The organism is Priestia sp. JSM ZJ58, from assembly GCF_044383985.1.
In the GTDB taxonomy this organism is placed as follows: domain Bacteria; phylum Bacillota; class Bacilli; order Bacillales; family Bacillaceae_H; genus Priestia; species Priestia zanthoxyli.
Map to the genome: position 1 here is coordinate 57,672 of NZ_JBISEM010000005.1, position 81,153 is coordinate 138,824.

85 protein-coding genes, 1 tRNA gene, 2 rRNA genes and 3 riboswitches (1 of these 91 cut by a window edge) are annotated in these 81,153 nt (G+C 37.7%); of the genes, 25 read left to right on the forward strand and 63 right to left on the reverse strand.

Annotation, left to right across the window (positions count from 1 at the left end; translation table 11 throughout):
• Positions 1-205, forward strand: partial view of an NAD(P)-dependent oxidoreductase gene (locus ACH6EI_RS25140; protein WP_028412573.1) — the 3' end only. Its footprint begins 416 nt before the window's first position; only the last 205 of its 621 coding nucleotides appear in the window; its start codon lies off the left edge, out of view; it ends in the stop codon at positions 203-205.
• A 38-nt stretch (positions 206-243) separates the two neighbouring features.
• Here the strand turns inward: ACH6EI_RS25140 and ACH6EI_RS25145 are convergent, their stop codons facing one another.
• A complete protein-coding gene (locus ACH6EI_RS25145; RefSeq protein ID WP_098999426.1) occupies positions 244-441 on the reverse strand; it encodes a hypothetical protein in 198 nt (65 codons plus the stop codon).
• Positions 442-622: 181 nt separating this feature from the next.
• On the opposite strand from ACH6EI_RS25145, the gene gpmA reads away from it, so the two are divergent.
• A complete protein-coding gene (gene gpmA / locus ACH6EI_RS25150) occupies positions 623-1,348 on the forward strand; it encodes a 2,3-diphosphoglycerate-dependent phosphoglycerate mutase (RefSeq protein WP_028412574.1) in 726 nt (241 codons plus the stop codon).
• Between the two features lie 30 nt (positions 1,349-1,378).
• Here gpmA and thiD read toward each other — a convergent pair whose 3' ends face one another.
• From thiD to ACH6EI_RS25195, 9 genes are all read right to left on the reverse strand, one after another.
• Positions 1,379-2,188: a bifunctional hydroxymethylpyrimidine kinase/phosphomethylpyrimidine kinase gene (gene thiD, locus ACH6EI_RS25155; protein ID WP_028412575.1), complete on the reverse strand. Its 810-nt coding sequence runs from the start codon at positions 2,186-2,188 to the stop codon at positions 1,379-1,381.
• 22 nt (positions 2,189-2,210) lie between these two features.
• Positions 2,211-3,230 (reverse strand): thiazole biosynthesis adenylyltransferase ThiF, encoded by a 1,020-nt coding sequence (locus ACH6EI_RS25160; protein WP_028412576.1) that lies wholly within the window; start codon positions 3,228-3,230, stop codon positions 2,211-2,213.
• The gene (locus ACH6EI_RS25165; protein WP_013055283.1) at positions 3,227-3,994 is read right to left on the reverse strand and encodes a thiazole synthase; all 768 of its coding nucleotides are present in this window, start codon (positions 3,992-3,994) and stop codon (positions 3,227-3,229) included. Before ACH6EI_RS25165 ends, ACH6EI_RS25160 begins: the two co-directional genes overlap by 4 nt.
• Before the next feature lie 5 nt (positions 3,995-3,999).
• Positions 4,000-4,203 carry a sulfur carrier protein ThiS gene (gene thiS / locus ACH6EI_RS25170; protein ID WP_028412577.1) on the reverse strand — a complete coding sequence of 68 codons (204 nt, stop codon included), beginning with the start codon at positions 4,201-4,203 and terminating at the stop codon, positions 4,000-4,002.
• The gene (gene thiO / locus ACH6EI_RS25175; protein WP_098999427.1) at positions 4,200-5,327 is read right to left on the reverse strand and encodes a glycine oxidase ThiO; all 1,128 of its coding nucleotides are present in this window, start codon (positions 5,325-5,327) and stop codon (positions 4,200-4,202) included. The genes thiS and thiO overlap by 4 nt, the downstream gene beginning before the upstream one ends.
• On the reverse strand, positions 5,311-5,934 hold the full coding sequence (locus ACH6EI_RS25180; RefSeq protein ID WP_028412579.1) for a thiamine phosphate synthase: 624 nt from the start codon (positions 5,932-5,934) through the stop codon (positions 5,311-5,313). The genes thiO and ACH6EI_RS25180 overlap by 17 nt, the downstream gene beginning before the upstream one ends.
• A gap of 121 nt (positions 5,935-6,055) precedes the next feature.
• Positions 6,056-6,157, reverse strand: a riboswitch (TPP riboswitch).
• A gap of 158 nt (positions 6,158-6,315) precedes the next feature.
• Positions 6,316-6,531 (reverse strand): hypothetical protein, encoded by a 216-nt coding sequence (locus ACH6EI_RS25185; RefSeq protein WP_013055279.1) that lies wholly within the window; start codon positions 6,529-6,531, stop codon positions 6,316-6,318.
• Positions 6,532-6,582: 51 nt separating this feature from the next.
• Positions 6,583-6,969 carry a fluoride efflux transporter CrcB gene (gene crcB, locus ACH6EI_RS25190; protein ID WP_028412580.1) on the reverse strand — a complete coding sequence of 129 codons (387 nt, stop codon included), beginning with the start codon at positions 6,967-6,969 and terminating at the stop codon, positions 6,583-6,585.
• Complete coding sequence (locus ACH6EI_RS25195) at positions 6,970-7,368, reverse strand: fluoride efflux transporter FluC (RefSeq protein ID WP_028412581.1); 399 nt, start codon at positions 7,366-7,368, stop codon at positions 6,970-6,972.
• Positions 7,369-7,709: 341 nt separating this feature from the next.
• Between ACH6EI_RS25195 and ACH6EI_RS25200 the strand changes: the two genes are divergently transcribed.
• From ACH6EI_RS25200 to ACH6EI_RS25210, 3 genes are read left to right on the forward strand one after another with little or no spacing between them, the layout of a single operon-like run.
• Positions 7,710-8,531 carry an amino acid ABC transporter substrate-binding protein gene (locus ACH6EI_RS25200; protein ID WP_013081647.1) on the forward strand — a complete coding sequence of 274 codons (822 nt, stop codon included), beginning with the start codon at positions 7,710-7,712 and terminating at the stop codon, positions 8,529-8,531.
• Positions 8,515-9,219 (forward strand): amino acid ABC transporter permease, encoded by a 705-nt coding sequence (locus ACH6EI_RS25205; RefSeq protein WP_013055275.1) that lies wholly within the window; start codon positions 8,515-8,517, stop codon positions 9,217-9,219. Before ACH6EI_RS25200 ends, ACH6EI_RS25205 begins: the two co-directional genes overlap by 17 nt.
• A gap of 30 nt (positions 9,220-9,249) precedes the next feature.
• Positions 9,250-9,984, forward strand: coding sequence for an amino acid ABC transporter ATP-binding protein (locus ACH6EI_RS25210; protein ID WP_098112842.1), 735 nt, complete (start codon positions 9,250-9,252; stop codon positions 9,982-9,984).
• 34 nt (positions 9,985-10,018) lie between these two features.
• Here the strand turns inward: ACH6EI_RS25210 and ACH6EI_RS25215 are convergent, their stop codons facing one another.
• Positions 10,019-10,963 (reverse strand): nucleoside hydrolase, encoded by a 945-nt coding sequence (locus ACH6EI_RS25215; RefSeq protein ID WP_028412584.1) that lies wholly within the window; start codon positions 10,961-10,963, stop codon positions 10,019-10,021.
• 179 nt (positions 10,964-11,142) lie between these two features.
• Between ACH6EI_RS25215 and ACH6EI_RS25220 the strand changes: the two genes are divergently transcribed.
• The gene (locus tag ACH6EI_RS25220) at positions 11,143-12,138 is read left to right on the forward strand and encodes an NADPH:quinone oxidoreductase family protein (RefSeq protein ID WP_028412585.1); all 996 of its coding nucleotides are present in this window, start codon (positions 11,143-11,145) and stop codon (positions 12,136-12,138) included.
• 52 nt (positions 12,139-12,190) lie between these two features.
• Here ACH6EI_RS25220 and ACH6EI_RS25225 read toward each other — a convergent pair whose 3' ends face one another.
• From ACH6EI_RS25225 to ACH6EI_RS25235, 3 genes are all read right to left on the reverse strand, one after another.
• A complete protein-coding gene (locus ACH6EI_RS25225) occupies positions 12,191-12,622 on the reverse strand; it encodes an Rrf2 family transcriptional regulator (RefSeq protein WP_013081642.1) in 432 nt (143 codons plus the stop codon).
• 66 nt (positions 12,623-12,688) lie between these two features.
• Positions 12,689-13,018, reverse strand: a complete 330-nt coding sequence (locus ACH6EI_RS25230) for an antibiotic biosynthesis monooxygenase family protein (RefSeq protein ID WP_033580661.1) — start codon at positions 13,016-13,018, stop codon at positions 12,689-12,691.
• 126 nt (positions 13,019-13,144) lie between these two features.
• Positions 13,145-14,554 carry a SpoVR family protein gene (locus tag ACH6EI_RS25235; protein WP_014461707.1) on the reverse strand — a complete coding sequence of 470 codons (1,410 nt, stop codon included), beginning with the start codon at positions 14,552-14,554 and terminating at the stop codon, positions 13,145-13,147.
• Between the two features lie 321 nt (positions 14,555-14,875).
• On the opposite strand from ACH6EI_RS25235, the gene ACH6EI_RS25240 reads away from it, so the two are divergent.
• Both ACH6EI_RS25240 and ACH6EI_RS25245 read left to right on the forward strand, forming a co-directional pair.
• The gene (locus ACH6EI_RS25240; protein ID WP_013055267.1) at positions 14,876-15,127 is read left to right on the forward strand and encodes a YhdB family protein; all 252 of its coding nucleotides are present in this window, start codon (positions 14,876-14,878) and stop codon (positions 15,125-15,127) included.
• A 210-nt stretch (positions 15,128-15,337) separates the two neighbouring features.
• Positions 15,338-15,946, forward strand: coding sequence for a biotin transporter BioY (locus ACH6EI_RS25245; protein WP_014461709.1), 609 nt, complete (start codon positions 15,338-15,340; stop codon positions 15,944-15,946).
• A gap of 34 nt (positions 15,947-15,980) precedes the next feature.
• Here the strand turns inward: ACH6EI_RS25245 and ACH6EI_RS25250 are convergent, their stop codons facing one another.
• The 11 genes from ACH6EI_RS25250 to ACH6EI_RS25300 form a co-directional block, all read right to left on the reverse strand.
• On the reverse strand, positions 15,981-17,735 hold the full coding sequence (locus ACH6EI_RS25250) for a phospho-sugar mutase (protein WP_028412589.1): 1,755 nt from the start codon (positions 17,733-17,735) through the stop codon (positions 15,981-15,983).
• Positions 17,736-17,899: 164 nt separating this feature from the next.
• On the reverse strand, positions 17,900-19,579 hold the full coding sequence (locus tag ACH6EI_RS25255) for a glycerol-3-phosphate dehydrogenase/oxidase (RefSeq protein WP_028412590.1): 1,680 nt from the start codon (positions 19,577-19,579) through the stop codon (positions 17,900-17,902).
• Between the two features lie 186 nt (positions 19,580-19,765).
• Entirely contained in the window at positions 19,766-21,256 is a 1,491-nt protein-coding gene (gene glpK, locus ACH6EI_RS25260; protein ID WP_098999428.1) for a glycerol kinase GlpK, read from the reverse strand.
• Between the two features lie 67 nt (positions 21,257-21,323).
• Entirely contained in the window at positions 21,324-22,151 is an 828-nt protein-coding gene (locus ACH6EI_RS25265) for an MIP/aquaporin family protein (RefSeq protein WP_033580666.1), read from the reverse strand.
• A gap of 177 nt (positions 22,152-22,328) precedes the next feature.
• The gene (locus ACH6EI_RS25270) at positions 22,329-22,883 is read right to left on the reverse strand and encodes a glycerol-3-phosphate responsive antiterminator (protein ID WP_033580667.1); all 555 of its coding nucleotides are present in this window, start codon (positions 22,881-22,883) and stop codon (positions 22,329-22,331) included.
• 113 nt (positions 22,884-22,996) lie between these two features.
• Entirely contained in the window at positions 22,997-24,535 is a 1,539-nt protein-coding gene (locus tag ACH6EI_RS25275; RefSeq protein ID WP_013055260.1) for a carbon-nitrogen hydrolase family protein, read from the reverse strand.
• 71 nt (positions 24,536-24,606) lie between these two features.
• On the reverse strand, positions 24,607-24,747 hold the full coding sequence (locus ACH6EI_RS25280; protein WP_165573913.1) for a hypothetical protein: 141 nt from the start codon (positions 24,745-24,747) through the stop codon (positions 24,607-24,609).
• A gap of 139 nt (positions 24,748-24,886) precedes the next feature.
• A complete protein-coding gene (locus tag ACH6EI_RS25285; RefSeq protein WP_098999429.1) occupies positions 24,887-25,657 on the reverse strand; it encodes a L,D-transpeptidase in 771 nt (256 codons plus the stop codon).
• 189 nt (positions 25,658-25,846) lie between these two features.
• Positions 25,847-26,641 carry a SurA N-terminal domain-containing protein gene (locus ACH6EI_RS25290; RefSeq protein ID WP_033580669.1) on the reverse strand — a complete coding sequence of 265 codons (795 nt, stop codon included), beginning with the start codon at positions 26,639-26,641 and terminating at the stop codon, positions 25,847-25,849.
• Positions 26,642-26,900: 259 nt separating this feature from the next.
• Positions 26,901-27,893 carry a Gfo/Idh/MocA family protein gene (locus tag ACH6EI_RS25295; RefSeq protein ID WP_028412595.1) on the reverse strand — a complete coding sequence of 331 codons (993 nt, stop codon included), beginning with the start codon at positions 27,891-27,893 and terminating at the stop codon, positions 26,901-26,903.
• A gap of 340 nt (positions 27,894-28,233) precedes the next feature.
• On the reverse strand, positions 28,234-28,626 hold the full coding sequence (locus ACH6EI_RS25300) for a YhcU family protein (protein WP_013081630.1): 393 nt from the start codon (positions 28,624-28,626) through the stop codon (positions 28,234-28,236).
• A 155-nt stretch (positions 28,627-28,781) separates the two neighbouring features.
• On the opposite strand from ACH6EI_RS25300, the gene ACH6EI_RS25305 reads away from it, so the two are divergent.
• Entirely contained in the window at positions 28,782-29,693 is a 912-nt protein-coding gene (locus ACH6EI_RS25305) for an RluA family pseudouridine synthase (RefSeq protein WP_108674382.1), read from the forward strand.
• 37 nt (positions 29,694-29,730) lie between these two features.
• On the opposite strand, the gene ACH6EI_RS25310 is transcribed toward ACH6EI_RS25305, so the two are convergent.
• Both ACH6EI_RS25310 and ACH6EI_RS25315 read right to left on the reverse strand, forming a co-directional pair.
• Positions 29,731-31,749, reverse strand: a complete 2,019-nt coding sequence (locus tag ACH6EI_RS25310) for a methyl-accepting chemotaxis protein (RefSeq protein ID WP_108674381.1) — start codon at positions 31,747-31,749, stop codon at positions 29,731-29,733.
• A gap of 141 nt (positions 31,750-31,890) precedes the next feature.
• Positions 31,891-32,766, reverse strand: a complete 876-nt coding sequence (locus tag ACH6EI_RS25315) for a cation diffusion facilitator family transporter (protein ID WP_108674380.1) — start codon at positions 32,764-32,766, stop codon at positions 31,891-31,893.
• 333 nt (positions 32,767-33,099) lie between these two features.
• Here ACH6EI_RS25315 and ACH6EI_RS25320 point away from each other — a divergent pair, with 333 nt between their 5' ends.
• Both ACH6EI_RS25320 and ACH6EI_RS25325 read left to right on the forward strand, forming a co-directional pair.
• Positions 33,100-34,056 carry an L-lactate dehydrogenase gene (locus ACH6EI_RS25320; RefSeq protein WP_098112833.1) on the forward strand — a complete coding sequence of 319 codons (957 nt, stop codon included), beginning with the start codon at positions 33,100-33,102 and terminating at the stop codon, positions 34,054-34,056.
• A 62-nt stretch (positions 34,057-34,118) separates the two neighbouring features.
• A complete protein-coding gene (locus tag ACH6EI_RS25325) occupies positions 34,119-35,699 on the forward strand; it encodes a lactate permease LctP family transporter (RefSeq protein WP_028414325.1) in 1,581 nt (526 codons plus the stop codon).
• Between the two features lie 97 nt (positions 35,700-35,796).
• Here ACH6EI_RS25325 and ACH6EI_RS25330 read toward each other — a convergent pair whose 3' ends face one another.
• Positions 35,797-36,789 (reverse strand): zinc-binding dehydrogenase, encoded by a 993-nt coding sequence (locus ACH6EI_RS25330; protein ID WP_028414326.1) that lies wholly within the window; start codon positions 36,787-36,789, stop codon positions 35,797-35,799.
• Positions 36,790-37,204: 415 nt separating this feature from the next.
• Between ACH6EI_RS25330 and ACH6EI_RS25335 the strand changes: the two genes are divergently transcribed.
• A complete protein-coding gene (locus tag ACH6EI_RS25335; RefSeq protein ID WP_028414327.1) occupies positions 37,205-37,735 on the forward strand; it encodes an IseA DL-endopeptidase inhibitor family protein in 531 nt (176 codons plus the stop codon).
• A gap of 340 nt (positions 37,736-38,075) precedes the next feature.
• On the opposite strand, the gene ACH6EI_RS25340 is transcribed toward ACH6EI_RS25335, so the two are convergent.
• Complete coding sequence (locus ACH6EI_RS25340) at positions 38,076-38,345, reverse strand: hypothetical protein (protein WP_028414328.1); 270 nt, start codon at positions 38,343-38,345, stop codon at positions 38,076-38,078.
• A gap of 127 nt (positions 38,346-38,472) precedes the next feature.
• Between ACH6EI_RS25340 and ACH6EI_RS25345 the strand changes: the two genes are divergently transcribed.
• Positions 38,473-39,615 carry an AI-2E family transporter gene (locus tag ACH6EI_RS25345; protein WP_013081622.1) on the forward strand — a complete coding sequence of 381 codons (1,143 nt, stop codon included), beginning with the start codon at positions 38,473-38,475 and terminating at the stop codon, positions 39,613-39,615.
• Positions 39,616-39,650: 35 nt separating this feature from the next.
• Here the strand turns inward: ACH6EI_RS25345 and ACH6EI_RS25350 are convergent, their stop codons facing one another.
• Complete coding sequence (locus ACH6EI_RS25350) at positions 39,651-40,046, reverse strand: SET domain-containing protein (protein ID WP_028414329.1); 396 nt, start codon at positions 40,044-40,046, stop codon at positions 39,651-39,653.
• 335 nt (positions 40,047-40,381) lie between these two features.
• Between ACH6EI_RS25350 and rarD the strand changes: the two genes are divergently transcribed.
• Together rarD and ACH6EI_RS25360 are read left to right on the forward strand one after the other, a co-directional pair.
• Positions 40,382-41,302, forward strand: a complete 921-nt coding sequence (rarD, locus tag ACH6EI_RS25355) for an EamA family transporter RarD (protein ID WP_028414330.1) — start codon at positions 40,382-40,384, stop codon at positions 41,300-41,302.
• A 62-nt stretch (positions 41,303-41,364) separates the two neighbouring features.
• Positions 41,365-42,135 (forward strand): TatD family hydrolase, encoded by a 771-nt coding sequence (locus ACH6EI_RS25360; RefSeq protein WP_028414331.1) that lies wholly within the window; start codon positions 41,365-41,367, stop codon positions 42,133-42,135.
• A 32-nt stretch (positions 42,136-42,167) separates the two neighbouring features.
• Here ACH6EI_RS25360 and ACH6EI_RS25365 read toward each other — a convergent pair whose 3' ends face one another.
• Positions 42,168-42,305 carry a lmo0937 family membrane protein gene (locus ACH6EI_RS25365; protein WP_013055244.1) on the reverse strand — a complete coding sequence of 46 codons (138 nt, stop codon included), beginning with the start codon at positions 42,303-42,305 and terminating at the stop codon, positions 42,168-42,170.
• 187 nt (positions 42,306-42,492) lie between these two features.
• On the opposite strand from ACH6EI_RS25365, the gene ACH6EI_RS25370 reads away from it, so the two are divergent.
• Positions 42,493-42,936: a YfmQ family protein gene (locus tag ACH6EI_RS25370; RefSeq protein WP_028414332.1), complete on the forward strand. Its 444-nt coding sequence runs from the start codon at positions 42,493-42,495 to the stop codon at positions 42,934-42,936.
• Between the two features lie 575 nt (positions 42,937-43,511).
• On the opposite strand, the gene ACH6EI_RS25375 is transcribed toward ACH6EI_RS25370, so the two are convergent.
• From ACH6EI_RS25375 to ACH6EI_RS25395, 5 genes are all read right to left on the reverse strand, one after another.
• A complete protein-coding gene (locus tag ACH6EI_RS25375) occupies positions 43,512-44,039 on the reverse strand; it encodes a GNAT family N-acetyltransferase (RefSeq protein WP_108674379.1) in 528 nt (175 codons plus the stop codon).
• A 69-nt stretch (positions 44,040-44,108) separates the two neighbouring features.
• Positions 44,109-45,650 carry a nickel ABC transporter substrate-binding protein gene (gene nikA, locus ACH6EI_RS25380; protein WP_028414334.1) on the reverse strand — a complete coding sequence of 514 codons (1,542 nt, stop codon included), beginning with the start codon at positions 45,648-45,650 and terminating at the stop codon, positions 44,109-44,111.
• Positions 45,651-45,793: 143 nt separating this feature from the next.
• Positions 45,794-45,984, reverse strand: a riboswitch (cobalamin riboswitch).
• A 2-nt stretch (positions 45,985-45,986) separates the two neighbouring features.
• Entirely contained in the window at positions 45,987-46,991 is a 1,005-nt protein-coding gene (gene ftsZ, locus ACH6EI_RS25385; protein ID WP_099330602.1) for a cell division protein FtsZ, read from the reverse strand.
• Positions 46,992-47,350: 359 nt separating this feature from the next.
• Positions 47,351-47,740, reverse strand: a complete 390-nt coding sequence (locus tag ACH6EI_RS25390) for a tautomerase family protein (RefSeq protein WP_028414336.1) — start codon at positions 47,738-47,740, stop codon at positions 47,351-47,353.
• A gap of 167 nt (positions 47,741-47,907) precedes the next feature.
• Positions 47,908-48,066, reverse strand: a complete 159-nt coding sequence (locus ACH6EI_RS25395) for a hypothetical protein (RefSeq protein WP_165635927.1) — start codon at positions 48,064-48,066, stop codon at positions 47,908-47,910.
• Positions 48,067-48,326: 260 nt separating this feature from the next.
• Here ACH6EI_RS25395 and ACH6EI_RS25400 point away from each other — a divergent pair, with 260 nt between their 5' ends.
• Positions 48,327-49,280 (forward strand): TRM11 family SAM-dependent methyltransferase, encoded by a 954-nt coding sequence (locus tag ACH6EI_RS25400; RefSeq protein ID WP_099330601.1) that lies wholly within the window; start codon positions 48,327-48,329, stop codon positions 49,278-49,280.
• Between the two features lie 37 nt (positions 49,281-49,317).
• On the opposite strand, the gene rluF is transcribed toward ACH6EI_RS25400, so the two are convergent.
• Entirely contained in the window at positions 49,318-50,034 is a 717-nt protein-coding gene (rluF, locus tag ACH6EI_RS25405) for a 23S rRNA pseudouridine(2604) synthase RluF (RefSeq protein WP_014461744.1), read from the reverse strand.
• Between the two features lie 276 nt (positions 50,035-50,310).
• Here rluF and ACH6EI_RS25410 point away from each other — a divergent pair, with 276 nt between their 5' ends.
• Positions 50,311-50,844, forward strand: coding sequence for an MFS transporter (locus tag ACH6EI_RS25410; RefSeq protein WP_223546309.1), 534 nt, complete (start codon positions 50,311-50,313; stop codon positions 50,842-50,844).
• A gap of 56 nt (positions 50,845-50,900) precedes the next feature.
• Here ACH6EI_RS25410 and ACH6EI_RS25415 read toward each other — a convergent pair whose 3' ends face one another.
• The 4 genes from ACH6EI_RS25415 to ACH6EI_RS25430 form a co-directional block, all read right to left on the reverse strand.
• Positions 50,901-51,248, reverse strand: coding sequence for a hypothetical protein (locus tag ACH6EI_RS25415; protein ID WP_099330600.1), 348 nt, complete (start codon positions 51,246-51,248; stop codon positions 50,901-50,903).
• A 27-nt stretch (positions 51,249-51,275) separates the two neighbouring features.
• Positions 51,276-51,521, reverse strand: coding sequence for a hypothetical protein (locus ACH6EI_RS25420; RefSeq protein ID WP_028414340.1), 246 nt, complete (start codon positions 51,519-51,521; stop codon positions 51,276-51,278).
• Between the two features lie 69 nt (positions 51,522-51,590).
• Positions 51,591-52,040, reverse strand: coding sequence for a hypothetical protein (locus tag ACH6EI_RS25425; protein WP_028414341.1), 450 nt, complete (start codon positions 52,038-52,040; stop codon positions 51,591-51,593).
• Positions 52,041-52,475: 435 nt separating this feature from the next.
• Entirely contained in the window at positions 52,476-52,964 is a 489-nt protein-coding gene (locus tag ACH6EI_RS25430; protein WP_028414342.1) for a QueT transporter family protein, read from the reverse strand.
• Positions 52,965-52,973: 9 nt separating this feature from the next.
• Positions 52,974-53,018, reverse strand: a riboswitch (PreQ1 riboswitch).
• Between the two features lie 195 nt (positions 53,019-53,213).
• Between ACH6EI_RS25430 and ACH6EI_RS25435 the strand changes: the two genes are divergently transcribed.
• The 3 genes from ACH6EI_RS25435 (at position 53,214) to ACH6EI_RS25445 (ending at position 55,442) form a co-directional block, all read left to right on the forward strand.
• The gene (locus ACH6EI_RS25435; RefSeq protein WP_028414343.1) at positions 53,214-53,624 is read left to right on the forward strand and encodes an Lrp/AsnC family transcriptional regulator; all 411 of its coding nucleotides are present in this window, start codon (positions 53,214-53,216) and stop codon (positions 53,622-53,624) included.
• A gap of 383 nt (positions 53,625-54,007) precedes the next feature.
• A complete protein-coding gene (locus tag ACH6EI_RS25440; protein WP_028414344.1) occupies positions 54,008-54,874 on the forward strand; it encodes a YitT family protein in 867 nt (288 codons plus the stop codon).
• Positions 54,875-55,223: 349 nt separating this feature from the next.
• Positions 55,224-55,442 carry a hypothetical protein gene (locus ACH6EI_RS25445; RefSeq protein WP_098112826.1) on the forward strand — a complete coding sequence of 73 codons (219 nt, stop codon included), beginning with the start codon at positions 55,224-55,226 and terminating at the stop codon, positions 55,440-55,442.
• Positions 55,443-55,686: 244 nt separating this feature from the next.
• Here ACH6EI_RS25445 and ACH6EI_RS25450 read toward each other — a convergent pair whose 3' ends face one another.
• The 7 genes from ACH6EI_RS25450 to iolG all read right to left on the reverse strand — a co-directional run bounded on the left by ACH6EI_RS25450 (position 55,687) and on the right by iolG (position 64,364).
• Positions 55,687-56,475, reverse strand: coding sequence for a 5-deoxy-glucuronate isomerase (locus ACH6EI_RS25450; protein ID WP_098112825.1), 789 nt, complete (start codon positions 56,473-56,475; stop codon positions 55,687-55,689).
• A gap of 134 nt (positions 56,476-56,609) precedes the next feature.
• Complete coding sequence (locus ACH6EI_RS25455; protein ID WP_033580685.1) at positions 56,610-57,635, reverse strand: LacI family DNA-binding transcriptional regulator; 1,026 nt, start codon at positions 57,633-57,635, stop codon at positions 56,610-56,612.
• A gap of 60 nt (positions 57,636-57,695) precedes the next feature.
• Positions 57,696-58,592 carry a myo-inosose-2 dehydratase gene (gene iolE / locus ACH6EI_RS25460; RefSeq protein ID WP_098112824.1) on the reverse strand — a complete coding sequence of 299 codons (897 nt, stop codon included), beginning with the start codon at positions 58,590-58,592 and terminating at the stop codon, positions 57,696-57,698.
• Between the two features lie 84 nt (positions 58,593-58,676).
• The gene (gene iolD, locus ACH6EI_RS25465) at positions 58,677-60,611 is read right to left on the reverse strand and encodes a 3D-(3,5/4)-trihydroxycyclohexane-1,2-dione acylhydrolase (decyclizing) (RefSeq protein WP_098112823.1); all 1,935 of its coding nucleotides are present in this window, start codon (positions 60,609-60,611) and stop codon (positions 58,677-58,679) included.
• Positions 60,612-60,723: 112 nt separating this feature from the next.
• A complete protein-coding gene (locus ACH6EI_RS25470; RefSeq protein ID WP_028414349.1) occupies positions 60,724-62,181 on the reverse strand; it encodes a CoA-acylating methylmalonate-semialdehyde dehydrogenase in 1,458 nt (485 codons plus the stop codon).
• 73 nt (positions 62,182-62,254) lie between these two features.
• On the reverse strand, positions 62,255-63,262 hold the full coding sequence (gene iolC, locus ACH6EI_RS25475) for a 5-dehydro-2-deoxygluconokinase (protein ID WP_028414350.1): 1,008 nt from the start codon (positions 63,260-63,262) through the stop codon (positions 62,255-62,257).
• Between the two features lie 79 nt (positions 63,263-63,341).
• Complete coding sequence (gene iolG / locus ACH6EI_RS25480; protein ID WP_028414351.1) at positions 63,342-64,364, reverse strand: inositol 2-dehydrogenase; 1,023 nt, start codon at positions 64,362-64,364, stop codon at positions 63,342-63,344.
• Positions 64,365-64,788: 424 nt separating this feature from the next.
• Here iolG and ACH6EI_RS25485 point away from each other — a divergent pair, with 424 nt between their 5' ends.
• A complete protein-coding gene (locus tag ACH6EI_RS25485; RefSeq protein ID WP_033580688.1) occupies positions 64,789-66,069 on the forward strand; it encodes an MFS transporter in 1,281 nt (426 codons plus the stop codon).
• A 61-nt stretch (positions 66,070-66,130) separates the two neighbouring features.
• On the opposite strand, the gene ACH6EI_RS25490 is transcribed toward ACH6EI_RS25485, so the two are convergent.
• Complete coding sequence (locus tag ACH6EI_RS25490) at positions 66,131-67,129, reverse strand: LacI family DNA-binding transcriptional regulator (RefSeq protein WP_028414353.1); 999 nt, start codon at positions 67,127-67,129, stop codon at positions 66,131-66,133.
• 137 nt (positions 67,130-67,266) lie between these two features.
• Positions 67,267-68,601: a prolyl oligopeptidase family serine peptidase gene (locus tag ACH6EI_RS25495; RefSeq protein ID WP_028414354.1), complete on the reverse strand. Its 1,335-nt coding sequence runs from the start codon at positions 68,599-68,601 to the stop codon at positions 67,267-67,269.
• A gap of 270 nt (positions 68,602-68,871) precedes the next feature.
• On the opposite strand from ACH6EI_RS25495, the gene ACH6EI_RS25500 reads away from it, so the two are divergent.
• Positions 68,872-69,081 carry an alpha/beta-type small acid-soluble spore protein gene (locus tag ACH6EI_RS25500; RefSeq protein WP_016762907.1) on the forward strand — a complete coding sequence of 70 codons (210 nt, stop codon included), beginning with the start codon at positions 68,872-68,874 and terminating at the stop codon, positions 69,079-69,081.
• 232 nt (positions 69,082-69,313) lie between these two features.
• On the opposite strand, the gene ACH6EI_RS25505 is transcribed toward ACH6EI_RS25500, so the two are convergent.
• The 4 genes from ACH6EI_RS25505 to ACH6EI_RS25520 form a co-directional block, all read right to left on the reverse strand.
• Positions 69,314-69,541, reverse strand: a complete 228-nt coding sequence (locus tag ACH6EI_RS25505) for a hypothetical protein (protein WP_108674378.1) — start codon at positions 69,539-69,541, stop codon at positions 69,314-69,316.
• 75 nt (positions 69,542-69,616) lie between these two features.
• A complete protein-coding gene (locus ACH6EI_RS25510; RefSeq protein WP_108674377.1) occupies positions 69,617-70,108 on the reverse strand; it encodes a YflT domain-containing protein in 492 nt (163 codons plus the stop codon).
• 174 nt (positions 70,109-70,282) lie between these two features.
• Positions 70,283-71,734: a cardiolipin synthase gene (gene cls, locus ACH6EI_RS25515; RefSeq protein ID WP_108674376.1), complete on the reverse strand. Its 1,452-nt coding sequence runs from the start codon at positions 71,732-71,734 to the stop codon at positions 70,283-70,285.
• Between the two features lie 477 nt (positions 71,735-72,211).
• The gene (locus tag ACH6EI_RS25520; protein WP_397378375.1) at positions 72,212-73,042 is read right to left on the reverse strand and encodes a GNAT family N-acetyltransferase; all 831 of its coding nucleotides are present in this window, start codon (positions 73,040-73,042) and stop codon (positions 72,212-72,214) included.
• A gap of 147 nt (positions 73,043-73,189) precedes the next feature.
• Here ACH6EI_RS25520 and ACH6EI_RS25525 point away from each other — a divergent pair, with 147 nt between their 5' ends.
• Complete coding sequence (locus tag ACH6EI_RS25525; protein ID WP_165573906.1) at positions 73,190-73,363, forward strand: hypothetical protein; 174 nt, start codon at positions 73,190-73,192, stop codon at positions 73,361-73,363.
• Positions 73,364-73,524: 161 nt separating this feature from the next.
• A complete protein-coding gene (locus ACH6EI_RS25530) occupies positions 73,525-74,061 on the forward strand; it encodes an SH3 domain-containing protein (protein WP_028414359.1) in 537 nt (178 codons plus the stop codon).
• A 53-nt stretch (positions 74,062-74,114) separates the two neighbouring features.
• Here the strand turns inward: ACH6EI_RS25530 and ACH6EI_RS25535 are convergent, their stop codons facing one another.
• The 9 genes from ACH6EI_RS25535 to ACH6EI_RS25575 form a co-directional block, all read right to left on the reverse strand.
• On the reverse strand, positions 74,115-74,237 hold the full coding sequence (locus ACH6EI_RS25535; protein WP_074682883.1) for a YjcZ family sporulation protein: 123 nt from the start codon (positions 74,235-74,237) through the stop codon (positions 74,115-74,117).
• A 229-nt stretch (positions 74,238-74,466) separates the two neighbouring features.
• Entirely contained in the window at positions 74,467-75,228 is a 762-nt protein-coding gene (locus ACH6EI_RS25540; RefSeq protein ID WP_028414360.1) for a M15 family metallopeptidase, read from the reverse strand.
• 208 nt (positions 75,229-75,436) lie between these two features.
• Positions 75,437-76,639, reverse strand: a complete 1,203-nt coding sequence (locus ACH6EI_RS25545) for a 3D domain-containing protein (RefSeq protein ID WP_275953741.1) — start codon at positions 76,637-76,639, stop codon at positions 75,437-75,439.
• 279 nt (positions 76,640-76,918) lie between these two features.
• The gene (locus ACH6EI_RS25550) at positions 76,919-78,691 is read right to left on the reverse strand and encodes an extracellular catalytic domain type 1 short-chain-length polyhydroxyalkanoate depolymerase (RefSeq protein ID WP_028412729.1); all 1,773 of its coding nucleotides are present in this window, start codon (positions 78,689-78,691) and stop codon (positions 76,919-76,921) included.
• 248 nt (positions 78,692-78,939) lie between these two features.
• Positions 78,940-79,437 carry a GNAT family N-acetyltransferase gene (locus ACH6EI_RS25555; protein WP_013055206.1) on the reverse strand — a complete coding sequence of 166 codons (498 nt, stop codon included), beginning with the start codon at positions 79,435-79,437 and terminating at the stop codon, positions 78,940-78,942.
• Between the two features lie 584 nt (positions 79,438-80,021).
• On the reverse strand, positions 80,022-80,627 hold the full coding sequence (locus ACH6EI_RS25560) for a hypothetical protein (RefSeq protein WP_028412728.1): 606 nt from the start codon (positions 80,625-80,627) through the stop codon (positions 80,022-80,024).
• Positions 80,628-80,765: 138 nt separating this feature from the next.
• Positions 80,766-80,842 (reverse strand) — tRNA-Met (locus tag ACH6EI_RS25565).
• Positions 80,843-80,853: 11 nt separating this feature from the next.
• Positions 80,854-80,969, reverse strand: a 5S ribosomal RNA gene (rrf, locus tag ACH6EI_RS25570).
• A 62-nt stretch (positions 80,970-81,031) separates the two neighbouring features.
• A 23S ribosomal RNA gene (locus ACH6EI_RS25575) occupies positions 81,032-81,153 on the reverse strand; the annotation flags it as partial.

Genomic DNA, 81,153 nt, shown 5'->3' on the forward strand with positions numbered 1-81,153 from the left:
ACACTTGAAGGAAAGTGACCTAAACTGGACCGTTATATGCCCAACCTACTTGCCTGATGGTGAAGTAACAGGCACATACCGAGTGGAAAAAGATATTTTGCCAGCAGATGCCGTTAAAATTTCAACGGGAGATACCGCTCACTTTACCTACCATGAAATATGGGCTCAAAAATTCCCAAAATGCCGCGTTGGAATTGCTTATTGAAAAATCAGGAGAACTTTTCGTTTTCAAAACGAAAAGTTCTACATCCAAAAAATACCAATTATAGCTAATCCACCTAGAACAAAACCTCCTATTTGACCAACGAGAGACGGTGTCAAAACAGGCTTTCCTTTTTCTTTCTCTAATGTGCTAATATCAAGCTTCATCTGATAAATTTCTTCTTTTAAATCTTCAATCTGGCCGTGCAGCGCTTGAATCTGACGTTCTTGGTCACTCATCCACTATCTTCCCTTCCCTTTTTTATTTTTATCATATGCGTAAAAAAGTTAAAGCTTTACTTTTCAGCATCACTTTTTCTAAATGTTAAAAACTCCTTTCCCCGGCTTTAGGATAAAAAACACTTTCCTTCTCATAATAAAAAAGAATAGAGTCCTTAGTCACTGTTGAAAGGAGAACATGATGATAAAACTTGTGTTGATTAGGCATGGACAAAGCGTATGGAACCTTGAAAATAAATTTACAGGCTGGACGGATGTAGACCTTTCTAAAAATGGATTGCAAGAAGCGCGAGAAGCCGGAAAAGTGCTAAAAAAAAACGAATATGCTTTTGATATCGCCTATACTTCTGTTTTAAAACGATCCATTCGTACTCTATGGATTGTCTTACATCAAATGGACTTCATGTGGATTCCTGTATATAAATCTTGGAGACTGAATGAACGACACTACGGGGCTCTTCAAGGTTTGAACAAAGAAGAAACCGCAAAAAAATTTGGAGAAGAGCAGGTGCATTTGTGGAGAAGGTCGATGGACGAACGCCCTCCTGCTTTAGAGACAACAGATATTCGCTATGAAGCTTCCAACCCTAAGTATAAGGAATTAGCCAAGGGACAATTTCCTGTAACGGAAAACTTAGCCGATACAGAAAAGCGGGTTCTAGAATATTGGAACAAAACTATTGCTCCTTCTATTAAAGCTGGCAAAAAGGTTATTATTTCCGCTCACGGTAATACGATTAGAGCTCTGATGCAGTATTTGGATAACATTTCACCTGATGGCATTGCGAACTTGAATATTCCCACAAGCGTACCGCTTGTGTATGAGCTTGATGATAATTTAAAGCCCATTAGACATTATTATTTAGGCATCGATGGAGAAATTCCGACACATATTCCTTCTTCATAAAAAACGTGCCTAGATTGTAGGCACGTTTTTTTATATATTTGAACGAAAGTATTTTCTATACGCCCAATGATTAGTAGGACCGTGTCCCGAACCAAGTTCAAGCGTATGCTTAATCGCATAGTGAACAAAATCCGAAGCGGTTTGAACTGCTTCAACTACGCTTTTGCCTTTCGCTAGTTCAGCCGTGACGCAAGCAGCAAACGTGCATCCCGTCCCGTGTGTATGCTTTGTATTCATCTTTTCATGCTTGATTTCAACATACGTATGACCATCATACACTAGATCAATCATATCCTGATGAGATTGGTCATGTCCGCCTTTAATTACCACGTGCTTTACACCTAGCTCATGCATCTGTTTTGCCGCTTCTTTTCTGTCTTCAATCGTGTGAATTTCTTTCCCCGTGATGACTTCCGCCTCCGGTATGTTCGGCGTAATGACTTCACAAAGGGGCAATAATTCTTTTAGAGCCTGTATAGCTTCTCTTTGAAGAAGAGATTGACCGCCTTTTGCAATCATAACGGGATCAACTACAACATTTTGCAGTCCGTGCTGTTTGATTTTACGAGCCACTGCGTAAATAATATCAGCACTGAACAACATACCTGTCTTCACTGCATTAGGAAATAAGTCAGTCGCAATTGAATCTAACTGCGTTTCAACTGCTTCTACTTCTAAAGGATAAACTCCTTGAACGCCAACTGTATTTTGTGCAGTCACAGCTGTAATAACAGACATGCCAAAAACGTCACGCTCTTGAAATGTTTTTAAATCTGCTTGAATGCCTGCTCCTCCACCGCTGTCTGATCCAGCAATGGTTAATGCTTTTGGTACTGTCATGCTTGAAACCTCCATCTCTTTCTTACCCAATATACCGATGATAAAGTGACTTTGCTTCTACTATATCGTTTGTTCCATGGACAAAGACGCGCCCGTCTTGAAACATCACTAAACGGTAATCATCTACATAAAAAGAAAGCAGATACGGATTTTGTTCAATTTTATATCCTTTTTCTTTTAATCGTTCACCTAAAGACTGCAGCGGCTGCTTGGCTGATTTGCCCGGACGGATTTGTACCGTGTTTCTTCCGCATAGCACAGCTGTTTTCGTTTGATTTTCATATTGTAAAAAGGGATACGTTTGTTCACTGCCGCATGAGCGGCAAGCAGATTTGCGAAATACGTTCACATTGATGCTCGTATACTCATTTTTCCATACGTCAAACGAAACAAGTTCCCTCCTGAGCGCATTCCAGTCTCCAACTAATATTTTTAACACCTCTGTTACTTGATGAGCGACTACCATTTGTACAGCAGGACTAATAATCCCCACTGTATCACATGTTAACCCTCCAAGCGGTACAGATTCAAGCAAACAGGATAAACACGGTGTTTCACTTGGTATGATAGTATAACTAATTCCGTAACTTCCTACACATGCTCCGTAAATCCAAGGAATATCATATTTTTGTGATAAATCATTCATTACAAGGCGTGTGTCAAAATTATCGGTTGCATCAATCATAACATCTACCCCCTCAACAAGCTGTTCTAAAACTTGAGGGGTACCGTCCGCTACGTGGGCTTCTACTTTTACATCATGATTAATATCGTGAAGCCTTTTTTTAGCGGCAACTGCTTTTGGGATTCTTTTATCAGCATCTTTTTCACTATACAATTGCTGACGCTGAAGGTTACTCCACTCTACATAATCGCGGTCAATGAGCGTTATTTTCTTTACTCCCGCTCGTGCAAGGGCCTCGGCGTTCCCTGTTCCAAGAGCACCTGCTCCTACAATCAGAACATGCTTTTCTTGAATTTGCTGCTGTCCGCCTTTTCCAATAGGTTGAAACAATTCTTGGCGGGAATAACGATTAATCAACCGATACTCATCCCTTCTGTTGGACTGCTTGCCGTTGCATATTGTTTCTTTTCAATACGTCCTGCTTCAAATGCTGCTCTTCCTGCCTCAATCGCTAGCTTCATAGCACGAGCCATTTTCACAGGATCTTTTGCTCCTGAAACAGCTGTATTTAATAACACACCATCTGCTCCTAGCTCCATAGCTTGAGCTGCGTCTGAAGCCGTTCCAATACCTGCATCTACAATTACTGGAACGGTTGATTGTTCAATGATAAAACGCATGTTCAACGGATTAATAATACCTTGACCTGAACCGATAGGCGACGCTCCTGGCATAATGGCATGTACGCCTAACTCCTCTAAACGACGCGCAAGTAAAACATCATCTGATGTGTAAGGTAAAACGGTAAAGCCCTCTTTTAACAGTTCTTCACTAGCTTTTAATGTTTCAACTGGATCAGGAAGCAGCGTCTTATCACATCCAATTACTTCTACTTTCACCATGTCACAAAGTCCAGAAGCCTTTGCTAATTTAGCAATACGTACGGCCTCTTCTGCATTTTTTGCTCCAGCAGTGTTAGGCAAAAGAGTGAAACGCTTCACATCAAGTGCTTCTAATAAATTAGGCTGATTTTGATCAAAAATATCCATTCGTCTAACAGCAAATGTTAAAATTTCTGTTTCCGACTCTTCTACCGCTTGACGCTGAGTCGTAAAGTCCGGAAATTTCCCTGTTCCTAATAATAAACGTGAATTAAATGTATATTGTCCAATTTTTAACATACTCTTCATCCTCCTCCAACAAATGAAACAACTTCTAATGTATCTCCATCTTTTAAGCATGCATCGCTATGTTCTTCTTTTTGCAAAATATTCTTGTTTAATTCAACAATTACAACTCGCTCATGCAGACTCTGAGCCTGCAGCAAGTGCTCGACCGTTTCAATTTCATCTCCGACAGTGACGGTCTTACCGTTAATAATTAGATTCAATGAACTCCCTCCATTGCTCTCGTTAGCTGAAATGATGTAAAGAATGAATGATTTGGCTTTTTCCCTAACAAAGCATCAGCCATAATTTTTCCAGTTGCAGCGCTTAATAAAATACCGTTTCGGTAGTGGCCAAAAGCCATGTGCAGATTCGCTATTTCAGGGTGCTCTCCTAAATAAGGCCAGCCATCATTTGTTTGTGGACGAAGACCAGCCCATGCTTTTTCAAATGTGGCTTCTTTAATGGCCGGCAGAAGCGCAGAAGCTTTATTCAGCAAAAATTGAATACCTTGTGCAGAAACGGTCTTAGTAAAATCATGCTGCAGCTTAGTTGCCCCGATTACGATTCTTCCACCAGTCTTAGGGACTAAGTAAAAACCTTCATCTAAAAAAATCGTTTTAGAAAGCAGGGGCTTATAACTTTGCAGAGCAATACACTCTCCTTTTACAGGAAACACCTCGCCTAAATGTTCAGAAGAAATAAAGCGTTTAGCCCATGAGCCTGCTGCAATCACTACTTTTTCTCCATAAAAAGAGCCTTTGGACGTCTGTACCCCTTTTACTGTTTCATTTTCCATAATCAGAGAGTGAACGTCACAGTATTCGAATACATCTGCTCCGTGATACAAGGCTCCATGAGCAAGAGCTTGTGTTAACTTAGCCGGAGCTAGCTGGCCGTCTCCCGGTATTGTAATGGCTCCGTATATGTCTGGAGAGAGCCCGGGTTCTAACAAACGCGCTTCTTTTACATCGATCCATCTTACATCTTTGTCCCACCGGTGGTGCTGAGCGGCTTTTTTCTTTAATACGTGTGCATCTTCTTCTGTTACAGCGACTTTTAATAAGCCTTTTTGAATGAGCTCTACGTCGATAGCCGTTTTTTCTTTTAGTTCCTTCACCAGTTCAGGAAACATGCTTCTGCTCTTAATAGCAAGGTCTAAAAGAGGACCTTCTTCATCAATTTCAGCTTGAGCACCTAAAATACCAGCGGCTGCACTTGAAGCTTCACAACCAACTTGATTGCGTTCAAGAATAGCTACTGACGCTCCTTGTTTTGACAAATGATAAGCGATAGAAGAGCTGATTATACCTCCTCCGATTAACAGTACATCATAATGCTGCTTCATTTTCTCCACCTCCAGATGTCCATATATGAGAATATTGTTTAATCGCTTTCAGGGGATCTTGCGCAAGCATGACACCAGACATCACGGCTATACCGTGTGCTCCTGTTTGAAGTACCTCTTTGGCATTTACAGGTGTAATTCCTCCAATGGCAATAACCGGTATCTGCACAGCGTCTACTACTTCTTTTAGTGCCGCTATCCCTCGACTTTTTAATTCTTTTTTTGAATGTGTTGAATAAATATGTCCGTATAAAATGTAGTGAGCACCATCTTTTTCAGCTTCTAAAGCCTCTTCCACAGAGTGAACTGACTTTCCAACAATAAGAGAAGGAAATGCGTCTATAACAAACGAAACGTCTAAACTATGATAGGCAAGCTGTACACCTTTTGCTTTTAAAGCATGCGCTACATCAACTCGGTCATTCACAATAATTTTAGAGCGACAAAATGGTAGGCTTTCTAGTAAACATTGAATCTGCTTTGCCGTTTTCTTTTTTTCTCTAATATGAATGGCGCCCGCAAAAGGCGCGATAGCCGTTAAAATTTTTTGAAGCTCTTCGATTGGCTGCTTATCTGTTGTAATGACATGAAATTTAGGAATATCCACATGATCGAAACCTTTCCATTCAGAATAAAGAGAAATTTCAATCACTTCATCTTGTGCAGAGGGCTTTATTACATACAAAAAACCACTCTACAACGTAGAGTGGTTAGCATGCATCGTTATGTAAACATGATCGCCACTTCCCTACGCTGGTCCAAACCAGATCAGGTTCAAAGGGTCCGAAATACATCCGTCTCAGCTTCAAAAAGCTCCCCTAGTGATTGCTATTTATTGATTTTGTTTTTGCACTTAAAATTATAACACAACTAGATGTAAATACAATATCTCTTTATGCTCTTACGGCTCTCTTCCTTTTATAGATGTATCTTTTAAGCTTCTTTACTAAGAGGCCCGGCGCACCGAATCATTCTGCTTTTTATATAGTTAGTAATCGGTATAGTCGTCAAATTCTTCTTTGTCTTTTTCCTTTTTCCGATCCCATATAAACAGCAGGAGTAACATAATAAAAGTTAGAATATAAAAACCGTAAAAAATAAATGCCGCCACAACATTTATAAATAAAAATAAAAAACCAATGATCTGACCTGCAACAGCTACAATCAACAAAATGTATTTCCAAACTTCTGCTTTTCTATCCATTCTCTACTTCTCCGTCTTTTTGTTTTTCCCTACTAGAAACGTTCTCTTTACTTATAATAAAAACGTTCCTGCCAGTAAACCGACTGTAAATAAACCAACTGTTCCAAATGCTGAAATCCCCACGTACGCCAACATTTTCCGATAAGATTTTTCCCGAATTAACTGTACGGTTTCCACACTAAACGTTGAAAAAGTGGTAAAGGCACCAAAAAACCCAATGCCAATCATTAAAAATATTGAATCATCATAAGCATGACTCGGAACCTTTCCATAATAACTACCGTAAAAAAGACCAAGCCCAAACGCACCGAGCAAGTTTACAAACAGCATTGAGACTGGAAAAGGAGGGTTTGAAACTGTTTTTGTAACTTTTAAACCCAAAAGATAACGGCATATTCCTCCAGCTGCCCCGCCAAGTGCCAAGCTCACTATGCTCATTTACTTCACCTCATGTACTTTCACTAAATTTTTCCCTGCCGCTTCACCGCATAGATAGCCTGCTAAAGCAAGAAGGATTCCACCTACTAAAGAGACAATGACATAAATGGCTCCCCAAAATAAATGGTGCTGAGTGAGAGAAATGACGTCTCCTGCAAAGGTTGAATACGTTGTAAAACCGCCGCACACGCCAACTCCTAGTCCAAGCTTTATCCATTCTTTTGGCTTTTTCCACGCAAAAAATCCTGTTAATAGGCCTAGTATGAAGCTTCCTAATAGGTTTTCAATTACCGTTCCTATTGGATAGCCCGTATATAATAAGGAAAGATTTAGCAAATAACGCGCATATGTACCAGCGATAGCACCAAAGGCAATTGAGATTAAGTTTATGGCTTTCATCATATCGCTCCGTTTCATAAATTCTTCTTTAAGTGTACCATAAGGAATTTATTTCTACCTTAACATTTAACTATATGTTTATTGCACCAAAAGTCATGAAAAAATGAAAGAGAAAATCGTCGCATGAAACTTCCTTTTTACTCCTCAAATATCCCTTAAAAATCCACTTAATCCAAATTTTAAAATCTTTCTGTATCCTTATGACAAACCGTGTATAGAAGGTATATTTCCCTTATTTTAAGTCACATTAATCGTATAAGTTTTTTTTGTTGACTTTTGCTGTGTTCTTGTTTAGTATCACAGAGTATCATTTCCTATCAGAATACTAGGGGGTTTAGAAAATGAAGAAATTTGCTGCACTTTTGTCGCTACTATTAGCTTTCACAGTTGTGCTTGCCGCATGCGGTTCTAGCTCAAAAAATGAAGCAAACAATGGAGACAATAAATCTTCACAAGAGGATTTATATAATAAAGTGAAAAAAGATGGCGTATTAACAATTGGAACTGAAGGTACATACCCTCCGTTCACTTTTCATGATGACAAACAAAAGCTAACTGGGTTTGATGTAGAATTGGCTCAAGAAGTAGCTAAACGTCTTGGCGTAAAAGCTGAGTTCAAAGAAACACAGTGGGATGGCATGTTTGCCGGATTAGATGCTAAACGCTTTGACATGATTGCTAATGAAGTGGGTATTCGTGAAGATCGTCAAAAGAAATACGATTTCTCTGACCCATACATCCAGTCAGGCGCCGTATTAATTGTTCGTAAAGACGAAAAAGATATCAAATCATTTAAAGATTTAAAAGGAAAAAAATCAGCACAGTCATTAACAAGTAACTACAAAGACATGGCTCAATCTTATGGTGCAAACATTACGAGTGCTGAAGGTTTTGCTCAAGCAGTAGAACTAATGAGCGCAAACCGTGTTGATGCTACAATCAACGATAAATTATCGTTCCTTGACTATAAGAAAAAGCACCCTAACGCACCTATCAAAATCGCGGATGAAAAATCCGATGGTGCTGCAAGCGGCTTTATGTTTAGAAAAGACAGCGGTAAGTTAGTGGATGAAGTAAACAAAGCATTGAAAGATATGAAAAAAGACGGAACATACGCAAAAATTTCTAAGAAATGGTTTGGCGAAGATGTTTCTCCTAAATAATATTTTTCCTGATGGAGAGCGATTGAATCAATTGATTTCAATCGCTCAATCATCTCTCTTACCAATGCTAAAGGGAGCTATTCAATATTCTATTCCACTAACATTAATCACGTTTGTACTCGGTATCATTTTAGCTGTCTTAACAGCCTTGGCTCGTTTATCATCTATAAAAGTTTTAAATATAATTGCGCGCATCTATGTATCGATTATTCGAGGTACACCGCTGCTTGTGCAATTATTTATTATTTTCTACGGCTTACCCAATTTAGATATAACAATTGACCCATTTATCTCTGCTATTATTGGATTTTCATTAAGTGTAGGTGCGTATGCATCTGAAATTATCCGAGCAGCGATTCAATCTATTCCTAAAGGACAGTGGGAAGCTGGCTACTCACTTGGTATGACCTATTCCCAAGCGTTAAGACGGATTATTTTACCGCAAGCAGCACGTGTATCGATTCCGCCATTATCTAACTCTTTTATTAGCCTTATTAAAGATACGTCACTTGCATCGCTTATTCTTGTTTCTGAGATGTTCCGTAAAGCTCAAGAAATTGCTTCGACTAACTATGAATTTTTACTTCTTTATAGTGAAGCAGCGCTCTTGTACTGGATTATGTGTACAATCTTATCCATTATCCAAGGACGCATTGAAATAAGACTAGATCGTTACGTATCTAAATAACCGTTTCGAGTAGCTAAAGGAGTTTTTCATATGATTAATATCAAAAATTTGCATAAATCATTCGGTGATTTGCAAGTATTAAAAGGGATTGATTTAGAAGTTGAACAGGGCAAGGTAATTGTATTAATTGGTCCTTCTGGATCGGGTAAAACTACTTTTTTACGTTGCTTAAATCTTTTAGAAATCCCAACAGACGGCACGATTGAACTTGATAAAAAAAGCATGAATTTCAACAAACCTGTTCGTAAAAAAGACATTACTTCATTTCGAAGCCTAACAGGTATGGTCTTTCAAAACTATAACTTATTTCCTCATAAAAGTGCGCTTGAAAATGTTATGGAAGGTCCTGTAATTGTAAAAGGCGTTTCTACTCAAGAGGCAGAAAAAAGAGGTAAAGAATTGTTAACACGCGTTGGCTTAGGCGATAAGCTCGACTTTTACCCTTTCCAGCTGTCTGGCGGACAACAACAGCGTGTTGGCATCGCCAGAGCAATGGCGATGGACCCAAAAGTTATGCTATTTGATGAGCCTACTTCAGCTCTTGACCCTGAGCTTGTAGGAGACGTTCTTCAAGCGATGAAAGACCTGGCAAAAGAAGGAATGACGATGGTGGTGGTAACTCATGAAATGCGCTTTGCCCGTGAAGTAGCAGATGAAGTTATTTTTATGGATCAAGGTGTCATTATGGAAAGAGGTACACCGGATCAAATATTTTCAAATCCTCAACAAGAGCGGACACGTCAATTCTTGAATATGATTCATTAAAAAGGTTGCACATTTTCACGTGCAACCTTTTTCTTTATTTGGCTACTGCTTTTTTCATTAAATCTGTAATGTACGTAAAGAATGCTTCAGCTGTGACGTCATACACGACGTCTACAGGTCGTCCCTCTTCAGAAATTTCTGTTCTTCCTTGTCTTGGTGTTTCTGTATACACAATACTCGAAACGGTTTTTACCTTCACAAGTGTTGAATTCCCTGTAAATGCTGTTGTGAGTACGTCCCACAAATAATAAGTCGAATTGGTTTCAACATGCACAAGCGGCGGGCAAGCCGCGTAGCACTGCCCTACAAAGTCTACTCCTTCATACCTGCGAAGTGAAGCCCACATTTGGCGAATAGCCGGCGTTAATGGAACTTGATTCGTGCTTTCTAAAGCAACCATCTCAATTTTAATGCTGCTTTCCCATACTCTTGCTACTGCTTCTGGATCCCAAAAAGCATTCCATTCCGCCGTTCCATCATGTTCAGGCTCCTGCACATTTCCTACTTCTTGAAATGTACCGCCCATCCACACTAACTTATCAATTTTCTCTTCTATTTCAGGCGCTTTTTCAAGTGCTCTTGCCAAATCAGTTAGCGGTCCTGTAAATAATAAAGTCGTTTTTCCGTCTGTGTGCTGCAATGTTTCAATTAAATGATCATGAGCAGGCAGCTGACTTATTTTTGTTTGCACTTTCCCTTTTTCATTTAAAATTGGCAGTGCATCTACATAAAACGTATGCATGCGCCATTCTTTTGGAAATGGGTTCATACCACGTGAAGTAGATTTGGCTACCTCGATATCATAACTTCCAAAACGATCAATAATTTTTTGGCTTGCGCTGATACCTGGCTCTAAGTATCCGTCAGCAGGAATGACAGATACCCCCGTTACCTTTACATCATCCATTTGCAGCAGTAAAAAAAGGGATACTAAATCATCAATCCCTGCATCATGGTTAAAATATATGTTTGTGCTCATGTCTCTTCTCCTCTTTTCTATGTATCGCTACGTAATAGCTGTACCGCTATTTTATAATGAAATGGCCTCTTTGGTAATCAAAGTATTATGAACTTCTTTTACTATTTTCTATAATGGGTATAGAAATAAGGTAATCTATGTATAGGCATATACATCTCAGTATAGAAAGGAGAAATAAAATGAAGCAATCATTTTCAGCATTAGTAGTAGATAAAACAGGTGAAGAACAAGTGGAGGCGTCTGTCCAAGAACTGACGCTAAACGATTTGCCAGAAGGCGATGTACTTATTCGCGTTCATTATTCAGGGGTGAATTATAAAGATAGCTTAGCCAGCATCGCAAACGGCAATATTGTGACAAGCTATCCGTTTGTTCCAGGTATTGACCTAGCAGGAATCGTTGTATCTTCTGACAGCCCTGATTTTAAAGAAGGTGATCGTGTCATCGCAACAAGCTATGACATTGGCGTATCACACTTTGGAGGCTACAGTGAGTATGCGCGCTTACGCAGCGAATGGATTGTCCCTCTTCCTGAAAATTTGACGTTAAAAGAAGCAATGATTATCGGAACAGCTGGCTTTACAGCTGCTTTATCTGTGCATCGCTTAGAGGAAAACCATACTAGTCCATCTAACGGCTCTGTGCTTGTAACAGGGGCTACGGGAGGTGTAGGAAGCTTTGCGGTTGCCATTCTTTCAAAATTAGGCTACACAGTGGAAGCAAGTACAGGAAAAAGCTCGGAAGCAGCTTATTTGAAAGAGCTTGGCGCTTCCTCTATTGTAGCGCGTGAAGACGTTTATAACGGCAAATTAAAAGCATTAGGCAAGCAAAAATGGGCCGCTGCAGTGGATCCTGTGGGTGGAGAGCCCCTAGCTTCTGTCCTCAGTCAAATTCAGTACGGAGGCTCTGTAGCGGTCAGCGGGCTAACAGCTGGAGGCAAAGTGCCAACAACGGTCTTTCCCTTCATTTTGAGAGGGATTAATTTACTCGGCATCGATTCTGTTTACTGTCCAATGCCTACTCGAAAAGAGATTTGGAATAGACTCGCTAATGACTTTAAACCTGAAAGCTTCGAACCTTTCATTCAGCAGGAAGTTTCTTTACAAGATCTCCCTCAGGTTCTTCCTACTTTATTAAAAGGACAAGCTCGAGGACGAACAATTGTGAAGCTATAAAAAAACGGAGAAACCTGGGTTTCTCCGTTTTTTTACGAACAGACGCATGTTATTATGCATCTATTTTTGCTATTAAATCCGTCACTAATTCTTTCATCGTCACATCGGCTAAGACTTGTTCCATGGCATCTTGAGAACGTTTTAAAATCAATTCAAGGACACTTTGAATATTGGCTCCTACAGGACACTCCACATTCGGATTTTCATGCATTTGAAACAATTCTCCTTCTTCCACAGCCGCTACCGCTCGATAAACGTCTAACAACGTTATCTCTTCTAAATCTTTCAATAGATAAGCTCCGCCAGCTCCGGCTTTTACGCCCACAAGTCCAGCTTTCTTTAACATCCCAATTACTCGTCTTATAACAACAGGATTTGTATTTACACTGCTAGCAATCCACTCTGAAGTACTAGGATGACTGCTATCTACTTTAATTAAAGACAGTATGTGAACGGCCACGGTGAATCGACTGCTAATTTTCATTACTCTCACTCCTATTTTGTTGTAATCATTATAGTTACAACATTTATGAAAGTCAAGCGTGCTTTTTTAGGAAAGAATGTCTTCTTCTACCGCCTCATAAAAACGCAGCGTTTTCTTGATTTCCATAGCTTCAGAAAATGCTTTCGTTTTCTTTTTATTCGCTTCTTTATGTTCATTCACATGTTCTTCTCTTGAAATCCAAGCTTGAAAGAACTGTTTTTCTTCCCACTTGGATACAAAGATATATTCGACTTTATCCGCGGAATCTTTTTTCCAGCATTCGAACGATAAATTTCCTTTGGCTTCCTCAATTTCTGTTTTGTTTTTCTTAGCTTTTTGCTTGAGCCGTTCTTCAAATTTCTTTTCCGTTTCAAAACTTGCGTTTACAACAAACATCTTATCTCCCTTTCTAAATGAAAATGATTCTCACCAAATTATTGCATAGTAATTTTATTTTTTCAATTTATATGGATAATAAAATTACAGAAGCACAAAAAGACCGCTGTTTAAGCGGTCTCCTTTTTATAAATGTTTTCGATGCACTGTCTTCCCATCATACGTGAAGGCAATTGGCTTGCCTTCCATCATCGTTTCTAAATGAACCGGTCGGCCCCAAAGCTGATGAACGTACGGTACCACTTTTTCTAAGTATTTAACATCTAATTCAATTCCTTCATACCAGTGTTTTAAATAGAGCTCTCCATTTTTTAAATAGTCTCCATTGGTTACTGTGATGTAAGGAAATCCTCCGTTTACGCGCATATTAACAAGCTGATCTCTAACTTCTGTCCACTCTTTATCGACGATTTTATAGTCTTTTCCTTGTTTTTGGAATAAGTACATATCCTCCCGCATAACTAAATCTTTTGTTAAGTAATTGCGGATAAAGGAAATATCTGATTCAACCTCACGTACCTCAAACATCTTCTCTCTTCCTGACCCGGGCTCGACGCCCCGGCGAATCATATCTTCGGTTGGATTGTTGTAGCGTTCTTCAATGTCTTCAAAGATTTTTAATCCCAAATAATATGGATTGATTCCCGTCTTGGACGGCTGCACAACCCCTGCATTTAGCTTCGCGAATTCTATCGCTTCATCACTCGTTAAGTCCATTTCTCGAATAATGCGTTGATGCCAGAAAGAAGCCCAGCCTTCATTCATAATTTTTGTTTCAAGCTGCGGCCAGAAATAAAGCATTTCTTCTCGCATCATCGTTAAAATATCCCGCTGCCAATCCTCTAAATAAGGACTGTATTCTTCAATAAATAATAAGATGTCTTTTTCAGGCTGAGGCGGAAATTTTTTAAAAGACTTTGGAGGTTTTGGTTTTTTCTTTTCTTTATAATCCAAATTCCATAAATCATCATAAGGAGAAATGATTTCTTCTTCCGATGATTCTACATCATCTATGCTCCAAGAAAGCTTGGCACGCATAAGAGACGGATCAATATGTTCCTGAATCGATAAGACAGCATCCAAAAACTTTTCTACTTCACGCTTACCGTGCTTTACTTCGTATTCTTTAATTCGATCAGCGGTCGCTGCCATACTTTCTACCATATCCCGTTTCGTGTTGGCAAAACGGCTGTTATTTTTAAAGAAGTCACAGTGAGCTAACACGTGAGCTACAATTAATTTATTTTGAATAAGCGCATTGGAATCCAATAAAAATGCATAACAAGGATCTGAATTGATAACTAATTCATAAATTTTACTCAATCCAAGATCGTAGTGTAATTTCATTTTGTAAAATTGTTTTCCAAAGCTCCAATGTGAAAAACGAGTTGGCATCCCATATGCACCAAACGTATAAATAATATCTGCCGGGCAAATTTCATAGCGCATCGGATAAAAATCCAGGCCGAAACCGCTAGCTATTTCCGTAATTTCATCAATCGCACGGTATAATTGCTTATAATCTGCTTCTTTCACGACAGCTCCCCCTTTCACTCCTTACTTCAATCTATGTACAAACATGTCAATTCATGTGTTTTCATCAAAAAGAAGCTTTATTTTTTCAAGAAAAGGGGATTTTTATTTAGTTGTCTTAAATAATGGATGTAATTTAAGTGTTACGCTGCATCATTCTTTGCCTTTCTTATCATTTAGCTGGTGCTGTACGTTTATTCTTCTTACATAATGACTACAACCTCTTTTAATTATGCACTGGTCTTTTGCCCAACATTTACAGCGTAAGAATTCCCGCAAATATCATACACTAATTTCAACTCCTCAAAAGGAGGAACGTTATTAATGGATGTAATTGATTATGATCGAGCTTTATATTACACACACCGTTCACAATGGGATAACTTATTAATTTTAATGGTTCGAACAGACGACGATTTTCTTTCAAAAAAGATTGAACATTTTTTGCACGCCTACAATTTTGAACGAAACTACCGCATCATTCAAGAAGAGCTCTATTCTTTACTACGCTACATTGATCATGCAACGGAATATTCGGAGCACAACCCGGAGCTTCTGGAAGAATCATTGTACTAGTATTTTTGATACACACACTTGGACAAAGAAGGGATGAATTCCCTTCTTTATTTTTTTATGTTGCACTAAAAATATGCATATTTTATTTCAAAAAACATCAAATAATATATGTAAACATATTTATTTTTATCGTTGACATAAAAGTGAATTCGACGTACAATCTTCAGTACATACGCTAAGATATTTCAGTACATACTGGGAGGAACATATATGAATACTAAAAGGTTTCGCACATTAGATTTAACATTAGCTGGTATGTTTGCAGCTCTTATGGCTATTGGTGCAAACATTACTTCTTGGGCACCTTTTTTACAAGTAGGCGGCGTGCCTCTTTCGCTTCAGCCTTTTTTTGTTATATTAGCAGGACTTTTACTTGGGAGCCGAATGGGTTCTATTTCGATGATTGTATATGTATTAATTGGCATTGCCGGCGCTCCGGTATTTGCTCAATTTAAAGCAGGAATTGGTATTTTATTTGGAAGCACCGGCGGCTTTTTGCTTTCTTATATTGTCGCTGCATTTATCACAGGAAAAATTATGGAAATGCGCGGCAAGCCGACTTTTTCTATCTTTTTAATTTCATCGCTAGTTGGTATTGCCGTTATTTATTTAATTGGTACTACGTATATGTATATAGCGGTTAACTACTGGCTTGAAGCTCCTGCAATGACATACGCAGCTGCTTGGAAGATTATGTCGTGGTTTGCCGTAAAGGATCTTATTTTCACTGTTCTTGGGGCTATGCTTGCTCCGAGAATTTATAAAGCCCTACGATCTTCTTCATATTTGTCAAATACGCAATCAAATAAAGTATCCTAAAAGAAGCCTGCTCAAGTTTGAGCAGGCTTTATTTTTATACCGTTTTCACTTTATCTAGTACATGCTCCACTTCACCCATTACAGCTGTTTGTACAGCTTCTAAATGGGCAATGCTCGTTGCTTCATCTTCTGACACGACGCCAAAATAGAACTTCACCTTTGGCTCTGTACCAGACGGACGAAGGCAGAACCAAGAACCGTCCTCTAAGATATATTTTAATACATTTGATTTTGGTAATGTAATCTCTTCTACTTTTCCTGCTTTAATATGCTGGCGCTCACTTAATGTATAATCCTCTACAACCGAAACATTTAACCCTGCAATGTCAGTAGGAGGCTCATTTCTAAATGTAGCCAAAATATGCTGAATTTGCTCAGATCCTTCTTTTCCTTTAAGCGTTAAAGATTTCAGACCTTCACGATAGAAACCATATTTAGTAAACACTTGCTGAAGCGCTTCATATAGCGTCATGCCCTGCTTTTTATAATAAGCACAAGCTTCTACCGCTAGAATGGCTGCTTGTACAGCGTCTTTGTCACGAGCAAAGTCACCAATTAAATAGCCGTAGCTTTCTTCATAGCCGAATTGGAATGTATACTCGCCCGTTTGCTCATATTGCTTAATTTTTTCACCGATAAATTTAAAACCTGTTAGAGTGTCAACAACTTGCAATCCAAATGAACGAGCAATTTGTGCGCCGATTTCTGACGTTACAATCGTTTTTAACACAACGCCATTAGCAGGCAGCACGCCTTTTTCTTTCTTTTGAGAAAGCAAATAGTGAAGCAATAAAGCACCGGTTTGGTTTCCTGTTAATAACGCATATTCGCCGCTTGGATCTTTGACAGCAATTCCTAAACGGTCTGCATCTGGATCCGTTGCGATTAAGATATCGGCATCAATTTCTTTTCCTTTACGAACAGCATATTCAAATGCAGCCGGCTCTTCAGGATTCGGAGATTTAACCGTCGAGAAATTCGGATCAGGAAGTTCTTGTTCTTCAATAACCGTAACATTTCCGTAACCGATGGATTGAAGCGCGTTGCGAACTGGCTTATTAGCTGTACCATGTAGAGGTGTAAAAACTACCTTTAAGTCTTTACCTATTTCAGAAGCTAGCTCTGGATTAATTAAGATCGTTTTTAGCTTCTCATTGTATGCTTCGTCAATCGCTGAACCAATCATTTCAATAACACCTTTTTCTTTTAGCTCCGCTTCAGATTGAACAGCTAATGTAAGTTCATTTTCCACAGCATTTACAAAGCCAACTAGTTCATCAGCTTCTTTTGGCGGCAGCTGACCACCGTCTGGACCATATACTTTGTATCCATTATATTCAGGAGGATTGTGGCTCGCTGTAATAACAATACCTCCAAATGCGTTTAACTCACGCACTGCAAATGAAAGTTCAGGTGTTGGTCTTAGCTCTTCAAATACATACGTTTTAATTCCGTGGCTTGCTAATGTTTTTGCTGCTTCCATCGCAAATTCAGGCGATTTGTGGCGAGAATCATATGCAATGACTACGCCTTGCTTGATAGCTTCTTCGCCAGCTTGTTTAATGTACTCAGCAAAGCCTTCAGAAGCTTTTCGGATTGTATATGTATTCATACGGTTTGTACCCGCTCCAATTTCTCCACGCATTCCGCCTGTTCCAAATTCCAATGTTTTGTAAAAACTATCTTCTAATTGTTTTTCATCACCTTTGATTGCATCCAAATTTTGACGTAATTCAGGATCTAAATTTGGGTGATTAATCCAAGATGTATACGTTTCTTTCCAACTCATAAAAAAAGCCCCCTTATATAAATGTAAATATGTATGAAAAGAGAAAAACGAGTAATCGTCTTTCTCTTTTTTTAACAGTCATATTATATTTCTTCGTCAAAATTTGACTTCCTGCTATTATATTATGGCTGTATTGACAAATTTTGAGGTACTTTTTTATTTTATCATGAAATACCTGTCATACGGTTAACTTTTTCATCTACTGGTACAACTGCGTCATGAAGGTGCTGTTCTAATTCATCCGTATAAGTTTTTGTTTGCTCAGGCGTCCACTTTAACTCTTCGGCCATATGAGCAATCACTTGTTTTTTCCAGCTTCTTACCCAGTTGATATCAAAGAATAAAGCGCCCGTACGTCGAATGAAGAAGTCCACTGGTTTCGAAACCATTTCTTCTTCGATACCATATTGAATTTGCAAAAATACACTAGCTGGAAGATCGCTGTTTTTTAGCTGATCCGGACGTTCAATCATGTAGCGGTATACTTTGTCTACGTTTGAGCCATAGCGTTTTACAAGCTTTTCAGCAGCGTCACGTGATAACCCTAGTTTGATGCCTTCTTTGACTTTTTGCTCTACAAACGTTGGGAACCCGCCTGAACCTCCTACATTACCTCCAGAAATCGGTAAATGTTTAGTTTGACAGCTTTCAAATTCGCGTCCTTCTGCTTTAAAATCTTCAGCTACGCGATTTACGACAATTTCAGCCATTTTACGGTACCCAGTTAATTTCCCTCCAGCGATTGTAATTAAACCTGATTCTGATGTCCAGATTTCATCTTTACGCGAAATTTCAGAAGGATCTTTTCCTTGTTCGTGAATAAGTGGACGAACACCCGCCCAGCTTGATTCTACGTCGTCTACTGTAATATCAACCGTTGGGAACATATAGTTAATTGCATCAACAACATATTGACGGTCTTTTACAGTCATACGCGGATGTCTAGCGTCTTCTTTATAGACCGTGTCTGTTGTGCCTACGTATGTTTTTCCATCACGCGGAATCGCAAATACCATACGTCCGTCAGGTGTATCAAAGTAAATGGCTTGTTTTAACGGAAAGCGCTCTTGATCAATAACTAAGTGAATTCCTTTTGTTAGTTGAAGCTGCTTGCCTTTTTTTGAATTATCTTTTTCACGCAGCGTGTCCACCCATGGACCTGCAGCGTTGACGATTTTTTTTGCATAGATATTATATTCTTTATTCGTAAGCTGATCGCGAACAACAGCCCCTACTACTTTTCCTTTATCGTAGATGAAGTTTTCCACTTTTGTGTAATTGACTAAATCTGCTCCTCTTGCAGCAGCTTCTTTAGCTACTTCAATCGTTAAACGTGCATCATCTGTTTTATATTCAACGTAGTAACCGCCGCCTTTTAACTCTTTAGATTTCACCAGTGGCTCGCGTCTAAGCGTTTCTTCTGCGCTAAACATTTTGCGGCGCTCTGCACGTTTTACCCCTGCTAAGAAATCATATACGCGCAGTCCAATTGAAGTTGAGAATTTCCCAAATGTTCCACCCGTATGGAAAGGTAACAGCATCCACTCCGGAGTCGTTACATGAGGGCCATTTTCATATACAATGGCACGTTCTTTACCAACTTCGGCTACCATTTTAACTTCAAACTGTTTTAAATAGCGTAGACCGCCGTGAACAAGCTTCGTTGAACGACTAGATGTTCCTGCTGCGAAATCCTGCATTTCAACTAATGCCGTTTTCATGCCTCGATGAGTCGCATCAAGTGCAATACCTGACCCAGTAATTCCCCCACCAATTACTAATAAATCATATTGATTTTGTGTCATGTCTACCAATTTATTCGAACGTGTTTGACTTGAAAACATACGTCATTCCCCTTTCATTTTTCAAAGATATCAAAATTTTCCAATATACAAAAAGAGAGACCACAAATCACATATATAGTATGCCTACATATGGATCTGTGGTCTCTCCGATTCTCCAACCAATTTATTAACTTGAATACATTATATCATACATGCGCTTTTAATTAAAGGATTTTCATCAAATAATTACTTAAAAGCCATTGTTGCATGTACGGCTTTTTTCCAGCCGCTATATAATTCTTCACGTTGTTCTTCTTCCATATTTGGTTCGAAAGATTTTTCCATATTCCACTGCTTCGCAATTTCATCACAATCTTTCCAGTAGCCGACCGCAAGACCCGCTAAATATGCTGCCCCAAGAGCGGTTGTTTCATTCACTTGAGGACGCTCAACAGGAACATTTAACACATCACTTTGGAACTGCATTAAGAAATTATTCTTAACTGCTCCTCCGTCTACACGCAATGTTTTTAATGTAATTCCAGAGTCTGCTTCCATCGCGCTTAATACGTCTCTTGTTTGATAAGCTAATGATTCAAGCGTTGCACGGATAAAGTGTTCTTTTTTTGTACCGCGAGTTAATCCAAACATCGCTCCACGTACATCGCTGTCCCAATAAGGTGTTCCAAGTCCTACGAAAGCTGGCACAATATATACGCCGTCTGTCGATTCTACTCTTGTTGCATAGTTTTCAGTTTCAGACGCATTTTTAAACATTCTTAAACCGTCGCGAAGCCACTGAATAGCAGATCCTGCTACAAAAATACTGCCTTCAAGCGCGTATTCTACTTTGCCGTTGATCCCCCATGCTAATGTAGTTAACAAACCGTGATCCGACTTAACTGCTTTTTCACCTGTATTCATGAGCATAAAGCAGCCTGTTCCATACGTGTTTTTCGCCATTCCTTTTTCATAGCACGCTTGTCCAAATAAAGCGGCTTGCTGATCTCCTGCTGCTCCCGCAATTGGAATGCTCTGACCGAAGAAGTGATAATCTACTGTATGAGCGTATACTTCAGAAGAAGGCTTTACTTCTGGAAGCATAGATTTCGGTACTCCTAAAATATCTAGCAGTTCATCATCCCATTTTAAATCGTAGATATTGAACATAAGCGTGCGAGAGGCATTTGAGTAATCCGTTACATGCGCTTTTCCGCCTGATAACTTCCAAATTAACCATGTATCGATTGTTCCGAACAACAATTCACCGTTTTCCGCTTTTTCTCGTGCACCTTCTACGTTATCTAAAATCCACTTTACTTTTGTTCCAGAGAAGTATGCGTCAATTAATAACCCCGTTTTGTCGCGGAACGTATCGTTTAATCCTTTTGCTTTTAACTCTTCACAAATACCAGACGTTTGTCGAGACTGCCATACGATAGCATTATACACGGGTTTTCCTGTTGCTTTTTCCCATACTACGGCTGTTTCACGCTGATTGGTAATCCCAATTGCTTCAATTTGGTCCGCGTGAACGCCTGACTCAGATAGACAAGATGCAATAACAGCAAGGATAGAACCCCAAATTTCACTTGCATTATGCTCTACCCAACCTGGTTTTGGAAAGTACTGTGTAAACTCTTTTTGAGCTACATGCACAACTTCACCTTTTTTATTAAATAACATTGCTCGTGAGCTCGTTGTTCCTTGGTCTAAAGATAAAATAAATTTTTCCATATCAATATCCCCTATTCTCTGTATAGTGTCGTTTCTTTATTGTACATAGTTAGATGGTAAAGCGCATTCATTTTTTCGGTACTACTGCTGATTGAATTTGCGCTGCTTTTTGTTTAGAAACCGCGTAGATAACCGCTAAAACAATCACTGCAATACTTAAGACAATCCATAAGCTGTTAGACATTTTATTTAAGAATGCTGCTTGATAAAAGACTGCGCCAATTGATCCGCCTAATAGAGGCCCCACTACTGGCACCCAAGCATATTTCCAGTTCGAGCTGCCTTTACCCGGTATCGGCAAGATAGCATGAGCAATACGAGGTCCTAAATCACGAGCAGGGTTGATAGCATACCCCGTTGTTCCTCCTAATGATAAACCAATACTTACGATTAAAAATCCTACTACTAAAGGATTTAATCCATCTGTAAATTTATTTGCTCCAATTGCTAAAATTCCTACTACTAATACAAATGTTCCAATCGCCTCACTTAAAACGTTTGCAAATGGGTTCGCAATTGCTGGCCCCGTTGCAAATACGCCTAGTTTTGTACCAGCATCTTTTGTTTCTTTCCAGTGTGGAAGATAGTGTAAATAAACAACTGTTGCACCAAGAATCGCTCCAATAAACTGAGCTAAAATGTACATCGGTACTTGCGACCATGGAAAATCACCTGTAATAGCAAGCGCTACTGTTAGCGCTGGGTTTAAGTGTGCTCCACTCATATTACCAACCGCATATGCTGCCATGGCTACTGCCATTCCCCACCCCATTGTGATAACAATCCATCCTGAATTAGCAGCAAACGATTTTTTTAAATTGACGCCCGCACATACACCAGCGCCAAGGATAATTAGTATCATTGTTCCAATTACTTCTCCTAAAAATGCTTGCATATAAATACCTCCCCTTTGTATAAACACGGTTAACGTTACAAGAAAATAAGAAAATCCACCATACATCCCCCTAATAAAATCATTAAAAGGCTATACCGTGGATCTCCTATTCTCCCTCACAACTATTAACTTATCTAGAAGTTTACTAGATGATGAAAGCGTTGTCAAACAGTTTTTTTAAGTTGAAATACTCCACAGTTCTCTATTTGATGTTGTAACAGCAGAAGCCCCGGCTCCTAAAGCATTACGAACTTCTTCTTCGGTTCGTATTAAACCTCCGGCTAACACCGGAATGCCTGTTTCAGCTTTGACTTCTTGGATTAAAGTGGGCACAATTCCAGGAAGAAGCTCAATATAATCGGGTTTTACTTTCTTCATTAACTCGTAGCTTTTCTTCAAAGCCGTGCTGTCTAATAAAAAGACCCGTTGAATGGCATAGATTCCTCTTTGTTTAGCTTTTAAAATGACGTTTGTTCTTGTCGAAATAATCCCCGCAGGCTTAAACTCCTGACACAAAAAATCAACCGCATACTCATCGTGCTTTAAGCCATGAATTAAGTCTAAATGAATGATTAGCTTTTTTTCATGCTTATGAACCTCTCTCATAATTCCTTTTAGCATGCCCACTTGATTGTCTAAAAGAACTCCGTACTCGTAATTGCTTACTAAAAAATTTTCCAATTGCTTCATATCTCGAACAGCGGGTAATACCGATTGTCCATGAAAACTCATGTTTTCCCCTCTTTTCCATGGTTAGTCCACAAAATTCATTGTAATAGTTTTTATTATGGCAAAAGTTGAAATAAAAAACACCATGCATTTGCATGATGTTTTTAGAAACTGCGTTATTTTTTATATTTAATATTGTAAACGTCATGGCGTCGATCTTTTAATTGACGAACCGTTCCTGATTGACGCTGGCGACGAAGAATTTCTAAATCTACATCTCCAATAACCACCATTTCAATATTAGGGTTACATTCTCCTACAATACCGTCTCGTGCAAATTCAAAGTCAGACGGTGCAAAAATAGCAGACTGAGCGTACTGAATATCCATATTTTCTGTTTCAGGCAGATTTCCAACCGTACCTGCGATAACCGTATAAATTTGGTTTTCGATCGCACGAGCCTGAGAGCAGTATCTTACGCGCAGATAGCCTTGACGATCTTCCGTACAGAATGGTGTAAAAATAATATTTGCACCTTTATCTGTAGCAATACGAGCAAGCTCCGGAAATTCAATGTCATAGCAAATTTGGATCGCAATTTTCCCACAATCTGTATCAAACACTTCAACTTTATCTCCTGGGCTAATTCCCCACCATTTTCTTTCATTAGGTGTAATATGCACTTTGTACTGCTTTTCAATTGTTCCATCTCGGCGGAATAGATAGGCAATATTAAAGATATCTCCATTATCTTCTTCGACGAAGTGGGATCCTCCAATAATATTTACGTTATATTTAACCGCTAAGTTAGTAAATAACTCAATGTACTCTTCCGTATATTCTGCTACGCGCTGAACCGCTTTGCTTGGAATTTTTTCATTCAAGAAAGACATGAGCTGAGTTGTGAAAATTTCCGGGAATACGCAGAAGTCGGCTTTTGCATCATAAGCAACATCTGTATAATATTCTACCTGTGTTGCAAACTCTTCAAATGAATTAATCTGTTTCATCATATACTGAACAACACAAATACGCACTGGGAATGATGTTTTAAAATGGCGTTTTGAACGGCGAACATAATCTACGTTGTTCCATTCCATCAGCGTTGCATACTTATTAGAAGCTAGGTCATCAGGAAGATAACCAGGGTTTATACGCATAAGCGTAAATCCGTTCATTAGCTGAAAAGATAGTACTGGATCATAAATTTTATGATGAATAACTTGCTCTACATACTCTCTAGGCGACATTTCAGCTGAATGCTTATGGTAATTAGGAATTCTTCCTCCGATGATGATACTTTTAAGGTTCAATTCACGTGCTAAATCTTTACGCGCTTCATATAAGCGGCGTCCTATTTTCATGCCGCGATACTTTGGATGAACCATTACTTCAATTCCATACAGATTGTAGCCTTCCGGGTTATGATTTGTAATGTATCCTTCGTCTGTAATATCGTCCCACGTATGCTGATCATCGTACTCATCAAAGTTCACAATCAAGCTGGAACAAGATCCGATAATTTCCCCGTCGTACTCTGCACATATTTGTCCTTCTGGAAAAATGGCCAGATGACTTTCAAGCTGTTCTTTTTTCCACGGATCCATTCCGGGGAATGATAGCTTTTGAAGTGCTAAAATTTCATCTATATCGTCCGGTTTGATGTTACGAATAATCATTTTTTTCTCGAATTTTGATAAGTCTATTGTAGACATACGCTCAAACAACCCTTTCTCTCTCTTCATTAGGCAATTAGTTTCCCTGTTTTTTATTATAATAAACATTATTAAAAATTCAAAAAATGAGGGTGAGACATAACGAAATAAATCCAATCTAAAGACGAACAAATGGATACATTAGCTTGTGACACCACTGTTGACTTCCGTGCAAGACTTCGCTTTCCGCGGGCTGCCGCAGGAGTCTTCATCCTCCCATCAACTGCTAGAAGGAACGAAACAGATGAAACCTGCGTTCACCATAATAAAAAAAACGAACCAAGAATCAAAATTCTGATCAATGGTTCGTTTTTCACTTAGGCTAAAATACTTTTGTCCCAGCCTCATTTTCTATTTGCAAATATCTAATTTTATGGATGTTTTTTTATTAGGGTAATTTTCAATAAATCCTGGTCCTAAAGAGACTTTAATGCCATCTATTTTATATACATTGTAACGTTCACCGCGATTTAACGTACGAATCTTTACCCATTTTCCTTGTTCTTCTTTTAACAAAACCATCGGTGATTGAATCGTTACAAAACCAATTTGGCCTTTTGAGAGCTTTTTCGTTTTACAAAGATTCTGGGCAACTGGAGTACTGCTTATTTTGTATTTGTTTTTAATAGCGATTGAATCAAAACTTTGAGAATGAAATTGACCAATAACCACTTTTGTACCGGTTTGAACGCGGTCAAACAGCCAGCGTACCTCTTCATCATACATACGAATGCACCCTGAACTTGCGTAGGTTCCGATAGAACTTGGATTATTATTTCCATGAATAGCGTACGTGGTACCATACGTTCCGCGCGCATTTAATCCTAGCCAGCGATCACCTAGTGGATTCCTAGGATCTCCTCCGCGAATGTTGTCTTTATAATAAGGCCGGTTTTTAATTTTATTCACAATGCTAAAAGTACCCTCTGGTGTATAACTCATCTGCCTCCCTGTCGCAACTTTGAACGTCTTTACTAATTTTCCTCCATTATAAAAAGCAAGGGTGTTAGTAGATTTATTAATGATAATAAGTTGATTTGACGCCGCAGAAGCATTGCCTGTCAGACCCATCCCTGCGAGTAAAAAAACAAGCCCAACAAAAAAAACAGCCACCTTTTTCATTTATCGACTCCCCCAATTTCTCTTATATCTATATAAGAAAAGTATAGGATGAAAGGCAAACCATCAGAACACTTTTTACCTTATAAGTCAAAATACATTAAAATCTTTCACGCAACCCTTTTTACTGACAAGAAGCAATAAATGTACATAACAAAAAAACGGCCCTTTAAAGGGCCGTTTCATTTGTATTTAAAGCTTCACTTCAACTTTTGCATTTTTCTTAAGTTCTTCAACTTTTTTCTGTAATGCTTCTTGTTTCTTTTGTTGTTCAAGCTGCTGCTTAATTTGAGGCTTTACGTCTTCAAGCTTTGGCATTTGAGATTGTTCTTTACTGCCGCTTGCTTGACTTTGGCTTTGTTTTGCAAATTGATCGTAATAATCTTGAATTTCCTTATCTGTTACTTCAGGTGTTTGGATATCTTTATCTACGTACTGCTGATATTTAATGCTGTCAGCCAGCTCAGACTTTAATTGTGATTGAGTGATTCCTGCATCTTTTAAAGCCGCTTTGAACTGTTTATCTGTTTTGAACTGCTTTTTCGTTTCTTTTAACTTTTTATTTACTTCTTCATCAGTTGCTTTATAGCCTTTGTTTTCAGCTTCTTGCAATAGCAGCGTTTGACCTACTAAATTGTCAATTGTTTGCTGCTTTACTTGTTTAGCTGCTTCTTTAGAAGTTGGGTCTTGTCCCATTTGTTGGTACTGATTTTGTGATGTAGCCAGGGCTGCATTATATTCTTCACCCGAAACTTTTTTACCGTTTACAACTGCTACGGTTTTCTTTTCATCTACTTTTTGTTTATCTAATTTCTTCTGCATTTCTTTTGCTTGCTTTTCCTGCTTTTCCTGAGCCTCTTTTTGCTTCTCAGTTTGTGCAGTTTTTTGATCATCGTTCTTTGATTGCTTTGCATCATCGTTTGAACCACAAGCTGTTAAAGCTGCAGCAATTAACCCAATGAGCAATGTATACATCAGTTTTCTCATGATTAATCTCCTTTCATAATCCCAAACGATTATTAGCTATTCGAAAAAATCATCTAGGGGGCATTGTATATGATATAGGCGTAAAAAGAAACCATTTAGGCTAATTTTAAACATATGTAATAAGATTGAAACGTTTTGTAATCTTATGAAAGGTAAATGCTTTCGTTTATACGACCTGTCTAATCATAACATTATTTAGTATGATTTACATAATTTACAGTAAGCTATTCATCGTACATTCTTTTCTTTAAAGCTTTCTTTACATTAAAGATGACAGTATTTGATCACATAATCTCATCGTTTTTACATTGTCGCTCCCACTGGAAAGAGGTTCTTGGTCATTTGTACAACACTCAATAAAATGAGCCATCTCTCCAACAAAACCACGAAGGTAAAGATCTCGATAAGCTCCCGACATCGGTGAAGCAGAAGGTGTAAACACACGATCGTTTTCTTTTAATGATTTCCACGGTAATTCATCAAAAGTCTGGGATTCGTGAATAGTTAATGAATTTATTTCGTCAACAAAAGCAAAGCCATCGTCAAATGTCACTAATAAGTTTTCACTTTCTCGAGACCATGCTGTCATGCCAGTAAAATACAGGCTCCCTACAGTGCCATTGTCAAACTTCAGCGAAATACTATTTGAAATATATTCACCATGATTATTTCTGAACCCTGTCACGTGAACGACTTCGCCGAACAAGTGACGGACGAGATCAACAATATGTATGGCAGCAAGCTTCATAAACTGCTCTTCATCTTTACAAAAAGGGGTACTGTCTACAGCAAATCTTGCTTGAAATGAACGGACACTTCCTAGGCTACCTTCTTCAATTAATTCTTTTAACTTCATATAACAAGGCGCATAGCGCTTCATAAAACCTACCATAACTTTTACGCCAGCTTGCTTAGCAGCATCTGAAATCTCTTTTGCTTCTCTTTCATTCATCCCCAAAGGCTTGTCCACATAAACATTTTGTCCTGCTCGAATGCAATCCAGCACCAAAGCAGGATGATCTTCAGGCTGTGCCACAACCACTACTCCATCGCACTTTTCTTGCTTTAGCATTTTCTTATAATCATCGTACGGCGTACCGCTGCTCCCAAATCGTTGAAGAGCAGTTTTTGATCTTTCGATACTGCGTGTGGAAATTGCTTTAATTTCTGCTCCCGCTTCAATAACAGAGGGGTAAATGTTCGTTGATGCGTGAAAGCCTGCACCGATAAAACATAATTTTGCTTTTGTCATGTTTTCGCTCCTATTTATTTTTTGATGGATTTATACAAGTTTGACCATATCACAAGCTCTTTTTGAATGTCCAATAGAAGTCTGAAATATATGATTAAAAAGAGGCCGGTAAAGAACTAAATGAATCCAACCTAAAGACGAACAAATAAGATACATGAACTGAACCGCTTATGACACCGCCGTTGATTTCCATGCAAGGCTTCGCCTTGCCCTTCAATCAACTGCTGGAAGGACGAAACAGATGAAGTTGTATTCACCATAAAAAAACGAACCACTCATCAAAATTGCTGATCAATAGTTCGTTTTTCACTTAGGCTAAAATACTTTTCTCCCAGCCTCTTTAATTTATGTATGAATTATAAAACGATTCATACGAATACGTAATCAAATTGTTTTCTTTTGCAAAACACTCAATGGAAACAGGAAATAAAAACCCGTATTTTTTTAAAATTGCAATATTTTTTTCGAATTGCTCGCAGTCGCTTTCTTCAATCGGCCGATGTTGAATCGCTTCAATTACGGCAATTATTGTCTGAAGGCTACTAATGACTTGCAATGCTTCATCGAGTAAGCCATTATATAAATGGTCTGTACAATAATCTGGATTTAATAATTCATCAGGATTAAGCTTATCTACAGATACATACCGAGGTAACAAGTCATAGCGAAGCTGTTCAGTCAACTCTTCTATGTAATTCTCCATTTCTGGCGGAGCTGCTTGGGCAATTTTCATGGTTACCCCCCCTTTTTTCTCTTAACTTATGTCTCTTTATTTAGCATAACATAAACATAAAACGAGAACTTCAGGTAGTTATTTCCTCCTAATTATTTACAAGTTCTTTTTAAAGATTAAAGGATATTTACTAGTATGTAAGGAAGGGATTAAATATGAGTATACACGGCCAATGGCTAGAAGATAAAATCGCAAAAAATGATGCAGGGCAAACAATTGAAGATTATTTAAAAACGAAATGGCGTATTCCTAAAAAAACGCTGCATCAGTTTCGGATGAATAAAAATGTGCTTATAAACGGTGAACCTTTACCATGGAGGAACACTCTTAAGGAAAATGATAGAGTGTCACTCCCTTTTTTTGAAGCAGAACTTGATGAAATAACACCTTACAATGTTAATATAGAGATTTTGTTTGAAGATGAACACGTGCTAATTGTAAACAAACCAATAAACCTAAATACTCATCCTTCATCAGAGCAGGACCAAAAAACTCTTTTAAATGCTGTAGCTGCTTATTTTCAAAAAATAGGCCTCAAAACAAAGCCTAGACACGTTCACCGTTTGGACAGCGATACATCAGGTGCTATCTTATTCACGAAGCATTTTGTAGCAAGCTCTGTGTTTGACCAGCTGCTGGCTGAACGTAAAATTGACCGGACTTATGTTGCTCTTGTCCAAGGACTCATGAAACAAGAGCAAGGAATCGTTAATGAACCTATTGGACGCGATCGCCATCACGCCACGAGAAGAAGAGTATCTAGAACGGGACAAGCTGCCAAAACATCTTATCGGGTGTTAAAGCGCAATAAGGTCAAAAATGAAACGCTTATTGACCTTTCACTAGAAACCGGACGCACTCACCAAATTCGTGTTCATATGAGTCACATCGGCCATCCATTACTTGGTGATACGCTTTATGGCGGAAAGAGATTAAAAGATCAGCAGCAAGCTTTACATGCCATTAAGCTTTCTTTTATACACCCGTTTACACATCAGCGCGTGTCAGCTGTTGCACCTCCAGATCAGCAGGTTTTTTTACCGTACAGCAACTTGTTTTCCTATTAAATAAAAAAGAGCGCCAATATGTTATTGGCGCTCTTTTTTATTTAATTTTAAATTGACGAATCAAGTTCGCCAATTCTTCACTAATCTCTTGCAAATGTTCAGCCGATTGAGAAACAGTAGAAATAGCTCTAATTTGTTCTTCTGTAGAAGCCGTAATTTCTTCCGTTCCTGCTGCTGATTGCTGTGCAATAGCTGCTATACTTTGAATGGCCGCTACCACGTCTTCCTTATGCTCATCAATGCTGTCCATGCTGCTTGTTACATGTTCGACAGCCGCTGCCACCTGCTCAATGGTAGTAGCAATTTCACGAAAAGCTTGTTCTGTGTCTCCTACCACAAAGTCTTGAGATTTTGAAAGTTCTTCTGTCCGGTTGCATTCTTCACGAGCAGCCGCGACTTCCCCTTGAATCGCTGCAATCGTGTGGCGAACTTGTTCAGTAGCCTGAGAGGACTGTTCAGCAAGTTTTCGTACCTCTTCAGCTACTACCGCAAATCCTTTGCCATGTTCTCCTGCACGAGCTGCTTCAATACTAGCATTTAGTGCAAGTAAATTTGTCTGATCTGAAATGCTATTAATTGTAAAAATAATAGATTCAATTTCTTTCATCTTACTTGTTAACTCTTCCATTACCGTTTGAACACCGTGAATCGTCTGAGATGATTCGGTAGTTTGGTTGCGAAGCAGCTGCATTTGTTTTAAGCCTTTTTCATTGATGGTTACAGCTTCAATCGTCATTTTATTAATCTGGGCGTTTTGTTCAATGACTTCTTCAATTTGTGAAGATAAACTCATCGTTTTGTGATTAGTAGAGTCAGCGTCAGAAGCCTGCTGCGTGGCGCCGCTGGCAATCTCATGGATAGCCCGGCCAATTTCTTCACTGGATGCAGTTGCTTCTTCAGATACAGCACTCAAGTCTTCAACAGACGTTTTTACTGTCTCAACAGACGTCTGAACCGTGCCAATCAATGTTTTCATTTTAGCTACCATATCGTTAAATAAATGAGTAAGTTCACCAATTTCATCTTTTGACTTCGTCTGAACCTGAACTGTTAAATCGCCAGCTGTTACTTTGGCTACTTCGTTTTTCAAGCGGCGAATCGGATTCGTAATGATTCTTGAGAAAAAGATGGTTAACACCACTGATAATAAGATGCCAATTAACGCAATCCAGACAATCACATTCAGTAAATGATGAGCGCTTGAGAGCATTTCATTATAAATAAAGGCGTTTCCTATCTTCCAATTCGTTCCTTCGAGAGTATCATATGCCATCACTCTCTCTTCACCTTGAAAGGTATACTTCATGAAATCTTTATTCCGGTCTGCTTTGTACATTTTTTTCATAAATGGCTGATTCATTAAATTTTTTCCAGCTTCTGTTGGATGAACGAGCGCTGTGCCATTTTGATCAAATAAAAATGCATATCCACCGTGATTTACTTCTGCTTTACCTACAATGTTTTTTAATGCATCTAAGTCTAAATCAGTAGCTATAACGCCCAGCACATTTTTAGTATCTGGATCTAAAATAGCCTTTGCAATCGTCACAACCGTCTTTTTCGTTGCTGCATCTTCATATGGATCCGTGTAAACAACCTCATCAGGTGATTCTACTGCTTGTTTGTACCACACCCTGGAAGTCGGATCATAGTTTGAACCAAACTCTTGCTTAGGAACAGAATACATTCCTTTATTTTTTGTGCCTATGTATTCAAGTACTAAGTTAGGATACTTTTCTTTAAACTGTGTAAACTCTTTTTGAACTGTGTTCCATGTAAAATACGGATTTTTCTCTTGGTTTGTTTGATCTCCTTCTTGCTTAACAAAATTAACAATTACATCATTTTCACTATACGTCAGCAAAGAACGACTATACATGTCTAAGTACGTATGAATCGTTTCTCTTAACTCTTTCACTTGACTTTGAGACTGAACTTCTACATCTTTTTCTATTTGTGTTTTGGTAAATTGATAAACAGCCCCTGAAACAACTAATAATAAAATAGCTATAAAAATACTAAAAAATACTACGAGTTTTGCACTTAACCTCTTCATTCCCTCACCCTTCTACAAAAATCTTTATATTACTAATAACGGCTTTTCATTTTCACTTTTGAAGAAGTTTTTGTGATTTATTTCAAATTTCCCCAAAAATAAAACCAGCTCATCCTTTCATAACGAAAGAACGTGCTGGTTTTATTTTTGCTTTTCGTATGCATCAGGTTCAATATGAACAAGCGTATCTTTAATCTGATGCTCATCGTTCATCATATGTTCAATTTGATCAGCAATTTCATGGCTTTTAATAACATTTAAATGAGGATCTACTTTAACAGTTACATCAATCACGACTTGATTACCAAGCTTGCGCGCTTTCACATCTTCTACTTCTTTTACCCCTTCTACAAGCCCAATGCTTTCTTTGTAGTGTCCTAACTTTTCTTCATCAAATCCGTCCGTTAAAGAATGAGCCGCTTCTTTAAAAATCTCGATGGCTGTTTTACAAATAATAATTCCCACAGCAAAAGCAGCTACCACGTCCAGCCAGGGCAAGCCGAATTGCGAGCCGAAAATTCCCACAACAGCCCCTATGCTCACAAGTGCATCAGACAAATTATCTTTAGCAACCGCATATAAAGACTGGCTATCAAGTTTTTTAGCAAGCTTAATATTATATCGGTAGACACCACCCATAACAGCAGCCGCTCCAAGACCTACCCAAGCAGCCAGTAAATTAGGCGCTTCAGATTTGTCCATAAATAATGACTGACCCGCATCGACCAATACTTCTAGTCCAATGACCATCATGATAAAAGAAGCAATAAGTGAAGAGATATGTTCCGCTCTGGAATGTCCATAGGGATGATCATTATCACGAGGTTTTTTAGAGATTTTTAAGCCGATTAAGACGGCAATTGATGCAATAATATCTGTAACATTATTAAGACCGTCGGCTTTTAATGCAGAGGAAGCGGTGACACCCGCAATAATAAGTTTACATGCTGATAAAAAGATATATGATAAGATACTAACCCAAGCGCCTTTTTGGGCTTGCTCATAGTAGTTCTCCATCCCTTCAACTCCTTTATTCAAAATAAGCAAACTTAGTGTAACAAATGGATTTCGTGTGGGTCTATAGAAACATTATTGGCTGTTAACATACAAATAGAGAATGTTAAACTCTTTAGCTTTCTGCAAAACAAGTTGCCTTTACTCAACACTTTAAACGTTTGAGATCTTTCTAAATGTGGCACTTCATGTAGAAGGACCCTTTTTTTAAATCGCCCTGTAAAATTGTTTACTATTTTTTAAAGGGTGTGATTTTTATCACAGCCGAGGGTATTTATTCTTGTTACACTAACATTGTGAAAAACATCACAAAATAAAATTCAAAGGATGATACAAATGAAAACACAATTTACACCAAAAACACGAAAAGTTGCTGTTATCGGAACTGGTTTTGTTGGCTCAAGCTACGCTTTTTCAATGGTGAATCAAGGTATTGCCAATGAATTAGTGTTAATCGATATGAACAAAGAAAAAGCGGAAGGTGAAGCACGCGATATCAATCACGGTATGCCATTTTCCACACCGATGAAAATCTGGGCTGGAGATTATAAAGACTGCGCTGACGCTGATTTAGTAGTTATTACAGCGGGCGCTAATCAAGCTCCAGGGGAAACGCGCTTAGATCTAGTTGAAAAAAACGTTAAAATTTTTGAATGCATTGTAAAAGATATTATGAACAGCGGATTTGACGGCATCATTTTAGTGGCAACAAATCCAGTTGATATTCTCGCACACGTTACACAAAAAGTATCAGGATTACCAAACGAACGAGTAATTGGTTCAGGAACGATTCTTGACACAGCTCGCTTCCGCTACTTGTTAAGCGACTATTTTGAAGTAGATTCTCGCAACGTCCACGCTTATATTATGGGGGAACATGGAGATACGGAATTTCCTGTTTGGAGCCACGCGCAAATTGGCGGTGTGAAGCTCGAACATTTTATCAATACTGCTGCTATTGAAAAAGAGCCGGATATGCAGCATCTATTTGAACAAACACGCGATGCGGCTTACCATATTATTAATCGAAAAGGAGCGACTTATTACGGAATTGCGATGGGACTTGTACGCATCACCAAGGCTATTTTAGATGATGAAAATTCTATTTTAACGGTATCTGCTTTATTAGAAGGACAATACGGTATTTCTGATGTGTATATCGGCGTGCCGGCTATCATTAATAAAAACGGCGTGCGCCAAATTATTGAATTGAATTTAACTCCTCACGAACAGCAGCAGCTCGAGCACTCTGCTAGCATTCTTAAGCAAACTCGCGACAGAGCTTTTGTGTAACATCAAAAGATTTTTGCGGGGGACTCCCCCGCTCCCTTGTTTTAAATATGTAGTAGAGGTGTATGAATATGACGTGGACTCAAGTATATAATCCGTTAAATAATATTTGGCTTTCTGCACTAATTGCACTCATCCCCATCATCTTTTTCTTTATTGCTTTAACTCTTTTGAAATTAAAAGGACACATTGCTGCTGGTATTACGGTACTTCTTTCTATGATTATTGCTATTTATTTTTATGATATGCCTGCCTCAATGGTCTTAGGAGCCACAGGCTATGGGTTTTTGTATGCACTTTGGCCCATCAGCTATATTATTATCGGCGCGGTGTTCTTATACAAGCTAACTGTCAAAAGCGGACAGTTTACTACCATTAGGCAATCTATTATTTCAATAACCGATGACCCCCGCTTGCAAATGCTGCTTGTTGCTTTTTCCTTTAATGCTTTTTTAGAAGGAGCAGCAGGATTTGGAGCTCCAATTGCCATTACAGCAGCGCTTCTAGTTGGACTTGGATTCAAACCGTTAAAAGCAGCGGCGCTATGCTTAATTGCTAATACAGCTTCAGGAGCTTTTGGCGCCATGGGGATTCCTGTCATTGTCGCAGGACAAGTATCTGGCATTGATCCAAAAGAAATTGCTCATTTTCTTGGCACGCAGCTTCCGATTATTTCTTTTCTTATCCCTTTTTTACTTGTCTTTATTATGGATGGGATAAAAGGATTAAAAGACGTATGGAAAGCAACGAGCATCACAGCCATTTCCTATGCACTGACGCAGTATTTAACTGTTACATACATCGGCCCTGAACTTCCAAATATCACATCTTCTATTGTGAGTTTGCTTGCTCTTGCTTTTTATATTAAAAGAACAAGCTCGGCAGCAGCTAAAAGCTTCAGCCTGTCACCAAAACAAATTTTAAAGGCTTGGTCTCCTTTTATTCTATTAACGATACTCGTTACGGCTTGGAGCATTTCTTTTGTCAAAACGGCGCTTGAACATCTGAACCTGCTTATTAACGTCCCATTTTTACACAATCACGTAATTAAAGCAGCGCCTTTAGTAAAAGATCCTACGCCTTACGCTGCTGTCTTAAAAATAGACTTATTTGCAGCAACAGGTACGGCAATTCTTATCGCTTGTATCCTTTCAGTTTTCTTGCTTAACGTATCGGCAAAAGTGGCATGGACCACTCTTTTGGAAACCGTAAAAGAACTATCAAGACCTATTATGACGATTATGATGGTCATTGCTTTTGCTTTTATTTCAAATTATTCAGGACAGTCCTCTACACTTGGATTGGCACTCGCTACATCAGCTGCTTATTTTCCATTTTTATCTCCATTTCTTGGCTGGATTGGCGTATTTCTAACGGGGTCTGTCGTATCGAATAATGCGCTGTTCGGCAACTTGCAGCTAACTACAGCTCAGCAAATTAATGTCTTGCCAATTATTCTCGTAGCGGCTAATACTGCCGGCGGCGTGATGGCTAAAATGCTTTCTCCTCAATCAATTGCTGTCGCTGCTGGAGCAGTAGGTTTAGCTGGAAAAGAGGGTGAACTGTTTAAATACACGCTCAAATACAGCATGGGATTTTTGATACTAGGAGGATTTGTTACCTTTTTATTGGCTTGGTGGTTATGATAAAAAACTTCTAAAAATCCTGTTATTACCTTGTTTCTTTCATTTAAACAAACGTTTGATTATATAAAAAAGTCTCCAGTTAGCGCCGGGGATTTTTTTATTCTGAAATAAGTAAACCTATATTGCCAAATTGTTTTCCTTTATCTAATCGTTCGCAAGCTGCAGCTGCCTCTGACAGCGGATAGAATCTATCGACGATTGGTTTAATTTGATGTTTCTCTATAAAATCCATCATGTCCACAAATTCTTCCTGACTTCCCATAGATGTGCCAAGTATATTGAATTGAGGATAAAAAATAGTTCTTAGAGGCAATTCAACTTCATTTCCAGAACTCGCACCAAAATTAACAATTCTTCCATTTGGCTTTAGTATTTCAAAATACGTCGGAAATAAAGCTGCCCCCACACTATCAAGTATGATATCTACTTTTCTATCGTTGATTTCTTCTTTTAGGTTACTTCCACTGTCTAATGCATAATCAGCTCCATACTTTAGGGCTTGCTTTCTTTTTTCATCACTTCTAGAAGTAACCGTTACGTCAGCTCCGATAGCTTTTGCGAATAACAAGCCATAAGTCGCGACTCCGCTCCCTATACCAGGAATAAGTAGATGTTCTCCTTTTTTTAACTGCCCTTTTGTAAAGAGAGCTCTATACGCAGTTAAAGCTGATAATGAAAGAACTCCCGCTTGTTTCCAAGATAGATAAGGCGGCTTTTGCACAACATTATCCGCTTTTATGATTACATACTCTGCAAACGTTCCATTCGATGGACCACCTAAAATTTTAGGCGTAAACGGAATGTCCTCTATACGATCCCACTCCAGACTTGGATTAATGATCACTTCTATTCCAATTTTTAAACCTTTTACGCCTTCTCCCACTTCTTCTATAATACCTGCACCGTCTGAACCGGGAATAAACGGCTTATCTCCTTTGCCTCGATTATTCATAACAAATAAATCTCTCCGGTTTAAACCTGCTGTTTTTAACCTTACTTTTACTTCTCCTCTTTCAGGGGGCATCTCCTGAAGATCTCTGTAATTCATGCCTGCTATACCGCTTTTCTCACTATGTATAATGGCTTTCATGATTTCGCCTCCTCTTAATCTACTCTACTAAAAAGCTCAAAACCGCAAAAGAAATATGCCCCAAAAAAAGGAAAACAAACTTTTAAAATCGCTTTTTCACCGTTTTATCTTTATTTTTCTGTATCCTAAAAGTATTCAGCTTCTTTTATTACAGATTTGTTACAAAAAAGATTGTTTGTAACAAAACGAATATAAAATAGAAAAATCGGTTTGGAAATCCTGATAAATCAACATTTATCCGCAATTTATTTACTATATCTACTTCAGAAACTAGTAAAAATCTAAAAAAATTTAAGAAAAAAAGACAAAACACTTTCTTTTATTACAGATTTATTGTAATATAAATGTAACAAAAGAAATATAAAACACATAATCGTTACATAAATAAGGTTAATTAATTAGGAGTGAGTTAGAAATGAAAAAAATTGGACTAGTTTTATCATCAATCGCTATTTTCTTTACACTAAGCACTGGAGTTACAGCACAAACAACATCTCCAACACTAACGGATGCAAATGCTGTCAAAATTGCAGCTAGTGCCAGCAATCATTTCTGGAGTGCTCTGCACGGTTATAAAAACAAACCATGTACAGAACGTACATTTGAATATAAAGGAACTGAGTACGTGTACCTTTGCCCTGAATTTGATACAAAAGCTGAGCTATCAAGCTACTTATCTGAGACATTTACAAATAGTGCAGTAGAAAAAGGATTAACAAATTACGGCTATATCACATATAACGGCAAACTTGCACATCCAATCGGCGACGGATTCAGCATGTTAGAGTGGTCAAAAGCAAAAACAAAGCTTGTGTATCAAACAGCAACAGTTCGCTCTTATGAATTCACAGTTCCAACTGTAGATGGCGGCAGTGTAAAACGAACTGTCACATTCTATAAATCTAATTCTCAGTGGAAAGTAAATAAATTTGACGCTGTTCAATAATAAAAAAAGCAGGTCTGCTTGAGCAGACCTGCTTTTTTCTTTTTGATCGATAACATAAATAAAACTTCTACTTACAGCGCTCTAATAGCTGTAAATAGAAGTTGAGATCACAAGTTTAAGTAAATCAAATTTTGTCGAATCCTGTAGAAACAGTGATAAGTTACGTTTTATATTACAGGCTAAATTGCTTGTTGTCAACATGATTTAACAAAAAGATAAATCGACATATACTAAACATATCAAAGACTTTTTGATATCGCAGTTGGCAGACATTATTCTATACATATATCAATGCAAGCAAGAAAGAAGCGCTCTTCATTTCCCATTAAAAATAAAAACATTAGCTTGGATTTTGTTCATGTTCCTTTGGGTTATCATGTACAGGGTGCGCCCCTGGGAATAACCTTTGAGCTTTTTCATGAAGGTTTTTGTTTTCATAATTAAATGCGCTATACGTTCGCTGCCCTTCTTCCCATGAAGTAGATTTCCCCAGTTTTTGATTAACCGGAGAGCCGAAGGGACCGTCTGGAAATTCTTCAGCGGTTATATACTCGTGGCTTTTTTCTACTGTAGAGAAATCACGATACGAGGGCTGTTTGTCTTCTTTCAATGATTTCACCCCTTCTTTCTAGAAGATTTTCTACTAGTATGCACACTTCTTTGTAAAAAACCCTCTTAAATTAGTCTAAATCAGGGTATGATAACTATACATTTACTTTTTAAAGGAGTTGAACAGCTTGGAACCTAGACCTCAGAAAGGAACTTTTTTCCGAGAAAAAATCTTAAATAATAAATTTGTTGTATATACAATTATTATTTTTATTCTCAGCATGACTATTTTTTCGTTATCAAAAATCGGATTTATTTTAATTCCTATCTCTATTTTTATTAAAACAATCGCACTGCCGATTATCTTAGCAGGAATTTGCTTTTATTTATTTAATCCGCTTGTTGACTTTTTAGAACGAAAAGGTGTAAAACGAATTATTTCCATTCTTGTTTTATACATAGTGATTATCGGCGCATTAGCCATTATTATTTCATCGGTTATTCCGCCTCTAAAAAATCAAGTTGACCGTCTTATTGATAATATCCCAGAGCTGACGCATGACGTTCAGCATGCGGTGACGAACCTTTCGAATAACCGATATGTCGAACAGGGTCTTCAGTCGGCTAACACGGACCTAGATAAGATTTCAAAAGATGCATCAAAACACTTGAGCAAATATGTTTCTGGATTTTCAAGCGGTATTGTGAACTTTGTCGGCACCATTACAGAAATTATATTATCGGTTGCCGTTTTACCCTTTATTCTTTTCTACTTATTAAAAGATGGGAAAAACTTACCTAATTACATTGTAAAACTGCTTCCAAACCGCTCTCGTTCTGAAGCTAAATTCATTTTAGCCGACATGAACCACGCATTAAGCGCATATATTCGCGGGCAAATTTTTGTTGCGATTTGTATAGGTGTACTGCTTTTCATTGGCTATCTGATTATTGGGTTAGATTATGCATTACTTCTAGCGATTATCGCCATGGTAACCAATGTTGTCCCTTACCTTGGTCCTATTATCGCCATTATTCCAGCCATTATTATTGCGTTTATTACGTCTCCTTTCATGCTTGTAAAACTGGCCATTGTCTGGGCAGTTGTTCAATTGCTTGAAGGCAAAGTAATCTCTCCGCAAATTATGGGAAGAAGCCTGGATATTCACCCGATTACGGTCATTTTTGTCATTCTAACCGCCGGAAACTTATTCGGAATCATCGGTATTATTTTAGCCGTTCCTGGATATGCCGTTTTAAAAGTTATTATTACGCATATTTACCAATTCATCCGTTTGAACTCTACTATGTATCCAGATAAAAAAGCATAATAAAAAGCCCATCGATTTTCGATGGGCTTAACTTTTTACTTTTGTTCTTCTTCATCTTCACGATCAAACCAAAGGAGCTCTTGATCATCTTCATCTCCATTATAGTTGATGAGAATTTCTTCTCCTGCTTGGATATCCGTATATGCATAAAAATCAAAGGTATGATTGTCAAAATTAATTTCATACGTAGCATTGGGTGTATACGAGTGATTAAACAGCATACCGTATCCCAAAAGAATAGCCGTATGATTCACTCCATATTCAAAAGCATAATCCGCTAGTGTTGTTTTCTCAATAAAATCATGCTCTTTATTAGGATAAGCGATAACAGGAGCTTCGTGAATAAGCGTTCCTTTTTTAATATCTTGCTTAGCAAATACACCTCTGTTAAATTCTCCGTCGCTTATCGTAGACATTTTTATTTCGATCATATTCGTCACCTATATATTCTTTCCTCTAAGATTTTCTTCTTCCCTAAGCTTGACAGTTTATAATGGGGAAATCAACTGTTTTTCATAACCACTTGAATATAAGCTGAAGGAACGCTTATCATACGCACTTGTGTAAGCACTTACCTTGTTAGAAACACGCAATTTGATTTTATTTTAGACATAGAAAAGCAATGACCTGGGGCATAGCGCTTTTTTGAGCCATTCAACATGTGAAGAATCGTTTTTCTCTGTGATATAATCGTTTATGCTGCTTTTTTATGTTAATCTATGACTTTTATTACTGATTTTATCTTATGTTAGAAAGAAGGTTTCACATGAACTTAAATCACGACAGAGATGGTGTGATATATGCGGTCCTTTCTTATCTTATGTGGGGGCTCACGCCAATTTATTGGAAGCTGGTTCACCACGTAGCACCAGGTGAGATTTTAGCTCAGCGCGTTTTTTGGTCTTTTATTTTTATGCTTATTCTTTTATTAATGACAAAGAAATGGCGTACATACATTACGTTTATAAAAGAAATAGTGAAAAAACCATCCTTATTCTGGTCCCTTTTTACTGCGTCTGTACTTATTAGTGCAAATTGGGGCATTTTTATGTGGGCTGTCATTAATGGAAAAATAGTAGAAGCGAGCCTTGGACAATATATTAATCCCCTAACAAGTGTTTTATTAGGTGTTATTTTCTTAAAAGAGAGATTAAGCGGGGCTCAAATTTTTGCATTTATACTAGCAGGAATCGGCGTCTTAACGCTTAGTCTTCATTATGGTGTGGTTCCTTGGATTTCGCTTAGCTTAGCTGTTACCTTCGGATTATATGGTTTGGCAAAGAAAAAGATTAAAGCTGATTCAACGATTGGATTAACTCTTGAAACGATGGTCATCTCCCCTATTGCATTAGCATACATAGGCTACCTTACGTTTCAATCACACTTGCAGTTTTTTGATTCTTTTTCAACAAGTCTTTTATTAATGGGCAGTGGAGTAGTTACAGCTTTACCACTCCTATTATTCACAAAAAGTGCTAAAAAAGTATCATTATCAATGCTTGGTATTCTTCAATATATTTCACCAACCTTGTCTTTGCTAGCAGGAGTCATTCTATACCATGAAGCGCTAACAAAAGCTCATGTTATTGCTTTTAGTTTTATTTGGTTAGCTCTTATTGTTTATACGTTCTCATCTATTACTAAATGGGGGAACAGAAAACAAATAAGAAATAAAGTGGAGGCTTAACAGAATCATACACTCTCTTACGTATTATTTTTAAACAAAATAGGCTGGGAGGAGCATTATTTATGAAACGAATTATTGACTCGCATATTCATCTAGATCAATATGAACAGAAAAGCTGGAAAGACATAGTTGAGCAGGATCCTTCGTTACAAGCGCTTATTTCTGTATCTTCTACATTACACTCTTGCCAACTTAATCAAAAAATCAGCAAGTTATATTCCTGCGTGAAACCTGCCTACGGATTTCACCCTGAACAAATGCTGCCTTCTTCAAATGAATTAGCGGAGCTGTTTGCTTGGATTGATCAAAACAATGAAGAAATGATCGCTGTTGGGGAGGTTGGTCTACCTTATTACTTAAGTCAGACCTATACTCTTTCTCTAGAGCCCTATTTGGAGCTGCTTGAAGCTTTTATTATTCATTCAAAAAAATGGGGGAAACCGCTAATTCTTCACGCTGTATATGAAGATGCTGAGATCGTGTGCGACTTACTAGAAAAACATTCTGTGCCTAAAGCTCACTTCCACTGGTTCAAAGGAGCTAAAAAAACCGTTGAACGAATGAAAAACAACGGCTACTATATTTCCGTTACACCTGATATTGTATATAAACCTAAAATCCAAGCGCTTGCCACAGATTACCCTCTTGACTACTTGATGGTCGAAACAGATGGTCCGTGGCCATTTGAAGGACCTTTTCAAAACCAGACAACGGTTCCATCAATGATGCATCAGTCCGTTCAGGAAATAGCACGTCTCAAAAGGGTTTCTGTAACGGAGACATATGATTTTTTATATCGAAATACAGCTCATTTTTATAATCTCTCCACATAAAAAGCCTTTCCCTAAGGAAAGGCTTTTTATATCTAAATTCGTTTCACAAGTTTTACGATCAGCACAATCACTGCAATGACAAGAAGAATGTGAATGATGCCGCCGCCAATATGAAAAACTAATCCTAATAACCAAAAAATAAATAAAAGTCCAATAATCGTCCACAACATAATTTTTTCTCCTTTTTTATATGTAGTATTTGTTATAATTTTATATTTCCCTAAATGTGCATAAATAAACGCATTTCATATACATCTTTTCACTAAAGAAGATTCACATAATGTACAAAAAGCAATCATGTTCTCTGTGGTAAAATAAGTATGTAATCTTATTTAATTTAAGCGGAGATGATTAACTATGACATGGATTGTATTACTTTCCATCATTCTTGTAAGTGCACTCAAAATATTAATAACGTGTCTTCCAACTCCAGTGGTCAAATGGCTTATGACTAAATTTCAATTACACCCAACACTTGATGATCAAAACGCTACTGTCACAGTTGATGGGAAACATTTAGAAGGCAAAGACAAAATGCAAGTGATTGATTATTTTAATAAAGCAACATTTTTAAAACAATATTATGTCCATGAAGGAAATAAGGACTATTATAAACACCTAGAAGACAGTGAAACTCCACTTGTTATCGATACGAAAAAAGGGAAAAACGATGTTCGACTATGCGTATACAGCTATCATGATCATGTCGACGTCGTGAAACAATACAAAAAGAAGATTATCGCCTACAGCCTGCTGTCTGATCACCTTCAAAAGCAGTCCATAACAGCTGACCTAGCTTAAACCAGTCGCCTACAAGGCGGCTTTTTTAGTTTTTAGTTTTAGTTTGAAGTTACCTTACTTAAAAATACCAAACTTTAACATTAAATCTAATGCTATAACATAAATTAATAGAATTTTCTAACTTTTTTAAGAGGTGATGGATAATGCTTTCTTTGTTAGGGTTTGGCATGATTGCTACTTTTCTTTCTTTTCAAGTGGGCCTTTGGGACAACTATTATCATGACAATTACAGCCATTTTAACGAACGCTGTTTCCCTTTAGACTCCTACTATAAAAAAAGGAAGCCGACTACCATAAGGCAATCGGCTCACACATGTAGGATATTGATTTAACACTAACAAAGTACAACACAACACTAGTAATTATATAATATATTTCATTATTTTGAAAGCGATTTCATATATATTTTTAAAAATATTTTGTTACTTGTTTTTTACAGAAAAGAACCACGTTTCAGCCAATTCGAAACGTGGTTCTTTTCTGTAAGGACTTGCCCTACAGGCTATAAATGTAAGTTACGTTCATTATAGCATGAGCCCATATACAGATTCCATGGTAATTACTGTATGATCTCGTTACGTTACGACTCGTTGTATTTTTCTGTCCATGTGCAGCGTATTCCATGGTTCATCCTGTTCAGCTAGCCTTTTGATAAAGCCTTGTGAAGCCCAAAAAGGAATAGCGCCAGGTAAAAAAGGATGAGTATGCAGATACAGCGTGTCATAAAAATGACTTTGGGCAAATTGTTCAACTGCTTTTAACAGCTGCTGTCCAATGCCTAGACGCCGGTACGCTGGATCGACATAGCATTTTACAATCTCAGCTGCAGTTCTATGTTCATATCGCTCTTTTAATGCATGAAACCGTCCATCGTAAGCGTATAAACCAATGGTTCCAATTACTTGTTGATTTTCCGTAACAGCTGCAAAAAAAGCAGCGTCTTTCGCTTGAACGTAATGTTCATTAAAATGAAGCAAATCCACAGGAAGCCGATTTTTTTCCAGCATAGGAAATAGCTCATTCCGCATATTCATGACAAACTGAATCACTTCAGCATCCTTTTCTTTTACTTCTTTAATTTGATACATTTGTACTTCATGCACGTTTACTGTCACATCCTTTTAGCGATCATTGTATACTTTTTCTTTTCTCTGCTTATGCTGCAATGTTAACTACGGCGTTACGTCTAAATGCTGAGTCAGCATATAATACTCGCTTGGATTTGTTGTCCAGTTTTTCACTTTTTGATTATAAGCAACAACAATGTTTGGATGTACAATCGATGACGTCAGCATTTTTCTATTAATCAAAGCGGTTGCTTGTTTGGCTAACTGATCTCGTTTTGCGTCATCTACTGTTGAATTTAACTGTTCTATCATTTTTGTTAGCGTATCATCATTAATCCGGCTGGCATTTAAACCACCGCCGGGCAAATAGTTCGTACTTAAATAATAGCTGGCATCTCCTCTAGGTGCTGTGATAAGGCTGTACAATGCTAAATCCCAATCATCTTTTGCCATTACATATTCATCGCTATCTTCAACTAGGTGAATCTTAATAGTAATTCCTAACTCTTTGGCATTAGACTGTATAAGCTGAGCAATTAAAGGCAGTTCTGGCAAAGAACTATATGTGACAAGAGAGAGCGATAGTGGCTTTCCATTTTTGATTGCTTTGTCATTTTTGATTTGATAGCCTGCTTTCTCTAAATATTTTTTAGCAGATGTCATACCTCTTTGCTCATTAGCAGTACTATCAGCAAAAGGAAATTGGGGTAAAAATGGACCTCGAGCCGCTGCCGCTTGATTGTTCATGATGCTGCTAACAATTTCTTTTCGGTTCAATAAGGTATCGATAGCTTTTCTTACATTTTCGTCTTTTAATGCGTCATTAGTTTGATTGTAAAGCAATAAATGGGTGCGCACACTAGGTACTCCACTTACTTTAAAAGACGGATCTGTTTGTAAAGTGCCCAAGCTTTCTAAAGGCGGGCGATAAATAATATCGGCTGTTCCAGATTGAAGAGCAGCAACTCGCGCATTAGCATCTTCGTTAAATCCAAAGATCGCACTTTTCAATTTCACTTTTCCACCCCAATAATTTTCATATCTTTCTAATTTTACTTGATTTCCTTGATCAAAAGACAAGACGCGAAATGGACCCGTACCAATGGGCTTCTTAGCTATATTAGAAGCATTAACATCTATAATAGCTGTATTTGGATGCACTAATTCAGAAGGAAATTTAGGCATTGGTTCTTTTAATGTAATTGTCAGCGCATGACTGTTCGCTTTCATTTCTTTAATATTTAAAGCGTTTTTCATCGCATAACTTTGGTCTATCGTTCTTTGAAGAGAAGACTTAACGGCATTTGCATCCAGCGCTTTTCCGTTTTGAAACGTGATGTTCTTTCTTATCATAAATGTCCATGTAAGGCCGTTATCTTTCGTTTCCCACTTTTCAGCAAGCCAAGGCTTTATTTTTAAATCGTCGTTGATTTTAACAAGCGTCTCCCCTACTCCCCCACGAACTGCTGTATAATTATCGTCCGTATGAGGATCAAGCGTTGCAGATGTAAAATTAAATAAAAACGTCACACTTTTATCCGTTTTCTTTCTTTCTTTTATACTTACGCTCTCTTCATTAGGAGCGCAAGCAGTGAGGCAAAGTAACATGAGAAATATCATAGATACAAGTTTTTTATTATTTATCATTCATTTTTCCACCTTCTATTTTAATACACAAAAAAAGCACTTCTAAAAAGAAGTGCTTGCCTTCACAACAAATTCAGATAAACGTATCCCTTGTTTATCGTATTTTTGATTCTGCCAAAACACCTCCCTATCCTCGTAGGTTATTGTGTGCTGCGATTTATGGCAGGTCTCCTGGCTTCAAGTCACTGCCTTATACCGCCTTCCCGTCTCTAAATAGACAGTGGCTTTTTGACATAAGGCTCCTTGTTACAGTGGCGGGACCGCTCCGGATTTTCACCGGATTCCCTTTTAAGGCAATTGAAAAACAATTGCCACCATAAAAGCTGGTTATTTAATTTAGTAGCGTGCTCTTGAAACTCTAGAAGTGGAAGCTGATGGTGAAATATCTTTATCATCAAATCCAGTGGCAATAACGGTTACCATCATTTCGTCCTTTAAATCTTCATTAATCACAGATCCAAAAATCATATTTAAGTCCTGATCAGAAGCGGACGTGACAATATCTGCTGCTTCCTGTACTTCGTAAAGACTCAGGCTGCTGCCGCTCGTAATGTTCAGCAGCACGCCTCTTGCTCCATCAATCGATGCATCTAGCAGCGGACTAGAAATCGCTTTTTTCGCTGCTTCAATTGCTCGATCTGATCCCGAAGCTCGTCCGATACCCATAAGCGCAAATCCTTGATTAGACATAATTGTTTTTACATCAGCAAAGTCAAGGTTAATCAGCCCTGGAACAGCGATTAAATCTGAAATACCTTGAATACCTTGGCGAAGAACATTATCTGCTTCACGGAATGCTTCAAGCATAGGTGTCTTTTTATCAACGATTTCAAGCAAACGGTCGTTTGGAATGACAATAAGGGTATCTACCGATTCATTCATCGCAGTAATACCGCCTACTGCTTGCTTGGTACGTTTATTTCCTTCAAACTTGAAAGGACGAGTAACTACTCCAATTGTTAAAGCATTTAGTTCACGGGCAATTTGGGCAATAACCGGAGCTGCTCCAGTACCAGTGCCTCCCCCCATGCCAGCTGTTACGAATACCATATCTGCGCCTTGCAGTACTTCTTGAATTTGCTCTCTGCTTTCTTCTGCAGCTTCTCTTCCTACTTCTGGATTAGCTCCTGCACCTAATCCTCGCGTTAATGCCGCACCAATCTGCATTTTCACATCTGCTTTAGATAAATTAAGCGCCTGAGCATCCGTATTAACGGCGATAAATTCTACCCCTTGTACACCATGTTCAATCATACGGTTAACGGTGTTATTTCCTCCACCGCCGACTCCAATTACTTTAATTCGCACTAATGGCGATACATCTCCATCAAATCCAAACATTCTAAGTTCCTCCTCAATGATCAAAATTACTTTCTCTTATTATCCGAAAAAACACGTGAAGAACCTTTTACTCCTATGTTTAACGCGTAACTGTTCTTTTGTTTTACAGATTTTATACATTTCTCTTTTAACCTTTAAATCTTTACATCTTTATGTAAAATTATTGTTGTTCCGAAGTTAGTACGCCGAACTCTTTTTTGGTTTTCCCACTCAAAACGGTATATAAGCTTATTGTATCATTCATTTGACAGATGTCTGTATTTAATTTTGAGTAAGATGTGACTAAGAGAATAATATTTTTATAGACAAAATGAGAAAAAGCCCTTAGAAATAAGGGCTTCTCTAGATAATAAACCATTTTATAATTTCCCAGTTAAGAATTGAGCTTCTCCCATACCAAAGCTCCAGTCAGCATTACCGTTTTCAACAATTGAAATCATAATGTCGCTTGGCTGAATTCCGCAGCTTTCTCCCAGCTCTTTTACAATTAATTTGTAAAGAGCTTGTTTTTGCTCTTCTGTTCGCTGTTTGCTCGTCACACTTATAATAACCAAATCCTTGCTTCTCTCAAAGCCAAGACCTGTATCTTCAATAATCATTTCATGAGCAGGATGCTGATGTACAATTTGATAACGATCGCGTTCTGGGACGCCAAAGGCTTCTAGCATCGCTCGATGAGTAGCGTCTAGTAATGTTTTTAACTCTTTTTCGTCTCTTCCTTCTATTACATCAAATCTAAGTAATGGCATACTAAGTAACCTCCAGCTTTTTGTCTAATGTATTATTGCTTTATCATATCACAACTATCATTTGTAAAAAAAAGATACGCTATTCACAATGTGCTCTCTAGTGAAAGAGACCTCAAACTCTTCAATAAAAGCTGAACCTAATAAAAAGAAATGAGCAGCATAACGGCTCATTTCATTAGTACAAAAATATTTATAATAAGAGCTAAAATACATGCAGATACAATGGCAATGAGTACGTTCATCACAAGGTTTTGCGAGGATGTTTTAGCTTGTTTTTTCATATCAGCCCGACTCATCTGTTGCTTTTCATGATCACTTTTAGACATCACGTAGCCTCTCCTATTCATCAAAATGTCAGCAGTGTATAAATGATTTTTGAGAAACCTTGATCCAGTTCTTTTGTATAAACAGCAGCACATGCAGGTTATCATCAGTTATTTTAGCATGTTTTGTCAAATAAGTGGACTATGTAGCGCTTCAATTTAGTATTCACAGCCAAATATATTTAAATTCGTTGCTTTTCTCTTCTTTTCTCGCTATTGTTTGAGAAGAAGGATAATTAGATACGATAAAGGATGATACGATATTGAATAACCATACGCAGCTGCCTCAGTATATCTACACATACGCATGCAGCGAAGAGGAACTCTCACTATGTCAATTAGAGAGACGCTCTCTTTTTGAAATTGAAACTGAGAAACCTATCATAAAAAGCGCCGTTAAACTTGATCCAAGCAGAAGCCCTTTTATCAAAGAGCGATTAGATATTATGTATGAATCAGATGACCTTGCAGATATTTGCAAACAAGTAGAAGATATTGACCTTGGAGATCAAACATTTAAACTCATTTTTATGAAAATTAATGACTTAGAAAAAGATCAAAAAATAAGCTATAAAGGTCAGCGTGCGATTGAACGTGATGTGGGTTGGCATTTTGTAGCAGAAGCAGACTTGCATAACCCTGACCATTTGTTTGGAATTGTTCCATTTGGAGGACGCTGGTATTTTGGAAAATATCAAAAAAGCGAAGCTGTATGGCTGCATCATTTGAAGAAACCGCGTGAATACTCTACGGCACTCAGTACCCGCCTTGCAAGAGCTGTAGCTAACATTGCCGTTCCAAAGCCTGAAGGAATCAAAGCGATTGATCCATGCTGTGGTATTGGTACAGTCCTCGTAGAAGCTCTTTCAATGGGCATTGATATTGTAGGACGCGATATCAACCCACTTGTGACCGACGGATCTCGTGAAAATATTGCGCATTTCGGCTTAAAGGGTGATGTCAAAACCGGACCGATTTCGGATGTTACCACTCACTATGACGTAGCGATCATCGACATGCCTTACAATCTCTACACCCACGCGACGCCTGAAGATCAGCTTTCTATTTTAAAACACGCTCGCCGCTTTGCGGATAAAGTAGTCGTAATTACAGTAGACACGATTGACCATATGATTCATGAAGCTGGCTTTTCTATTTCAGATCGCTGCGTAGCGCGCAAAAGCGTATTTTCTAGACAAGTAGTTGTATGCGAATAAAAAAAGACACCAGTCTAACAGGCTGGTGTCTTTTGATTTACCACTCTTTAGGTTCATAGTCTAATTCTTTGAATAGCTGCGTACGCTCTTTTTTCGTTAAATCTCTCCATTGCCCAACAGGCAAGTTGTTTAAGTGAATATTCATAATACGCGTACGCTGAAGTCGGTATACTTCATATCCGAGCACTTCACACATACGGCGAATTTGACGATTTAAGCCCTGTGTTAAAATAATTTGAAACTCGTACTTAGACAGCTGTGTCACTTTACAAGGAAGCGTTTTTGTACCTAAAATTTTTACTCCCTCAGACATGTTTTTGATAAACTCGGGTGTAATCGGCTTATCTACTGCAACAATATATTCTTTTTCATGCTTGTTTTCTGCACGTAAAATTTCGTTAATAATATCGCCGTCATTTGTAAGTAAAATTAAGCCGTCTGAATCCTTATCTAGTCGTCCGACATGATGAATACGCAAAGGGTGATTGACTAAGTCAATGATGTTTCCCTTTACTTTTTTCTCACTCGTACTTGTAATGCCGACTGGTTTATTAAGTGCAATATATACATTATTTCGAGCAATCCGAAGCTGTTGGCCGCTTACTCGAATATCATCGCCAGGCTTAACTTGATCTCCGATTTTTGCAACCTTTCCATTAACGGTTACTCTTCCTTCACTAATTAACTTATCTGCCCCGCGTCTTGACGCTTTGCCAGATTCACTAATAAATTTATTCAGTCTCAGGTGAATCACAACCTTACATTTAAAAATTTTAAAATTTGTCTCTTCTATTAGAAACCGATATGTGTCAATTTCTATACCGTCCCTATCGTAACATGCTATACGCTTCTCGTCTTCTTTTAATTTCATTACTTGACTATATTTTTTTAACAGAAATAAAAGGATAGCCTCAAAATACTTTGTAAACTTATTCTTAACATTTCAAGCAATGCTTACACCTGTCAAACCAACGTCAATCTTCACTCCTATACAAGACCTAAACGTCTGGATTGACTGATCAGTATAGAGTTGCTACCATCAGGTTTTCTTATGCTTCCAGGAGGAGTAACGCTGGCTCTAACAGCTATGGTCGGAGGAAGTTTGTTTGATAAAATTGGATTTAAACCGCTGCTTTTAACAAGTTTAATTCTGTTAACGTTTATTTTAAGTTTGTTCACTACCATTTCAAGAGAAACAACCACGATGACCGCAGCTATTTTATACGCTGCCTTTACAATTGGCGTAGGTTTAAGCATAGGACCCGTAATGACGCTTGCTTTAAATCAAGTACCTAAACCGCTTCACGCTCACGGTTCAGCCATTTCAAATACGATTAACCAAGTTTCAGGCGCAATTGGACCCGCTTTGTATACAAGTATTATGACTATGGCTTCTCAGCACTTTATTCAACAATCAAATGAAACGAATAAAACGCTGTTACAAATAAAAAGTATGACAAGCGGAGTTCATACCGTCTATTATGTAGCCATCGCTTTCGCTATCATTTCGTTCCTGCTCGCTCTTACATTAAAGAAAAAAGATCAGCAGCTTGAAACGCAATAAGTGAGAAACTAACAAGAGCTGCTCATGGTTTGAGCAGCTCTTGTTACATGCAGAATTTATATTACAAATGTAAAAGCAATCATAGATACTATGAAAACAAGGATAATAATACCTCTCTTTTTTTCTGTTTTCCATGCTTCAATAGCGCCCGCGATACCACCAATGACTAAAATAAAAGTGCCTATAATGTGGAGAGGCAGCAGCGATAATACTCTACCTAAACTCGCCATCACTCCCCCAATCAATATAAAGCCTGTTGTTATAATCGATTTTAATGATGTTAAGTCTCGTATAGCTTCTTGTTTTTCAGTCTTACTCAGTTTAAAGTACTCTATTATACTAAAAGCAGCGGGTGTTCCCCATAAAATAAAGAAGCTAACTAATCTATCCGTGTCTACATTCACTGTTTATTCACCACCGCTATTAGTTTCTTATACACTTTTCCTAACCCATTTTTTAGAGATAAAAAAAGCGGCTGTAGCTGCTACAGCGGGAATCATAAAAGCAAAGCTACCAGAATAACTGCCAAACGTTACTTTACTTGATAATCCTTCGATTGAGCTCCACATAGTCGAACTTTCTGGAACATATAAGAGCGTAAGAATCATTCCTGATAGCAGTTGAAAGCTACCCAAGAAAACGATGAAACTAATGATAAATAGTCCATATCTCTTCAATAAAATCTCTCCCTTGATTTATATACGATTTCACGCTTCATAAGTTCCATCATTTAACAAATCCATGTATTATTCTCGCTTCAAAGATCCTCCAAAAGAAAATTGATGGTAGTCATCGATCTTATTCCAATATCCTATGCACTTTACGTCAGGCTCATCAATAGCTAACGCTTCTTTATTAATTCCTTTATAAGGAAGAAATGCAGTCAACTTTACCTTTTGTTTTGGCTTAATATTTAACTTATTGCCTTCTGCTAACACCTTAAATTTATTTTCAGAATAACCGTTTTTTATTTTTAGTGGATACGATAAAAATACGTCGTTTTGTTTGATGGTCAAATCGCTCTTGTTTACGAATTCCAATTCATACGAAATCCCTTGCTTCATCTTTTGTTCTTTGATGACGTTAATATGGATTTTTTCTAGTTCTCTTAAAGGAACGTTGTCTTCTTCTTTTGAACACCCGGCAAATAAGATAGCTAACACTAATAAAACAAGAATTCCTAACTTTCTATTCAAAAAATAATCCCCTCTCTCGTAACAAAGATTATTTTACAATTATAACTCAAAAAAGTTATTTAATGGTAAAAATACACAATTAAAAAAGCAAACCTTGTCGGTCTGCTTTTTTAATTGCTACGCATAGGTAATGTGTTGTTGTGCGAAAAACTTTTCGATAAGGAGTTTGCCAACTATATGTATATCGTAACAAAAGAAAAAAGAACGCGCTGTGAGATTTGTCACGTCTTCTTTCAAAATAATCTAATTGAATACTCGCTATTGCGTTACGCAAAAAGAGCAGAACGCAATAGCGACCTGCTCTTTTCACATGCTAGATATGGGTAATTTGTCCATGCGTGAAAAGCTCTTCAATAATAAGGGGTTTATCACTACACTTATAGAATAACAAAGAAAAAAAGATGCGGCTGTGAGATTTATCACAGCCGCATCTTTTTATCCAACTAGCTTATTAAATTGTACACGTTTATTAATGGCCGCCATAATTGGTGCTCCAACAAGCATAACCACAAACTCACCAACAGCTGTTGTTAACCATGTAAAGAAAAATGGTAAATCAAATGCTAGGTGCAGTTCAAACGCAATAATAAACATCGTAAACGTAAACACAAGTGTATTAATAAGCATACGAGCCCACATATTTTTAATGTAGCGCATAGAAAAAATGGTAATGAGTAATGATAGTACAGATTGTCCTACCCCAAACACCAGATCATAAGCGACCATTGGTGAAAAAAACAAATTCGTCAGAAATACCCCTAGTACAATGCCGTACACGTACTTTTTATTAAATACAATCAAATGATTGAACATTTCTGATATACGAAATTGGATATTGGTGAAGCCAAACGGCTGAATTAACATGCTAACAGCAATATACATAGCTGCTAAAAGACCGTTGACGCAAAGTGTTCTTATATTCATCTTACTATTCTCTCCTTAGTTTTTTAACGTGGGATGGTTACGAACCACGTAAACACTCAAAGAATCATACAGCAAGCTTAAGCTTTCGTCAATCTAGCTGTTTGCAAACTACTGCTGCTTTCATGTCTTCCATATTGACTGCTCTTTTTTCTTACTTTTCTTTAGTATAAAATAGAAGACGTATCCGTATACATAGGTGACATAAAGTAGTTAACCCTTTTGATTTGAAATACGAAAGGATTTGTAGCGATGTTAGATAATACAGATAAGCGCATACTAGAAGAGCTATCAAAAAATGGACGTATGAAGATGAAAGAATTAGGAGAAAAAGTGCATTTAACCGGACAAGCCGCTTCTGCTAGAGTATTAAAGTTAGAAGATGAAGGCATTATCAAAGGCTATACAATTAACATTGATGAACGAAAACTTGGCTACACCGTCCATGCATTTTTAAATATCTATACGCAGAGCATTCATCACCACCCCTACCTTACATTTGTAGAAAGTCAGAAGAAGTACGTCATCAACAACTTTAAAATCAGCGGCGATGGCTGCTACTTACTAGAATGTAAATTTCATTCGAATGAAGAATTAAATGATTTTTTGACAGAGCTAAATCAGCATGTGAATTACAAACTTTCAATCGTCATTAACAAATAAATTTTTTTAAAAAATAAAGGTATATTAATTTATGAAAATGGTAATCCTAATAACGTATTCCCCCTATTCCAATAAATTTGAAAATCCTTTGCGCCGTCGCAAAGGATTCTTTTTTTATGTAGGAAACCGCCTTCTATTTTTTGAAAAGTTGAACATCTCTCATAGCGTTGACATAGCGGTCAGAGGTTTATATAATCGGTGACATCGAAGCATAGAAAAGCAGACTCAAGACATTATACACGTATCGTAATTCTTCGTCTTAGAAGTTGATCAGTTTTATAACTAGACAATTTCTAAGACGTTTTTTATTTTATCATTTGTGAAACACTACTAAAAACAAGATTCCACGTGAAAATATCCTAATGATCAGGGAGGTTTGCATATTGAAAACAATCTATAAAGACATCATTTTAATTATTGCCGGAGCGCTTTTAGTTGCTGCATCCATTGACTTTTTTGTCATTCCAAATAAATTAGGTGACGGAAGTACGGTTGGTATTGCTCTTGTTTTATATTATTTATTTCATATCCCTACAAGTATCAGCACATTTCTTGTGAACCTTGTATTCATTGCCTTAGCTTATAAATTTCTAACTAAAAAAACGATTCTCTATACGATTCTAGGAGCTGTCATGACGTCCGTTTTCTTAGGTCTGGTCAGCTATATTCCTTTTCACGTTCACGACATGATTTTAGGAATTGTATTCGGGGCTTTACTAATGGGAACAGGACTGGCACTCATTTTTATCGCGGATGGATCTACCGGCGGCACAACTCTTTTAGCTTATTTATTAAACTACACAAAAGGCTACAATATCTCGAAAAGCATGTTCTACATGGACAGCGTCATTATTTTAGCATCGGTTTTTGCTATTGGCGTCAACAATACCCTCTATACTTTTATATTCGTCTATCTTTGTGCTAAAATCGTCGATGTTGTTATCGAAGGTTTCCACAACAAAAAAGCAATGACGATTATGTCTGATCAGTACAAAGACATTGCGCAAGTGATCACCAGTGAATTTGGAAATGCAGCTACCATCTTTTATGGATATGGCTACTACGCCAACAAAGATAAACGCATTATCTACGTTGTTATTAAAAAGAACGAGTTATTAAAAATTAAAAAGAAAATCCAGCAAATTGATCCGAATTCTTTTATTGTCATCCACGAAGTAAAAGAAGTTGTCGGCGGAAAATTTGGATTTATCGGCAATTCGCCTCATGAAACAAAAGCCGCTGCTAAATAAAAAAATCCACCTCTTGGTGGATTTTTTTATGAAAAAACCGTTAAGAAAAACGAAAAGATCCCTGCTAAAAAGTAAACTGACCCTAACGCAATTGCTCCTGTAAAGACCGTAAATACACTTAATCCGATAGCCACCTTCATTTTCATCCACATCCCTTTTTAGATTAGTAGTATAAGTATGTCCAAGAATAGAAGATTTATAACTATGCCACCCTATTTATTTCATATATCGATGCAACAATTGTCTATTCAACGTGTTCTAAAACCACCCCTGACGACATAACGTATAGGAAGGATTTCATATACACATCTTTGTATCACACATATCATATGAAATTAGGTGAGATAAAATGGTGGCTGTCCACTTTTTTGAAAACAGAAAGCTTCTATTAAGCCAGCTGAGGGAAAACATTCCTTCTACGGGTGATGATTTAAATATTAAGGGACGAAAAGGAACCGTCGTGCTTGTGAATGACATCGATGAAAAAAATGTTCACGTGGAAGTTGCTTTAGAAAAAGTAGTGAAAAAGAACTTAGCGTTAGATAATGCTAAAAAGAAAAGGAGATAAGCGGCTACGCTTATCTCCTTTTTTTTGATTGACATACGATCTCTTGCTTCTGTTTAGAAAAAAAAGAGACTCCTAAAAAAGGAATCTGCCAAAAAGAGCGATATCATCGCCTGAATATTAATACAAGCTATACTTTAACATATAAAAACATATTTTACAAAAATAAACTATTATTTTACGCATAATTATTTTTTTATTCGAGGCTTTTCAACATTTGAAACCCATTTCGTATAAAGAGTTTTATTTATTTTTCAGGCCAAATTTTTGCATCCGGCTCTAATAACCACTTATGCTCTTCTTCCATAATACGGTCTGTCCATGGATTATTGTCAAGATGGCGAATCATCCAGCAGAAGTACATCGCATAGCCAGGAGCCGTTGCTTGAGGATGATCTAATTCACCTGGAATTGTAATAAAACTATTATCAACTACACGGTATGCATCTTCTCCAACCATTGCACAGCCAAATCCTTGCGGCTTGTCAAAACGATAGTAATATACTTCAGGCTGGTCATGATGATGAGGCGGATAGCTCGACCATCTTCCTGGATAAGAAATAACTTCTCCAATAACAAGGTTAGAATAAGGAGCGTTATTATAATCAAAGATTGTCCGAATGACACGCTGAGCGGTACCTTCCCATACTCCTTCACCAGCTACTGTATTTTGACAGTCTTCAGGCGTATATAATTTTGATGAAAATTCTTTTTCATTATCCGTTTTTTGAACTAGTACTTCACTATTGGCAAGCGCGGTAATTTTAACCTCCACATTTTTCGAAACGTGCAAACACCAAGGCTCTTCTTCAAAAAGAGACTCACGCTGAATTTCTCTCGAATGTCCTTCCCACTCTAGCTTTACCTTTCCTTCTAGTAAAAGAATAGCCGTTTCATTGCTGCTGTCTAGTAAAGTTTCCTCTTTTCCTTGAGACATATTATAAATCCCAATATCCATCAGCATATCTTTGTGCTGACCGGCCATTTCTGTAAGTACGTTGTATCCTTTATTTAATTCACCTAATTTACCTAGCATGTTTAACTTCCTCCTTTATGTAGTAGCACAATCAGAATTTACTAATCACTCATTTTTTCTTCATAGACTTTATACATTCTTTTGAATATGTGACTGTGAAGAGTTTTTATTAACAGCAATACTCTTGATTGTATTCAATTATTTGCAGATGCTGTGGCGTTTCTTCGTAACGGAGCCGTCGATTTCCGGACAATCAATTTCGGCTCAAGAAGTAAATGTTCTTTATGCATCGTTGAGTATTCCATTTCTCTAACCAGCAAATCCACTACGTTTACAGCCATTTCTTTTGTCGGTTGTGCTACCGTCGTCAACATGGGCGTGATGGTAGTAGAAAGGACGGTATTATCAAAGCCAATCACTGATAAGTCATTCGGCACATCAATGTTGAATTCTTTTGCCGCTTGTATGACGCCAATAGCCAGTAAATCGTTACAAGCAAAAATAGCCGTCACTTTCTCCTTCATTAAAAAAATTTGCTTAGCACTTTCATATCCTTTTTGAATACTTGCTTCGGTCGTAATAACGTGCTGAGGTAACACAGTGATTCCATTTTCTTGCATGGCATCTCGAAAAGCATCTAAACGGGCGTGATTACTTTTTGCATTTTCTGTAATAATCGCAATTTTTTTATGATGCAAAGATAGCAAATAATCAGTCGCCAAATAGCTTCCCTTATAGTCATCCACTGTCACTGTATTAACAGATATGTGAGGGATTTCTGAAGCAATAACGCTAATGGGTATATCTTGCTTCAGCATATTTTTTAAAAGATTAGCATTGCGAAAAGCAGATGCTACAATTAAACCGTCGATTCTCTGACGAATTAACAGCGATAGATATTTTTTCTCTTTTTCCGCATCGTTATCGGTATTACACATTACAACATGGAAACCTCGCTCATGACTTCGGTCTTCTATGCTTCTTGCCAAATCGGCAAAAAAAGGGTTGGAGATGTCGGGTACGAGAAGCCCAATCGTTTTAGTAGGCTTTCCTGTTAAAGCAGATGCTACGACGCTTGGATGGTAATTCAACTGCCCCATAACCTCAATTACTTTTTGTCTTGTTCTTTCACTAATGTGACCGGTTTGATTGATAACTTTTGATACGGTGGAAATTGATACACCTGCTTCTTCAGCCACACTATAGATGGTTGGCTTCATTTCATCTCCTCCTTTCCTTTCATAAACATATAAAAGGCGTAAAACCTTTTACAATAGAAATTAAAGACCGCTTTTTTCTTTAATAAAGTTTCTTGCTTTTAACGCATATTCAAAAGGATTAGCAAGCGCTGGATCCTGTTCTGCTTCTACGACAAACCAGCCGTTATAATCAGAAGCGGCAAGCGTAGTAAATACTTCATCAAATTCAATAACTCCGTCGCCTGGAACAGTAAAGGCTCCTTCTTTTACCGCTTGCAAGAAGCTCAGGTCTTGTTGTTTGACTCGATCAACTACTTCTTGGCGAATATCTTTTAAATGAACATGTTTAATACGATGAAGATATTTTTTTAAGATATAAAGAGGTTCTTCGCCTGAAAAAACAAGATGACCGGTATCAAATAGGAGCGAAACAAGCTCTGGATTGGTAAGCTCCATTAGCTGCTCAATTTCTTCTGTTGTTTGGACGCCTGTTCCCATGTGATGATGATAGACAATATGCATATCTTTCTCTCTTGCTAGTTTCCCAAGATAGTGCAGGCCTTCTATAAGGCTGCTCCACTCTGTTGGCGTGAACACGGGCTTGTCTTTGAATAAAGGTACATCCATCATCCCTTGAATGCTGTGTCCTTGTTCAGATACAACAATTACTTTTGCTCCCATTTCGTATAAAAAATCGCGATGTTCAATAAATGGCGTCACCGTTTCTTCCAGCGGCTTTGTCGTTAAAAATGTACTAAACCATGCGCTTGCAATTTCTAAATTCCGAAGTGATAATGCCTTCCTTAAGATCGAAACATTTCGCGGATATTTGTTTCCTACCTCACTTCCTTTAAAACCGGTTAAAGCCATCTCACTGATACACTGTTCAAATGTATTTTCAGCTCCTAGTTCAGGCATGTCATCATTTGTCCAAGCGATTGGAGCAATCCCCAGTTTGACCGTGTTTTCCTTGAACATGTCTTCCTCTCCCCTATATCAAATTGAAAACGCTATTATATTCACCGAATGTTTCCCCTCAACATCGGCCATTTCTCTTGCTTGTTAATAACCTCTGGCCATTTCAAGATTTTTCACTTTATCCTTATAGGCTTCTTGTACATGGTGATTTTCAGATACCTCTGCTACTCCTACATGCCACCACGATTCATAACCGTTTGTCATAGTTTTGGGTAGCACTTTAATATCAATTAATGTAGAAGTCTCTTGTTTTTGTGAATCTTCCATTGCCGTTTTTAGTTCTTCAAGAGAGCTTACACGATATGTTTTTACACCGTAGCCTGCGGCGCTGGCTGCAAAATCAATTTTCATCACGTTTCCGTTTAATTTTCCTGTTTCATCGTTGCGATAGCGAAACTCTGTTCCAAAACTCCCCATTCCATTTGACATTTGAAGATTATTAATACATCCAAATCCGGAGTTATCAAACAGTAAAATATTTATCTTTTTTCTTTCTTGAAGGCTTGTAATGAGCTCTGAATGCAGCATTTGATAGCTTCCATCTCCAACCATCGCATACACTTCTTTAGCTGGTTCAGCCAGCTTAACTCCAAGTGCACCTGATACTTCATATCCCATACATGAATATCCATATTCCATATGATAGGTATTGGGTTTATTAGACTTCCACATTCTCTGTAAGTCACCTGGAAGACTTCCAGCTGCACCAACAATGACGGAGTTGTCATCAAGGAGCTTATTCACCTCTCCAATTACTTCTGTTTGCGTTAATTGAGTACCAAGTGATTCTGCATATTCAGCTAAGCTTTCATCTAAATGACCTTTTATTTCTGGAATAAAATCTGCCCCTGTAAAACGTATGCTATGTAGACGCTCTAATTCTGCTTCCCATGCGTCTTTTGCACTTGCAATTTCTGTCGTGTAACCAGACTGATAGCCAATTGACATGAGCTCTTTCCTAAGAGCAAACAACCCTTCTTTTGCATCAGCTACAAGCTTCACGGCATCCAGTTTATTTGCATGAAATTCAGACGTGTTAATAGTAAGAAATTGCACGTCGGGATGTTGAAAAAGCTGTTTAGATGCTGTTGTAAAATCAGTAAATCGAGTGCCTACTCCAATTACTAAATCCGCATCTTTAGCGATTGTATTAGCAGCTGAGTTTCCTGTTACACCTATTCCGCCAAGATTATAGCGATAGTCGCTTTCAACGGCACTTTTCCCAGCTTGAGTTTCTCCAAATGGAATATGGAACTCACTAGCAAATTGTTTTAACTCTTTTGCAGCTTCTGAATACCGAACGCCTCCTCCGCAAATGATGATTGGCTTTTTCTTTGTTTTTATTGCTTGAATTGCATCTGCTAGACTGTCCCTAGTCGGAAGGCGACGCTCAATGCGGTGAACGCGCTTTTGGAAGAAATAAGCTGGAAAGTCCCATGCTTCTCCCTGCACATCTTGAGGCAAACAAATAGTTACAGCTCCCGTATCTGCAGGATTCGTTAACACACGTATCGCATTAATCATAGCTGTCATCAATTGTTCAGGGCGGCTTACGCGATCCCAGTACTTACTCACTGGACGGAAAGCATCGTTTGTAGAAATAGATAAATCATATGACTGTTCAATTTGCTGCAAAACAGGATCAGGCTGTCTAGTTGCAAATACATCGCCGGGAAGCAACAAAACTGGAATGTTATTAGCTGAAGCTGTTGCTGCCGTTGTAACCATATTTGCCGAACCTGGTCCTACTGAAGATGTGCAAGCCATAATCTGCTTTCGATGTTTTTGTTTTGCAAAAGCCATCGCTGCATTGGCCATTCCTTGTTCATTACGTCCTTGATATACATCTAGATTTCCTGGGTCTTCTTCCAAAGCTTGCCCAAGACCTACTACATTTCCGTGCCCGAAAATTGTAAAAATCCCTTTAATAAACTGATGCTGCTTTCCATCAAATTCAACATACTGCTGATTTAAAAACTTCACTAATGCTTGTGCCGTCGTCATTCTAACTGTTTCCATGCTTCTTTCTCCCTTCTAATACTAGATTGCGATTTTAAAAAAGGAAGCATAAGGAATATCTTTAATTCCTGATACCTCCTTTTAAAATGGAATGCGATTTTTAATGAATCACTTACCAGCGCGTTGTTACCATTTTCTTTCTTGTATAAAACTCCACGCCGTCCGTACCATTTGCATGAAGATCACCGTAAAAAGAATCTTTCCAGCCAGAGAATGGGAAGAATGCCATAGGTGCCGGTACCCCTACATTTACTCCTAACATACCAGATTCAATATTTTCACGGAACTCACGTACGCTTGCGCCGCTATCTGTATAAATACAAGCACCGTTTGCAAATCGAGAGTTATTAGCTACTTCAATAGCTTCTTCTAATGTTTTCACACGTACAATAGACAGCACAGGTGCAAAAATTTCATCTTGCCAAATTTTCATTTCTTGCGTAACATGATCAAAAATCGTTGGTCCGACAAAGTAGCCCTTGCCATTTACTGCTGCATCTGTGCGACCGTCACGAATAAGCTCCGCTCCTTCTTGCACGCCTGATTCAATATAGCTGAGCGTACGCTCTTTATGATTTTCACGAATGACTGGTCCTAAGAAGACGTTTTCTTCTAAGCCGTCCCCAATTACAATATCATTTGCTTCCTCTACTAATCTTTCAATTAGCTGATCCGCAATTTCTTCTTGTACAGTAACAACAGATGCTGCCATACAGCGTTCACCTGCTGAACCAAAAGCGGCTCCGATAATTTGTTTTGTTGCTACGTTCAAATCTGCATCATTTAATACAATTGAATGGTTTTTAGCACCGGCTAAAGCTTGAACACGCTTTAAGTTTTCCGTACCTTTTTTGTACACGTACTCAGCTACAGGCTGGGAACCTACAAACGAAATAGCTTTCACTAATTTATGTTCAAGAAGACCGTTTACCACATCATGCGCGCCGTTTACAATATTTAATACACCTTTTGGCAAACCAGCTTCTTCAAACAGCTCAGCTAATCTTGCAGCTAACAGCGGCGTACGCTCAGAAGGCTTTAACACAAATGTATTGCCGCAAGCGATCGCAAGCGGGAACATCCAGCAAGGAACCATCATTGGAAAATTGAACGGTGTAATTCCTCCAATGACGCCAATTGGATAGCGGTACATGCCAGACTCAATATCTGTTGCAATATCAGGAAGCTGTTTCCCCATCATTAACGTAGGAGCTCCTGCCGCGAATTCTACGCATTCAATTCCACGCTGCACTTCACCTCGCGCTTCGTTAAAGCTTTTTCCGTTTTCAACTGTCACTAACTTTGCTAATTCATCCCAGTTATCTACTAATAGCTGCTGATACTTGAATAAAATTCGTGCACGTTTAGGCACAGCTGTTTTTGCCCACCCTTTGAACGCTTCATTTGCTGCTTGCACCGCTTGATCTACGTCTTCTTTTGTAGAAAGAGGTACCTGTGCGATTAATTCACCTGTTGCTGGGTTATACACAGGTTCCGTTTTTGATGCAGCTGATTCAATCCATTGTCCACCAATATAGTTTTTTACTGTTTTTACTGCTGTTTGCGTCATAGAATATCTCTCCCTTTATCTCATTTTAATAAGCTTCTATTCCTTTAATCTCTCAAGATTTTCCCTTTGTTTATTAGGCTTCCTGCAAAACTTCAGTTGCTGTCTCCATAAAGTTGAAGAGCTCAACGCTTGTCGGCATAGCATCTGAACAACTGTGTCTTGAAATGACAATCGAAGCGGAGGCCCCCCCCAATCGCATTGCCTGTGGAATTTCCAGTCCTTGCATCAATCCATAAATAAAGGCTGAAGCATAGGAATCACCAGCACCAAACGTTTTCAGAACTTTTGTTTTAAATATTCCTCCACGGTGAGACTTACCATCTCTTGTATAGGCAATAGATCCTTCTCCACCATGCTTAATCACGACGATTTGAGCATGGTGAGAAAACCAGCGCTCTGCTGTTACTTGATCATTAGATTCTTTATAATTTAAAAGTTTTTCCATCATGTCAAACTCTTCTCGCGTACCAATAATCACATCTGATTTTTCAGCAGCTAAATTAAAATAGACTGCCGTTTCAGCTTCCGATTCCCATGTATATGGACGATAGTCAATATCAAAAAACACTACAACTTCATGCTTGCGTGCGTATTCTAATGCTAGAAATACAGCTTCACGAGAAGGACTTTGTGCAAGAGCAGTTCCAGATATTAAAAGAGCCTTTGACTTCTTAATATATTCTTCTGATACTTCTGTAGGATCTAGTTTTAAATCCGCTACGTTATCTCGATACATTAAGATGCTGCAATCTGTAGGGCTCTTGATTTCCGTAAAAGCAAGCCCCGTTACAGCCCCTGTTTTATCGACAGCAATACTATCTGTATTAATCTTATTTTTTTGAAGATACCCAGTAATGAAGCGGCCCATTTGATCATCTGATACTTTTCCGATAAAACCGGTTTTTAAGCCTAGCCTTGCTGCTCCAATCGCAATATTAGCTGGAGAGCCTCCTACATATTTAGTGAATGTTTTAGTCTCTTCCATTGGACGCTGTGTTTCATTTGCATTTAAATCAATACATAAGCGACCGATAGCGATAAAATCTAACTCACGATTTTCTTTAAAAACAAGCGGATTCATCTTTACTCCTCCTTAGTTAAGCGCTTTCCTAAAAAGGCGAAAAGAGCAAGATATTCTCTTTCAGCCCACATTTCTATCATTAATTCACTGCGTATTTTTTATGTTCAATCTTCACTGGCTGCCCTGATAGTAAAGATTTTTTTGCTGCTTTAGCAATTCGTTCTGCCTGTAATCCATCGTTACCTGTACAAATTACGCTTTGATTTTCCATAATTGCTCTTGCAAACTGTGTTACTTCATCTATATATGCTTGTGTATAGCGTTCAAGGAAGAAATATAGCGGCTTCTCTTTCACTACACTTTCGCCTGTTGATATTTCTACTGTAGTTGGACGGCAATTATCAGCAGTAGCGGAACCTTTTTCACCAAAAACTTCAAGGCGCTGGTCGTAACCGTAGACAGCTTGACGACTGTTATCAATCACGCCTAAAGCTCCGTTTGCAAATTTTAATGACACAATTGCCGTATCTATATCTCCTGCTTCTTCAATAGCAGGATCGATGAGCGTCGTCCCGTAAGCCGATACTTCAATTACTTCACTGTCCATTACATAACGAGCCATATCAAAATCATGAATCATCATATCCATGAACAATCCTCCTGAAGCGCGGACGTATTCTGGACTCGGAGGCTGAGGATCTCTGGAGGTGATTTTTAAAATGTGCGGCTGTCCTACTTCTCCTTGCTGTACAAGATCATGCACTTTTTTAAAGTTGGGATCAAATCGTCGGTTAAAGCCAACTTGAAGCTGTACGCCGTGTTCTTTTACTACTTCTAACGCTTGGATTGTTTCTTCTACTGAAAAACTAACGGGCTTTTCACAGAAAATATGCTTTTTCGCTCGAGCAGCTTCTTCAATAATCGATGCGTGCGTATTCGTTGGCGAACAAATGAAAACGGCATCAATTTCTGAATCTGCTAATAAATCTTGATAATTTGTTGTTAACGTTGAAATTCCTTTACTTGCAGCCCACTCGTGCAAATGATCTACCACTACGTCTGAAACCGCTTTAATTTTTATTTGCGGCATTAATTTTAAATTATCAACATGTAATTTACCTATTCGTCCAGCACCAATTATTCCAATTGTAAGAATCCCCATCTTATTTTCCCCTTTAATTAAAAGTTAAGAAAACATTCGCTCAAACCTATTTTTAGGTTAAGCGCTTTCCTATTTCCAATTATACATACTGTTTTTTGAAATGCAACGTTTTTTATAGATTATTTAGAATATTTGTTTTTTATTCATCTGATTGTACAGTATGAAAAACCTTATTTTTATCTATTTATGCTTAAAATTAAGGGAATTCTCTATATTTAAGTATTCTTATAATAAGGGCAAGTTATTATAATCTTATCTACTACTATTTCCACTGTCGAAATCATTTAATTGAAAATTAGATATATTTAAAATTTTAATTGACGTTTAAAAAATGTAAGCGTATACTTTTTATCAAATAGATTAAGCGCTTAACCAAATTAGTTTGATGTTTTCAACAAAATAATCGATCTGGTGGTGTGGAAAAATGAATGAATTTATTTCCAGAAAAACAGCTCTTGACAGGATTGGGATCCCTTCTCATTTAACGTGGGGATACATAGGTATTATTGTTTTTATGATTGGCGATGGCTTAGAACAAGGATGGTTATCTCCTTATCTTGTAGAAAGAGGTTTAACCATTGAACATGCTGCTTTACTTTTTACCGTTTACGGTATTACGGTCTCTATTTCTTCCTGGTTCTCCGGCGTACTGGTTCAGCTGTGGGGTCCTAGAAAAGCAATGGCATTCGGCTTGATATCCTTTATTATTGGTTCAATTGGATTTATAGGTATAGGACTTCATATTATGAATTACACAATTATATTAATTTGTTATGCTCTTAGAGGATTTGGCTACCCTTTATTTGCTTACTCATTCTTGGTCTGGGTGTCTTACCGCACGCCCCAGGAAATGCTTTCAAAAGCAGTAGGCTGGTTTTGGTTTGTCTTCCAGCTTGGTTTAAGCGTAATCGGAGCTTTTTATTCCAGTTACATGGTTCCTAAAATCGGCGAAATTGCTACCTTGTGGAGTGGTTTACTTTTTGTTTTGATCGGCGGAATCTTTTCAATTATCATGAATAAAGACAGATTTACCGTTCAAAAAGTAAGCGATAACAAAACAAAAGAATTAATGAAAGGGATTACAATTGCATTTGAGAACCCTAAAGTAGGAATCGGTGGAGTTGTAAAGATTATTAACTCCGCTGCTCAATTTGGATTTGTTGTCTTCTTGCCAACCTATATGATGAAACACGATTTCACAATGAGCGAATGGCTTCAAATCTGGGGCACTCTGTTTTTTGTGAATATGGCTTTTAATATTATTTTTGGTATTGTTGGAGATAAATTTGGCTGGGTAAATACAATCAAATGGTTTGGTGGAGTAGGATGCGGAATTGTAACACTCGCTCTTTACTATGTACCTCAATTCGTAGGACATAATTATTGGGTAATGATGATTGTCGCATGCTGTTACGGTGCAACACTAGCAGGATATGTCCCTCTTACAGCGTTAGTGCCTTCCTTAGCTCCGGAGAATAAAGGAGCTGCGATGTCCGTATTGAATTTAGGATCTGGACTTTCTGCTTTTGTAGGCCCTTTAATTGTAACTATTTTCATAGGTCTTTTAGGCACGGGCGGCGTAATCTGGATCTTTGCTTGCCTATATTTCTTTGGAGCTTTTTTAACGGGTTTCCTTACAATTCCAACAGAAACAACAGTCAAAGGCGAAACAATAAACGAAGTCAAAAATCCGGTCTCTCTATAAATATTATTAAGTAAAAAAGCTGCATGTGCCTGGGCACATGCAGCTTTTTCTTTTCTCTGTTTTATAGCTTTTTTACCGACGCACGTTCTACTAGTTCTGGAATAATTGTTATTCGCTGCTTTGCATGCTCTTCTTTTTTCATAGACTTTAACAGCTGTTCGAACGTACTAGTTGCCATCTGCGAAATAGGTTGTTCAATCGTTGTCAAACCAGGCTCAGCAATATCGGCATAAATTGTATTATCAAATCCAATTACCGACAGATCTCCTGGAATTGAAAGCCCCTGCTTTCTTGCCTCATTTATGAGGGATATTCCAATTAAGTCCGTACATGCAAAGACTGCTGTCGGCCTATTAGGCAAAGAAAGCAGCTGTTTACTTGCTCTTCTGCTATCTTCTACTGTTGAATAACAGCTGATAATGGACTGATTTTCTAGTGATAAATTTGCCTCTGTGAGCGCTTGTTTAAATCCTGCTAATCGCCCCTCACTGCTTTTTCTATCTTTTTCAGTGATAATCGTTACCGATTGATGACCTTTTTCTATTAAATACGTACCTGCGATATATCCTCCGCGAACGTTATCAATTGTCACTACATGCGTTGAGATAGAAGGATGATCAACTGAAAACAATACAAGTGGTACATCATGCTTCACAATCTTCTTTACGAGCTTCGTATCATTTAGTTCGGTTGCGATAATAATTCCATCTACTTGCTTTTTGAATAAAAGATCTATGTATTCATGCTCACGTTCTGTTTGATGATCCGTACTGCATAAAAAAAGCGTGTATCCCGCTGCTCTGGCACTATTCTCAAAAGCTCTTGCTACCTCTGCGAAAAAAGGATTAGAGATGTCAGGAACTAGCACGCCAATTGTGTATGTCTTTTTCCCAGTTAACGCAGCTGCAACACTGCTAGGCTGATAATCTAATTCCATCATTACTTCATTTACTTTTTTTATCGTTTTTTCACTAATACGGCCTGTCTGATTGATTACTTTGGATACAGTGGCTATCGATACCCCTGCTTTTTTCGCAACATCGTAAATGGTTGGTTTCACTTTCACTGTTCCTTTCTTCGTGATCTCTTTCCTTATTTTATCACGAAAGTATTCAATCGTTTATTTTAGATATATGCTTTAGCTTTAAAAGAGACATAAAAAAGCTGCTCTACTTGAAACAGCTTTTTTATAAATGATTAATTGTTGTTCAACGATTGCTTGCTCATCCATTCCATTATGGTTGTTGTAGCTCCATTTATTTTAGCGTTGGGTTCATTATTATACAGATATATCCAAGATGAATGCCCGTTATACTGATAGGGCGAACCATCATTATTTTTGTATAAACCCGTGGTGTCATGCACATCTTCAAATAGTGATAAATAAGCATTATTTGCATGGCTTTTCACCAAACGTTCATAAGTTGGAAGAGTGTTAATCGTTGGTGGAAGAACCGTATCATTTTTAGCGGCTACGAACCAAATAGGCGTTTCTTTCATCTTTTCAAGATCTTGATCCGTAATTAATCTATCATTTAGTCCTTCACATACTGGAAATGCTGCTGCAAAATAGTTTGGATAATCACGAATCATAAGCATAGTCATATATCCGCCGTTAGATGCTCCTCCGATATAGATTCTATTGGGATCAATATCAGGATTTTTAGCAACATATTCTTGAATTAGTGCCATCAGTGATTCTTTATAAATCGAAGTTCCATCCGCTTCACCTGTATAACCATCCATCCATTTCGTTGGCGCTTGAGGTACTAAAACGTAGGCGCCTTTAAAATAAGCCTGAGTGTCATTTGTGACAAAGCTAACAGCTTTATTGGCAGATAAGGGAATTGTTGCATCTGTTCCTCCCTCTCCTCCTCCATGCAGCCAAATAATTAACGGATTCTTTTTCTTATCTTTTTTCGGCGCGTAACTTGCGTATGCCAATTCCATATTATGATATATACCTTTTTGAATGGTAAAATCATCTACGAGCTCTCTTTTCTCTCCCTTAAACTGTTTCACTACAAGCCCTGACAACTTTCCTTTTTTTGTTACGATATCTTTTTGCTGGGTAATGGTATATTGACTGTCTATCCATGCATTTAACCCTGTACCATATTCATCATAATTTAGTGGTGCTCCTAATGAAACAGCTGGTCCAACTTCCATTTCTAAAACTGCATATTTTCCAGTATGTACGGCTGGTTGTCCATCTTTATCGGATACATAGGCTTTTTTTATTGTACGATCTCCTTGTTCCAATAAAGACGGTTTTAATCGACTATCACTTCGAGCCACATGCACCTTAAACGTTTCTTTTGTAAGTGAATTGGTTGGAACAGGTTCACCTAAGTCAATAATAATTTTTGTGATCACCGCTCCCCAGTCATATATCTCTGTCACTGTACGATAAGATGTAGCTTTTTCGTGCGCCTGCTTCGCAAGCGCTTCTTTCTCATAAGAGAGTACAATGCCAATTGCTAGACTCCATGTAACAGCCAATAGTACATATTTTTTTAATGTTTGATACATGATGGACTCCTCCTTTTAAATTAGAATAGGAATATTAAAATTCTCTTTCTATCTCGATCATCATGTAATCGCTTACTTACTTGTGTTCTATTTTACGTAACCTCTCTCTCTTTCTACACATAATTATTTTCCGTTACCTAGTGGAAAACTTTGTAACTATATTCCAATAAGCATATTCTATAAGTCCTTGAAAAAATTTTTTTATTTTATGTATAAAAACTATCTATTAATCAAATCATAATCTTAACCTTATAAAAGGAGTTGATTATGATGGCAAACAGCAGAAATAAGAGCAGCAACGAATTAGCAGTACACGGTGCTCAACAAGCAATCGATCAAATGAAGTATGAGATCGCTAGCGAATTTGGCGTAACTCTTGGTCCTGACACAACTGCACGCGCAAACGGCTCAGTAGGCGGAGAAATCACAAAACGCCTTGTGCAAATGGCTGAACAGCAACTTGGCGGCGGACGTTTCTAAATCACTATCATAAGCAATACGGCTGGAGGAAGAGCGAATGACCGTTCTTCCTTTTTCCCATTTTTATATAATGTCTTATCGCGTTCCTTCTCATCTATATGTATCTAAAACAAAATCACTACCCCCATAACGTTCACATCCGGTTATATAAGATTGTCTTTCTCTCACAATAGACTGTGTATAATAAAACATAAAAAGAAGTTCCTTTTATAGGAACTTCTTTTATCTCACTTTATAAATGTGCAAGCTCTTCAGATATCTTTTCGGTCTTTGCTTTGAGCTGTTCTTGCTGACCTTCTAAGTCAGCGATTACAGCTAAAACTTCTGTATTGTTCGGTTCTTCTTCATACTGTTTTAACGTAGCAACAAGAGACTGTGAAACTTTGATGAGCTCTTGATTAACTTCTTGCTGCTGTTTTAAATAGTCAAGTTCATATTCCGTTTTTTCTAGATTTCTCATCGGTCCCCTTCCTTTCGTTAACTAGCTTTTATTTAAGCACACAGCCTTTTATTTTCTCAGTAAGCTACTTCGGCGTTACTTTACTTTATTTTCGTGATTGCCGTATAGCATTTTTTCATTCATTGGGTCAGCTGATCTTTCAGCGGGTGTCACTGTTTGGCCTAGAGCTGAATTGTGTTTATCATGCTCAACGGCGTCTACCATCAGCAAAACTTTTCCGTTTTTAAGATCAGATACATACGAGGAAGCTTCCGCAGCAGGTACACCATATTCGGTTAATTGATTTTCGATTTGATTAACATCTTGATCCATTTTTTCTTCAGACGAAGTAAAAGCATTTTTTATTTTCTCCATAAAGGATTGATGGTGCTTTGAGTGTTGATCTGTATCAACTGTTTGCACATCGATTCCTGCAGAACGCTCAATCACTTCTGTATTTTCATGATGAGGACCACTGTTTGTCAAAACAGAAAGTGCACTGTCCGGATATCCCTGTGTTTTTAAATTTCGAATCGCTGTAATAACGGCCTCTTCTGAATCATACGTACCTACTACATTTTTTGTCATTTTCTATTCCTCCTAGGTATTATCATTTTTTAGCTTGTTATAGTATTAATACCCTTGGATTTTTTGGTAAAACTTTTTAACTTTATCTCTAGCTCTCCTTACAAGGAGAAACCAATAAAATAAAAGACTTAAATCTAACAATTCAAGTCTTTTTCATGATATCAATAGTTTTCGCTATAAAATGGGTGACAGCAAGCGAGATACTGCTTCTTTGAATTTTATAAACAGAGAGCGCTCCTTATATCGTTCAAGTGTTAACTTTGAACTAAACTGTACGTCTTCAAGAAACAGGTTCTGCAACTTTTCCGCAATAGGTTGATCATATACAACTGCATTTACTTCAAAATTAAGGCTGAAACTTCGCGGATCAATATTCGTCGTTCCTACAGAAGACACTTCATTATCTACTACAATCGTTTTAGCATGCAAAAAGCCTTTTTCATAGAGATAAATATTCGCACCGTATGCCAGCAGTTCCCCTACATGAGACCACGTAGCCCAATAAACAAAAGGATGATCAGGTTTGTTTGGAATCATAATATGAATCTCTACTCCAGATAATAAAGCAATTTTACAAGCATCCATAAAGCTTGCGTCAGGAATAAAGTAAGGCGTTTGAAGGTATACACTTTCTTTGGCCGACATAATCAATGAGATATACATGTTTTTCAGGTGCTGGGTAGTCGAATTGGGACCGCTTGCTACAATTTGTACAGGAACTGTTCCAGAATGAGTTTCTGTACGATGCAAAAATTGTTCCAGTTCAATTGGCTGCTTTGTTGCTTGATGCCAATCTAAAATGAATCGCCCTTGAATATCGTTCACTGACTCTCCTTTAATGCGAAAATGAGTGTCTCTCCAATAACCCATTTTTGGATCTAACCCTAAATATTCATCTCCTACGTTAAATCCTCCTATGTATGCTACTTCACCATCGATAATACAAAGCTTTCGATGATTTCGATTGTTAATCCGAAAATTAATTAAGCGAAGAATTGAAGGGAAAAATGCCTGTGCTTCGCCGCCATATGAAATAAGCTCCTTAAAGAATGATGGCGTCATTTTTCTAGATCCTACTTCATCATAAAGAACGCGAACCTTTATGCCTTCTTTTGCTTTTTTTGTTAGCTCATCTCTTAATTTTTTCCCAAGATTATCTCGTTGAATAATATAATATTGAATATTAATTTCTTTTTTAGCATTTCGAATATCCTCAAACAATGCCTCAAATTTTTGATTACCGTCACTGAAGATATCAATTTCGTTGTCGATGCGCACAAGTGACTTAGAAGAATTTAAATTAGTGAACAGCAGTTTATTATGTTGGATTAATAAATCATTTCGATATTCATGGGTCGCTTTAAGCTCTTTTAATTGCTCTTCCACTGAAGATCTTAAATATTCCCGCTCATCAGATGACAATTTATAAAAGTTTTTCTGTTTTAGCTGTCTTCCAAAGAATAGATATACAATAAAACCGACAATTGGTATAAAAAATAAAATAAGAAGCCACGCCCATGTAGATCCTATATCTCTTCGTTCAATGAAAATAAGAATACCGGCTAATAAAATATTAATAGCTGTTACAACAGATACACTTAGTGTAAAGATATGGGCAAATTCCATCCTTTTACTCCTTTCTTTCTATTATATCGCTTTATTAACTCATTCCCTTTTTTAACGTTCTCATTCACTTTACTATACATAACACAGATGGCTTCCTTTTTCATCTTTAGGATCCAAATTTTATTGTTTTTTCTTTTTTGCTACACTAAACATGTGAAATATTTCTTTTTATTGTGTATTAAAAACAAGGGGGGAGATAATTTGTTTTTTTCGTTTATTTTTCTTAGCCTCATCAATGTATTTGTCAGTATTAGCCTGGGGTATATGGCTTATCAATTATTTAGAAAAGCATTTATTGGAGGTATTCTTACGTGTATCCTTGCTTGCAGTGCTCCAATCTTATTTGTATGGCCTTCCCTGTTTTTATCAACGGGCATATCACTTTTTCTCTACTTTCTCATTATTTACTCAAAAAATCACATATCATCTAATATGTAAATAAAAAACACGAAAATCTAAGATTTCCGTGTTTTTTATCTACAAGCTGTATACGTAATAATCCTGCACGTGATATGAATCGAAGCCGCATGTTTCGTAAAGTTGCAAAGCGCGTTTGTTTTTTGCTTCAACCTCAAGAAATACATCATATCCTAGCTGATGCTGCTGTAAAACGACTTGTTTTAAAGCAGCCTTTCCTATTCCTAATTTTTGATAGGAAGGTAAAATACCAAATCCATAAATCCATGCTTCGCTTTTATCATAAGATACCCTTAACTTTCCAACCGCCTGACTATTGTACTCTACGATAAAATGATTTTGCTGTTCTTCCGTTTTCATTTGCCCATAATAAGCAGCTGCTTCTGTTAAAGACATACCAAAGCATTCCATATTAACTTGCATTTCCATTTTCATATCGGTATCTAATAGGGAAGAGCGAAGTGTAACAAAGGGATTATCATCTTCCAATTCTCTCTCTGTCCACTTCATTTGATATTCTGAAAAAGTAAATGAACATGGAATTTTCTTTAAGAACTCCCTGCCTGAAATCGAATCGCCAGGAGCATTTAATAAAATCTCTGTATACTCACGCTTCTTACACATATGTAAAGCTTGAGAAAACAGCTTTGAAAAAATCTTTTTTCGGCGATAGCTAGGATCGACCATTCCGCATATTTCTACTGTATTCCCAAACCCATAAAGACCAATAAATCCAACAAGCTGATTATTTTCATAATAAAAAAAATCGTTAACTTCATTTTGTTTTCGACTTCGTAACATGTCAAAATTCAGCTTCAGCTCTATTTTTTCTTCTTGTTGGCAAATAGACTGTAGCTTTTGTATATCTTCTAGTACATGTTGTTTTAACATACGTATCCTCCTGCATCTCTCTTTTTATTATAAGTTCGGCTTTGTTTAACTTTTTCCTTTCATCTTTAGCGCAATGACCGAATAATTATAGGGTAAAGCACGATCAAAAAGCGCATAGAGTAATTAAACTAAATAGGCGGGGTGCTTATGAAAAAGACCATTTTAATAAGTTTTATTGCACTAGTTGCTTTAACCATTATTTATTGCCTGCAGAAAGAATTTATTTTTGCTTTAGCTTTGTGGAGCATTTATGGGACAGTATTATCAATTTTTGTATATTTTTCTTTTCATAAATCAACGGAAGATCGCGAGGGTGAGTAACAATAGCGCTATTAAAAGGTCTGTGAAATAAACCTTTTTACAGACCTTTCGTAAATTTACAACTAGGATGCATGTTGGTAACAATTTAGAAACAAGTATTCTTTATTCTTAGTGTTATAGAAAAAGATATAACCTATTTCACTAAGGAGTTGGATATTCGCATGAAGACAATTACAAAATCTATATCGGTTTTTGCATTAGCAGCTGGCTTTACTTTTTCATCTCTATCTGGAACACTGCCATTCACTCACGAGCAAACAGCAAGTGCAGCAGAAAAAATAAACGCACCGTTCAGCGTATATGAAGTGACAGCAAACGTACTCAATATACGTTCAAAACCTAGCACTCAGGGAAAGATTCTTGATACATTAAGAAAAAAAGATCAAATTGAAGTAGTCAAGTTTGTAAATGCAGACTGGGCTGCCATTAAAATAATTGGCGGCACCGGATATATCAGTACTTCCTATTTAATGAAAGTCCCTACTATTGTTCATACAGCTGCTAACCTTAATTTACGCACAGGGCCTAGCACAAGCAACAAAGTTGTAACAACTGTTCCTAGAGGAAAAAGCGTCAGCTTCTTAGCTTGGGGCTACTCAAAAGATAACAAGCTTTCATTTGATTGGGCTTTTGTAGAATACAACGGCTTTAAAGGATATGTAAGCACTTCGTACTTACAGTTACCTAGTTATAGATAAAAATAGATAACTCCCTTGAATTATTTCAAGGGAGTTTATTTATGGACACCTTATTAATAGTGCCCTGCCCATGAAGCACCGATGATGATTAGTAAAATAAATAGCACAACGATTAACGCAAAGCTACTTCCGTGACCTGCTCCGTATCCATAACCATAACCTCCGTAAAAACTCATTTTCTTTCACCTCCCTTTTTTGTAGAATATGTGAAGGGAAATGAAAACGAACATGAGTATTCTTTATCACAAAATTCATTATAATTTATAAGCGATAACTCTTTTACTAGTAAGGCATAGGATATAGCATCCCGTGGTTCATCTCTACATCTTTCCCTCGTTCCAACTTTTAAAGTAAGGGTATATTCCAGCAATACAAAAAAAGAAGAGTTTATATAACTCTTCTTTTTTATTGAACTGGATTATCAACTTGCATGTAGTCATTATAATATTCTTCTAACGTAATTCCTTTTTTATACACTTTAGAGGCGAGTTCTTTTCCGACAAATCGTATATGCCACGGCTCATATTTATAACCTGTAATCTGCTGCTTTCCCTCTGGATAGCGAACAATGTATCCATATTTATATGAATTTCTTTCAATCCATTTGGCTTCAGGAGTATCTTTAAAACAATCTTGAGCCGCACACTTACCTGTGCTGCTTGATACATCTATACTTAAACCAGTCTGATGCTCACTGCTGCCTGGATGGGCGCTATAATGACTGGCTGCCGCTTCTCCATCTTGCTTTATGTACGCTTGATAAAGAGATTCCTGGCGAATTTGAGAACGATAAGCGGAAACACCGGCTAGGTAAATCCCTTCTCGTTCAGCAGCTGAAAACATTCTTTCTAACGCTTTTGCTGCTTCTGTACGCATTTGTCGCTTTTCAATTTTTTCTTTAAATATAAACCGAACGTCTGGGTATACAAGGTCAGCGGGTTCATAGTGATCAGGAAGAAGATTTTGCTTATTTACTAGCACGGCAATGGATTCGGGGTTCCCAACAACTTCTATGCTATTTTGCTTCTGTTTAGAAGAAGATAAAGGATTATGATCAGACGTGTTCAAATGATCGTCGTGCCGAAATAATCCCTGATAGCCTAGATACGAGAATCCTGCGATCACACCCAGCACTATTAGTAATGCTATTTTTTTATAAAATTTCATATTTCTATACTCCTGACATAATTTAAGCTTTTTAAGACACTCAAACATTGTATATAAATTAAGAAATAATTACTAATATAACAAACTAATTCCTACTATAAATTTCAGTATGCCCCGACCTATTTTTTTCAAACGTTTATTTTAAGCATAAAAAAAGAGATGTCTTCTAAAAGACATCTCTTCTTACTTCTATTCTATAAGACTAGTATTAGTCGATAACTGTAATTTTAACTGATCTTCTGCCCCAGTCTTGTGCAGCACTATCTGAAGAAACGAATACGTCAATTCGATTTCCTTTAATTGCGCCACCCGTATCTGCCGCTACAGCTTGACCATAACCTTCAACGTATACTTTTGAACCTAATGGAATAACGCTAGGATCAACCGCAATTACTCGTTGATTTGGATTTGATTTTAAATTTACTCCAGTAGCTGTCGTACCACTGCATCCAGCACAGTTAGCTGTATAAGCTGTTGCTTCAACAGTCATAGACTTGCCGCTAGCTTGCTGTTGAGACTGCTGTTGTTGCTGAGCTTGTTGTTGTTGCTGTTGAGCTGCTTGTTCTTTTTGTGCCTGCTCTTGGGCTGCCTGTGCTTGTGCTGCTGCTTGAGCTTGCTCTTGTTCTTTTTGCGCTTGCTCTTGGGCTGCCTGTGCTTGTGCTGCTGCTTGAGCTTGCTCTTGTTCTTTTTGCGCTTGCTCTTGGGCTGCCTGTGCTTGTGCTGCTGCTTGAGCTTGCTCTTGTTCTTTTTGTGCTTGTTCTTGTGCTGCTACTTGAGCTTGCTCTTGTTCTTTTTGTGCTTGTTCTTGTGCTGCTACTTGAGCTTGCTCTTGTTCTTTTTGTGCTTGCTCTTGGGCTGCTGCTTGAGCTTGCTCTTGTTCTTTTTGTGCTTGCTCTTGGGCTGCTACTTGAGCTTGCTCTTGTTCTTTTTGTGCTTGCTCTTGGGCTGCTTGTTCTTGCTGAGCTTGTGCCGTTTGAGACTGCTGCACTTGTGGAGCTGCCTTTGCTACTGGCGCACTAGCTGTTTGAGATTGAGCTGCTTGTGCCGCTTTAATTTTAAATTGTTCTCCAGGGAAAACTAAGTCTGATGTTAAACCGTTCCATTCTTTAATTTCTTCTACTGTTACGCCATAATGTTGACCGATTGACCACAAAGTGTCACCACGTTTTACAGTATGTACGATTTCTTTTATGCTAGATAAGTTTAGTGTCTGATTTGGATAAATTAGTGTTGATGTTAAGTTATTAGCATCTTTTAGCTCGTCTACGCTCACATTATGATTTTGAGCGATTTTCCATAAAGTGTCACCTTTTTGTACTTCATACGTTCCGCTTGTAGAGGCAGATGCTGCACCTACAAATCCTGCTGAAAGAATTGCCGTTGTCCCTAGAGTAAATACAAATTTCTTCATTTTCCGAATACCTCCTTATTTACTCAATGACTGAATGATACCACCTGTTCATTTCACTTCCATTACAGGAATATTTTACTTTTATTACGGATTTAATTAATTTTAAACATTTTCTTGTAATATTTCTGACAATTCATTTTTGAATAATGATTAAATTTCATCAAAATCATGTCAAAATTTGAAGAAAACTCTATAAAAAGTTGGAGTTGTATTCGGTGATAAAAGTAACTTATCAGCAAAAAAAACCTTCTAAAAGCTAACTGCTTTTAGAAGGTTTTTTTACTTATATGAAACAGTTAAAGTTGGAGCATATGCAGGATTGTCGCCCCCATAAATTTCAACTACGTCACTTAAAAAGTCCGCTGAACCTGAGCTTGACAAGCGAAACTGAGTTTTGCCGTTCCTATTCATATATCCCAAAAGTGAGGAAGGAAGTTGAATAGTTGTATATCCATTATCGAGTGAAGGCACTGACATTTGGAAGGCCGCTGAAATAGATGGTGAGGCCTGGTAATCTATTTGTTCTAAAGCACTGCTAGTTCCAAATACACCGCTTTTAATATCGCCTTTCAAAGATGAAATATTACCAGTTGAAGATTTGCGATAAATTTTCAAAGATACATCCGTAATACTTGCATCATCAGGTAAAGAGCTTGTATCAAAAGATAAAATGGTTCGGTATGTGTCGGTATTGTACATTCCCTTATCCCCAATTTTATGAATAGAACTACTCATACCGTCAGCTGATAAATTTCCGATAAATCCATCTTCAGCAGCAAGCGAAGAAAATACTGAGGATTTCTCTGAAGTTCCAGAAATTTGATAAACTTCCGTCTTTACTCCCTCTTGATTACCCGCAGCGTCTACACTAAAAAATTTTATTGTTTTGCTAGAGTTGATGCTAATAGGCTCAGAATACTTTAGAGAATTAACAGTTGGTGTACTTCCATCTAATGTATAGTAAGTGGTGGCAGGTTCATTGGGTGATAATGTGACAGAAACAGAACTTCCATACGTTCCTCCCGCTGGTGAAGCAGCTGTAACCGGCGGGGATATATCTCCTGGATTAGAAGCGTCACCATTCTTCGGATGATTTTTAAAAAAGTTCCAACTTAATTTAGTTGCATTTGGCCCTTTAGGATCTGTATAAGAACCGGATGTACTTCCCCCTGACCAAGCATGTCCCATTCCTTCTATCATGTACTTTTCCATTACTGTTTTTCCTGCTGTATCTTTGTAAATATATTGCGTATAGCTTCTTCCACCAGATACTGTACCTGGTAAAGTTTGATCTGCCGTATCATCAATATTGTTATTATCCAGTCCATCAGACGCTCTATCATTTGTTTGAGCCCATTGCGATAGTATTTGATGCGCATTTATAGGGGCAACAGTGTAGTCAGCTGTCCCATGAAACAAAATAACCGGAACCACTCGCTTATGCTCTCCCATGGCTGAATAGGCTAAATCTCCTTGTTGGATAGGATTAGGACCTCCACTGCTCATTGCTGTATAAGCACCTGTTACACTAGTGGCTGCTTTATATTCTAAGCCCGCCCCAACGCTGATAGCCGCAAATATGTCTGGATAAGTAGCTCCCATAATAACACTCATAGCTGCACCAGCAGATAGCCCTCCAACAAAGACTTGGTCGGCATCTATTGAATAACTGCTTTTTATTTGATTGACCATTCCAGCAATTAACGCTGGTTCACCGCTTCCCCTTGATTGATGAGCAGTATCAAACCAGTTCCAACACTTATTTGAATTAGCAGAAGAGGGCTGTTCTGGATAGAGGACAAAGAACTTCTCTGTTTCTGCCAGTGCATTCATTTGTGTTCCTGCTGCAAATTGATCAGGGTCTTGAGTACAGCCATGTAGCATAACTACTAGAGGTAAGGCAGCACCTCCCTGATAACTGCTAGGTACGTACAGTTTGTATGTTCTTCCGTTATATGTTTTAGAGGTAAAACTTCCTGCGGCTGAAGAAGATACAGCACCTAAAGATAAAAAAAGCATAAAAATCATCCCTGCTATAAATAATCGTTTCATCTTCCTGCTTCCTCCTTATATTGATATGGTTATACTTAGCAGCAAACGTACATATCGGTATGGTATGGAAATGAATAAGAGTTACTAGTAAGATGATAGCAAGGTTTTATGTAATAAAATTTATATTGACTGCACGATTTGCCTACAGTTATGAGGACAAATAAAATCATTCATCTCCAAATAAAGAAAACGCTTACATAAAATTGTAAACGATTGTGTCGATAAATACTATAAAAAAGACATACCTTTTAAAAATAGGCCGGTATGTCTTCTATGGATTGCTTACTTAAGTATTCATATTGTGACTCGCTGCAATTTACCATAGCAATGGATTGAGGATAACGCTGTAAATGAGAAGGGAGCTCCTTAAACCCAAACTGATGATAATATTCAGGAAGAATATCGCTATAAAGCATAAAAATAGCGCTGCGCTTCTCTATCTTCATCTTTTTAAAAAAGTCTTCAAGCATATCTCGGCCATACCCCATTCGTTGATAAAGCTGATGAACAACAACGGACCCAATACCATGCAAAGCAAACTTTAATCGAGGAGTTTGTAAAAGAAGCAAAATAAATGAACCAATAATTTGATTCTCTTCATTTACATATACATACCGAATTCCATATGTTTCTTCTTTTTGATTATCTCTAACATACTCTTTGTACGTCCTGCCTTTAGGCCATGCCGCATATCCCATTTGATAGACTTCTGCCAATTCTTCAGACTTTATTTTTCTTAATAACATGAACATCCCCTCTTTATTTATAATCCCATACGTCAGCAGACATTTTTTATAGAGTTAAAAATTGTTCCTGTATGTATATATTATACTTCATCCTACGGAAGCTTTCTTGCTCGGAGTACTATTAACAGCTAATATGTAGGCTGCTTTCTCAAAAAACTAGAAAGATTCCTGATAGTTGTTCTTCACCCATATCAGTCATATATGTAAAGATACTCTTTATCATTCCATAAAAACATAGAGATGTAAATATATTTCCAGCTTCACTTAACATTCATTATGTATCACCTATCAAAAAAGAGATTGGGCCATAACGAAATGAATGCAATCTAAAGACGAACAACCCGGATAAATAACCTGGGATGCTTGTTCCGCCGCTGTTGCTTTACGTGCAAGGCTTCGCTTTCCGCGAGCGGGCGATGGAGCCTTGCCCTCCAACCAACAGCTAGAAGCACCTCATACTGAAACCTACGTTCACCATGACCATTAAAAAACACGAACTATCTATTTTTGATAGATAGTTCGTGTTCAACGTTAACTAAACTGCTTTTGTCCCAGCATCTTTATAGTAAAAGTAATCATCATTTTTAAGCTTTTTCGTTCTCTACATACTCCACTAGATGAAAGAAAAAGCGATATGTAAGAACAAGAGCTTCACCTATTGACATTTTTTCATCAAACTCTTTTATAGCATCTAACTCAATATTCACATCCCATAATCCATCTTTATCATTAAATAAAAGCTGGACGCTTGTTGGGCTTTCATTAAGCTCTTTAGCAAAAAATTGTTTTAGTACAGAACCGAATTTTTTTTGCATATGTAACCCCGTTAATACTTTATATGTGCCAAACACATCATCCACTTCAAAAGAACATCCATCAAGCTTAATAAATTCAAACCATTTTGATTCTACATATAGAAATTCACTTCTGTGTTCTTTTAAGTAAGAAAGAGGAGTATCTAAAAACGAAAGAGGAGATTCTTCTGCGATCAGCTCGTCCGTTTCTTTATCTACTCTTTCGATATAAGAATCTTTAAAACGTGAAGATGCCTCTTTTTCTTCTATCATCAGGTTTTGCGGCACCAACTCTTTTTGCAACGCATATTCCTTTTCTTCTTGATATAGAGATAAAGATTGACCTTGAACGTTCATTTCTTTTTCAATATAAGTTTGAATATTACTTTGTAACATAAAAAACCTCCTGATTAATCTGCATCACTATCTTATATCATAACCTAAACAAGTGTTTATAAATATAGCCAAACAAAAAATCCTTAGGCTATGCCTAAGGATAGTAATAATATATTCAAGTATGTATAAAAGATAATTTGGTTGCGGGGACAGGATTTGAACCTGCGACCTTCGGGTTATGAGCCCGACGAGCTACCGAACTGCTCCACCCCGCGATAATAAAAATGCCTGGCAACGTCCTACTCTCACAGGGACAAAGTCCCAACTACCATTGGCGCTAAAGAGCTTAACTTCCGTGTTCGGTATGGGAACGGGTGTGACCTCTTCGCTATCGCCACCAGACAAGAGATTGTTCTCTCAAAACTAGGTAACAGTTTGCTGAGTAAAGCTTACGCTTTTAAAGTTTGGTTAAGTCCTCGATCGATTAGTATCAGTCAGCTACACATGTCGCCACGCTTCCACCTCTGACCTATCAACCTGATCATCTTTCAGGGATCTTACTAGCTTGCGCTATGGGAAATCTCAT

What these genes read in the sequence shown, in the direction of transcription:
- ACH6EI_RS25230 (WP_033580661.1), bottom strand. Translation starts at nt 13,018, where the DNA reads ATGTTTGTTGTAAACGCAAGTTTTGAAACGGAAAAGAAATTTGAAGAA.
- ACH6EI_RS25245 (WP_014461709.1), top strand. Translation starts at nt 15,338, where the DNA reads ATGAATACTAAAAGGTTTCGCACATTAGATTTAACATTAGCTGGTATG.
- ACH6EI_RS25200 (WP_013081647.1), top strand. Translation starts at nt 7,710, where the DNA reads ATGAAGAAATTTGCTGCACTTTTGTCGCTACTATTAGCTTTCACAGTT.
- ACH6EI_RS25470 (WP_028414349.1), bottom strand. Translation starts at nt 62,181, where the DNA reads ATGACGCAAACAGCAGTAAAAACAGTAAAAAACTATATTGGTGGACAA.
- ACH6EI_RS25310 (WP_108674381.1), bottom strand. Translation starts at nt 31,749, where the DNA reads ATGAAGAGGTTAAGTGCAAAACTCGTAGTATTTTTTAGTATTTTTATA.
- ACH6EI_RS25505 (WP_108674378.1), bottom strand. Translation starts at nt 69,541, where the DNA reads ATGAGAAATCTAGAAAAAACGGAATATGAACTTGACTATTTAAAACAG.
- ACH6EI_RS25525 (WP_165573906.1), top strand. Translation starts at nt 73,190, where the DNA reads ATGAAAAAGACCATTTTAATAAGTTTTATTGCACTAGTTGCTTTAACC.
- cls (WP_108674376.1), bottom strand. Translation starts at nt 71,734, where the DNA reads ATGGAATTTGCCCATATCTTTACACTAAGTGTATCTGTTGTAACAGCT.
- ACH6EI_RS25215 (WP_028412584.1), bottom strand. Translation starts at nt 10,963, where the DNA reads ATGAGCACAAACATATATTTTAACCATGATGCAGGGATTGATGATTTA.
- ACH6EI_RS25370 (WP_028414332.1), top strand. Translation starts at nt 42,493, where the DNA reads ATGACATGGATTGTATTACTTTCCATCATTCTTGTAAGTGCACTCAAA.
- ACH6EI_RS25360 (WP_028414331.1), top strand. Translation starts at nt 41,365, where the DNA reads ATGAAACGAATTATTGACTCGCATATTCATCTAGATCAATATGAACAG.
- ftsZ (WP_099330602.1), bottom strand. Translation starts at nt 46,991, where the DNA reads ATGTTTGGATTTGATGGAGATGTATCGCCATTAGTGCGAATTAAAGTA.
- gpmA (WP_028412574.1), top strand. Translation starts at nt 623, where the DNA reads ATGATAAAACTTGTGTTGATTAGGCATGGACAAAGCGTATGGAACCTT.
- ACH6EI_RS25530 (WP_028414359.1), top strand. Translation starts at nt 73,525, where the DNA reads ATGAAGACAATTACAAAATCTATATCGGTTTTTGCATTAGCAGCTGGC.
- glpK (WP_098999428.1), bottom strand. Translation starts at nt 21,256, where the DNA reads ATGGAAAAATTTATTTTATCTTTAGACCAAGGAACAACGAGCTCACGA.
- ACH6EI_RS25510 (WP_108674377.1), bottom strand. Translation starts at nt 70,108, where the DNA reads ATGACAAAAAATGTAGTAGGTACGTATGATTCAGAAGAGGCCGTTATT.
- ACH6EI_RS25435 (WP_028414343.1), top strand. Translation starts at nt 53,214, where the DNA reads ATGTTAGATAATACAGATAAGCGCATACTAGAAGAGCTATCAAAAAAT.
- ACH6EI_RS25185 (WP_013055279.1), bottom strand. Translation starts at nt 6,531, where the DNA reads ATGGATAGAAAAGCAGAAGTTTGGAAATACATTTTGTTGATTGTAGCT.
- ACH6EI_RS25545 (WP_275953741.1), bottom strand. Translation starts at nt 76,639, where the DNA reads ATGAAGAAATTTGTATTTACTCTAGGGACAACGGCAATTCTTTCAGCA.
- ACH6EI_RS25455 (WP_033580685.1), bottom strand. Translation starts at nt 57,635, where the DNA reads ATGAAGCCAACCATCTATAGTGTGGCTGAAGAAGCAGGTGTATCAATT.
- iolG (WP_028414351.1), bottom strand. Translation starts at nt 64,364, where the DNA reads ATGGGGATTCTTACAATTGGAATAATTGGTGCTGGACGAATAGGTAAA.
- ACH6EI_RS25535 (WP_074682883.1), bottom strand. Translation starts at nt 74,237, where the DNA reads ATGAGTTTTTACGGAGGTTATGGTTATGGATACGGAGCAGGTCACGGA.
- ACH6EI_RS25315 (WP_108674380.1), bottom strand. Translation starts at nt 32,766, where the DNA reads ATGGAGAACTACTATGAGCAAGCCCAAAAAGGCGCTTGGGTTAGTATC.
- ACH6EI_RS25300 (WP_013081630.1), bottom strand. Translation starts at nt 28,626, where the DNA reads ATGAAAATTGCCCAAGCAGCTCCGCCAGAAATGGAGAATTACATAGAA.
- ACH6EI_RS25450 (WP_098112825.1), bottom strand. Translation starts at nt 56,475, where the DNA reads ATGCTAGGTAAATTAGGTGAATTAAATAAAGGATACAACGTACTTACA.
- ACH6EI_RS25225 (WP_013081642.1), bottom strand. Translation starts at nt 12,622, where the DNA reads ATGAAAATTAGCAGTCGATTCACCGTGGCCGTTCACATACTGTCTTTA.
- ACH6EI_RS25280 (WP_165573913.1), bottom strand. Translation starts at nt 24,747, where the DNA reads ATGAAGACTCCTGCGGCAGCCCGCGGAAAGCGAAGTCTTGCACGGAAG.
- ACH6EI_RS25220 (WP_028412585.1), top strand. Translation starts at nt 11,143, where the DNA reads ATGAAGCAATCATTTTCAGCATTAGTAGTAGATAAAACAGGTGAAGAA.
- ACH6EI_RS25275 (WP_013055260.1), bottom strand. Translation starts at nt 24,535, where the DNA reads ATGTCTACAATAGACTTATCAAAATTCGAGAAAAAAATGATTATTCGT.
- ACH6EI_RS25550 (WP_028412729.1), bottom strand. Translation starts at nt 78,691, where the DNA reads ATGAAACGATTATTTATAGCAGGGATGATTTTTATGCTTTTTTTATCT.
- ACH6EI_RS25240 (WP_013055267.1), top strand. Translation starts at nt 14,876, where the DNA reads ATGGATGTAATTGATTATGATCGAGCTTTATATTACACACACCGTTCA.
- ACH6EI_RS25210 (WP_098112842.1), top strand. Translation starts at nt 9,250, where the DNA reads ATGATTAATATCAAAAATTTGCATAAATCATTCGGTGATTTGCAAGTA.
- ACH6EI_RS25335 (WP_028414327.1), top strand. Translation starts at nt 37,205, where the DNA reads ATGAAAAAAATTGGACTAGTTTTATCATCAATCGCTATTTTCTTTACA.
- ACH6EI_RS25320 (WP_098112833.1), top strand. Translation starts at nt 33,100, where the DNA reads ATGAAAACACAATTTACACCAAAAACACGAAAAGTTGCTGTTATCGGA.
- ACH6EI_RS25365 (WP_013055244.1), bottom strand. Translation starts at nt 42,305, where the DNA reads ATGTTGTGGACGATTATTGGACTTTTATTTATTTTTTGGTTATTAGGA.
- ACH6EI_RS25495 (WP_028414354.1), bottom strand. Translation starts at nt 68,601, where the DNA reads ATGTATCAAACATTAAAAAAATATGTACTATTGGCTGTTACATGGAGT.
- ACH6EI_RS25255 (WP_028412590.1), bottom strand. Translation starts at nt 19,579, where the DNA reads ATGTTTTCAAGTCAAACACGTTCGAATAAATTGGTAGACATGACACAA.
- ACH6EI_RS25390 (WP_028414336.1), bottom strand. Translation starts at nt 47,740, where the DNA reads ATGCCATTACTTAGATTTGATGTAATAGAAGGAAGAGACGAAAAAGAG.
- ACH6EI_RS25500 (WP_016762907.1), top strand. Translation starts at nt 68,872, where the DNA reads ATGGCAAACAGCAGAAATAAGAGCAGCAACGAATTAGCAGTACACGGT.
- ACH6EI_RS25165 (WP_013055283.1), bottom strand. Translation starts at nt 3,994, where the DNA reads ATGTTAAAAATTGGACAATATACATTTAATTCACGTTTATTATTAGGA.
- ACH6EI_RS25485 (WP_033580688.1), top strand. Translation starts at nt 64,789, where the DNA reads ATGAATGAATTTATTTCCAGAAAAACAGCTCTTGACAGGATTGGGATC.
- ACH6EI_RS25560 (WP_028412728.1), bottom strand. Translation starts at nt 80,627, where the DNA reads ATGTTACAAAGTAATATTCAAACTTATATTGAAAAAGAAATGAACGTT.
- ACH6EI_RS25430 (WP_028414342.1), bottom strand. Translation starts at nt 52,964, where the DNA reads ATGAATATAAGAACACTTTGCGTCAACGGTCTTTTAGCAGCTATGTAT.
- ACH6EI_RS25205 (WP_013055275.1), top strand. Translation starts at nt 8,515, where the DNA reads ATGTTTCTCCTAAATAATATTTTTCCTGATGGAGAGCGATTGAATCAA.
- nikA (WP_028414334.1), bottom strand. Translation starts at nt 45,650, where the DNA reads ATGATAAATAATAAAAAACTTGTATCTATGATATTTCTCATGTTACTT.
- rarD (WP_028414330.1), top strand. Translation starts at nt 40,382, where the DNA reads ATGAACTTAAATCACGACAGAGATGGTGTGATATATGCGGTCCTTTCT.
- ACH6EI_RS25195 (WP_028412581.1), bottom strand. Translation starts at nt 7,368, where the DNA reads ATGAAAGCCATAAACTTAATCTCAATTGCCTTTGGTGCTATCGCTGGT.
- thiD (WP_028412575.1), bottom strand. Translation starts at nt 2,188, where the DNA reads ATGACAGTACCAAAAGCATTAACCATTGCTGGATCAGACAGCGGTGGA.
- ACH6EI_RS25540 (WP_028414360.1), bottom strand. Translation starts at nt 75,228, where the DNA reads ATGAAATTTTATAAAAAAATAGCATTACTAATAGTGCTGGGTGTGATC.
- ACH6EI_RS25265 (WP_033580666.1), bottom strand. Translation starts at nt 22,151, where the DNA reads ATGCAAGCATTTTTAGGAGAAGTAATTGGAACAATGATACTAATTATC.
- ACH6EI_RS25290 (WP_033580669.1), bottom strand. Translation starts at nt 26,641, where the DNA reads ATGAGAAAACTGATGTATACATTGCTCATTGGGTTAATTGCTGCAGCT.
- ACH6EI_RS25145 (WP_098999426.1), bottom strand. Translation starts at nt 441, where the DNA reads ATGAGTGACCAAGAACGTCAGATTCAAGCGCTGCACGGCCAGATTGAA.
- thiO (WP_098999427.1), bottom strand. Translation starts at nt 5,327, where the DNA reads ATGAAGCAGCATTATGATGTACTGTTAATCGGAGGAGGTATAATCAGC.
- iolD (WP_098112823.1), bottom strand. Translation starts at nt 60,611, where the DNA reads ATGGAAACAGTTAGAATGACGACGGCACAAGCATTAGTGAAGTTTTTA.
- ACH6EI_RS25295 (WP_028412595.1), bottom strand. Translation starts at nt 27,893, where the DNA reads ATGACAAAAGCAAAATTATGTTTTATCGGTGCAGGCTTTCACGCATCA.
- ACH6EI_RS25285 (WP_098999429.1), bottom strand. Translation starts at nt 25,657, where the DNA reads ATGAAAAAGGTGGCTGTTTTTTTTGTTGGGCTTGTTTTTTTACTCGCA.
- ACH6EI_RS25350 (WP_028414329.1), bottom strand. Translation starts at nt 40,046, where the DNA reads ATGATCGAAATAAAAATGTCTACGATAAGCGACGGAGAATTTAACAGA.
- ACH6EI_RS25555 (WP_013055206.1), bottom strand. Translation starts at nt 79,437, where the DNA reads ATGTTATTAAGAAAAATAAAGTCTGAAGAATTGGCAGAAGTCTATCAA.
- ACH6EI_RS25445 (WP_098112826.1), top strand. Translation starts at nt 55,224, where the DNA reads ATGGTGGCTGTCCACTTTTTTGAAAACAGAAAGCTTCTATTAAGCCAG.
- ACH6EI_RS25395 (WP_165635927.1), bottom strand. Translation starts at nt 48,066, where the DNA reads ATGTCTAAAAGTGATCATGAAAAGCAACAGATGAGTCGGGCTGATATG.
- ACH6EI_RS25325 (WP_028414325.1), top strand. Translation starts at nt 34,119, where the DNA reads ATGAATATGACGTGGACTCAAGTATATAATCCGTTAAATAATATTTGG.
- iolC (WP_028414350.1), bottom strand. Translation starts at nt 63,262, where the DNA reads ATGAATCCGCTTGTTTTTAAAGAAAATCGTGAGTTAGATTTTATCGCT.
- iolE (WP_098112824.1), bottom strand. Translation starts at nt 58,592, where the DNA reads ATGTTCAAGGAAAACACGGTCAAACTGGGGATTGCTCCAATCGCTTGG.
- ACH6EI_RS25330 (WP_028414326.1), bottom strand. Translation starts at nt 36,789, where the DNA reads ATGAAAGCCATTATACATAGTGAGAAAAGCGGTATAGCAGGCATGAAT.
- ACH6EI_RS25250 (WP_028412589.1), bottom strand. Translation starts at nt 17,735, where the DNA reads ATGAGTTGGAAAGAAACGTATACATCTTGGATTAATCACCCAAATTTA.
- ACH6EI_RS25305 (WP_108674382.1), top strand. Translation starts at nt 28,782, where the DNA reads ATGAGTATACACGGCCAATGGCTAGAAGATAAAATCGCAAAAAATGAT.
- ACH6EI_RS25270 (WP_033580667.1), bottom strand. Translation starts at nt 22,883, where the DNA reads ATGAGTTTTCATGGACAATCGGTATTACCCGCTGTTCGAGATATGAAG.
- crcB (WP_028412580.1), bottom strand. Translation starts at nt 6,969, where the DNA reads ATGAGCATAGTGAGCTTGGCACTTGGCGGGGCAGCTGGAGGAATATGC.
- ACH6EI_RS25520 (WP_397378375.1), bottom strand. Translation starts at nt 73,042, where the DNA reads ATGTTAAAACAACATGTACTAGAAGATATACAAAAGCTACAGTCTATT.